The organism is Sphingomonas sp. J315 (assembly GCF_024666595.1).
In the GTDB taxonomy this organism is placed as follows: Bacteria; Pseudomonadota; Alphaproteobacteria; order Sphingomonadales; family Sphingomonadaceae; genus Sphingomonas.
Genome location: NZ_CP088296.1, coordinates 1,631,016 through 1,743,831, shown reverse-complemented (window position 1 = coordinate 1,743,831; position 112,816 = coordinate 1,631,016). Strand labels below are relative to the sequence as shown.

Sequence of the window (112,816 nt, the reverse complement as noted above, 5' to 3'; positions counted from 1 at the left end):
TCGGCGCGTGGATCGCGGCGACCGTCGACTGGCGCATGGCGTTCATCGTCGTCGGGCTGGCTGGGGTCGTCATCGCGCCCTTCTTCCGGATGATGGTCAAGGAGCCGCCGCGCCCCGTCGCCACCACTGCCGCAGAGCGCGTGCCGGTCAGCCAGGTCTTCGCGATCCTCGCGAAAAAACCCAGCTTCTGGCTGATGGCGTTCGCCGCCGGGTTCAGCTCGATGTGCGGCTATGGCCTCGCTTTCTGGGCACCGACCTTCTTCGTGCGCAGCTTCGGCTTCGACCTTTCCACCACCAGCTATTTCTTCGGCTCGATCCTGCTGGTCGGCGGAACGCTCGGCGTGTTCATGGGCGGGGTGCTCGCCGACCGGCTCGGCGGGGGCGATCGCGGCGTCTATGCGAAGCTTCCGGCGATCGCCTGGCTGGTCTGCGTGCCGTTGTTCGCGGGCGGGTTCCTGACCGACAATGTGACGCTCGCCTGGTTCCTGTTCCTGATCCCGAACGGCCTCAACATCCTCTGGCTCGGCCCGGTGACGACGGCGGTCCAGAACCTCGTCCCCCCGCATATGCGCGCGACCGCGAGCGCCAGCTTCCTGCTGATCAACAACCTGATCGGGCTGGGCGCGGGATCATGGGTAATGGGCGCGATGTCGGACGCGATGACTGCGAGCTATGGCAACGAAGCGCTGCGCTACTCGGCGGTCGCCGCGCTGTCTTTCTACGTCATCGCGGCGGTGCTGATGCTCTTCGCCGTCCGCACCCTGCGCAAGGATTGGGTGGAGTGATTTAATCCTCCCCCTTGCGGGGGAGGATCAATCTTCAGTCAGCGAACAACAACACCGGCGTTTCGAGCAGCTTGCGCAGCGCCTGGACATAGCTCGCCGCGTCCCAGCCATCGACGACGCGATGGTCGCAGCTGATCGACAGGTTCATCAGCTTCGCGCGGACGATGTCGTCGCCGGCAAAGACGGGGCGCTCGACGATCTTGTTCGGGCCGATAATCGCCACCTCGGGCCGGTTGATCACCGGGGTGGTCGCGATGCCGCCGAGCGGACCTAGCGAGGTGATCGTGATCGTCCCGCCCTGCAGTTCTTCCGACTTGATCTTGCCGGTGCGCGCCGCTTCGGCCAGGCGCCCGATCTCGCTCGCCAGCTGCCAGACATTCATGTCCTGCGCGTCGCGGATGACGGGGACGGTCAGGCCGGCATCGGTCTGCGTCGCCATGCCCATATGGACGCGCCCGAACCGCGTCACCACGCCGCCCTCATCGTCATAGCGCGCGTTGAGCATCGGGAAATCGGGAAGGGTGCGACAGATCGCGACGATCAGGAACGGCAGCATCGTCAGCTTGGGCCGTGATCCGCGATTGGCATTCAGGTCGGCGCGCATCGCCTCCAGCGCGGTCACGTCGATCTCGTCGACATAGGTGAAGTGCGGGATCGCGCGCTTCGCCGCCGCCATATTCTCGGCGATGCGGCGGCGCATCCCGATCACCTTCACGGTCTCGTCCTCGCGCGCGCGGCTGGCGTGGGGGGCGTGATAGCCCTGTCCGCTGCCATAGCGCAGATAGGCGTCGAGATCGGCGTGACGGATATGCTGCCCGTCATGCTTCACCTCGGAAAGGTCGACGCCTAGGTCCTTCGCCCTCGCGCGCACGGCCGGGGAGGCGAGGACGTGGCGCCCTTCTTCCCCCCTCCCGCTTGCGGGAGGGGTCGGGGGAGGGCTTGTTTCCTCAGGGGTCGGGTCCGTTTGGACAGGCCCTCCCCCAGCCCCTCCCGCAAGCGGGAGGGGAGCGGGTGCCTCAATGGCTTCCGGAACCCCCGGCGTCTCCGCCTCGACCTGCTCCTCGACCGCCTCGGCAACCGGAGCCGCCGCAGCCGGAGCTTCCTCCGCCACTGCTTCCTCGGTCTCCACCACCATCAGCGCCGCGCCGATCGCAACCTGATCGCCGACCTCACCGGCCAGCTCGACCACCACGCCCGACACCGGCGATTCCATCTCGACCGTCGCCTTGTCGGTCATCATGTCGGCGACCTGCTGATCCTCCTCGATCCGGTCGCCCACCTTGACGTGCCAGGCGACGATCTCGGCTTCGGCGATGCCTTCGCCAATGTCCGGAAGACGAAACGTAAAGCGCGCCATGCCGATCAGTCCTTCAGGAGTTTCTTGAGCGCCTGTCCGATGCGGACCGGCCCGGGGAAGTAAGCCCATTCAAGGCTATGGGGATAGGGCGTGTCGAATCCCGTGACGCGCTCGACCGGCGCTTCGAGGTGATAGAAGCACCGCTCCTGCACCAGCGCCGACAGCTCCGCACCGAACCCGCCGGTGCGCGTCGCCTCATGCACCACCATGCAGCGCCCGGTCTTCTTGACCGACTCCTCGATCGTCTCGATGTCGAGCGGCACCAAGGTGCGCAGGTCAATGATCTCGGCATCGATCCCCATTTCTTCGACCGTCGCCTTGGCGACGTGCACCATCGTGCCATAGGCCAGGATCGTCAGCGCATTGCCCGGCCGCACGATCGCCGCCTTGCCCAGCTCGATCCGGTAATAGCCCTCGGGCACCGCGCCGCCGGGATGCTTCGACCAGTTTTCCGCCGGGCGATCCCAATGGCCGTTGAACGGGCCGTTATAGATGCGCTTGGGCTCGAAGAAGATGACGGGATCATTGTCCTCGATCGACGCGATCAGCAGCCCCTTGGCGTCATACGGCGTCGACGGGATCACCGTCTTCACGCCGGAGACATGGGTGAAAATGCCTTCAGGGCTCTGGCTGTGCGTCTGCCCGCCGAAAATGCCGCCGCCAAATGGCGAGCGTACCGTCAGCGGGGCGGTGAACTGCCCGGCCGAACGATAGCGCAGCCGCGCCGCCTCGCTCACCAGCTGGTCGAGCGCGGGATAGATATAATCGGCGAACTGAATCTCCGGCACCGGGCGCAGGCCATAGGCGCCCATGCCGATCGCCACGCCGATGATGCCGCATTCGGTGATCGGCGTGTCGAACACGCGGGTCTTGCCGAACTTTTCCTGCAGCCCCGCCGTCGCGCGGAACACGCCGCCGAAATAGCCGACATCCTCGCCCATCACGATCACGTTGGGATCGCGTTCCATCATCACCGCCATCGCGGAGTTGATCGACTGGATCATGTTCATGCGGACGGTTTCGCCCGCTTCGCCGGTCGCGGCGGTCTCGATCACGTCGCTCATGCCTTCCTCGCCCATGGACGCCCGCTGGCTTCTTCCTCGTCCAGCATCTGCTGGCGTTGCTCGCGCAGATGCCAGGGCATCTCCTCGAACACCCCGTCGAACAGCGAATCGAGCGGCTGGTGCAGGCCGTGGCCGAGGATGCCGTTCTTCTCGGCTTCCTTCTGCGCCGCCTTGACCAGCTCGGCGACCTCGCGGTCCTGCGCGGCGTGGCGCTCCTCGTCCCACTCACCGATCGCGATCAGATGCGCCTTCAGTCGCGCGACCGGGTCGCCCAGCGGCCATGCGCCCGGCTCGCCCGCGCTGCGATACTGGGTCGGATCGTCGGAGGTCGAGTGACCCTCGGCGCGATAGGTGAAATGCTCGATCAGCGTCGGCCCCTGATTGGTCCGCGCCCGCTCCGCCGCCCATTGCGTCGCCGCATAGACCGCCAGCGCGTCGTTGCCGTCGATGCGCAGCCCCGCCATGCCATATCCGATCGCGCGCGCGGCAAAGGTCGTCGCCTCGGCCCCGGCGAACCCGGAAAAGCTCGAAATCGCCCATTGGTTGTTGACGACGTTGAAGATGACCGGCGCCTTGTAGACGGTGGCAAAGGTCATCGCGGAGTGGAAGTCGCCCTCCGCCGTCGATCCCTCGCCGCACCAGGTCGCGGCAATCCGCGTATCGCCCTTCGCCGCGCTCGCCATCGCCCAGCCCACTGCCTGCGGATATTGGGTAGTCAGGTTGCCGCTGATCGAGAAGAAGCCGTCGTCGCGCGACGAATACATGATCGGCAGCTGCTTGCCCTGCAGCACGTCGCCGCTGTTCGAATAGATCTGGTTCATCATCTGAACCAGGCTGTAGTTGCGCGCGATCAGGATGCCCTGCTGGCGATAGCTCGGGAAGCACATGTCGTCGCGGCTCAGTGCATGCGTCGCGGCGATCGCCACCGCCTCTTCGCCGGTGCACTTCATGTAGAAGCTGGTCTTGCCCTGCCGCTGTGCGCGGAACATCCGCTCGTCGAACGCGCGGACCAGCGCCATGTCGCGCAGCATCGTGCGCAGCGTGTCGGGATCGAGTCGCGGGTTCCACGGACCGACCGCCTGCCCCTCATCGTCGAGCACGCGGATCAGCGTATAGGAAAGGTCGTGGAAGCTCGCCGGATCGGCGGCGGTATCGGGGCGGGGCTGGGCACCGGCGGGCGGCACCTCCACCGCTGCGAAATCGACCGCATCGCCCGGCCGGAACTTGGGCTCCGGCACATGCAGGCTCAGCGGGGGCAGGTTGCGCGGGACGTCCGCCATGCACTCTCCAGCAGCTAAAGGGCTGTCCGGGTCGCCTCGCAGCGCGCGGACATTTATTTCAGCGCCCGATTATATTGTTTCAACGCGCCTGTCGAGATGGGTCAGCATTGCTGTCCTGACTCGGCTGTGTCGCCACGGGACGTTGAAGCGAAGGCACACTAGCCTAAACGCCCCCTTTTCGCGAGCGATCCACCCTCCTAAGGGGAGACAATTCGATGACACTCGCCCGGGAGCGACGCGCACTATGAAACTGATGGCTGGCAATTCGAACTTGCCGCTCGCCCAGGCGATCGCCTCGTATCTCGAGATTCCGCTGACAAAGGCCAATGTCCGCCGCTTCGCCGATGAAGAGATCTTCGTCGAGATCCTCGAAAATGTCCGCGGCGAGGATGTGTTCGTGCTCCAGTCGACCGCGTACCCCGCGAACGATAATCTCATGGAATTGCTGATCATGATCGATGCGCTGCGTCGCGCGTCGGCCAAGCGCATCACCGCCGTCCTCCCCTATTTCGGCTATGCGCGTCAGGACCGGAAGCCCGGCCCGCGCACCCCGATCTCGGCCAAGCTCGTCGCAAATTTGATCACCACCGCCGGGGCCAACCGCGTCCTCTCGGTCGATCTCCACGCCGGGCAGATTCAGGGCTTTTTCGACATCCCGACCGACAATCTCTTCGCCGCCCCGGTGATGAGCGAGGACATCAAGGCGCGCTTCTCGGACAAGAATCTGATGGTCGTCTCGCCCGACGTCGGCGGCGTGGTGCGCGCGCGTGCGCTCGCCAAGCGGCTTGAGAATGCCCCGCTCGCGATCGTCGACAAGCGCCGCGAAAAGGCGGGCGAATCGGAAGTGATGAACATCATCGGCGATGTCGAAGGGCGTTTCTGCGTGCTGATCGACGATATCGTCGATTCGGCCGGCACGCTGTGCAACGCCGCCGCCGCGCTCAAGGCTGCCGGGGCAGAGGACGTCGTCGCCTATTGTACCCATGGCGTGCTGTCGGGCGGCGCGGTCGCCCGCGTCGACGGTTCGGCGCTGCGTGAGCTGGTGATCACCGATTCGATCGGCAACCACGATGTGGTCGGCCAGTCGCAGCGCGTACGCCACCTCACCATCGCGCCGCTGCTCGCCGAAGCGATTCGCCGGATCGCGGATGAAAGCTCGGTGTCGAGTCTGTTTGATTGAGCGCTTCGCGCTGCGGCACCGGCCCACTCCCCCACCCGGCCACCCATGTCAGAATATCCTGCCGATGGGTGGCCGGGTGGGGGAGGGGTGCCGCGTTCCGCGCCAGCGGAACCAATCAAATAAGCGCCTTCGCCACCAGCACCACACCCACCCCGATCATCAGCCAGTAGATCGCGGTATAGAATCGCTCCGGCGACACCCGCCGTACCAGCCACACCCCCGCGAAGGTCGACGCAATCGCCACGGGCATCAGCACCGCGCTCGTCCCCAGATTCTCCGCCGTAAACTGTCCCAGCGCCAGATAGGCCGGCACCTTGATCCAGTTCACGGCCCCGAAGAACACGGCGGTGGTGCCGACCAGATAGGCCGGCGTCAGCTGGCGCGGCATCACCCAGAGCTGCCAGGGCGGTGCCCCGGCATGGGCGATCTGGCTGGTGAAGCCCGATGCGACTCCGAACAGCGATCCGACCCATCCGGGCGAGGTCGACGCGGCTCCAGCGCCCAGCCGGTCCTTCCACAGCCGGTGTGCCCCGAACAGGATCGAAATCACCCCGACCATCGCGAGCACGGCGTCCGCCGACACGCTCGCCGCAAACCAATAGCCGAGCGCGATGCCGACGATCGCGCCGGCCAGCGTCCATCCCAGCACGAAATAATCGACCGTACGTCGGAAGGCCCAGATGCCGACCACGTCCTGCACGATCAGGATCGGCAGCAGGATCGCGGCGGCGCGCACGGGATCGATGATAAAGGCGATCACCGGCAGCGACAGCGAGCCCGCACCGGCAAAACCGCCTTTGGACAGTCCCAGCAGCGCGACCGCCGGAACCGCGATCGCGTAAAAGACGGGGTCGAGGATCAGAACCGGCCTACCGGCTCACGCACCCCGGCATTGCCGCGCGCCTTGAGCTGCGCCTTCAGCTTCTCCGGCGGCGGGGCGTAGAGGAACCCGAAGCTCACCGTCCCATGCTTGGTCTCGACCACATGGTGCAGCCGGTGTGCCTGGATGATCCGCTTCATGTAATTGGATTTGGGGATGTAGCGGTGGTTCAACCGTCGATGCACGATCACATCGTGGAACCCGAAATAGATCGCGCCATAGGCCGCGATCCCCGCGCCGATCCACGCCCAGCCCTGCCACCAGCCCAGATGCACCCCGCCGAGCAGCAGCACGAACGACGGCACCGCAAAGATCACCGCATAGAGATCGTTAAGCTCCCAGTTTCCGGTGCGCGGCTCGTGATGGCTCTTGTGCAGGAACCAGCCCGGCCCATGCATCACCCAGCGATGCGCGACATAGGCAAAACCCTCCATCAGGGCGACGGTCAACAGGAACAGCGCGATGCCGATTGCGGGATTCATGCGCGCGATATAGCGAGCCGTCATGTTCGATGCGAGACGCGTGATTCCCCTGATTGCGGCTTTGACCGCGCTGTCGGCCTGCGCGGTGCCGGAGGCGAAGCTGCGCACCGGCCTCACCAATGCCGGGCTGCCCAGGCCGCTCGCCGCGTGCATGGCGGAGCGGATGGTCGATCGCCTCAGCCTCGCCCAGCTGATGCGCATCGCCGATCTGCCCAAGGCACGCGAAGCCGAGTCGCTCGACCGCTTCCTGCGCCGCGTGCGCGCGCTGGGCGATCCCGAAATCCTCGCCGTCGCCACCAGTTCGGGCGGATTATGCGCCACCGGCCTTGCCAAAGAGGCGCGCTAACCCACTCGTTTCGTATCCGGCGCGAGCGCTATTGCAACTGCGTCGCAATGGCGAAGTCAAGACATTTGATTCCGCCGCGCCCCTGTGCTTAAGCGGCGCGAATTTTGCTGCAACGCAAAGGGCGATCCCATGAATATCCATGAATATCAGGCCAAGGAACTGCTGGCGAAGTACGGCGCGCCGATCGCGGCCGGTCACGCCGCCTTCACCGTCGAAGAGGCGGTCGAAGCTGCCAAGAAGCTCCCCGGGCCGCTGTTCGTGGTGAAGTCGCAGATTCATGCCGGCGGCCGCGGCAAGGGCAAGTTCAAGGAACTCGGCCCCGAAGCGAAGGGCGGCGTCCGCCTCGCCTTCAGCCTCGACGAGGTCGAAGCGCATGCCAAGGACATGCTCGGCAACACGCTGGTGACGATCCAGACCGGCGACGCGGGCAAGCAGGTCAACCGCCTCTACGTCACCGACGGCGCCGACATCGCCAAGGAATTCTACCTCGCGCTGCTGGTCGATCGCGCGACCAGCCGCATCGCCTTCGTCGTCTCGACCGAAGGCGGCATGGACATCGAGGAAGTCGCCCACTCGACCCCTGAGAAGATTCACAGCTTCTCGGTCGATCCCGCGACCGGCTTCATGCCGCATCATGGCCGCACCGTCGCCGCCGCGCTCGGCTTGACCGGCGACCAGGCGAAGCAGGCGGCCAAGGTCGCGTCGTCGCTCTACGCCGCCTTCCTCGCCACCGACGCCGAGCAGATCGAGGTCAACCCGCTCGCGCTGACCGAGCAGGGCAACCTCCTCGTCCTCGACGCCAAGGTCGGCTTCGACGGCAACGCGATGTTCCGTCACAAGGATCTGATGGAACTGCGCGACACCACCGAAGAGGACCCGATGGAGCTCGAGGCGTCGAAATACGACCTCGCTTACATCAAGCTCGACGGCGACATCGGCTGCATGGTCAACGGCGCGGGCCTCGCCATGGCGACGATGGACATCATCAAGCTGAACGGCATGTTCCCGGCCAACTTCCTCGACGTCGGCGGCGGCGCGAACAAGGAAAAGGTGACGGCGGCGTTCAAGATCATCCTCGCCGATCCTGCGGTGAAGGGCATCCTCGTCAACATCTTCGGCGGGATCATGAAGTGCGACATCATCGCCGAGGGCATCGTCGCTGCGGCGAAGGAAGTGAACCTGTCGGTCCCGCTGGTCGTCCGCCTCGAAGGCACGAACGTCCAGCAGGGCAAGGACATCCTCGCCAACTCCGGCCTGCCGATCGTTCCTGCGAACGATCTGGGCGACGCGGCAAAGAAGATCGTGGCGGAGGTGAAGGCGGTTGCTTGATCGCAGCCCCTTGAACGCCCATTGAAAGGGGGTCCGGCGCACCAACCGCGTCGGACCCCTTTTTTCGTACCCGCAATGACGTTACGGCAATCGAGTGATTCCATACCGTACTTGCGAAAAATACCGAATCCCTTCAAGGGACCGACAGACTCGAACCTTTAAAACGACGCGATTGGAGCGGAGGACGCGATGAAAGTGCTGGTGCCGGTCAAGCGTGTGCTTGACTATAACGTAAAGCCCCGCGTGAAAGCGGACGGGACGGGCGTGGATCTCGCCAACGTCAAGATGAGCATGAACCCGTTCGACGAGATCGCGGTCGAGGAAGCCATCCGCCTCAAGGAAAAGGGCGTCGCGACCGAGATCGTCGTGGTCTCGATCGGCGAGCAGAAGGCACAGGAAACGCTGCGCACCGCGCTGGCGATGGGTGCCGACCGCGCGATCCTGATCACCAGCGAAGGCCCGGTCGAGCCGCTCGGCGTCGCCAAGCTGCTGGCAAAGGTCGCCGAAGAGGAACAGCCCGGCCTGATCATCCTCGGCAAGCAGGCGATCGACGACGACAACAACCAGACCGGCCAGATGCTTGGCGCGCTGCTCGGCTGGGGCCAGGGCACCTTCGCGTCGAAGGTCGAGGTGTCGGGTGACAGCGTCGACGTGACCCGCGAAGTCGATGGCGGCCTCGAAACGGTGAAGCTCAATATCCCGGCGATCGTCACCACCGACCTGCGCCTCAACGAGCCGCGCTATGCCTCGCTGCCCAACATCATGAAGGCGAAGAGCAAGCCGCTCGCGGCCAAGACGCCCGCCGATTATGGCGTGGACGTCACCCCGCGCCTGACGGTGGTCAAGGTCGCGGAGCCCGCCAAGCGGACCGCGGGCGTCAAGGTTGCGGATGTGGATGAGCTTGTCGGCAAGCTCAAGGCACTGGGAGTTGCGAAATGAGCGTGCTGGTCTGGGTCGAACACGACAATGCGTCGGTCAAGGACGCAACGCTCGCCGCCGTCACCGCGGCGGGCAAGCTGGGCGACGTCGTCGCGCTGGTCGCGGGGCAGGGCGCACAGGGTGCCGCCGACGCCGCCGCGAAGATCGCGGGCGTGTCGAAGGTGCTGCTCGCCGATGACGCCGCTTACGGCCATGCGTTGGCGGAGAACGTCGCGCCGCTGATCGCCGACCTGATGTCGGGCCATGACGCCTTCGTCGCGCCCGCCACCACCACCGGCAAGAATATCGCGCCGCGCGTCGCTGCGTTGCTCGACGTCATGCAGATCAGCGAAGTCGTGGGCATCGACGGCGACCAGTTCACCCGTCCGATCTATGCCGGCAACGCCATCGCCACCGTCACCTCGTCGGATGCCAAGAAGGTGCTGACGGTGCGCGGCACCGCCTTCGAAAAGGCAGCGGCCGAGGGCGGCAGCGCCAGCGTCGAAACCGTCTCGGGCGGTGGCGACAAGGGCCTGTCGAGCTTCGTCGGTGCCGAGATCGCCAAGAGCGAGCGGCCGGAGCTGACCAGCGCCAAGGTGATCGTCTCGGGCGGTCGCGCGCTCGGCTCGGGCGAACAGTTCCACGCGCTGATCGATCCGCTTGCGGACAAGCTCGGCGCCGCGGTCGGCGCCTCGCGCGCGGCGGTCGATGCGGGCTATGCCCCCAACGACTATCAGGTCGGCCAGACCGGCAAGATCGTCGCGCCCGAAGTCTATGTCGCGGTCGGCATCTCGGGCGCGATCCAGCACCTTGCGGGCATGAAGGACAGCAAGACGATCATCGCGATCAACAAGGACGAAGACGCCCCGATCTTCCAGGTCGCGGACATCGGCCTGGTCGGCGACCTGTTCAAGGTCGTCCCGGAACTGACCGAGAAGCTCTGAGCCGATCGGAAGGGTAGAAGGCGCCGCTGGCCACAGGGTCGGCGGCGCCTTTCGTTTGAATCTTCTCGATTTTGTCGCCACTCTGCCCGCGGAGGCATGCATGGCGAATGGCGTATTCATCCATCGTGAGGACTCGCGCTACAAGGACACGCCAGCCCACCGATATCATTTTCCGAAACAGTATCTCGGCCGCGCACAGCAATGCGTCGGAGACTGGATCGTCTATTACGAGCCGGTAAAGGTTCGGAACAGTAAGGGATATTGGGCTATGGCTCGTGTCGAGCGGATTGAGCCAGATCCCGACAGCCCCGGTATGTATTACGCGATCATCGACACGTCCTCATTTGTTGAGTTTGGCGCGAACATCCCCTTTACGACTGATGGTTTGCTGATCGAACAGGGCCTGTTGAATGACGTCGGCGCGATTTCTGGACGCGCCCAAGCTGCAGTTCGACCGCTAAGCCGGCAGGACTTTATCAGTATCGCAAACGCCGGGCTCGATGCCGCGAATGACGATCTGCTTCCTCGCGACGACCTGATGATTAGAGATCAGCGGGCGCGCGAAGAGCCCACGCCCTTCGACTTCGGTGAGCGCGATAGGGTGGAGCTGCTAACATCTCGCATCTCCCGCGACAGGGCATTTCGAAGAAAAGTCCTGACGGCCTATGGAGAGCGGTGCGCGCTTACCGGGCTAAAGCTGATCAACGGCGGCGGTCGTGCCGAGGTTCAGGCGGCGCATATCCAACCAGTCGAACGGAATGGCCCCGACATTTTGACTAACGGGCTTGCCCTCTCCGGCACTGTGCATTGGATGTTTGACAGGGGTTTGGTGTCGCTCGCCGACGACCTGACAATTCTCGTGTCGCGCCACGTCAATGATCGCCAGAGTATCGAAGGTCTTCTGAACCGAAGCGGACGCGCTATTGCGCCGCAGCGCGCTTCAGAACATCCCCATCCGCAGTTCCTAAAGTGGCACCGCGACCACTGCTTTAAGCTCTAAAAACAAGTAAGCCCCGTCGCATCGCTGCGGCGGGGCTCCCTGGACGATCCGTTCCACATGGGTTCGGGTCGTCTAAATGCTCTTTCTCTCGATCAAGCCAGACAACAACGCCCGCCCGCCACGATTGGTTCCACGCGCCGCGAAAAAATTCGCGCGCCTTAGAACCCGCTCAAAAAGCTCGCGACATTCGCCCCGAGCGCGTCGATCGCATAGCCGCCTTCCATCACTATTCCCGTCGGAAGTCCCGCTGCGGCAATGTCGCGCCCCAGCACCGCATAATCCGCCGTCTCCAGCGCAAAGGCCGAAATCGGATCGCCGACAAATGTGTCCGCGCCGAAACTGACCAGCAGCAGTTCCGCCCCCGACGCCGCGATCATCGCCAGCGCCCGCTCCTGCGCCCGCCGAAACGCATCGATTTTTGTGCCCCGCGGCAGCGGCAGGTTCAGCGTCGCGCCTTCGCCCGCACCCTCACCCACTTCGTCGGCATGCCCCCAGTAAAATGGGAAGTCAGTTGCCGGGTCGGCATGGATCGACGCGAACACGACATCGCCGCGCTCCCAGAAAATATCCTGCGTCCCGTTGCCGTGATGATAGTCGATGTCGAGGATCGCGACCCGCTGCACCCCCGCATCGCGCGCCGCCTGCGCCGCGACCGCGACATGGTTGAGGTAGCAATAGCCGCCCAGATAATCCGCCCCGGCATGATGCCCCGGCGGCCGCGACAGCGCGAACGCGGTCCGCTCGCCCGCCAGCACCGCATGCGTCGCCGCCAGCGCGCACTGCACGCTGCGATAGCTCGCGTCCCAGGTCTGCGCGGTCAGCGGGGTCGACGCGTCGATGCTGTACTGCCCCGCCAGCGCGTCGATCCGATCGAGCTTCAGCGCGCGCTTGCGCACCGTCGGCCAGATATAGCCGATCACGTCCCCCGGCCGCCCCGCCTCGGCCCAGCGCGCCGGGGCGGTCTTCAGAAAGTCGATATAGCCCGCATCATGCACCGCGCGGATCGGGCCCTCGCCGCGATCCTCGGGCAGCTCGGTCGCGCCCAAGGTCGCGGCAATCGCGGCGGCGCGCTCGGGCTTCTCGGCATAGGGCACGAACGCGCCGTTATGCAGCTCCATCGCCGGCGCATGGGCGAGCTGGCCCGGGTCGTAGAAACAGCGCATCAGCTGGCTGCGCGTATGTCGCGGTCGGCATCGGCATCGTCGGCCCGGTCATTGCGCCAGCGCGGGGCGACCCGCAGGATCGTGTAACCGACGATTGCCGACAGGATCGACCCCGCCAGCACGCCGATCTTCACCTCGTCGACCAGCTCCTCGTTGCCGGGGAACGCCAGCCCGCCGATGAACAGGCTCATCGTGAAGCCGATGCCGCACAGCATCGCCACGGCATAGATTTGCAGCCAGGTCGCCCCGCCCGGCGGTGAGGCAAAGCGCAGCTTCGCCGCCAGCCACACGCTCCCGAAAATCCCGACCTGCTTGCCCAGGAACAGCCCCGCCGCGATGCCGAGCGGCAACGGCGCGATCAGGATCGCCGGCGACATCCCCGCCAGGCTGACGCCCGCATTGGCAAATCCGAACACCGGCACGATCAGATAGGCGACCCACGGGGCAAGCGCGTGCTCCAGCATGTGCAGCGGCGATTCGACATCGTCGCATGCGCCGGGGCTGGCGGTGATCGGCACCATCATCGCGGTCAGCACCCCCCGCGATCGTCGCATGAACGCCCGACATGAACACGAAGTACCACAAAGCCGCGCCGAGCAGCAGATAGGGCCAGAGCGCCTTCACCCCGCTGCGGTTGAGCACATACATCGTCGCCATCACCAGCGCGCCGAGTGCGATGTAGAGTGTCGACAGCTCGGCGGTATAGGCAATCGCGATGATCGCCACCGCGCCCATGTCATCGACGATCGCGACGGTGGTCAGGAACAGCTTGAGCGACGCGGGCGCGCGGCTGCCGAGCAGCGCCAGCACCCCGATCGCGAACGCGATGTCGGTCGCGGCGGGAATCGCCCAGCCATTGACCAGCGGCCCGCTCCACCCGGTGATGAACAGATAGACCAAAGCCGGACCCACCATCCCCGCCGCCGCCGCGACGATTGGCAGCCGCCGATGTTCCCAGCTCGCCAGCCGCCCATCGATGAACTCGCGCTTGATCTCCAGCCCGACGAACAGGAAGAAGATCGCCATCAGCGCATCGTTGATCCACAGATGTACGGTCATCGACCCGTATTTCGGGCTGATCACCGGACCGGTCTCGGCGTGAAGCAGGTGGAAATAGGCCTCCGAAATGCCGGGCAGATTGGCGACGATCATCGCCAGGGCTGCGGCGGCCATCAGGATGATGCCGCCGGCCGCCTCGCTCTTCAGAAAGGTACGCAGCACCGATCGTCCTGCATGGTCGTGACGCGCGGCCATGAACTTCCCCTGTGATTGCGGTTCGCCCATCTGCCTAACCGCTGGAACCGCCGGGGCAAACCCCCTACAGCCTCTTCCATGAGCATCGCGTTGTTGAAGCCCGACAATCCGCTCGTTGCCTGGTGGCGGACACGGGTGATCGCCACGGTCGATCACGTCGATGTCGTCGAGAAGGTGCGCGAGGAAGCCGGGTTCACCGGCCGCTACGCATTCATGACCTTGATGTCGGCGGGCATCGCGGTGCTGGGGTTGTTGCTATCCTCGCCTGCGGTGGTGATCGGCGCGATGCTGATCTCGCCGCTGATGGGTCCGATCATCGGTCTCGGCTTCGGCCTTGCGACCTTCGACTGGGACGAGATCCGCACCGCCTGCATCGCGCTCGCGCTGGGCATCGTCATCGCGATCCTGTTCACCGCCTTGCTCGTGCTGGTCTCGCCGATCCAGAATGTGACCGCGGAAATCGCCGCGCGCACCCGACCAAATCTGTTCGACCTGCTGGTCGCGCTCTTCTCTGCGCTCGCGGGGGCTTATGCGATGATCCGGGGCAGGGCGGGCACCGTGGTCGGCGTCGCCATCGCCACGGCGCTGATGCCCCCGCTCGCGGTGGTCGGCTTCGGCCTCGCCACCTGGAACTGGACCGTCTTCGCCGGATCGCTGCTGCTGTTCCTCACCAACCTCATCACCATCGCGGTCGCCGCCGCCGTGGTCGCGCGCCTCTACGGCTTCGGCTCGCACCTCTCGCCCCAGCACACGATGCTGCAGACGATCGTCGTCACCGTCGCGCTGGCGGCGTTCGCGATTCCGCTCGGGCTGGTATTGGTCCAGCTCGGCTGGGAAGCGAACACCTCGCGCCAGATCCGCGACGTGATCAGCGGCGAGTTCGAAGGCGCGGCGCGTCTGAGTCAGGTCGAGATCGACTATGAGGCCGATCCGGTACGCGTCACCGCCACCGTCATGACCCCGCGCGTGCGGGAGGATGTCGAACGCCGCGCGCAGGGCGTCCTTGCCCAGCTCGTCGGCCGTCCGGTCGCGGTCGAGCTCGAACAGATCCGCGTCGGCACCGGCGCGCAGGCCGAAGCCGCTCAGGTCGCCGCCGCGCAGGCGACGAGCGCCACCGCCGCCAACCGCCTTGCCGCGCGCGCGCAGGAACAGCTCGCGCTGATCGCCGGGGTGAAAGCGGACGCAGTGCTGCTCGACCGCGACAATCGCCGCGCCGTGGTCAACGCCGCCGCGCTCCCCGGCGCGAACCTTGCCGCCTATCGCGCGCTCGAAACCCGCGTCGCGGCGGGGGTTCAGGGCTGGATCGTCACCCTGATCCCGCCCGTCGCCGCGCTCCCCGACATCGCGGTCGAGGACGACAAGCCCGACGCCGAAGCGCTCGCCACCGCAATCTGGGCGGCACAGCGGATCAAGCTCCCGATCGGTGTATCAGGCAGCGGTGCGCAGACCGTCGTTAACGCCCTGACCGAAGCAGGCGTCGACGCAAGCGTCACTGGCAACGGCAACAGCGCCGCCCGCCTGCGCTGGCTCGCGCCGGAAGAGGCCAACTAGCCTTCGCTCCCCTCCCTGCAAGGGAGGGGTCAGGGTGGGTGCGCGCGTCTGCGCGCCGAACAGACTCAAACGGGCCGGACGGCAAAACAGCGGCAATCGAGGCATCGAGCCTCGCTTGCCACTAAACCCACCCCTTGCCCCTCCCTTTCAGGGAGGGGAGAAGATGTCGGCGCAAGCTACGCCTTCGCCAGCGCCTCGGCGATCAGCTTGCGGCTGTTCTCCACACCATAGAGCGCGATAAAGCTCCCCATGCGCGGTCCCTGCGAGCTGCCCAGCAGCGTTTCGTACAGCGCCTTGAACCAGTCGCGCAGCGCTTCCTTGCCGAACCGCGCCTTGCCGATTTCATAGACGATGTTCTGCAGATCCTCCGCCGAGGCATCCGCCCCCGCCTCGGCAAGCTGGGCGTCCAGATCGCGCAAGGCATCGACCTCCACCCCCTCGGGTGCACGCCGCACCGGCTTCTCGGCCACGTCGCGGACATAGGCGATCGCATAGCCGATCAGCGCATCCAGCTCGGGCCATTGCTCCGCGCTCGCGCCGGGGAGGTAGTTGGCGAGATAGCCCCAGACCTGCTCCCTGGTCGCCTCGCGCATTACACCGACCAGATTGAGCAACAGCCCGAACGTCACCGGCAACGTCCCCGCGGGCGGCGGCCCGTTATGAATATGATGCACCGGATTGCCCAGCCGCTGCTCGACCGGCTGCTCGGCATAGGCGGCGCGGAATTGCCAGTAATCGTCCACCGCGCGCGGGATCAGCCCCAGATGCAGCGCCTTGGCCTTTTTCGGCTCGCGATAGATGTAGAAGGCGAGGCTCTCGTCGGGGCCATAGGTCAGCCACTGCTCGATCGACAGGCCGTTGCCCTTGGTCTTGCTGATCTTCTCACCCTTGGCGTCGAGGAACAGCTCGTAGTTGAACCCCTCGGGCGGCCGGGCGCCCAGCACGCGCGCGATCTTGCCCGATTGCGTCACCGAATCGATCAGGTCCTTGCCCGACATCTCGTAATCGACGCCCAAAGCGACCCAGCGCATCGCCCAGTCAGCCTTCCACTGCAGCTTCGACTTGCCGCCAAAGATGCTCTGCTCGATCCGCTCGCCATCGCTGTCGGTGAACGCGATCATCCCCGTCTCCGGGTCGAGCACCTCGATCGGCACCTGCAGCACGATCCCCGTCTTCGGGCTGATCGGCAGCACGGGCGAATAGGTAGCCTGCCGCTCGGCGCGCAGCGTCGGCAGCATCACGTCCATGATGCCCTGATAGTTGCGCAGCACCGAGCGCAGCGCATCGTCGAACTTGCCCGACCCGTAATAGTCGGTGGACGAGGCGAACTCGTAATCGAACCCGAAGCGATCGAGGAAATCGCGCAGCATCGCATTGTTGTGCGCGGCAAAGCTCTCATATTTGCCGAACGGGTCGGGCACCTTGGTCAACGGATGGCCGATATACTCCGCCAGCATCCCACCGTTCGGCACATTGTCCGGCACCTTGCGCAGCCCGTCCATATCGTCGCTGAACGCGATCAGCCGCGTCGGCTGGTCGGACAGCGTCTCGAACGCGCGCCGCACCATCGTGGTGCGCAGCACTTCGTTGAACGTCCCGATATGCGGCAGCCCCGACGGGCCATAGCCGGTCTCGAACAGCACCGGCGCACCGCCGGGCTTCCCCTCCGGATAGCGCTTGAGCAGCTTGCGCGCCTCTTCATAGGGCCAGGCCTTGGAGGTGAGCGCGGCGTCGCGGAGAATGCTGTCGGTCATCTGTATCTGTCTATGTGAAGGCAAAGCCTGCGGGTGCGCGAAGGCGCGCCGATTTGCAACCTGCCAATTCCTCCCCGGAACGGGGGAGGGGGACCATGCGCAGCATGGTGGAGGGGGATCGAAGCAAGCGCATCGGTTCAAAGAGGCTCCCTCCCCCGCCAGTGCAGGATATCATGTCACGTTATTCCCGCTGGCTTTTCCCCGTCGCTCTTGATAATCGCTCGCAACATGACCGACTCCCTCGCGCGTGCGCCGCGCAATCTCCCTGCCACCGTCGCCACGATCGACTGGTCCGCGCTCGCCCCGCACGAGGCACGCCGCCTGCGCGAGTTCGGGCTGGACGAAGGGGTCGAGGTCGAACTGATCCGCCCGGTCGGCTGGTTCGGCGGCCCCGCCGCGGTGCGCATCGGGCGGATGACGGTCGCGCTGCGCCGCCACATCGTCCAGGCGATCCACCTCAAGGCGCCCGCCGCATGAACGCCCAGCCGCTCGTCGCGCTGGTCGGCAACCCCAATGCCGGCAAGACCGCCTTGTTCAACGCGCTCACCGGCGCGCGGCAAAAGGTCGGCAATTATCCCGGCGTCACGGTCGAGCGCCATTCGGGCCGCCTCGCGCTCAACGATGGCCGCCCGGTCGAGCTGGTCGACCTGCCCGGCACCTACAGTCTCGATCCGTCCAGCCCCGACGAAGCGGTCACCCGCGACGTCGTGCTCGGCAAGCAGGAAGGCGAGCGCCTCCCCGACGCGCTGATCGTCGTCGCCGACGCCTCCAACCTCGAAAACCATCTGCGCTTCGTGCTCCAGCTGCGCCAGCTCGGCCGCCCGATGGTGGTCGCGCTCAACATGATCGACATGGCGACCCGCGACGGCCTGACGATCGATGCCGACCAGCTCTCCGCCGAACTCGGCGTGCCGGTCGTCACCACCGTCGCGGTGCGCAAGCGCGGCCTCGACGCGCTGCGCGTCGCGCTCGACGGCGTGCTTCGGGCAAGCCGACCCGCCGCGCCCGCCACCCCCGACGCGGACATCACCCATTTCCAGCGCGACGCGCGTCGCATCGCCGCGCTCGCCATCACCGATCAACCGCGTAGCCGCGCCTTCACCCGCGCGGTCGACAATGTCGTGCTCCACCCGGTTGCGGGCTGGCTGATCCTGATCGCGCTCTTCTTCGTGATGTTCCAGGCGGTCTACAGCTGGTCCGAAGCCCCGATCGGCTGGATCGAGGGGACCCAGGAATGGCTCGGCGCGCATGCGCAGGCCAATCTCCCCAGCGGTTTCATCGGCGATCTGGTGACCCAGGGGATCATCGCCGGCGTCGGATCGGTTGTGGTGTTCCTGCCCCAGATCCTCATCCTGTTCTTCTTCATCCTGCTGCTCGAAGCGAGCGGATACATGGTCCGCGCCGCCTTCCTGATGGACCGGCTGATGTCGCTCGTCGGCCTGTCGGGCCGCGCCTTCATCCCGTTGCTCTCGTCCTTCGCCTGCGCGATTCCGGGCATCATGGCCGCGCGCTCGATCGACGATCCCAAGGAGCGGCTGACCACGATCCTGATCGCCCCGCTGATGACCTGCTCGGCGCGGCTACCGGTCTATATGCTGATCATCGGCGCGTTCATCCCCGCGCGCGACGTGGGCCCGGGCATCGGGCTTCAGGGGCTGGTGCTGTTCGGCCTCTATGTCTTCGGCATCGTCGGCGCGATCCTCGCCGCCTTCGTGCTGCGCCTGACCGCGACGCGCGGCAAGAGCGGCGGCTTCATGATGGAAATGCCGCGCTATCAGCTCCCCTCGCTCCGCGACCTGCTGATCGGCCTGTGGCAGCGCGCCTATGTCTTCCTGCGCCGCGCGGGCACGATCATCATGGGCGTCACCGTCGCCTTGTGGCTGCTCGCCTCCTATCCGGTGGCACCCGAAGGCGTGAAGCAAAGCGAATATTCGGTCGCCGGCCGCATCGCATCGGGCCTTGAAGTCGTCCTCGCCCCGATCGGCTTCAACCATGAAATGAGCCTCGCGGTGATCCCCGCCATGGCCGCGCGCGAAGTCGCGGTCTCCGCGCTCCAGACCGTCTACGCCATCGACGCCCCGGACGAAGAAACCGGCGCCGCCGCGCTCGGCGAGAAACTTGCACAGGGCTGGCCCCTCCCGACCGCCCTCGCCTTCCTCGTCTGGTTCGTCTTCGCCCCGCAATGCCTCTCGACCATCGCGGTCGCGCGGCGTGAGACCAATGGCTGGAAATGGCCGATCGTGATGATCGTCTATCTCTTCGCGGCGGCCTATGTGGCGGCGGGGCTGACCTATTGGACGGCGAAGGGGTTGGGGCTTTAGGGTGGGGTCAATTGGGGCAGCTAACCCTCATTGATTTCCTGAAAGCTGCCGGTCGGCTAACGACCCCATTGTGGTCGTTCCGCCCGCGTCATGGTCTTGGAATGGACGCGCCTTGGATTGCTTTTCCCCAGCTGCCAGCCGGAGACATCGGTTGGCGCATGGGCCCCGGCGAAGATTACTTCGATCGATTTTATCAATGGTTTTCAGCCTTGACGCTGGCCGAGCAAGAAGCGTTCGCAGCTGCTAATCCTCCGCCGGCTGGTTGGCAGCTTTTCTATCAAGGCATTCAAAGCAGCCCGTGGCTGTAAAGGCAGCTAACCACCCAATTCGCGACATTGCGCCGCTCGATCAGGCGGCCTGAAACCCGACATTCGGTAAAGGCTGCGCGGCATTGTCGATCCGCGACCTGCGCTTCGAGAATGGCGACAGCCCAAGTCGGGCCGATGGCGCGAAAACCCGCGACATGTTCGCTTCACCAAATCCGCCGCGCCGCCCGAATCTGTCGGATTCGGCCCGCCCCGCCTTTCGCGACCGCCCATTACTCGCTGATATAGAACGATAATACCGAACATGTTTCCTACATGTTCTCATTCTGCTATACCCTGACCATGGCCAGGCCAAAGTCGAACCTCACTCCCGCCGCGCGCCGTCCAGATTTTCGCAAATCCGGGCGCGCTCGGCTTCGTCCGCCGCTTTCTGCGCCTTGGTGCGCCCGAATTTGGCGCGGTTCTCCACAGCCTTTGCGCTGGCCTGCGCCTTCGCGCGTGCCTTGCGTGCCTTGTTCAGGTTAAGGATATCGGCCATTCGTCTCTCGATATCGATTTACTAGCGGAGTTTCCATGGCGGGCAGCGTCAACAAGGTCATCCTGGTCGGCAATCTCGGGCGCGATCCCGAAAGCCGGTCCTTCTCGAACGGCGGCAAGGTGGTCGAACTGCGCGTCGCCACCTCCGAAAGCTGGAAGGACCGCAACAGCGGCGAGAAGAAGGAGCGCACCGAGTGGCACACGGTCAAGCTGTTCTCCGAGGGGCTCGCCAACGTCGCCGAACGCTATCTGCGGAAGGGCTCGAAAGTCTATCTTGAGGGCCAGCTCCAGACCCGCAAATGGCAGGACCAGCAGGGCCAGGACCGCTATTCGACCGAAATCGTCCTTCAGGGCTTCGACGCCAAGCTGGTGATGCTCGACGGGCCCGGCGGCGCACAGGGCGGCGGTGCGGGCGGCGGTCGCGGTGCCGACGAATGGGGCGGCGGCGATGACGCGTTCGCGGGCCAGTCGAGCAATCGCGGCGGCGGCTTCGGTGGCGGCAGCGGCGGTGGCGGCTATGGCGGCGGCGCGCGCGGTGGCGCGGCCAGCGGCGGCGGCGCTGGCGGCGGCTTCCCCGACGATCTCGACGACGACGTGCCATTCTGATTGTGGCGGCTGGCGCGCGGCACACGCGGCGCGCCATTTCCCCCTAAGGGGGTTGGTTTCACTAGATTTTCAAGAAATGGTGCGGCCAAGAAGACTCGAACTTCCACGGGCTTTCGCCCACAACGACCTCAACGTTGCGCGTCTACCAATTCCGCCATGGCCGCACGGATTTCGCACACCGGATCAGACCGGCGGCGGGTAAGGCAGCGGCCCCTAGCAAAGCCCCGGGGGCATGCAACCTCCCTTTTGTCGAAGCCTCGCTGGCGCTAAGGCGACCCGCCCATGACCTTGTCCATCGAAACCCGCGCGGAGATTCGCCGCATCCTCGCGCTGGCCTGGCCGGTGGTGCTGACCGGCCTCAATTGGACGATCCTGCACGTCACCGACGTGATCGTCGTCGGCCTGGTCAGCACGCATGAGGTCGCGGCGCTTGGGGCCAGCCGCACGCTGACCTTTATCGGCATCGTCGTCGCCCTGGGCTGGCTCACCGGCGTCCTCGTCTTCTCCTCCCGCGCCGACGGGGCAAAGGACTTGCCAGCCACCGGCGCGGTGCTGCGTCAGGGCCTGGTGCTGGGCGGCATCCTGGGCGTGACCAGCGGCGTGCTGCTGTTCGTCCTCGCGCTGCCGATGCTGCTTGGCGTCGGTGTGGATCCCGGCATCGCCCCCGAAGCGGCGCGGGTCGTACAGATCATGGCGATCGCCTACCCGTTTCAGCTGATCATCGTCGCCGCCAGCTTCTTCCTCGAAGGTGTCAGCCGTCCGCGCCGGGTGATGGCGGTCAACCTCTCGATCCTGCCGCTCAACGCGGTCCTCGCCTGGATCCTCGCCACCGGCCAGTTCGGCCTGCCTGCGCTGGGCGCGGTGGGCGCGGCCAGCGCGACGGTGTTCGCGACGATGGTCGGCGCGGTCGCGATGACCGTCGCCGCCCTGACCCTGCCCCGCGCGAAGGAACGCGGCGTGCGCGACTGGAGCGACCTCGGCACGCCCGAAATGTGGCGTGGCGTCGGGCGGCTGATGGCATTCGGTGCGGTGCCTGCGGTCGCATCGGGACTCGAACTGGCCGGTTTCTCGATCCTGATCGCCCTGTCGACGCAGCTCGGCGAATCGGTCACCCACGCCTTCCAGATCGTCTTTTCGGTCCACAACGTCACCTTCGCCTTCGCGCTTGGCCTGGGTTCAGCCGCAGGCGTGCGCGCGGGCAATGCGGTGGGGGAAGGCGTACCGACACAGGCCGGGCCGCGCACCGGCATCGCCGCAATCCTGGCCGCGCTGATTCTGGGTCTGCTCGCAATTCCGCTCATCTTCACGCCCGCGCTCATCGTTTCGGGCTTTCCCGCGTCCGCCGAAGTGGCGACGCTGGCCGCGCTGATGCTTGCGGTCTGGGCACCATTCATCCTGTTCGACGGGCTTCAGGTGGTGTGCGTCTATGCGCTGCGCTCGCTGGGCGATCAGGTCGCGGCGGGCATCAACGGCATCCTCGCCTTTTTCGTGCTGACCGGCGCGGTCGGCCTGTGGACGGTCCACAATGGCTGGGGGCCGATGGGGCTGGTCTGGGCGTCGGGCAGCGGGATGGTCGCGGCTGCCTTGCTGAATGGCGGACGCCTGTGGTGGATTATTCGCCGCCTTCGCCGGAAAAGCTGAACTGGATCGTCTTGCCGGTCTGCGGCACGTCGAGCTTGCCGCTGTTGAAGTCGAGGCTGCCCCCGGGCGGGAGCGAACGCGGGTCCGGCGTGATCGTCCAGCTATAGACGATCGAGTTATTGCCGTCGCGCAGTTCGGCCAGGATGTTGGGAACGCGCTGCGTCTCCTTGGTCGGGTTCATCACCTGCCCGCTGACCACGAACAGCTCGCCGCCATTCAGGCGCGGTTTGCGCTCGACCGACTGGGCGGTGAAGATCAGCGGGGTCTGCGCCGCACCGACCGGCAGGCCCAGCTGGGCCGCTATGCCCGGCGCACCGGTCCAGATGATCGCCGCCGCGCCCGCAGTCATCGACAGACCGGCAATCGCCGCTGCGGCGGTCCAGCGCTTTTCGGGATTGCGGCGCGGCTTGAACGGCGGCTCATGCGCGAACGGATCATAGTCGCGCGGCTTGTCCTCCGCCGGTGCCGGCTGGGAATAGGCGTCGGCGCGAATCAGATCGGGTACCGGCTTCGTCGCTCCGGCGGTGGCGGCCGAAGTCTGGAACCAGCTATGTTTGCAGCTGGCGCAGCGCACTGTGCGCCCGTCGGCACCGATGGCGGTGTCGGGAACCAGGTAGCGCGTTCGGCATTCGGGACATTCGAGGATCATGGCGGCACGCGTTGCTAGGCAGCTTTCCCAACCCAATATGGAAACCGCCGGTCCCGAATCTAAACACCTGCAGCGCACGAATGGCAAGGGCCGAGTCGTTCCGCCGAGCCGCCCGGCTTGAGCGCGCCCGATGGCTGTGCGATGGCTGGCCCGGGGCAGAAGGATCAGGAGCGGCCGACGCCGGCACATGGCCAATATCGTTCAGTTTGAGAATGTCGGCCTGCGCTATGGCACCGGGACCGAAACGCTGAGCGACGTCAGTTTCACGCTCAGCGCCGGCGCGTTCTATTTCCTGACCGGCGCGTCGGGCGCGGGCAAGACCTCGCTGCTCAAGCTCCTGTACCTCGCCCAGCGACCGACGCGCGGCGTGGTGCGGCTGTTCGGCGAGGATGCGGGCGCATTGCCGCGCCGCCGCCTACCCGGATTCCGTCGCCGCATCGGGGTGGTGTTCCAGGACTTCCGCCTGCTCCCGCATCTCTCGGCCTATGACAATATCGCCCTGCCGCTGCGTGTCGCGGGCATGCCCGAGGGGGAGATCGAGGCGCCGGTGCGCGAAATGCTCGCCTGGGTGGGTCTGACCGACCGTGGCAAGGCCAAACCGCCGACCTTGTCGGGTGGCGAGCAGCAGCGGATCGCCATTGCGCGTGCGGTGATCACACGCCCGGAGATGCTGGTGGCCGACGAACCGACCGGCAACGTCGATCCCGACATGGCCGAACGGCTGTTGCACCTGTTCGATTCGCTCAACCGGCTCGGCACCACCGTGGTGGTCGCGACGCACGATTTCCACCTGCTCAACCGCATCCCGAACGCGCGGATGATGCGGATCGAAAAGGGGCGGGTGCTCGACCCGACCGGCGCGCTGCGCTTTCCGCCCGATCGGGGGAGGCATGATGGCGATCGGTCGGTCGCGGCCGCATCATCGATGGCTCGACGACGGCCAGCGCACGCGCGCGATGGTGTGGATCATGGCGATCATGCTGTTCCTCACCGTGCTCGCCGGTGCGCTCGGCTTCGGCATGGCCGGGGCGGGACGGTCGCTTGACCGCCAGCTCGCCGGGCGGCTGACCGTCCAGCTGGTCGAGGCGGACGCCGCGCGGCGCGACGCCAATGCCCGCGCGCTGGTGGACCGCATCCGCGCAATTCCGGGCGTGACTCAAGTGGCGGAGGTTGATCGCGCCCGGCTGGCCGAATTGCTCCGCCCCTGGTTGGGCGACGCGGGGCTGGACGCCGAACTGCCGATGCCCGCAATGATCGACGTCGACCTGGCGAACGGCGACCCGGCGCTGATCGCGCGGGTACGTCAGGCCGCGCTGGCGGTGTCGCCTGCGGCAAGGGTGGACCAGCATGCACAATGGCTCTCGCCGGTCGCCGGGTTCATCGCGACGCTCACCTGGGCGGCGGCGGGGCTGGTGCTGTTGATGGCGACGGCGACCACCGCCGTCGTGCTGCTCGCGGCGCGGGCCGGGCTCGACACGCATCGCGACACCATCGCGGTGCTGCACATGCTGGGGTCGACCGATACCCAGGTGGCACGCCTGTTCCAGCGGCGGATCGCGCTCGACACCTTGCTCGGCGGCGCGCTCGGTACGCTCGCCGCGCTGGGTGCGGTCTGGCTGCTCGGGCGACAGACCGCTGGACTGGGGTCGGAGCTGCTCGGCAGCATCGCGCTCGCCGATGCCGACTGGATCCTGCTCGCGCTGGTGCCGCTTGCGTTCGCACTGCTGGCAATGGCAGCGGCGCGGGTCGCGGTGCTGCGGACATTGGGACGAACGCTGTGATCTGGCGCATCCCACTCCTGCTGATACTTGCCTGGGCGATCGGTTTCGGGCTGTTCATGCTCTCGCTGGGCAAGCCGCTCGACGTCGAGGTGAAGACCGATGCGATCGTCGTGCCGACCGGCGGCCCGGGGCGAATCGATCGCGGGATCAAGCTGCTTCAGGCCAAGAGCGCGAAGCGGATGTTGATCACCGGCACTGATCCGACGGTGCGCCCGATCGAACTGGCGGTTGAATACAAGACTCCGCCGCGCCTGTTCCGCTGCTGCATCGATCTTGGTCATGAGGCGGTCGATACCCGCTCCAACGCCGACGAGACCGCTGCCTGGGTCGCGGAGCACGACTATAAGTCGGTGCGGCTGGTCACCGCCGACTGGCACGTCCCGCGCGCCAAGCTGGAACTGGCCAATGCGCTCGGCCCCGATGTCGAGATTCGCGGCGACGGCGTGAGGACCACCGCGAGCTGGTCGATGCTGCTTCGCGAGTATCACAAATATCTGGTCCGCCGGTTCGCGCTGCTGTTCGGGATCGGCGATGGCTGATCGCATCCGGACGCTGATTTTCGCGGTCGTCTTCTATGGCCTTTCGGTGCCCATCGTGCTGGCCGCGCCGCTCGCCGCGCTGTTCGGGACGCCGGCAATCCGGCGCTATTCGATGGCCTGGGCGGGGCTGGGGTTGCTCCTCGCGCACCAGATCCTCGGGATCCGCGTGGCGGTCGAAGGGCGACGTGCGGACGGCCCCGCGCTTTACGCGGTCAAGCATCAGGCGATGTACGAGACGCTGGCGATGGCCGCGATGCTCGACGGCCCGGCGATCGTGATGAAGCAGGAACTGGCGCGCATCCCGGTCTGGGGATGGGTCGCGCGGCGCTATGGCGTGATCGTGATCGACCGCGCCGGATCGGCCAAGGCGCTGCGTGCGATGATGAAGGAAGCGCGCGCGGCGGTGGGGGAGGGGCGATCGGTGGTGATCTTTCCCGAAGGAACCCGCACGCCGCCAGGCGAAACTCCGCCACTGCGTTCTGGCTTTGCCGGGCTGTACCGCGCGATCGGCCTGCCGGTGGTACCAGTCGCGTGCGAGACGGGGAAGGTGTGGCCGCGCAAGGGGCCAAAGCGCCCCGGCACCGTCACCTTCCTGTATGGCGACCCGCTGCCCCCCGGCCTGCCACGCGAGGAAATCGAGGCGGCGGTGCATCGCGGTATCAACGCGTTCGAGCCGGGTTTCGCGCCTTAGTCCGCCGCGCTGCGGTTTCCGGCCTTGAGCGCGCGGGCGAGCAGACCGTTCGCCTCGCCGATGAACTGCTGCGTGATCTCCCCCGCGAAGGGGTTCAAATTCTGGATCGCGAAGAACAATTCCTCGCTGTCGTCGCCGATCAGCGCGCACAGCTCCAGCAGATGCTGATAGCTGTCGGTCTTCAGCTCCTCGTCCGGGATGCGGACATTGACCAGAGTGCGGCCGATCAGATGCGTCAGCGCCTGGACATAGGCCATTTCGCGGTCATGCTCCTCGGCGCTGGTGATCGAGACCTTCAGCCCCAGCTTCCGCCCGAATTCGGCGACACGATGGTGCGCATCGCCGCGTACCGGGCACACGACCAATGGCTGACCCGCCAGTCCGCGCCGGGCACTCTGCGGGCCGAACAGCGGGTGAGTGGCGACGATATCGACGGTGTCGGGCAGCGCCTCGGCCATCCAGCGCGCCGGGAGCATCTTGACCGACGCGACATCGACGACCAGCGCGCCGGGGCGGACATGGGGTGCGATGGCAGCCAGCGTCCGCTCGATCGCCTGCACCGGTACCGCGAGCATCACCACGTCGCACGCCGCGACTGCCTCCAGAGTGTCGGTTGCGACCCCGATCCGCGCCGCATCCTCGGCACAGTCACGCGAATCATGCACGACCACCGTGAAATGATCGCGCAGATGCGTCGCTGCGAGCTGACCGAACCGCCCGAAGCCGATGATCCCGAAGCGCTTCATTGCGCGTCGGCGTCGGCCACCAGCTGCTGGAGGATTGCCGCAACCGCGCGCGTCTCTTCCTCATTGCCGATGGTGATGCGCAGACCGTGTGGCAGGCCCTGTCCGGGCAGCCAGCGGACGATATAGCCCGCGTCCATCAGCCCCTTATACGCCGCCTCGCCGGTCAGCTTGCCCTCGAACAGCACCAGCACGAAATTCGCCTGGCTCGGCACCGCGCGCAGCCCGGCATTGCCAAGCTTGGCGATCTCGTCGCTGAACCAGCGGCGCCATTTGGCATTCTCCGCCTTGCAGCGCCCGACGAAATCATCGTCGTTCAGCGCCGCGATTGCCGCTGCAGTCCCCGCGATCGTGATACTGAAGGGCAGGCGAATACGGTGCATCGCCTCGATGATCGCCGGGCTGGCATAACCCCAACCGACCCGCTCGGCGGCAAGGCCGTACATCTTGGAGAAGGTGCGCGTGACCAGCACGTTGGGCGCGGTCTTGGCCAGCTCCATGCCCCCGTCGTCGACGTCACCCTCGATATACTCGGCATAGGCGTGGTCGAGAACGAGAAGGATGTCGTCGCGCAATCCCGCGTGAAGCCGCGCGATTTCCTCGCGGCTGGCATGGGTGCCGGTCGGGTTGTTGGGGTTGGCGATGAACACGATCCGAGTCCGCTCGGTCACGCACGACAGGATCGCGTCGACATCGGTCGCATAATCCTTGTCCGGCGCGACCACCGGAATCGCACCGACGCGCTTGGTAGCGATCGGGTACACGGTGAAGCCATAGTTGACGTAGATGATCTCGTCGCCCGGCCCGGCGAACGCTCCGGCGGCGAGGTGCAGCACCTCGTCCGAGCCGTTGCCATAGATGATCCGGTCGGGGTCGAGCCCATGCTTGGCGGCCAGCGCCTCGCGCAACTCGGTGCCACTGGCATCAGGGTAGCGCGCGAGGCTGTTCGCGGCAGTCGCGAATGCTGCGCGCGCGGCGGGCGAGGTGCCCAATGGATTCTCGTTCGACGACAGCTTGATCGCCTTGCGGCCATCATCCGTCTTCGACTTGCCCGGCACATAGGGGGCGATGTCCATGATCCACGGCTTGGGTGTCGGTCCTGTCATGCCGGGGGGCGATGGCCGATGCGGTCGCAAATCGCAAGGTTTGCGCAATCCCCCTGTGCTAGGGAATGCGCCGCAGGGGGACGAGGATGCGGGGGAACGAGGCGTTTTGGCGCGCATTGCAGCTGGCGCGGCGCGACGATCTGGCAAGGCTGGGGCGAGCAATGCCGGTTCCGGGCCATGAAGGCATCGGGCGGCGCGCGCTGCTGAAAGGAATAGCCGCAGGGGGGATGGCCGGAGCGCTTGCCGGACCTGTGACGGCTGCGCTGCCCCGCTCCGGGCGGGTCGCGATCGTCGGTGGCGGGATCGCCGGGCTCGCCGCGCTGCACCGGCTGAGCGATGCCGGGATCGAGTGCCGCCTCTACGAAGCGCGCAATCGCATGGGCGGGCGAATGTTCACCCAGCGCACCGGCGACGGGCAATGGTTCGAGGCGGGCGGGCAGCTGGTCAATTCGGACCATGACGACATGCACGCGCTGGCGAAGGCATTCGGCATCCCGATGGTCGATCGCAAGGACGGGCCGCACCAGTCGGTCGTGCTCGACCGCGGGGTATTGGTGCCGCAGAGGGAGCTGGTGCGGCTGCTGACCCCGCTTGCCGCGCGGATCGCGCGCGATTCAGAGGCAGTCGATGCTGATCCACGCGCGGCGGCGGCAATCGATTCGCTGTCGGTCGCGCACTATCTCGACCGCCATGCGCGCCTCATCCCTGATCCCCGCATCCGCCGCCTGATCGAGGCGAGCATCCGCACCGAATATGGCGCCGAACCGGGTGCGTCCTCGGCGCTCCAGCTGATCTTCAACCTGCCCACGGTGAAGGGCGAGCATGTCGAAGTGCTCGCCGGGAGCGACGAGCGCTATGCCATCGCCGGGGGCAGCGGACGGCTGGCCAACGCCATCGCCGACGCGCATCGCGACCGGATCGAAAGCGGCAAGCGGCTGGCGTCGGTGCGCGAGACGGGCGGGGCGCTGCGGCTGACCTTTCTCGACGGGAGCGTGACGGAGGCCGATGTCGCGGTGATCGCGGTGCCCGCACCGATCCTGCGGCAGATCGACTTCGCCGTGCCGCTGTCGGCGCGCTGGCGCGCATTTATTGCGGAGGTGGATCTGGGTGCGAATGAGAAGGTTCAGGTGACGTCGAACGGTACGCCATGGCAGGGGGTGCTGGGGGCTGGCGGCGAACTGTGGGACATCGCCTCGCCCTATGCGCTGGGCTGGGACGGCACGGTGCGGGGCGTGCCGGGCGCGCCGGTATGGACCTGGTATCTGGGCGGCGGACAGGTCGCGGCGGCGCAGGACGCGCCCGAAGCACTCGCCGCCGCCTTTGCCGCGCGGACGGAGGGCGCGATGCCGGGGATCGCCGATGCGGTCGCAGGCGGAGTGGTGCGGCGGACGAACTGGTCGCGCGATGCGCTGACATTGGGCGCCTATACCAACAGCGCGCCGGGCCAACTGACCCGCTTCGCCCCGCTGTTCTGGGTCGAATCCGACGATCCCGCCGAGCGCCAGTCGGCGGTGGCGGGGCGGATCGTATTTGCGGGCGAGCATGTGTCCGATGCCTGGGTCGGCTTCATGAATGGTGGCGCGCAGACTGGGCGGCTGGCGGCGGACGCGATCCTTGCCGCGCGTGGGAAGCGCCGCGCCGCTTGAACGCGGGCGCGCGTCCCCGTAACAGCGCGCAGATGTCGGACGATCCGCGCTTTGGCCTCGACCGCCGCGTGACGCTGCCGGGGCCGCTGCGCCTCGACGGCGGCGTACTGCTGTCGCCGGTCGAGATCGCCTATGAGACCTATGGGACGCTGGCGGCAGACGGCGGCAATGCGATCCTGATCTGTCACGCGTTGACCGGCGATCAGCATGTCGCGTCGGAACATCCGATCACCGGCAAATCCGGCTGGTGGACCCGGATGGTTGGGCCGGGCAAGCCGATCGATCCGGCGCGGCACTTCATCGTCTGCGCCAATGTCCTGGGCAGCTGCATGGGGTCGTCCGGCCCGGCGACGCTCAACCCCGCGACTGGCGCGCCATGGGGCATGAGCTTTCCGGTCATCACCATCCGCGACATGGTGCGCGCACAGGCGATGCTGCTCGACCATCTCGGTGTCGAACGGCTGAAGGCCGTGGTCGGCGGGTCGATGGGGGGAATGCAGGCGCTGAGCTGGCCCGCCACCTTCCCCGATCGGGTCGAGGCGGCGGTGGTGATCGCGTCGACCGCGCGGCATTCGGCGCAGAATATTGCGTTCCACGAAGTCGGGCGTCAGGCGGTGATGGCCGACCCGCGCTGGAATGGCGGTGCCTATTATGAGGGCGAGCCGCCCGCATCGGGCCTCGCCGTCGCTCGGATGGCGGCGCACATCACCTATCTGTCCGAAGCGGGGCTGACCGAGAAATTCGGGCGCAAATTGCAAGCGCGTGAGGCCAAGACCTTCGGCTTCGACGCGGACTTTCAGGTCGAATCCTATCTGCGTCATCAGGGGCTGAGCTTCGTCGACCGGTTCGACGCCAACGCCTATCTCTACATCACCCGCGCGATGGATTATTTCGATCTGGCCGAGGAGCATGGCGGGGTGCTGGCGAATGCGTTTCGCGAGACGAAGGCGCGCTTCTGCCTCGTGAGCTTCGACACCGACTGGCTCTACCCGACCCGCGATTCGCGCAGCATCGTCCATGCGCTCAATGCGGCGGGTGCGCCGGTCAGCTTCGTCGAACTGTCCTCGCCCTTCGGCCATGACGCCTTCCTGCTCGACGCACCCGTGCTGAACCGGGTTGTCGACGGTTTTCTGAGGGCCGGCGAATGAGCGACCTTCGCCCCGACCTCGCGATCATCGCTGCCAATGTCGCGCCGGGCAGCCGCGTGCTCGACGTCGGCTGCGGCGACGGGGCGCTGATGGCGGCGCTGCGTGACCAGCGGCAGGTCGACGCGCGGGGCCTGGAAATCGACGCGCATAATGTCGCCTCCGCAGTCGGACGCGGGTTGTCGGTGATTCAGGGGGATGCCGACACCGACCTTGCCGATTATCCCGACGCCAGCTTCGACTATGCGATCCTGAGCCAGACGTTGCAGACGACGATGCGCCCACATGTCGTGCTCGATCATCTGCTGCGGATCGGCGAGCGCGCGGTCGTGTCCTTCCCCAATTTCGCGCATTGGCGGGTGCGGCTGTCGCTGTTGTGGGGCGGGCGGATGCCGGTAACGCGGCTGTTGCCGGTGGCGTGGTATGAGACGCCGAACATCCACCACGTCACCATCGACGATTTCCGGGCCTATGTCCGCGAGCAGGGGATCACGGTCGAGCAGGCCTGGTTCCTGTCCGGCGATCAGCTGACCAGCGCCGCCGCCGCCAATTTCCGCGCGGAGCACGCCGTCTTCCTGCTGAAGAAATAGTTTTCGACGAAGCGCGCGTGACGGGTCCGGTTTCGCCCGTTACCAATTGCTCCCAGAACATATTCAGGGAGTCCCATATGCGTCAGTCGGTCGCCGGCGTCCTCGCCGCGCTCTTCGTCATTGGTCAGGCACATGCCCAGGACAAGCCCGCCGAAAAGCCCAAATGGGACGTCAATGCGCCGCAGGGCGCGACGCTGAAGCAGGCGAAGATCGACACCGACGAAGGCAGCTGGATCGACGTCGATGTCAGCCCCGATGGCAAGACGATCGCGTTCGCATTGCTCGGCGATATCTACACCATGCCGATCACCGGCGGCACGCCGACGCGCGTTGCCGAAGGCATGGCGTGGGAAGTGCATCCGCGCTTCTCACCCGATGGCCGTCGCATCGCCTTTACCTCCGATCGCGGCGGCGGCGACAATATCTGGATCATGAACGCCGATGGCAGCGACAAGAAGCAGCTGACCAAGGAAGATTTCCGCCTGCTCAACCAGCCGAGCTGGTCGCCGGACGGGCAGTATATCGTCGCCAAGAAGCATTTCACTACCGGCCGCTCGCTCGGCACGGGCGAGGTGTGGCTCTACCATGTCTCGGGTGGCGCGGGGGTGCAGCTGGTCAAGCGGGTCAGCGAGCGGCACCAGAAGGAACTGGGCGAGCCGATCTATTCGGCCGACGGCACGGGGGTGTATTTCACGCGCAACATCACCTCAGGCCCGATCTTCGAATATGCGCAGGATTCGAACAGCAACCTGTTCAATATCGAGCGCTACGACCTCGAGACCGGGGAGACCACGACTGCGGTGTCGGGGCTGGGCGGATCGGTGCGACCCGCGCCCTCGCCCGATGGCAAGTCCATCGCCTTTGTCCGGCGTGAAGCGGGCAAGTCCAAGCTGTGGGTCAAGGACATGGCGAGCGGGGCCGAGCGGATCGTCTATGGCGCGCTCGACCAGGATGTTCAGGAAACCTGGGCGGTCACCGGCGTCTATCCCAACATCGACTGGACGCCCGACAGCAAGTCGCTGGTCTTCTGGGCGGGCGGCAAGATCCGTCGCGTCGATAGTGACGGGAGCAACGCGGCGGTGATCCCGTTCCGCGTGACCGACACGCGCGCGGTGGCCGATGCCCCGCATCCGCAGATCGCGGTCGCGCCCGACAGCTTCACGACCAGGATGCCGCGCTTTGCCGCCGTCTCGCCCGATGGCGGCCGCGTGGTGTTCGAGAGCCTCGGCAAATTGTGGGTCAAGCCGGTTGCGGGCGGCGCGGCCAAGCGCCTGACCGGCCTGGCCGACGATGCCGGGATGGAGCTGTTCCCCGCCTGGTCGCGCGACGGGCGTTCGATCGTGTTTGTGCAGTGGAATGACGAGAGCCTGGGCTCGATCCGGATCGTCCCCGCTGCGGGCGGCACCGCGCGCGCGGTGACGCAGCAGCCGGGCCATTATGCCCGACCGCAATTCTCACCCGATGGGGCAACCATCGTGTTCGAGAAGGGCGATGGCGGCGGGTTGATCGCGTCCAAATGGGGCGAGAATCCGGGCGTGTATCGCGTCGCCAGCGCGGGCGGGACCCCGGTGATGGTCACGCGCGGCCTGTCGCGCCCGCATTTCGGCGCGTCGAACGACCGCGTGTTCATGGTCGAGGGGGGCGAGAAGCTCCAGCTGGTCAGCACGACCCTGTCGGGCGATGGCAAGCGCGTCCATGCCTCGGGCGAGATGGCCAATGAGTTCGTCGTGTCGCCCGACGGGCGCAGCGTCGCGTTCCGCCAGAATTATCAGGTGTTCGCGATGCCACTGATGCCCGGCGGGCAGCAGGTGGCGGTCGCGCCGCGCGGCGACGCGCTTCCGGTGGTGCGGGTCAGCGGCGATGGCGGCGATTACATCACCTGGTCGGGCGACGGCGCACGGCTGCACTGGAGCCTTGGCCCGACGCTCTACACGGCCGACCGCAGCGCCTTCTTCGCCTCCGCGCCGGGCGCGGCAAAGGCGACCATCACCCCGCGCACCACATCGATGGCGATGGAGGTCAAGGCGGCCAAGGCGACCGGTCGCATTGCGCTGACCGGTGCGCGGATCGTTACCATGGCAGACACCGATGGCGGGGTGATCGAGAACGGCACGATCGTGATCGAGGGCGACCGGATCGTCCAGATCGCGCCGACCGCCGCGATCCAGCTTCCGGCAGGCACCAAAACGATCGACGTCACCGGCAAGACGATCATCCCGGGGCTGGTCGATGCGCACGCGCACGGCCCCTATGGTACCGACGAGCTGATCCCGCAGCAGAACTGGTCGCTGCTCCAGAACCTCGCGCTCGGCACCACTACCCTGCACGATCCGTCGAGCCAGGCGGCGCATGTGTTCGCCGCGGCAGAGATGCAGCAGACCGGCAAGATCCTTGCCCCCCGCCTCTTTTCGACCGGCGAGATCGTCTATGGCGCCAAGGCGGCCGGGGTCTATGCCCAGATCGACAGCTATGACGACGCGCTCAACCATGTCCGTCGCCTGAAGGCGCAGGGCGCGAATTCGGTGAAGAACTACAATCAGCCGCGCCGCGAACAGCGCCAGATGGTCGTCGCCGCCGCGCGCGCGGAGGGGATGCAGGTGGTCGCCGAGGGCGGGTCGCTGTTCGGGATGGACATGAACCTGATCGCCGACGGCAATTCGACGCTGGAGCACAATGTCCCGCTCGACATCTTCTACAAGGATGTCCTGCAGCTCTTCGGCCAGAGCGACACCAACTACACCCCGACGCTCGTGGTCACCTATGGCGGCCTGGCGGGCGATCCGTACTGGCGTCAGGCGACCAATGTCTGGGAAAACCCGTTGATGGTCCACACGCCCCCGGCGCAGCTGCGCGCGGTGACGATGCGCCGGACCACCGCCCCCGAAAGCAACTTCGTCGATGACGAAAGCGCGCGCGAGGCGAAGAAGGTGATGCAGGCGGGCAAGCTGGTCGCGATCGGCGCGCACGGGCAGCAGGCGGGCATCGCCGCGCATTGGGAACTGTGGTCGTTCGTGCGCGGCGGCATGACCCCGGTCGAGGCGCTGCGCACGGGCACGATCGATTCGGCAAAGTCGCTGGGCTACGCGAAGGATGTCGGGTCGCTGGAGGTGGGCAAGCTCGCCGACTTGCTGGTGCTCGATGCCGATCCGACCGCGGACATTCGCAACAGCGACAAGATCCACCGCGTCATGCTCGGCGGGCGGATGTACGACCCGCGCACGATGAACGAGGTCGACACCGGCACCGCCAAGCGCCGCCCCTATTGGTGGGAGTGATCGGCTGAGGGCGGGGGCGACGATGCCCCGGCCGCGCCCTTCGGGGTTCCGCTCGACCATGTAACCGGTTACAAGTGTGTCATGCGCATGTAAGCGCCGGTTCGGGAGATGGTCGATGCGTGCAATCCTTGCGGTGACTCTGGCGGGCCTGTGCGCGGCGGGGGCGGCAAGCGCGCAGCCGGGCAAGCGGACCTATGCCAACCCGATCGACCTCGACTATCGCTACAATTACGAGCAGGTGAACGAGGACATCTCGTACCGCACCGGTGCCGACCCGGTGATCATCCGGCACAAGGACGCCTATTATCTCTTCCAGACGCTGGCCGAGGGCTATTGGCGCTCGACCAATCTGATCGACTGGACCTTCATCACGCCGAGCCGCTGGGAAAAGGGCGGATTCGTCGCCCCCGCCGCCTGGTCGGATGGCGAGCGGCTCTATCTGATGCCGTCGATGATGGAGCCGGGGTCGGTCTATGTGTCCGACGCGCCGGAGACGGGCAAGCTCGACTATTTCGTACGCCGCATGCCGCGTTTGCCCGGGCAGATCTGGCCGGGTGGCGAGGCGAATATGAAGCCGGGCGATGTGCCGCCGGGGCCGTGGGACCCCGCGCTGTTCCTGGACGATGACGGCAAATGGTATTTCTATTGGGGGTCGTCCAACGTCTTTCCACTCTATGGCATCGGGATCGAATTCCGCGACGGCCGCATGATTTATAAGGGCCGCGCGACCGAGGCGTTCAGGCTCGACCCCGACAATCATGGTTGGGAACGCTTCGGGCAGGATCATTCGGGCACCTTGCCCGACGGCAAGCCGATCAAGCCGTTCATGGAGGGGGCGTGGATGACCAAGGTCGCCGGCACCTACTACCTCCAGTACGGCGCGCCGGGCACCGAATATAACGCCTATGCCAATGGCGCCTACACATCGAAATCGCCGCTCGGCCCGTTCGAATATGCGCCGTGGAACCCGGTCGCCTACAAGCCCGGCGGGTTCGTCGAGGGTGCGGGACATGGCTCGACGGTACAGGACCATCACGGCAACTGGTGGAACAGCGGCACGCCTTGGCTCGGCCATAACTGGACGTTCGAGCGGCGGATCAACCTGTTCCCGACGCGATTCGAGGCGGATGGGCAGATGTGGGCGTCGTCGCGCTTCGGCGATTTTCCGCACTGGATGCCGGAGGGGAAGGTCGAGGATATCGAGGGGCTGTTCACCGGCTGGATGCTGTTGTCCTATCGCAAGAGGCTGACCGCCTCCTCGACATTGGGCGAGTTCGACGCCAGCCGCGCCGCGGACGAGAATCCGCGCACCTTCTGGGTCGCCGCCAGCAATCGCGCGGGCGAGACGCTGACGATGGACCTCGGCGCGGCGAAGACGGTACGCGCAATCCAGGTCAATTTCGCGGACTACAAGTCCGGTCGCTATGGCGACGCGCCCGACATCTATACGGAGTTCCGGCTGGAGGGATCGGTGGACGGCAAGCGCTGGTCAAAGCTCGCCCAGACCGAAGCGCCTCGCCGCGACCGTCCCAACGCCTATTTCCAGCTTGAGCGCCCGGCGAAGGTGCGCTTCGTCCGCTATGTCCATGGCCATGTCGGCGGGGCGCATCTGGCGATCAACGACCTGCGCGTATTCGGCAATGCCGATGGCCGCGCGCCAGCCGGGCCCGGCGCGGTGACCGCGATCCGCGACGAGGACGAACGCAACGCCAAGGTCAGCTGGCGCAAGGTGCCGGGCGCGACCGGCTACAACGTGATGTGGGGCATCCGCCCGGATCGGCTGACGCTGACCTATCAGGTCTTTGCCGATGATCTGGGCGGCGACCGGCTGGCCAGCCTTGACCTGCGCGCACTCAACAAGGGTGTCGGCTATTATGCAGCGGTCGAGGCATTCAACGAAACTGGCGTGTCGAAACGCAGCGCGGCGGTGCGGGTGCGTTAGCTTGCGCTGGTCGAGCGTACCACCAGTTCGGCCTGGTGCAGTTCCGCGCGCGTATCCGCACCTTCGCCCTCAAGCACGTCGATCACCCGGCCGATCGCGTCCTCGCCCAGTTCGGCGATCCGCACCCGCATGGTGGTAACGCCCAGATAGCGCGCGAGCGGGATATCGTCGAAGCCGGTGACCGCGACCCGGCCCGGAACATCGATCCCCGCCCCGCGCAGCCCGTTGAGGCACCCGATGGCCATCATGTCATTCGCCGCGAATACGGCGTCGCAGTCGATCTGCCCCGCGACGATCGCCCGGGCTACCGCCTCGCCGCCCTCTTCGGCGAAATCGCCGGGCAGGACGATCGGCTCAACCCCGGGCAGGTGTCGGGCGATGCTGGCCCGGAAGGCGCTCGCGCGTTCGCTCGCATCGATATTGCCCTCCGGCCCCGCAATATGGACAATCCGGCGGCGACCGGCTGCGACCAGATGGGCGACCATCGCGTCGGTCGCTGCGTTGTTGTCGAGCCGTACGGTCGCCAGGTCGCTGATCGCGCGTGGGCCGTTGATGATCAGCGAAGGCAGGCCGGTCGGCAGCGCACGTCGCAGCATCGACTCGGGCAGATGCGGCGCCATTACCACCAGTCCGTCGACCCGGCCGCGCATTGCGCGCAATGCCATCGCTGCCTGTTCGCTGTCGTCATGCATCACCGATAGCAGCATCACATAGCCGCGGCGGCTCGCCTCGCGATCGAGGCCGCGCACGAACTCGCTGAAGAACTCGCCATGCAGGTCGGGCAGCACGACCCCGATCGCGTGCGCGCGGGCCAGGCTGAGGCTGCGTGCGCCGGCATGGGGGACATAGCCCAGCTCGTTTGCTGCAGCGATCACGCGCTCGCGCGTCTCGGCACGGACATTGCCCAGCCCGTTCAGCGCGCGCGACACCGATGCGATCGACACCTTTGCCTGCCGTGCCACATCCCGAATCGTCGCTTCGCCCATCCGTCCGACACCCCCGTTGATAACGTTCCTTCTGGTTCGGGTCTTTCGCGATTGCAAATGCGATCGTTACACGGCATGTAACCGGTTACGGTTTGCCGCGACAACCCCAAATCGGGGCGCGCCATCCATTCGATTTTCGCGCCCTTGCCGGTGCGACCCGTTCACGAGAGGACCCAAGATGCTCGACACCCGGATTTCCCGCCGCGCCGCCCTGATGGGTGCGGGTGCGGTCGCCGCATGGCTGCACAGCCCGGCGCGGGCGCTGATGGGTGAAGCGGCCAGGGTCGAGGTTCCCGGGTTCGTCGATGCGCTGGTGGCGAAGATGACGATTCACGAAAAGGCGGGCCAGCTCAGCCTGATGGCCGCGGCATGGGGCGGCGGCGCGGCGATCGCGATGAACCCGCCAAGCGGATCGAACGCCAATTTCGGGCAGCAGCTCGACGAAGTGCGTCAGGGCCGCATCACCGGCGTGTTCAACGGCAACAATGCGCGCATGTGCCGGATGATGCAGACTGCAGCGATGCAGGAATCGCGGCTCAAGGTTCCGCTGATCTTCGCCGCCGACATCATCCACGGTCATCGCACCATCTTCCCGGTCCCGCTGGGCGAGGCGGCGAGCTTCGAGCCATTGCTCGCGCAAAAGGCGGCCGCGGCGGCGTCGTTCGAGGCGGCTGCTGCGGGCATCGACTGGACCTTTGCTCCGATGGTCGACATTGCGCGCGACCAGCGCTGGGGCCGCGGGGTCGAGGGATCGGGCGAGGACGTGCTGCTCGGCAACCTCTTCGCCGAGGCGCGCGTGCGCGGCTTCCAGGGCAAGAGCCTCAAGGCGATCGACACGATGATGGCCTGCGCCAAGCATTTCGCCGCTTATGGCGCGGCGGAGGCGGGGCTGGACTACAACACCGTCGATGTGTCCGAGCGGACGCTGCGCGAAGTCTATTTCCCACCCTTCCAGGCCGCCTTTGCTGCGGGCGCGCCAACCACGATGGCGGCGTTCAACGAGCTGTCGGGTGTCCCCGCCACCGGCAATGAGTGGCTGATGCGCAAGATTTTGCGCGACGAATGGGGCTTCGACGGCTTTGTCGTGTCCGATTACACCGGCGACATGGAGATGATCGCGCATGGCTATGCCGCCGATGCGCGTGAGGCGACCAAGCTCGCCTTCATGGCCGGTGTCGACATGAGCATGACCAGCGGTTTCTACCGCGACCACCTTCCCGACCTGGTCGAGAAGGGCGAGGTGCCGATGGCGCGGGTCGATGCTTCGGTGCGCAAGGTGCTGGCGCTCAAGGCCAAGCTCGGCCTGTTCGAGGATCCGTTCCGTCGCATCGACGAAAAGCGCGAAGCCGCGCGGACGCGGACCAAGGAAAATCTCGCGCTGGCGCGGGAAGCGGGCAAGCGTTCGATCGTCATGCTCAAGAATGACGGCGACCTGCTGCCGCTGCCGAAATCGGGCAAGAAGATCGCGATCATCGGTCCGTTCGCGGAGGGTCAGCATGACCTCAACGGCCCGTGGTGCGTCTATGGCGACAACAAGCAGGCGATCGACCTGGCCACCGGCATCCGTAACGCGCTGGGCAAGGACGCCCCGGTCAGCGTGACGCTGGGATCGAAGGTCGAGGCGCCGCTGGATGGCGGGATTGCCGCCGCGGTGGCGGCGGCGAACGCGGCGGACGTCGTGCTGCTCGTGATCGGCGAGTCGGAGAATATGTCGGGCGAGGCGCAGTCGCGCACCAGCATCACCGTCCCCGCGCCGCAGATGGCGCTGGCCGAAGCCGTGGCGGCAACCGGGAAGCCGATCGTCGTGCTGCTCAAGAATGGTCGCGCGCTGGCGCTGGAGGGGGGCGGTCAAGAACGCCCCCGCAATCCTCGTCACCTGGTTCCTGGGGTCGGAGAGCGGCAATGCCATCGCCGACGTGCTGTTCGGCGACTATAGCCCTTCGGCGCGCCTGCCGATCAGCTTCCCGCGCGAATCCGGGCAGCAGCCCTATCACTATGCGCACAAGCCGACCGGTCGTCCGAACCCGAGCGACGACAAGCTCGAGCCGTACAAGACCCGCTGGCGCACCAGCCCGAACTCGTCGCTCTATCCGTTCGGGCACGGGCTGACTTACGGCAAGGTCGAGTATGCGGGCCTGACTCCGCAGCAGGGGACGCTGGGCTGGGACGGCGAGATCGCCTTCACCGCGACGATCACAAATCGCGGCACGCGTGCGATCGAGGAAGTGGTGCAGCTCTACATCCGCGACCGCGCGGCGAGCATCACCCGTCCGGTGCGTGAGCTCAAGGCGTTCCGCAAGCTGGCGTTGGCCCCCGGGGCGAGCGAGACGGTGCGCTTCGTGCTGCGCCGTCGTGACCTGCAGTTCATCGGCGTGGATCTCAAGCCCACGGTGGAGGCCGGCCTGTTCGACGTTTGGATCGCGCCGTCTGCAGAAGCACAGGGCGTCCACTCGACCTTCACCCTCACCGCCGCCTGACGGCTCCCCCTACCCGGCCAGTCCGGGACCGGCACCGCCCCCGCTCCCCCTCCTCCCCGGGGCGGTGCCGGATAAGGGGGATCAACCTCTCAGGTCGCGAACGATCTGCGCATGCGTGCCGCGCGCGAGCGGGTTGAGCGCCATCATCACGCACGAGAAGGCGAGGAAGCCGAGCGGGACGAGCGCGATCGTCAGCCGCATCGCGGTAAGCGTCGCGTCGCTCTGATCGACATTGGCGACATAACCGGCGCTATCGAATCCGAAGCCGAGGATCGCCGTGGCCAGCCCGATCGCCACCCGCTGAAGCAACGCCGCCATGCCGAACACCGCGCCCTCGACGCGCAGCCCGGTGCGCTGCTCGCCATATTCGATCGTGTTGGGCAGCATCGCCCAGAACACGAAGTTGAGGCCGACGATCATCGCCTGCATCGCCATCAGATAGGCCTGCATCACCCCGGCGCGGTGGATATCGACCAGCGCGAAGGCGGCGAGCCCGGCGCTCGCCAACCCGGCGGCGAGGAACCACAGGCCCCGCGCGCCGATGCGTCGGCGCAGCAGCATCCACAGTGGCACTGACACCGCGCTGACCACGCTCATCGACGCGAGGGCGAGCTGACCGCTCGCCTCGTCGTGGAGAAAATATTTGAAATAATAGAGGACCGACTTGTTGAGGATCGTCACCGCCACGATCACCGCCATCATCGCTAGGTTCAGCGTGACAAAGGCGCGGTTGGCGGCGATGGCGCGTAGAGCCGTCAGCACCGGAACCGGCTCGGCGCGCTGCGGCACATCGGCTTCGCGATAGCTCAGGCCGACAAAGGCGAGAATCGCTGCCCCGGCAAGCGCGAACAGGATCGCCGCCCCGAAATACGCATCGGCGGCGCGTTCGGCCCCGAGCAGTCCTGCACCCAGCGGCACCGTGCCGAGTGCCACCACGATCGCGGCAAGCGTGCCCGACAGCATGCGCACCCCCGCAACGAACGCCCGGTCATTGCTGTCGGTGCTGACCCGCGCGCTCATCGCCAGATAGGGGACGTTGAGAAAGGCATAGGCGGTGCGGAACAGGATATGCCCCGCAAAAATCCCTGCCATCCCCCAGTATCCGGGCGCAAGCGGGGGCAAATAGGCGAGCATGAAGCCCAGCCCCAGCGGCATTCCGCCCAGCGCCAGCAACCGCCCCAGCCCCCCGCGCGGCTCATGCCGGTCGGCGAGCAGCCCTGCGGCGAAGTTCGCAATCCCGTCCCACACCGATGCCGCCAGAAAGATCGTTGCCGCCACTCCCACCGGCAGCCCCAGCGCGTCGGTGTAGTAGAACAGCAGGAAGAGCATCGCGCTCTGCCAGTAGAGATTGAACGCAAAGTCCCCGAACCCGAACAAAGCGAGGCGGAAGCGGGTCGGGCGGGGGCGACGCTCACTCCGCCGCCAGCAGCGATTCCACGCCGCCCAGATCGACCGAGACGAGACGGCTGACCCCGCGCTCGACCATCGTCACGCCGAACAGGCGGTGCATGCGGCTCATCGTTGCGGCATTGTGGGTGACGATCAGATAGCGGGTTGCGGTCTCGCGCGTCATTGCTTCGAGCAGGTCGCAAAAGCGCTCGATATTGGCGTCGTCGAGCGGCGCATCGACTTCGTCGAGGACGCAGATCGGCGCGGGATTGGTGAGGAACAGCGCGAAGATCAGCGCGACCGCGGTCAGCGCCTGTTCGCCGCCAGACAACAGGGTCAGCGACTGAAGCTTCTTGCCCGGCGGCTGCGCCATGATCTCCAGCCCCGCCTCCAGCGGATCGTCGGAGTCGATCAGCGCCAGATGCGCCTGGCCGCCGTCGAACAGGGTGGTGAACAGACGTCGGAAATGCTGGTCGACCGCCTCGAACGCGGTCAGCAGCCGCTGGCGGCCCTCGCGGTTCAACGTTCCGATACTGCCGCGCAGCCGGTGGACCGCCTGAATAAGCTCGTCGCGCTCGGCTGCGGCGGTCTGCGCGGCGCTGGTGAGTTCGGCCAGTTCGGTCTCGGCGATCAGATTGACCGGGCCGATCCGCTCGCGCTCGGCGATCAGCCGGTCGTGGGCGGCGGATTCATCTTGCGGCCCACGCACCGAATCGGGATCGAAGCCAACCCGTTCGGACAGCAAGGGCGGCGGGCATTCGAAGCGCTCGCCCGACAGCCGGTTCATCTCGACCCGGCGCAGATCGTGGTTCTCCACGCGGGCGACGGCTCCGGCACGCTGCTCGCGCGCTTCGCCCAGCGCGTCGCCCGCGCTGCGGACGGCGGCTTCGGTGTCGCGCAGTTCGGCTTCGGCCTCCCGCTCGGCAAGCTGGGCGGCGGCGCTCTCGATCCGCGCCTCCTCGCTGGCGGATTCGGCGTCCGCAACGGCGGCGTCGAGCTCGGCGGGGCGCGAGGCGAGCGCATCGGCGGCCTCGGCCAGCTCGATCGCGCGCGCGTCCATCTCGGCGATGCGGCGTGCGGCTTCGCCGGCGCGTGAGGTCCAGCTGCGTCGTTCGGACCCCGCGGCGGCGAGCCGTTCTCGCGCGACGGCGATGTCGCGCTCCAATGCGCCGCGTTCGGCCCGGGCGGTCGCCGCAGCGGTGCGGCGCAGTTCGGCTTCGGACGACAGCGCAGTCACCTTGGCACGGGTCTCGCTGCCATCGGGAAGCGCCGCGCGCGCGGCTTCGGCGCGGCTGACTTCGCCTGCCGCTTCCTCCAGTTCGGCGGCAGTGCGCGCGCGGCGCCCCTCCAGATCGGCGCGCTGCGCATCGAGCCGCTCGATCGCCGCAGCGGCGCGATCCTCGGCGCGCGCGGCGTCGCGCCCGGCAGTTTCGGAACTGTCGAGCAGGCGGCGGCAATCGGAGGCGGCGCGCTTCGCCTCGGCGATCTCGCCCTCGATCCGGGCGAGTTCGGCGTCGGCAGAATCTACCGCGCGGATAGCGGCGGGGCGCGCCTTCTCGATCGCATGGAGCCGGTTGACCCGCTCCAGCCGCTCGGCCGCCGCCGCCCCGCCCGAGCGCGCGACATAGCCGTCCCACCGGCGCAGCACGCCCATCAGTGTCACCAGCCGCTGCCCGACCGCGAGCGGCTGGCCAGTGTCGGCCTCGGCGACCAGCACTTGCGCCAGTCGGCGGGCGAGCGCGGGCGGGGCGGCAACATGCGCAGCCAAAGGCGTGGTGCCTGGTGGCGGCGGAGGGTCGCCGGGCAGCGCGTCCGCACCGGCCCAGTGGCGCTCGCCGGTCGGGTCGAGCCCCGCCTCAAGATCGTCGCCCAGCGCGGCGGCCAGCGCTCGCTCGTAACCCGGATCGACCGTCACCTTGTCGAGCAGCCGTTCCTTGCCACTCGGTCGGGTCGCCTTGGACAGGGCGGCCGCCTCGCTGTCGAGCGCGGCGAGTTCGGCATGCGCCTCGGCGCGCGCCGACTGGGCGCGACTGCGCGACTCGATCGCGGCGCGCTCGGCGGCGTCGGCGCGGGCAAGGCCGGTGCGTGCGGCCTCGGCCTGGCGTGCCGCCTGCGCGCGCGCATCGGCGGCGCGCTGGCGTTCGGCGGCGAGCGGAGCGGGATCGCCCAGCGCGTGCATCTCCGCCTCGACCCGCGCGGCGTCGCGCGTGGCGCGTTCGGCGCGGGTGCGCGCAGCAGCGAGCGCGGCATCGGCCACGCGCGTCTCGGCGGCTTCGGCGGCCTGTGCGGCGAGCGCCTGTGCCAGCGCGACTTCGGCATCGCGCGCGGCGCGTTCGGCTTCGGCCAGTGCCGCGTCGAGATCGGGCATCCGCGCAGTCGACTCGGCAATGCGTGCGTTGAGCGCCTGAACCTCGCTGTCGAGCCGCGCGAGCGCGTCGGCGGCGTCGCGCGCCAGCGCGCCCTCGCGCTCCTTGTCGGTTTCGAGCCGCGCGGCGGAGTCGCGCAGTTCGGCGATCCGGCGGTCGATCGCCCCGCGTTCGCCGCGCAGGGTCGCCAGTCTGTGCATCGCCTCGCTCGCCCGGTCGCGCTGGGTCAGCGCGGCGGCGCGGGCACTGGCGAGCGTCGTCGCCACCGCCTGTTGCGCGGCGAGCGCAGCCTCCTGCGCGGCGGTGCGTTCGGCGACCAGAGCCTCGGCGGCGGCTGCCTCCTTCTTCGCCGCATCGGCGGCGGCGGTGGCGTCGCGCCAGCGGGCGAAGATCATTCGTCCTTCGGCGATGCGGATCCGGTCGGAAAGCTCGCGATAGCGTTCGGCCTGACGCGCCTGACGCTTGAGCGCGGCGGCACGCGCCTCCTGATCGGAAATCAGTTCGTCGAGCCGTGTAAGATTGGCCTCGGTCGCGCGCAGCTTCTGTTCGGCATCCTTGCGCCGGACATGGAGGCCCGAAATGCCGGCAGCTTCCTCCAGCATCTGGCGGCGCTCGCCCGGCTTGGCCTGGATGATGGCGCCGATCCGCCCCTGACTGACCAGCGCCGGCGAATGCGCGCCGGTGGCAGAATCGGCGAAGAGCAGCCCGACATCCTTGGCGCGGACGTCGCGGCCGTTGATGCGATAGGCTGACCCCGCGCCACGCTCGATCCGGCGGACGACTTCCAACTCCCCGTCTTCAGGACCGCCGGCCTGTTCGGCGAGGATCGAGACTTCGGCGAAATCGCGCTGCGGACGGCTCGCGGTGCCCGCGAAGATCACGTCCTCCATCCCCGCGCCGCGCATCGATTTGGCGCTGTTCTCGCCCATCGCCCAGCGCAATGCTTCGAGCAGGTTGGACTTGCCGCAGCCATTGGGGCCGACGATGCCGGTCAGCCCCGGCTCGATGCGCAGGTCGGCGGGGTCGACGAAGCTCTTGAACCCGGTGAGGCGGAGCCGCTTGATCTGCATGTCTAGCGGCCCCGCCCCCGGCTTGCGCGATCAGGCGCCTGCGGCCTTCAGCGCCGCTTCGACCTCCGGCCAGGTGCCGGTGTTTTCCAGCACCTTGTCGTTGAGGATGAAGGTCGGCGTGCCGGCGATGTTATACTTCTTCTGACCGGCCTCGGCGGACTTCACCAGCGCCTCGGTCGCGGCTGCATCGGCGAGGCAGGCGCGCGCCTGTGCCTCGGGCACGCCGCGCTGCTGGACAAAGGCGAGATAGCCGAACTTTTCCGCCACGGCGGCAATACGCTGCTGCGGTGCCATCGCCTCGACCTGCTGGATGAAGGGGTCGTCCTGCTTCGGGCCGTTGCTCATCAGCGTCTGCTGTTCGGCGAACATCTGGTCGAGGATCGGGAAGAACGGGCCGGGCCCGGCGCACTGGCCGGCCAGCGCAGCGCCGACGTCGATCTGGTTGAGCAGGAAGTCGCGGAATTCGAAGCTGACCTTGCCGGTCGCGATATAGGCCTTGAGCGGCTCCATGCCGGTCACCGCGAAATTGGCGCAATGGCCGCAGGTGCGCGAGCCATATTCGATCAGCTTGATCGGCGCGTCGGGGTTGCCCATGCGGAAGCCGCCCTCGGCGGTCTTGACCACGGTGTCGACCCATTGGGTTCCGGAAGGCGCGGAGGCACCGGCCACCGGAGCCGCAGGCGCGGCAGCGGTGTTGTTGCCCGCGTCGCCGCCGCCGCAGCCTGCCAGAGCGATCACCGATACCAGGCCGATTGCAATTCGCTTCAAGTCACGTCTCCATTTCCGGGGGATAGTTCAGCGCGCGCCGGCGGCGCGCAATTCGGGTTCCAGCGTTTCCCAATGGCCGCCGCCACCGGTCTTGCCGTTGATGACGAAGGTCGGCGTGCCCTTGATCGTCTTCCACGACGCGTCCGCCATCGCGGTCAGGCGGTTGAGGTCGGTCGGGGTTGCGAAACACTGGTTGATTGTCGCCTGGGTCATACCGCGCCCACGCATCAACGCGCTGAGGCCGGAGGCATCTGCCGCACCCTTGAGTTGGACCAGTTCGGGTTGCGACTGCAGCGTCGCGGCGTTCGCCTGCCACCATTGCGCGCCCTTGCGAGACCAGTCGGGTTGCGCCGCGAAAATCGCGTCGGTCGCGCCCGAAAAACCGCGCGGGCCGCTGCAGCGCGCGAGCAAAGCGGCGGCCATGTCGAGTGGGTCGCGCACCGCGTGCCGCACTTCGACCTGCACCGCGCCGCGACGGACATAGCCGTCCTTCAAGGGCACTTTCGACTCGCCGACGAAGTGCGCGCAAGCGCCACAGGTGTAGCTCAAATACTCGACCAATTTCACCTTCGCCGCCGGGTTGCCGATGACATAGGCACCCGATGGCGCCTGGGTCACATGCGTCGACCAGTCGCGCGGCGCTACTGCCGCCTTCTTCTTGGGCTGCTGGGCGGTCGCACCACCGGCGACGACCGCACCGATGGCGAGCGGGGCGAGAATCGCGAACATACGCATCAGTCGATCTTTCCAAGCTTGAACGGTGGTGTGGCGAGCCCGGCACCGAGTCCCTCGAGCACCGCGCGCAATTCGGGATCAACGATCGCACGCAGGCTGTCGCCGAGTTCGGTAGGAAGCGGCGCGGCGGGTGCGGGGGCAACCGGCTTGGGCTTGCGCGCGACCTCACCCTGCCGGATCGCGACGCGGGCGACGGCGGGATAGCCGAAGAAGCGGTTCACGCGATCGACGATTTCTGGCGCGATATGCTGCATCATCGGGGCATGCGCGCCCTGGACGACGAGGCTGAGCACGCCGTTGGAGCGTTCGCCGCGCGGGAAGCGGATCGATTCGGGCGACGACACACCAGCATAGCGCTCGCCGACAATCTCGCTCCACCGGCTGAGCACGGCGCTCTGGACAAAGCCGAACTTGCGGAACGCGACGCGGCCGACATCGGGCACCAGATCCGCGACGACGCGGACACGGTTGCTGCGGCGGGGTGCGTCGGGGGTGGCGCGCGGCTTACTCATTCGCTCCGTCCATGCCATAGCCGGGGCGTGCCCGACAATGTTTCTCGCGACATCGCCGATCCGCTGCTGGCCTGGTACGACGCCCATGCTCGCGTCCTGCCGTGGCGCGCGCAGCCGGGAGCGCCGCCGCCCGACGCCTATCGCGTCTGGCTGTCGGAAGTGATGCTGCAGCAGACCCAGGTTGCGGCGGTAATCCCGTATTTCGAAAAATTCACGAGGCAATGGCCGGATTTCGCCAGCTTGGCCGCTGCGGACGACGCTGAGGTAATGAGCGCCTGGGCGGGCCTTGGCTATTATGCACGCGCGCGCAACCTGCTGGCGGCGGCGCGGGCGGTGGCAGGGGATCATGGCGGGCGCTTGCCGCGAAGCGAGGCGGCGTTGCGCCAGCTGCCGGGCTTCGGACCCTACACCGCCGCCGCGGTGGCGGCGATCGCGTTTGGCGCGCGCGCGGTGGTGGTCGACGGCAATGTCGAACGGGTGGTGGCACGCCTCTTCGCGCTCGCCGATCCGCTACCCGCCGTGAAGCCCCAGGTCCGCGCGCTGGCCGATTCGATCACGCCCGATGTGCGTGCGGGAGACTTCGCGCAGGCGATGATGGATCTGGGTGCGACGATCTGTACGCCGCGCAATCCCAAATGCCTGCTGTGCCCGCTCGCCGATTCCTGTGCCGCGCGGGAGATGGGCACGCCCGACGCGTTTCCGGTCAAAGCGAAGAAAGGGGCCCGCCCGGTGCGCCACGCCACATTCTTCTGGCTGGAAGGGGACGGCGCAGTGCTGCTGGTCCGGCGTCCGCCGCGCGGGTTGCTCGGCGGCATGCGCGCGCTGCCGACCGGGCCGTGGACGGACAGTCCGCCGGGGTTGAAGGATGCGCCGGTCGTGGCGGACTGGACGCTGCGCAACGCGCCGATCCGCCATGTCTTTACCCATTTCGAGCTGAATGCCGTGCTTGCGACTGCAACAGTCGCGCGTCACAACGACCCGGTCGAAAGCGAATGGTGGCCAATCGAACGACTGGACGAGGCAGGGCTTCCGCGGCTGTTCGCCAAGGCGGTCGAAGCGATGGGGAGAATGGCATGAAGGCGAGCTGGATGATCGGGGGCGCGCTGGCGCTGGCACTGGCGACAACGCAATCGGCGGCGTTCGGGCAGGCGGCGACCGCGACGGTGGTCAAGGCTCCGGTTGCGGCGATGGCGCAGGACTATGTCGCGCAGAATCGCACCCAGGGGATTGTCATCGCCTATGGCGTCGGCGATTCGGTGCCGGTCTTTGCGAGCGCCGGACGCATCGCGGTTGAGGCCGATGCCGCGGCAGCAGGTCCCGACTCGCTATGGCGCGTCTATTCGATGACCAAGCCGATTACCGGCATGGCGGCGATGATGCTGGTCGAGGACGGCAAGCTGAAACTCGACCAGCCGATTTCCGAATTCTTCCCCGGTTTCCGGAACATGAAGGTGCTGACCGATCCGGTGAACAGCCTCGACAGCCGTCCGGCCAAGACCCAGATCACGGTGCGGCATCTGCTGACCCACACCGCGGGACTTGGCTATTCGATCATCACCAAGGGGCCGTTGCTCCAGGAATATGAGCGGCTGGGGATCACGCCGGGGGCGGTCAATGCGGCACTGGAGGCGCAGGCGCGGCCCTTGCGCCCCAAGAGCCTCAAGGAATTTGCGCAGCGCGTCGCGACGCTGCCGCTGATCGCCGAACCGGGGACCAAATGGAGCTATTCGATCAGCCTGGACCTGCTCCCTGCGATCATCGAGGCGGCGGCGGGGATGCCCTATGAGCAGTTCTTGCAAAAGCGGCTGCTCGGGCCGCTCAAGATGACCTCGACCTACTGGACCGTGCCGCAGTCGGAGATCGCGCGGTTCGCGACCAACTATGCCTGGGCGGGCGACAATCGCGTGCCCTTCGACCCGGCCAGGAGCTCGGCATGGCTGACGCCGCCTTCCTTTCCCTATGGCGGCGCGGGGCTGGTGATGTCGGCGCGCGATTATGACCGGTTCCTGCACATGCTCGCCAATGGCGGTATCGTGGATGGCGTCCGTGTGATGAAGGCGGAGACGGTGCGGCTTGCCATGTCGGATCTGTTGCCCGCTGGCGTCACATTCGGCGGCGCGCCGGGGGGAGCGGCGGCGCGACAGGGCCGAAGATGGGTTTTGGCGCGGGCGGATCGGTGCAGCTTGAGGATATACCCGGCGGGGCGGGCAAGGGCACCTATGGCTGGGGCGGTGCGGCGGGCACGGTCGCGTGGGTCGATCCGGCGAAAAAGGTGCGCGGGACGGTGATGGTCAATTACTTCCCATCGGACAAATGGCCGTTGCGTGCGGACGCAGTGCGCGCAATTTACGCTCCGACTGCGCATTGAGGGTGGTGCCGGTAGGGTTCACTGGCGCGGTTCTCGATCGCGCCGATCGCGAGCGCAATGATCCCGAGGCGCTGGCTGCCGCCCTGAGCGACTGGCGCGCGCGGCTGCTGCGCCTGAACGGACTCGATCCGGAGGTGGATGGCGAGGGGCGGCTGGTCTGGTCCAGCCTTGCCGACCTGTCCGACGACGCCGAGCCGTTGTTCCTGGGCTATATTGACGGCAAGCCGCATTTTGCGCCGCTGCGGATGGGCGAGCGGCATGGAGCCGTCCGCACTCCAGCCTTGTTCGCGATGCTGGGGTTGATGCCGCCCGATCAGGCGGGGCTCTATGCGGCTGCGCGCAGCCTGGTCGACTGGCATCAGCGACATGGATTTTGCGCGGCCTGTGGCAGCGCGACCGAGATTTTTCGCTCGGGCTGGGCGCGACGCTGTACCGGCTGCGCGGCAGAGCATTTTCCCCGCACCGATCCAGTCGTCATCATGCTTGCCGAGCATGATGGTCGCGCGCTGCTGGGGCGCCAGGCGGCATGGCCTGCGGGTCGCTATTCGGCGCTCGCCGGATTTGTCGAGGTCGGCGAATCGATAGAGGAGGCCGTTGCGCGGGAGACGCTGGAGGAAGCGGGCGTGCGCGTGTCGGATGTCCGCTACGTCGCCAGCCAGCCCTGGCCCTTCGCCTCGTCGCTGATGATCGCCTGCATCGCGCGCGCCGAAGACGACTCGCTCACGCTCGACACGACCGAGATCGAGGACGCGATGTGGGTCACGCGCGACGAGGTTCGCGCGGCGCTGGCTGGCGGGCCGGACGCGCGGTTTGGTGCCCCGCCGCGCTACGCGATCGCCCACACCTTATTGAGCGCGTGGGTGGACGGGAATTAACCCGTCGTTTCGACCAGCTCGATCGTCTCCGATCCGCCAAATGCGAAGTAGGGAATGGCGGCGGCGTAGCCGGCGAGGCCGATGGTCACCAGCAGTGTGACGGCGATGCCGATGCCGCGACCGGCTTTCCACCCGTCCATGCCAAAGGCGTGGAGAATGCGCGCAACGACGAACAGCGCTGCGACCGCCCAAAGCCAGGTCTCCGTCCCCACCGCCAACTCGATGAGGCCAATCAGGATCAGCACGATCGGCGCATATTCGACGAAATTCAGCTGAGCACGCATCCGGGCGATCAGCCGTGCGCTGCCGCCGTCACCAATCGAAATCTTCTCCGCGCGGCGCACCTGTCCGACGCGGATCGCGAGCCAGACATTGAGCAGCGCACACGCCGCAGCAGTCGCCAGCGTGACGGGTAGGATAATGGCTTCCATGAATAGCTTCCCCCTTTGGAACGCCTTCGCTGCCACGCCGCGCGCCGCCTTGCAACTTGGACGGAAATCGGTATAGGCGCTCGCTCGCTTTGCGACTGGCCCAGGGCAGTCCGGCGAGTGCCGGAGCCCCGGCGCTTGCCCGATCGCCGCCGTGGGCGTATCGCGATCCAGGTTTTTAGAAGACAGTTCAAGAAGGTTTGCCGAAATGGCCGTCCCCAAGAGAAAAGTTTCGCCGAGCCGCCGTGGCATGCGCCGGTCGCACGACGCGCTGAAGGTTCAGGCGTTCCAGGAATGCCCCAACTGTGGCGAACTGAAGCGCCCGCACGTGCTCTGCGGCGCATGCGGCCATTACAACGGCCGCGAGATCGTCTCGGTCGAGGGCTGAGCCCTAGCAATCAAGGACCGTTGGCCATGACCTCCAGTGCGCGAATCGCCGTCGATGCGATGGGCGGCGATGAGGGGCTGGCGGTCATGCTCGCCGGAGTCGCGCGTGCGCGGCGCCGGTTTGACGGCATGCGCTTTCTGCTGGTCGGCGACGAAAATGCGATTCGCGAGGGGCTGAAGGCCCATCCCAACCTCACCGCCGCGTCGGAAATCGTCCACGCGCCCGAGGTGGTGACCGCAGCCGACAAGCCAAGCCAGGCGATTCGCCGCGCCAAGACGACATCGATGGGAATCGCCATCGACCTGGTGAAGCGCGGCGAGGCCGCCGCCGCTGTCTCCTCTGGCAATACCGGCGCGCTGATGGCGATGGCGAAGCTGTCGCTGCGCACCATGCCGGGGATCGACCGCCCCGCGCTTGCCGCGCGGATGCCGACATTGGGCGACAATGACGTGGTGATGCTCGACCTGGGCGCGAATACCGAGGTCGATACACGCAACCTGATCCAGTTCGCGGTGATGGGTGCCGCCTATGCGCGCACCGTGCTCGATCTTGAATCGCCGCGCGTCGCATTGCTCAACATCGGCACGGAAGAGCTCAAGGGAACCGACATCATCCGCGAAGCCGCGCAGCAACTGCGTGCCGCGACCCATTTGCCGTTGCGCTTCACCGGATTCGTCGAGGGCAATGCCTTGTCGCGCGGCAATGTCGATGTGATCGTGTGTGACGGCTTTTCGGGAAACATCGCGCTCAAGACGGTGGAGGGGACTGCGCGGTTCGTCGGCGACCTGTTGCGCCGCGCTTTTTCCAGTTCGGTTCGCTCGAAGATTGGATTTCTGATTTCCAAGCCTGCGACCGATCTGCTGCGCCATCATCTCGATCCCAACAACCACAATGGCGCGGTGTTCCTCGGCCTCAACGGCATCGTCGTTAAGAGCCATGGCAGTGCCAATGAAATCGGGGTCGAAACCGCGATCGGCGTCGCCGCCAAGATGGTGCGTGACGATCTGACTCGCCGCATCGCCGAGGATCTCGGCAATTTCGAGGCCCAGGCAGCATGAGCGAATCAGGCGCCGTCGCGACCACGCGACGTGCAGTGATCACCGGGACCGGATCGGCGCTGCCGCGTCGCCGCGTTGCTAACGCCGAACTGGCGGAGCAGATCGACACATCCGACGAATGGATCGTCGAGCGGACCGGCATCCGTTTTCGCCATATCGCTGCGGACGACGAGACGACGTCAACGCTCGCCACCGACGCTGCACGTGCAGCCCTGGCTGCGGCGGGAGTGGATGCACAATCGGTCGATCTGATCGTTCTTGCCACCGCGACGCCTGACCAGACCTTTCCTGCCAGCGCGACTCGGGTGCAGGCGGCGCTGGGCATCGACGATTGCGTCGCATTCGACGTCGCCGCAGTGTGCTCGGGCTTCCTCTATGCGGTGCAGGTCGCGGAGAGCATGATCCGCGCGGGCAGCGCCAATCGCGCGCTGGTGATCGGCGCGGAGACGTTCAGCCGCATCCTTGACTGGGAAGACCGCACCACCTGCGTGTTGTTCGGCGACGGGGCCGGCGCGGTCGTGATGGAGGCGCAGGACAGCGCGGTCGAAGGTGGGCGCGGCGTACTCGCGACGAAGCTGCACGCCGATGGCCGCCATAACCAGCTGCTCTATGTCGATGGCGGTCCGTCGACCACCGGTACGGTCGGCAAGCTACGAATGAAGGGCAAGGAAGTGTTCCGTCACGCGGTGGTCAACCTTGCCAGCGTGATGAACGAAAGTCTTGCGGCGGCGGGACTCGATCCGGCTGATGTCGACTGGGTCGTGCCGCATCAGGCCAACGCCCGCATCCTCGACGCGACCGCAAAAAAGCTGGGACTTGCCCCCGAGAAGGTCGTGGTGACGGTCGATCAGCACGCCAACACGTCGGCGGCGTCCGTGCCGCTGGCGCTCGACACTGCGGTGCGCGACGGACGGATCAAGCAGGGCGACCTGCTGGTGCTTGAGGCGATGGGCGGCGGATTTACCTGGGGCGCCGCTGTGGTGCGTTTTTGATTTGGGTAACGGACTGGCCCAAATCCGTAGAATTACGATATCGTAACGTCCGCGCAACGATGGTTGCACCATTTCCTCAATGTGTTACGGTAACAAGACGGGGCAGGAGGGTTTACGATGGCAACCGCCGCGACGCTGACCAGGGCCGATCTCGCTGATGCGCTGCATCGCGATGTGGGCCTCTCGCGTGCCGACGCCTCGCGTCTCGTCGAACAGATCCTCGGCCATATGTGCGAGGCGCTCGCCAAGGGCGAGAACGTCAAGATTTCGGGCTTCGGTAGCTTCGTGCTGCGCGATAAGGGCGAGCGGATCGGTCGCAATCCCAAGACGGGGGTCGAGGTTCCGATCGCACCGCGCCGGGTGCTTACCTTCCGGGCCAGCCAGATGCTGCGCGACCGGATCGTCAACGGGGGATGACATGGCAACCGGTCCGGAGAAGGGCCCCGAAGCCTTCCGGACGATCGGTGAGCTTGCGCAAGAAATCGGGCGCCCTCAGCATATACTGAGATATTGGGAGACGCGCTTTTCCCAGCTGCGCCCGTTACAGCGCGCGGGGGGCGACGCTATTATCGGCCCGATGACGTCGCATTGGTTCGCCGCATCGATTCGCTGCTCAGCCGGGAAGGATATTCGATCCGCGGAGTCCAGCGGCTGCTCGATGCCGAACGCGGCGCGCGGCGGGGGCGGAGCGACTCGCTGCGTGCGGTGCGCGACTCGCTGCAACGCGCGTTGAACGACGACCGCTAATCTGCGATCGGCGCTGATCAGCTTTCCGGGCCGAGCGCGGGGTCAAGATCGCGCGGGCGCACGAAGCGGGCCAGCGTCCCGGCATCGGAACGGATCGAACTCCAGTCACTGGTGTCGAAGGTGATCACCGCCAGCGCAGCGGTGGGAAATTTTTCCTCGACCGAGTCGCGCAGTAGATCGCCGGTGCGATCGGGGACCAGCATCAGCACCAGATCCTCAAGCCCCGGATTATGGCCAATCAGCAGCGCGCTATCGGCCCCGGCGGGCAATTCGTGGATCACATCGAGCAGCGTCGAGGCCGAGGCAAGGTAGATGCGCCGGTCCCAGGCGGGGGCGAGCGCGCCGCCATAGCCGGTCTCGAGCTGCTCGACGGTCTCGATGATCCGCACGGCGGGCGAGGCGACGACATGGTCGAAGCTCAGTCCTTCGCTACGCATATGGCGGCCGACCGTCACTGCTGCGCGTTGCCCGCGGGCATTCAGCGGCCGGTCGAAATCGCGCGCGACCGCATCGTCCCAGCTCGACTTGGCGTGGCGCAAGATCGTCAACGTCTTCATCGGCCCTCCGGATCGGCGGATTCACGTGCCTTCTGCCCCAGCGATGCGACGGAGGAAAGACGCCGCACGCGCTCCACGGCCTCATCGAGCGTCAAGCGGACGACTGGTGTGCCGTGTGGGAAGGCGTCGAGCAGCCGCGACGGGGTAGCGGCGGAGAGCAGCACGAACGCGCCAGAATCGTCGGCGCGGCGGATCAGCCGACCGAACGCCTGCGCCAGCCGCGCGCGTACAATGCGGTCGTCATAGGCGCTGCCGCCACCCGCGAGTCGCCGCGCCGCGTGGAGCACGCTCGGCTTGGGCCAGGGTACGCCCTCCATCACCACCAGCCGCAGCGAATGACCGGGGACATCGACCCCGTCGCGCAACGCGTCGGTGCCGATCAGCGACGCGCGCGGATCGTCGCGGAAGATGTCGACCAGAGTGCCGGTGTCGATCGGATCGACATGCTGGGCGTAGAGCGGCAGCCCTTCGCGCGCCAAACGGTCGGCGATGCGGGTGTGCACCGCACGCAGCCGCCGGATCGCGGTGAACAGCCCGAGCGTCCCGCCCTGTGCCGCGATGATCAGCCGGGCATAGGCGGAGGCGAGGGCGCCCATGTCGCCGCGCTTGATGTCGGTGACGATCAGCACTTCGGCCTGACGTGGATAGTCGAAGGGTGACGCCGCCTCGAACCGCTGGGCGGGATGGAGCAGGTGCTGCGCGCCGCTACGCTGTTCCGCGACCTCCCAGTCACCGCCAGCGCGCAGGGTCGCGGAGGTGACCAGCGCCCCATGCGCGGGCCTGAGCACCGTCTCGGCGAACGGCTTGCTGGGGGTCGAGCCATCGGCGGTGGATGCCGATATCGATCTCGCGCCCCTCGATCCGTTCGACGGCGAGCCAGTCGACGAACTCGGGGGTTACCGGGCCGCCGATCCGGGCGACCAACGACAGCCAGGCGGCGACGGTTTCGGCGCGCCAGCCCAATGATGCGATCGCCCCCTCGATCCGCGCGCGTGCCGGGCCGTCCATCCAGTCGGGGGCTTCGTCGAGCACTGCCTCGAGCCGCCGCCCCAGCGCCATCAGTGGGCGGAGCAGCGATTCGAGCGCGGCGGCGGCAGGCGGGATCGCGTCGATCAGCGGCGCATCGGGCTCGGCCAGTTCGGTCTCGATGCCATAGCCGGCCTCGCCCGATCCATCGCTATCACGGGCATAGACGAGGCCGCGCACGGCGGCGAGGAGATGCTCGATCGGGCCGAAGGGCTGCCCCTCGGCGAGCCGTTGGAGCCAGCCGTCGGAGGGCAAGGCGCGGGCGGCATCGACCGCCTCACTGATCGCGCGCGCGCCGGCATCGTCATAGCTGGCGACATCCGACAGCCGCGCGGCCAGCCCGCGACGGCGACCGCGCGATCCGCTTTCGGGGCCGGTGACCCAGCGGCGCAGCTCGATGGTTTCCTGTCCCGACAGCGCGACGCTGAACATCGCGTCCGCGGCGTCGAAAATATGGTGGCCTTCGTCGAAGACGTAGCGGGTCGGGCGGGTCGCGGTTTCGCGGCCGCGCGCGGCGTTGACCATGACGAGCGCGTGATTGGCGATGACGATGTCGGCGTCGGCGCTAGCCCGAGCGGCGCGCTCGATGAAGCACTTCCGGTAGTGGGGGGCAGCCGGCATAGACGCATTCGCCGCGCCGGTCGGTCAGTGCGGTCGATCCGTTGCGGCGGAACAGCACGGGCAGCCAGCCGGGCAGGTCGCCGCCGACCATGTCGCCATCGGCGGTGTATGCGGCCCAGCGTGCGACGAGCTGCGCGAGGATCGCCGCGCGGCCCGCGAACCCGCCCTGCAGCGCATCCTCAAGGTTGAGCAGGCAGAGATAATTTTCGCGACCCTTGCGCGTGACGATGCGGCGCTTGCGCTCCTCGGGATCGGCGAACAGCCGCTCGCCTTCATGCCCCAACTGGCGTTGCAGCGCCTTGGTAAAGGTCGAGATCCACACCGCGCCATCGGCCTGCTGCGCCCAAAGCGAGGCGGGGGCGAGATAGCCCAGCGTCTTGCCGATCCCGGTCCCGGCCTCGGCAAGCACAAGATTGGGCGAATCGCGCATCGTGCGAGGGGCGAAGGCGCTCGCCGCCGCTTCGGCGTAGAGGCGTTGGCCTGCACGCACCTCTGCGCCCGAGCCAGTGAGGGTGGCGAGCCGATCGCGCACGGCCTCGGGATCGAGGCTCACGGTGCGCGGTGGGGTGCGCGGCGCTCCCTCACTCCATTCGGGCAGGCGGGAAAACAGCCAGCGTTCGGCCCTTTCCGGGCGAGTCAGGCTCTGCGACACCGCCGGTGCCCAGCTCCAGCGCAATTTTGCCAACGACTGGGCGGCATGCCATGCGCCCTCGCGCTCGGGCCAGTCGGTATCGGCGATCGCCAGCATCGCTTCGGCAGCGTCGCGCAGGAACGGCGCGACGGCGGAGTCGTCGACAGGTTCAGCGATACCCAGCGTGCGGGCGAGGCCGCGCGGCGTCGGCACCATGAAGCGAGCCGGGCGCAGGAATGCGAAAAGTTCGAGCAGGTCGAGCCCCGACAGATCGGGATAGCCGAGGCGCTGTGCTGTCAGCGGGGCATTGAGCAGGATGACCGGGGTGTCGGCGGCGATCCGCACCGCCTCGCCGCGCCCGATGCTGCGCGTGCCCTCTGCGGTCGCGATCCAGATGCCGCCATGGCTGGCGTGGAGGGAGGGATAGGGGAGCGCGCTCACCGCGCGTTGTAGCGCAGCCGGCCGATGAAGCGCGACATGCTGAAGCGGTGGTCGGACCGCGCCGCCAGCTTCGCCTTGGTCTTTTCGAATTGCATGATGTTCTCGATCCGGCGGGACAGGAAGGCGCGGGTGTCGGCCTGGCCCTCGCTCTCGTCGTTCAGGAACACCGCGATCGTCGCGACATAGATGCTGCCGAGCATCGCGCGCTTGGTATAGTGATTGTAATCGGTCGCCGTGTCGCCCGCGAGCCGCCACATCGCGTCCGCAGAGCGCCAGCCGAGCCTTGCGGCGCGGGCGGCGTTATGGGGCATGGCGAGGATCGCGACCGCGCGGCGCAGCGCTGCGCGGTTGGGGGCGAGGATATCGAGCCGCGCTTCGACCAATGCGGTGATCTTCGCGCGGATCTTCATCGGCGCGAGGGTTTCGGGCGAAAGGCGGCTAGCCATCTCGCGATCGACCGACGCGAACCACAGGTCGATCATCTCGACTGGCTTGGCGGGAATGGCGAGGCGCGCGATGTCGTGATCAGCGCCGATTGCGTTCGCCGCAGCGATCACCGCTGCTTCGCTCCAGCCGTCGAACGCGGCATTGGGGGCGAGATGCGGTGCGAGCGCCTCGCGCAGCTCGTCGAGCGTCATGTCGGCAATCGGAGTCATGTTCACGTTTTAGCCTCCGTCGCGCCGGACGCAACCTCCACTGGCGGGCTTTTGCCGCGCCGGACAAGGACCAACGCGACCGCGACCAGCGCCGCGCCGATAAAGTCGGGCACGCCCAGCCGCTCGTCATAGACGATCCAGCCGACCGTTCCGGCGACCACCGGTTGGGTCAGCAGCGCGATGCCGACAACCAAGGGCGAGAGATGGCCGAGCGCGTAGATCAGCAGCCCCTGCCCGACGACCTGGCTGGCGAGCGCGAGGCCGACCAATATGCCCCAATTCTGCGGCCAGATCTGCTCGCCCAACACCCAGGCGAAGATCAGTATCGGGAGTGTCCCGAACAGGCTGGACCAGGCAAGCGCGGGGAGCGGCGCCATCGCTTCGCGGGCGCGCGCCATCAGGATGAAATAGACGGTGTAGAGCGCGCCGGCGAGCAGGCAGAGGAGGTCGCCGACGAGGTTCTGCGGCGATAATTCATAGGATCGCCCGAGCAGCAGCCCCGCGCCGATTGCGGCGAGCGCGAGCGCCAGCCCCTGTTGCCGGGTGGGCCAGGCGCGGGCGACGAAGAAGCCCCAGATCGGGTACATCAGCGTCGCTGAATTGCCGAACAGCGTCGAGTTGGCGAGCGTCGTATGGAGGATGCCGATGTGCCAGGATGCGAGATCGGCGGCGAAGGCGATGCCGGAAAGCAACAAGACACCCCACAGCCCGCGCGTTCCCGCCATCGGCTTGCCGCGCGCGACCAGGATGATCGCAAACAGGAAGGGCACGCCGAGCGCGAGCCGCCAGAAGCCCGCCGCGACCGGGCCGACATCGGCGGCGCGCACGAACCACGGGCCGAAGGCCAGTGCGAGATTGCCGAGCAGCAGCGCGGCGAAGGGCAAAGCAGTCGCGCTTTGTTGCGGTGCAGCTTTTCTTGACGGGGCGGACTCGTGCATCGCGCCTTTAGCGCCCTATCTGTTGCACTATGCAACCCAATTGGAGGGAAATTCGCCGATGCCCGATTTGTTCGATCCGCTGACGCTGGGCGCGATCCATGCGCCGAACCGCATCCTGATGGCCCCGCTGACGCGCGGCCGCGCGGATCGCGACGGAGTGCCGACCGCGATCATGGCCGATTATTATGCGCAGCGCGCGTCGGCGGGGCTGATCATTTCGGAGGCGACCGGAATCAGCCGTCAGGGACTGGGCTGGCCGTTCGCGCCGGGGCTGTGGACCGATGCGCAGACGGAAGGGTGGAAGCCGGTGACCGATGCGGTTCATGCCGCCGGAGGGCGGATCGTCGCGCAGCTGTGGCATATGGGGCGGCAGGTGCACAGCTCGGTCACGGGCGAGCAGCCGGTTTCGTCTTCGGCGACCCAGACGCCCGGTCACATGCACACTTATGAAGGACGTCAGCCCTCGGAACTCGCCCGCGCGCTCGATATCGCGGAGATTCCCGGCATCCTCGACGACTATGCCCGCGCGACCAAAAACGCGCTGAAGGCCGGGTTCGACGGGGTGCAGATCCACGCCGCCAATGGCTATCTGATCGACCAGTTCTTGCGCGATGGCGCGAATCTGCGGACCGATGCCTATGGCGGGTCGGTCGACAACCGCATCCGGTTGCTGAGCGAAGTCGCCGAGCGCGTGGTCGCGGTGGCGGGGGCGGATCGCACCGGCGTGCGGCTGTCGCCCAATGGCGATAGCCAGGGCGTCGACGACAGCGATCCGCACGCGCTGTTCCTGCCGGCGGCCAAGCGCCTGTCCGAACTGGGCATCGCGTTCCTCGAACTGCGCGAGCCGGGGCCAGAGGGGACGTTCGGTCGCACCGATGTGCCGAGGCTCAGCCCGGCGATTCGCACGGTGTTCGACGGGCCGTTGGTGGTAAACTCCGACTATGTGACCCGCGAGGCGGCGCAGGCCGCGCTCGACAGCGGGGTCGCGGATGCGGTGAGCTTTGGCCGCACCTTCCTTGCCAATCCCGATCTGCCCGAAAGGCTGCGCAGCGGTGCGCCGCTCAATGAGGGTAATATGGCGACCTGGTACAGCCAGGGGCCGGAGGGATATGTCGATTATCCCGCGCTGGAAACTCAGGCGGCGTAACGCAAACGGGGGTGGAGGCGTTTCCTCTACCCCCGCTCCACCTCGTCCAGCCGCGCGGTGATCCATGTGCGGATCCCCGCGCGCAGCTTCGGCTGGAGGGCCAGCACGAAGGGCAGGACGATCAGCCAGGGGAAGAAGATGAAGGCGATCGAGAAGGCGATGAACAGACCGACCAGCCAGCCGCCGATCACCCCGCCGAATTTCTCGTTGAACCGGTCGCCCATCACGATCCGGCGCGGTGCCTTGAGGTCGTAGAGGCGCGAGGTGGTCAGGATTTGCGCGCCGCTGCGGTCGTCGATGCGGCGAGGTTCATCCTCGCTGACCGGGCGTTCGGCGGGTGGCGGTAGCGGGTGCTCATGTCGCGTCGCCGGCGGAACAGGGCCGGGGGCGCTTGCCGGCTTTCCGGTCAGCGTGTCGATCACCACCAGCCGCCGGTCGCGCTCGACGACCTTGTAGCGACTGGGCGGGACGTCGGTCACCGCGCGGCGCGTCCTGCACGCCATTGCTCGGCGCTCTGCCCCCAGGCGTCGACGGTGACGTCGGCATAGGGGGCGGGGAGCTTCACCGGCCGGAGGTTGGTCGATCCGAGCCGCTGGGCGAGGCGGATCGAGCGGGTGTTTTCGGGTGCAATGGTGTGGATCACCTCGCTCCAGCCGAGCACGTCGACCGCATAGTCCATCGCCGCGACCGCGCCCTCATAGGCATAGCCGCGCCCGGCAAATTCGCCCGCGACGCCCCAGCCGACTTCGGTGCCGGGCCAGCCTTCGGGCATCCATGGACCGAGGCGGCCGACCCATTTTCCGGTCGCGCGCTCGATGACCGAGAACATGGCGAAGCCGTTGATCTCCCACGCCCCCGCCATGGTGCACAGCTGCCGCCAGGCGACGCTGCGTTCGACCGGGCCGCCGAGATGCTCGGTCGCCACCGGATCGGCGGAAAAGGCCGCCCAGCCGTCGAGATCCTCCGCCGCCGGACGGCGCAGGATCAGCCGTTCGGTGAAGAGGATCGGAGAATTCATTACAGCCGCTGCTTCAACGCGAGCATCGCGATCGCGGCCTCTGCCGCACCGCCGCCCTTGTCGAGCTGCGCAGGGTCGGCGCGGCGGATTGCCTGCGCCTCGTCCTCGGTGGTCAGGATGCCGTTGCCGATCGGGATGCCGTCCATAGTCAGCGCCATGATGCCGCGCGCGCTTTCGTTCGACACGATCTCGAAATGATAGGTCTCACCGCGGATCACCACGCCGAGCGCGACATAGGCGTCGTAACGCTGGGTTTCTTCGGCCAGCACGATTGCGCCGGGCACTTCGAGTGCGCCGGGGACGGTGACCGTCTCATGGGAATGACCGGCCGCCTCGATCGCGGCGCGGGCACCGGCGAGGAGCATGTCGTTGAGATGGTCGTAGAAGCGCGCTTCGACGATCAGGATGTTGGCCATTATCTGCCTTTCAGATCGATTGCGCGTTCGCCGACGATACGCAGGCCGTATCCGTCGAGACCGACCAATGTGTGATGGGTGTTGGTGAGCAGCACCATTTCCTCGACCCCCAGATCGTTGAGGATCATCGCGCCGACGCCGTAATCGCGCAACTCCTCCATATCGACGACGGTGCGTTTCCCCGCCTTGCGCTCGACCGCCATGGTGAAGGCGTCGGCGCGCGGCTTGTTGATCACGACGACCACCCCGGCGCCTTCCTCGCCGATGATTTCCATCGAGCGCTGGAGCATCAGGCCGCGATCCCCCGCCTCACCGAATACGTCGGCGAAGGGCGACAATGCGTGCATGCGGACCAGGGTGGGCTTGTCGGAGCTGACGCGGCCCTTGACCAGGGCGAGCTGTTCGGTGCCAGTCGCCTTGTTCCAGAAGGCGATGGTGCGCCAGTCGCCGCCCCAGCGGCTGGTGAAAACCGATTCGGCGCGCCGTTCGACCAGATGGTCGTAGCGACGGCGATAGGCGATCAGGTCGCGGATCGTTCCGATCTTGAGATTGTGGAGTTGGGCGAAGGCGACGAGGTCGTCCATCCGCGCCATCGTCCCGTCATCTTTCATGATCTCGCAGATCACACCCGAGGGGCTGAGGCCGGCGAGGCGGGAGACGTCCACCGCCGCTTCGGTATGGCCGGCGCGGACCAGCACGCCGCCCTCGCGCGCGACGAGCGGGAAGACATGGCCGGGCGAGACGATGTCGGCGGACCCCTTGGTCGCGTCGGTCGCGACCGCGATGGTGCGTGCGCGATCGGCAGCGGAGATTCCGGTGGTGACGCCCTCCTTCGCCTCGATCGAGACGGTGAAGGCCGTGCCCATGCTGGTGCCGTTGCGGCGCGACATCGGTTCCAGGCCAAGCTGGTCGGCGCGGCCCTGCGTGATGGCGAGGCAAATCAGGCCGCGACCGTGGCGCGCCATGAAGTTGATCGCGTCGGGGGTCGCCATCTGGCCGGGGATGACCAGATCGCCCTCATTCTCGCGATCCTCGTCATCGACCAGGATGAACATGCGACCGTTGCGCGCCTCGTCGATAATCTCCTCTGGCGAGGAGAGGAAGGCGTGGGGCAGGCGGGAGATTTCAGCTTTGGCCACGGACGGCCTCCATGCGTTGCAGATAACGTGCGAGCACGTCGATTTCGAGATTGACCGCCTGACCCTGGGCAAGTGCGCCCAGCGTGGTGACGGCTTGCGTGTGCGGGATCAGGTTGATCGAAAAATGCGCGGTGCCGTCGGGCTGATCCGTCACCTCGTTCACGGTCAGCGACACCCCGTCGATGGTGATCGACCCCTTGGCGGCGATGAACGGGGCGAGGCTGGCGGGGACGGCAAAGCCGACGCGCTGCGAGTCGCCGTCGGGACAGATGTCGATCACGGTGCCGACGCCGTCGACATGGCCGGTGACGATATGCCCGCCCAGCTCATCGCCGACCTTGAGCGCGCGTTCGAGGTTGAGGCGCTGGCCGGCCTGCCACTGCGCGGCGGTGCGCGAGACGGTCTCGTGGCTGACATCGACCGCGAACCAGCCCGGCCCCTTGTCGACGACGGTCAGGCAGACGCCCGAACAGGCGATCGATGCGCCCATGTCGACGGTGGTCGTGTCATAGGTCGTGGTGATGTGGACGCGCAGGTCGCCGCGATTCTCGATCCTCTGGATCGCGCCGACATCGGTGATGATTCCGGTGAACATGGTCTATCCTCTGGCGCGCTCGTAGACCTCGAGCCGGTCGCTGCCAAGCATCCGCGCGTCGTGGAGGGTCCAGCGGCCGTGCGCGCGATTGAGCGCGGTGAGCCCGAGATCGGCGAGGGCCGGTTTGCCGCCGAGCATGATCGGCGCGCGGTAGAGCAGGAGGCGGTCGACCAGATCGGCGCGCAGGAAGGCAGCGGCGGTCTGTGCGCCTCCCTCGACCAGCAAGTGGCCGATGCCGTCGAGCGTTCCAATCGCTTCGGGCGCGGCGATGCGGGTCCAGCCGGGGGCGTCGCGGGATGAGAGAAGGATGCGGCGGGGTGCGCGATCTTCAAGTCCGCCGAGGCGCACGTCGAGCTTTGGCGCGTCGGCTTCCAGCGTGCCGCGTCCGACCAGGATCGCCTCATGCCGTGCGCGCTCCAGATGCACATGGGCGCGGGCGCGGGGGCCGGTGATCCAGCGACTCTCGCCGTTCGACAGCGCGATGCAGCCGTCGAGCGAGGTTGCGAGCTTGAGCGTTACGAACGGGCGGCCCTGTGCACGGCGAGTGAGGAAGCCGGCCATGCTGCGGGTTGCCTCATCGGCGCGGATGCCCGTGGTGAGGGCAACGCCGGCGGAATCGAGCCTGGCGATGCCGCGCCCGTCGGTGCGCGGATCGGGGTCGCGCAGGGCGATCACCACGCGGGCGATCCCGGCGGCGATCAGCGAGGCGGCACAGGCTGGGCCGCGTTGGGACTGATGCGCGCAGGGTTCGAGTGTGGTGTAGGCGGTCGCGCCGCGCGCGGCATCGCCCGCCTGTGCCAGCGCCATCGCTTCGGCGTGGGGGCGTCCGCCGGGCTGGGTCCAGCCGCGCCCGACGACGCGCCCCTCCCGCACGATGACGCAGCCGACATTGGGATTGGGTGCGGAACGACCGCGCGCGCGCTCGGCAAGTGCGAGCGCGGCACCCATCCACGCGGCGTCGTTCAAATCCCGTATTCTTTCAGCTTGTCGTCGATCTTCTTATACTCGAGTCGCTTCTTCTCGGCCTTCGCCTTTTCCTCCGCGATGCGCTTCTGGCGGATCGGTTCGTCGATCTTCTGCTGGGCGATGATCTGGTCGATCGTCCGGTCCTCACGCCAGTTCTGGAAATAGACGATCTCGCGCTTGTAGGGCTTCTTGAAATAGGAGTCCTGGTAGAAGGCGAACAGAACCAGACTGGTCGTCACCGCTGCAGCGAGCATAAACCAGAACTGGTAGCGGTGGCGGATGCGCAGGGCTCTGCGCAGATCCGCCAGCGCGCCGACCGTGGAGACGGGGCGATCGGGTTTGAAGAACCTCATGGCCGCCAAGATAGGGGCTTTGGTGCCATCGGACCAGCCCGAGCTAATCCACCAGCCGGAAGTTGAGCGTCATCGTCATCCAGTCCTCATAGGGGACGCCGTCGCGGGTCGCGGGCTTGAACCGCCAGCGCGCGAGCGCGTGGCGGCGGGTCGCCTCGGACAGGCCCTTGCTCGGGGTGCGCAGGATCTCGATCGCTTTCACCCGGCCATCGACCCCGACCAGCACGCGGGCGGTGAGCTTGCCCTCGGTCTGCGCGCGGATTTCGGAGGTGGGATAGGGCGGCTGGAGCGAGTCGCTGTAGCGCGGATCGACGGTGGCGCCGATCAGCACCGGCGGCTTGGGCGGGTCCGCGATGACTCCGCCGGAGGGCGGGCCGGGGTCGGCGGGCGGGTTGTTCGTGATCGGCGTATATTCGGTGGTCGATCCGATCGGGTCGCTTGTGCTGGTGGTTTTGACGATCGGATCGGGCTGGTGCGGAAGCGGCTGGGTCACCGCGACGACCTTCCGTTCGTCGCGCACCTGCTTGACCGGTTCCGGCTCGGGCTTGGGCTGCTCGAGCGGAATGTGGGTTGTGTTGAGCACCGGATCGAGAATCTCGGGCAATACGCCCGGCCCGACCAGTGTCGCGCCGAACCCGACCAGGGCGAGGACGATGAGCGAAGCGCCGGCGCTGGCCCGGCGGGAAGCGGAAGGCTGATAGCGTTCGGTGTGCATGACAGGCTCTCCATCATTCCGGTCGTTGCCGGTCGATAGATGATATACCATCACATAAAGGTTGCAAATCCCTTTTTCGACCGGGTGATCGGACTGCGCGGTGGAGGGAAAATGGGAGGGGCCGAACGAGCGACCCCGCTCAGCCGCGCAGCCTTTCGATCACGCGTTCGCGGCCGATCAGCGGGAGCAGCGCCGCCATGTCGGGGCCCGAGTCGCGACCGGTGAGCGCGCGGCGGAGTGGATGGAACAGCGCGCGGCCCTTGCGTTCGGTCGCTCCCTTGAGCGCGCCGGTCAGCGCGTGCCAAGGGTCGGCGGCCCAGTCGAGGGTCGCGGCGATGTCGGCGGCGGTGTCGAGGAAGGCGCGGTCCTCGGGGTCGGCGGAGGCGTCGATTGGCCCGGCGACGACCTGCCACCAGTCCGCTGCACCGGCGACCGTCTCGAGATTGGGGCGGATCGCGTCCCATGCCGCCACGTCCATGCCGACGGGTAGTCGGTCGGCGACTGCGTCGAAGGGCAGCTGGTGGACGATGCGCGCGTTGAGCTGCGCCAGCTCGCCTTCGTCGAACCGCGCGGGGGCGCGGCCGAAGCGGGCGAAGTCGAACCCGGCGATCAGCGGCGCGCGGTCGGCGTGCGGCTCGACCGGATCGCTGGTGCCGAGCCGAGCGAGCAGGGCGATGATCGCTTGCGGCTCAAGCCCGATGTCGCGGAAATGATCGCATCCGAGCGAGCCGAGGCGTTTGGACAATTTTCCCTCGTTCCCGGTGAGCAGCGCCTCGTGCGCGAAAGCGGGTGGCCGCGCGCCGAGCGCGGCGAACATCTGCACTTGCGCGGCGGTATTGGAAACATGGTCCTCGCCACGCACGACATGGGTGATGCCCATGTCGATATCGTCGATCACCGAGGGGAGCAGGTAGAGCCAGGAGCCGTCGGCGCGGCGGATGACGGGATCGCTCATCGTCGCGGGATCGAAGCGCTGGGCCCCCCGGATCAGGTCGGTCCATTCGATCGGCGCGCCATTGTCGAGCTTGAAGCGCCAGTGCGGGCGGGTCCCCGCTGCCTCCAGCGCGGCGCGGTCGGTTTCGGTAAGTGCCAGCGCGGCGCGATCATAGATTGGCGGAAGGCCGCGGCCGAGCTGGATCTTGCGCTTGAGTTCAAGCTCCTGCTGGCTCTCATAGGCGGGATAGACACGGCCCGCCTCGACAAGTTCGGCGAAGCGGCGTTCATACAGGTCGAAGCGCTGCGACTGGCGCGCCTCGCCATCGGGATCGAGGCCGAGCCAGGCGAGATCGGCGCGGATCGCGTCGACATAGGATTCCTGCGAGCGTTCGGCGTCGGTGTCGTCGATGCGCAGCAGGAAGCGCCCACCATGTTTTTGCGCCCACATCCAGTTGTGGAGCGCGGTGCGGATATTGCCGACATGCAGATGGCCGGTGGGGCTGGGCGCGAAGCGGGTGACGACGGGCGTGCTGGTCATCCGCGCGCGCTAGCCGATTTGACCGCACAATGGAAAGCGCCGCGCATCTTTACGCGCGCGGCACTTGCGCCTATCGGGACGCGGTCCGGGCGCTTAGCTCAGTTGGTAGAGCATCTCGTTTACACCGAGAGGGTCGGCGGTTCGAGCCCGTCAGCGCCCACCATTTTCCGGCTCCATGATCCTTAGTTCGCGCTGATCGACGGCTTTCCGCCCGTCAGCTTCACCGTGACATAGCTGTTGTCGCAGATATTGGCGTTGCTGAAGACCATCGTCGAGGCGTCGTCGAAGGTCGCGCGCAGATCGTAGCGGCACTGGCTTGACGGTCGATCAAGGCGAACGGTGGTGCGCGCGCCGGGCTTCACCACGGGTTCGCGCCGCGCCCCTTCTTCCTCCAGTCCAGGCTTCCAGTCGGTCGATCCGGTCGGCGCGAGCTCGACGGTCTTGATCGGCTTGCCGGTGCCGTTGATCAGGACAAAGTCCCAATCCTCGGCAAGTGCGGGTGACGCGACGAACAGGGCCGTAACCAGCCCGGTCAGATAATGCATGGCATCCCTCCCCTAAAAGGACGTGGGAGCAGCATGCGCCCGCGTTGCGCCATGTGCAAGATGTCGGGGGGGCGCGGACGAGGTTCAGGTTCAGAGCGAGCGGACGAGCCGCACCGCACAGGCGATCCAGGGCGGGTCGGCGACCACCTGTTGCCGCGCACCCGGGCCAAGCGGCAGGACGTTGAGCCGGCCCCCTTCGCCCTCATGCGCGATCAGGCGGCCGAACAGAAAACGACCGGCGGGGCGGGGGATCAATACGTCCCGGTTGAGTGCCTGTGCGAATGCCTGGGGGGCGAGGCGACGGCACCACACCTCGTCGCCCGCGCGATAGTCGCCGATGCTGCCGCTGACGGTGACTGCGACCAGATCAGGCTCGGCGATCGGCGGCACGACATTGGCGGGTCGGCGCAACGCCTGTGCTCCCGAAGAATCGAGGCTGGCAGCAACCGGGATATCGGGGCGATCGGGGAAGCGGACGAGATCGGCGGCGTCGACCCCGAGCGCGGCGGCGATGCGGTTGAGCCAGACCACCGACACGGTGCGCGTGCCGGTCTCCAGCCGCCCGATCGTCTGCGCGGTGGTCGGCGGGTCGCAGCGTTGTGCCACTTCCTCCAGCGTCAGCCCTTTGGCACGACGCACTTCGCGGATCGCGGTGATCAATTGCAGCTCCATCTAACCGATGTGGTTAAATCACTTTCCTACAAGCGTGACGTCGTGGCAAGCCCGATTCTGCAGGCGATGAGGGAGTCAGGAATGCGTGAGCTGGTCGAGCGGACGATCGAGGATGGGCATGTAATCCGGAATGCCCCGGCGCGGCGGAGCGGACGGCGGGTGTCGGTCAACGACGCTGAATCGCCGCTGGCGTGGCTGCGCGCGCGCGGGATGGTCGATGCGCGTCAGTTCGAGGCGGGGAGCGGCTGCGCGACGATTATGAGATGGCGGCGCTGGGGCCGCGCGTGACGATGCGATGGGACGCGGCCCCGGCGGCGCGACGCGGCGGGCTGCCGGGTGCAGCGCTCGATCCAACGCAGGTGCAGATCGCAGCGAAACGGCGGTTCGATGCGGCGATTGCGGCAGCGGGGCGGGGCCTGGCGGATATATTGTGGCGGGTGATTTGCGCCGGGGAGAGCGTGCCGGTGGCTGAAAAGGCGCTGGCCTGGCCCGCGCGGGCCGGGCGGCTGGTGCTGACGCTGGCGCTCGACCGGCTGGCGGATCACTACCGCTTGCCGTGAACCCTCAGTTCATCACCAGCAGCACGTCGGTGGCGGCAGCCCCGCGATTGGCGACGCGCGCGACGAGCGGGCCGCCGCCGGCGGGGATGCGACAGGTGAGCAGCGCACCCGTGCTGCTGTCGGTACAAAGCTGGCGACCGGCGCTGTCGAGGATGGTGAGCGCCACCGGGCTCGCGCCGATGCGGCGGACGGCGATGGTCGCGGCGGCGTCGGCGCTGCGGGTGATGGGGAGCGACCAGGTCGCCCCGGCGGGGACGGTCTGGCGGATCGAGCTGGGACCGGCACCGAGCACGCCGCGTTCGGCTTCGGCGTCCGCCGCTTCGACCTCGGCAAGCAGGCGGGGGTCGCCTGCTGCCAGGGCGCGGGCCTCCGCGCGCATCTCCGCCCCGGTGACCGCGTGTGGACGATCTTCGCCACGAACGGGCAGCGCGGCGACAGCGAGCGCGAGGGCGATCAGGCGGAGGGCGGCGCGCATCGGTCAGGCGGCCTTGGCAGGGTGAGGGCCGTTCCACACCGGCGCGCCGACGCGGAAGCGGACCTGCGGCGCGGGGTTGGCGGTCAGGCCGATCCCGTTGCCGCGATAGCCGACGACCCAGCTTTCCGCGGCGTAGCAATTGCCGCGGGCAGGGCGGGCATAGCCATATTGGACCGCGTCGATCTCGGCGAGCATTGCGGGGTCGCTGCGGGCGAGCAGGCGGGCTTCGGCATAGAGCGCGGCGGCGGTGGTCGCGCCGGGGGCGAAGACGCTGCGGGGTAGGGTGGCGAGAAGCTTGGCCGCCTCGACCATCGCCAGCGGGTCCTGTGCGGCGCGGGCGTAGCTGGCGAGTTCGCCCGACAGCGCGATGTTGCGCGCGGCGTCGATGTCGGTGCTGGCGGGGTCGACGATATGGACGGTGCGGGTCATCTGGGCCTCCTGTTGGTGTGAGGCCAGTGATGCCGCCGGGGTCAGGCGTCCGCCACTGACGCTTTCGGTCGCGCGGCGAGGAAGCGGCGGTAAACCCAGCCGATCCCGATCAGCGCGACGCCGAGGCCGAGGAAGGAAAGGATGCGGAGCAACCCGTCGAGCGCTGCGGCGTCGATCAGGAAGACCTTGAGCGTAACGAAGGTGAGCAGGCCGAGCCCGGCAAGGCGGAGATCGCGACTGGCAGCGCGGATGCCGAGGGTCAGCCAGGCGATGGCGAGGAGAAGGAGCGCGATCGAGTAGCCGTAATTTTCGCCGATTCCGATCGGGCCGGTGACGATGCTGCCGTGCGCGAGTTGGCGGACGGCGGCGAGAGTGGCGAGCAGGGCTGCGGCCATTGCGGCGCGGGTCGCGGCCGGCGGGGGGAGGAAGCGGTGGAGCCAGACGCCGGTGAGGGCGAAGTGTAGCGCCAGCGGGAGCAGCGCGACCTGTTGCGCGACGAACAGCGGGTTGAGGACGAACAGGTCGAACCACAGCAGACGACCGAGCGCGAGGCCGAACAGGATCGGCGCGATGGCGGGGAGGCGGGTGCGCAGCAGGATCGCGGCGGCGAACAGCGCGTGGGTGATGAGGGCGCGCTCGACGAAGCCGAGGCTGACGAACCGGGCGTCGTCGGCGATGGCGAGCGGGAGCTTGGCGAGGTGATAGAGCAGCAGGATCGCGGCGGCGATGCCGATGCCAAGCGCGGCGTTGCGGAGGCGACCGAACAGGCGGGGGTGAATCGCGAGCGCGACGATGGCGATCAGCGGGAGGAGCGCGCGCAACGCGTCGGCGAGCGGCGGGAGGAGCGGGGCGGTCAGCGGCTCGCCCGCGAGCGACTGGGCGATCAGCAGCGCGTAATCGACGACCGGTTCGATCCCCGCCAGCAGGGTGGCGAACAGGCCGAGGATGGGCAGGGTGAGCAAGGCTGCGTCCCCGGTGCGCCTCGCCCATAGACCAAGGCCGAGGGTGACGAGCGCGAGGATGGCGGGGAGCCACTCGGCGGGAACGAGCTGTCCGAGCGCGCTGGCGGCGAGGATCGCGGCGATCAGCGCGCCGGCGATCAGGCCGGGGTCGTGGCTGTCGGTAGCGGCGCGGCGGCGCCAGCTGATTGAGGAGGCGAGCACGGCGGCGATGAGTTCCAGACCCGCCCATTGCCAGTCGGTCAGGCGCGAGGGCTCAAGCAGATTGGCGAGCAGCACTGGCCCGGCGACCCCGCCGAGCGCGAGGATCGCCCAGCTGCGCGCACGGTCGAGCAGGATCAGGCCGGGGGCCGCGAACAGCACGGCGAGGACCGGTGCGGCGATGAAGGTCGCGCCGTGATCCGGGGCGGACAGGGCAATAGCGAGCAGCGCGAGCGACAAGCCGAGCGCAGCGAGTGCGCCGGGGAGGTGCCGCGCATCGCGCCATGCGAGGATCAGCGCGGCGGCGGCGAGGATGAGATAGAAACTCCAGGCGAACCCATCGAACTGGAGCGCCGGGGCGAAGACGAGCAGCTGGACCAGCCCGACGACGATCGGCGCGGCGCGCAGCCATGCGCTGGTCACGCCGGTGCGGGGCAAAGCGAGGGTCGCCGCCAGTGCCAGCGCGATGACGAACGCCGCCGGGCCGGTGAGCAGATTGGGGTCGAGCGCGACGAGCAGGAAATTGACCCAGCCGAAGCCGACCGCTGTTGCCGCGAGCGCGAGCCAGCTCCAGCCGCGGTGAATTGCCAGGCCGAAGAGCGCGGCGGTGAACAGGCCGAGGTAAATCAGGAGCGGCCCGATCCCGGCGGCGTCGTAACCCGCGACGAGCGGCGCGACGAAGCCTCCGGCCAGCGCCAGCACGGCGGTGGGCGGCCCGTGGCGCAGCGCGAGGAACAGGCCGAGCGTGGTCACCGCGATCATCAGGACGAAGGCGGGGAGCGGGCCGATCAGATGGTAGAGCGCGGCGGCGATGTAGAGCGTCGCATAGCTGCTGGCGATGCCGGCACCGGCGAGCGCCTGGCCGATGCGCGAGTCTTCGGCGAGCGCGGGGATGCGGCGTGCCGCCTCGCTGGCGGCGACGAGGATTACCGCGAAGAGCGCGGCGAGGAGGGTGCGGACGCCGGGGGTGAGCAGGCCGATCTCGACCGCGTGGCGGACGAGGAAGAAGCCGGCGACCACGAGCGCGACCGCGCCGATCCACACGGGAAGCCGCGCGCCGATCAGCGATTCTGAGGCTGGGGCGATCGGGTTCCGGTTCGGGTCGTGGTGCAGCTGGCGGCGGGGCTGCGGCCTGCCTGACCGGCGATTGGACGCGGGCTGGGGCCGGGGGCGGTGGTGAGACAACCGGTTCGGCCGGAGCTGGCGTCGGCTCAGCCGGAGGTGGCGGCGGCGCGGCGGCGTCGCGCCGATATTGCGCCTGAAGCTGTGTCGGGCGTTCGAGCAGGTCGATCCGGTCGCGCAGCGCGCGGAGCCGCTGGCCCTGCGCCACGACCATGATGCCGAGGACCACCACGGCGAGGAACAGGATGCCGTCCATCGCCGACCTTGTGGCAGCTTGATCCGCGCCGCGCCAGCGCGGGTTTGCGCGACCCAAGCCGAACTGCATTTGCGTCGCGGCGGCGCGGGGGTAGAGCGGGATGATGGAACTGAACTTCACGAAATGCCACGGGTCGGGGAATGATTTTGCCCTGTTGGACGCCCGTGATCTGAACCTTGACGACGCCAGCTGGTCGCGGATTGCGCGCACGTTGTGCGATCGCAGCGGACCGGTGGGGGGCGATGGAATTCTGCTACTGACTCAAGGGGATGGCGTTTCCGATTTCGGGATGCGGGTCGTGAACAGCGATGGGTCCGAGCCCGAGACCTGTCTGAATGGATTGCGGTGCCTGGCGCGGGCCGGGTTCGAGGCGTTGGGGATCGACGCGGCGCGGGTGCGGTTGAAGACCAGCGGGGCTGAAGTCGCGCGCGAGGCGGAGCTGGCGCGGGGCGTCTATACCGTGCGCGAGACGGTGGGGCCGGTGGGGACCGATCCGGCGGCGGTAGGCATCCGCGTTCCGGGGCCGGTGATCGAGGCGGTGGTTCCGGGGCTGCCCAATGCGCGCGCCTTTACCGCGCTGGCGATGCCCAATCCGCATCTGATCGCGTTCGTCGAGAAGGTCGATGTCGATGAGCTGGTCGCGCTGGGGCAATGGTGCGAGGCGGGGCCGGAATTGCTGGTCGATCGCGCCAATGTGAGCTTTGTCGAGGTGCGGGGCAGCGACCTGTTCGTGCAGACGTTCGAGCGCGGCGTCGGGCTGACCAATGCGTGCGGCACGGCGATGGCCGGGGCGACGCATGCCGCGGGGCTGACCGGGCGGCTGAAGTTCGGGGAATGGCTGACGGTGTTCAACCCCGGCGGCCGCGTGCGCGCGCGGGCCGAGGGACCGGCGGGCGGCGACATGGTGACGATCGCGGGCAATGCGACGTTCGAATGGGATGGGGTGATTGAGATCGATCCGGCGACGGGTGAGGCGGGGGCGCTGACCGTGGTGCGGCGGCGGGAGGGTGAGGTGAAGGCTTGGGCGGCGGCGCGCGGGTAGGTGAGGGCGGCTCCGACCCGCTCCGTCACCCATTCGGCGATCGTGACAGCCGACCGGTGGCTTCCCGAGGCCGCGCTCATCATGGGCGACCGACGTAAGCCGCTGAATTGGGTAGATCGTAGTCATTGACCCTGACGGTCTTTCGGGCATGCTTCCAAGATGAAAAGACCAGCATCTCGTCTATGGCTATTCGGGATGCCTTTTGCGGCCACCCTATTCGGCATCGCCGCGCTGTGGTCGGTGAACGGTAGGGACGCGTCTGCCGAGACCGACCAGTACCAAATGCGGGCTATAAGCCACGCAGTGTTCGCGGGGGGCCGACTCTGGATGATGGGCGATGACGGTTCGCTCCTGTCCCTTTCGCCCGCCGACCTGAAGCCCGAACGCTTGAAAATTGACGGTAAGGCTGTCGCAATCTGTAAATCCGCGGGCCGCCTTGTTGCTATAATTCAGGCTGAAAAGGGCAAATGGTCGATAAATTGGCGCTCTTCTACCGGATGGGATGTTGGGCCTACAATCGCCATCGACAACGAAAGTCTGGCAGCATTTGGCTGCGCGGAGGAAGGCTCTGCCATCGCCATTGTTACTGATCATCGCTTGGTGGAAGTCGAGGGCGCGAGGGTGCGTGCGGTGAAACTCTCCCAGAAATTGGAGTCGACTTTTGGCGTTGGAACGGCGTTGATTGACGGCAATGCGATTTGGGTTGGCTTCAACCTTGGCGAATGGGGTGGTGGGCTTCGGCGGATAGAGCGCAGCGATGGAAAGATGGAAATCGTTGAGAAGAACCGATCGGGCGAGCTGTGTGGCGGCCCGCTCAATACGGGGTGTGACCCGGTAAACGGGATCGTCGCCTCCCCGTCGAAACCTTCCTGCGTGGTCGCAGCAATCGGCCTCGTGCACATGATGTCCCACGGTCGTATCGTCGAGGTGTGCGACACAACGGTACGACGCGTGTATTTCAAACCGACTGACCATCAGCCCCCTTACGGAAAGCCCGATGAGGGCGAACCCGCGAGCACAATTGCGTTTTTTGGCCTGACTCGCGTTGGCAATACGGTTTGGGCACTTGGCACAGACGGACTCTATCGGTTTGACGGGGCGTCATCACCCCAGTTTCGTCCACTCCCAACGTTTGAAAATAGAGGTGGTTATCAGGTCAGCTTTGACGTCCCCGGCCTTGTTCTGCTGATGACCGATGTGAACCAGCGTCGATCGTTAAGTGGCGCGGTGCCGATTATGGCGGCACGCTGAATCTTCGCATCGGCAGATGCTGAACCAAGTTCAGCATGACGGAAGAAGGGTCGCGCTATCTGCCCCACGGCCTCTTCGTCGCCCCGGTCTTGAGCCGGGGCAGGGCTTCTTGGCGCTCAAGGCAGCCCGGTCCCGGGTCAAGCCCGGGACGACGGATGGGGGCGGCGCTCACCCTCACCCTTCCGGCCCCCGGATCAAGTCCGGGGGCCTCCTTCCCTCTCCCAAGGGAAGAGGGGTTTTAGCCCTTCGGCTTGGCCGGTTTCTTCGCGCTTTCCGGCGGTTTGCCGTCGATCTTGACCAGTGAGGCGAGGCGGCATTCGCCTTCGCGGGGGACGATGATGCTGGCGAAGCGGTCGATGCCGCCGACGCCGCCGGAGGGCTTGAAGGCGATGCGCCACGCCCAGGGGAGTTCGATGCACGGGGCGAAGAAGGTGCCGCGATACCATTGCCGCCCGGCGCGCAGGTAGATCGCGTCGCGGCCATCGGCGCGGAAGTCGCGGATCATCGAGGGGAAGGGGATGCGCGCTTCTTTCGCGGCTGGCGCTGCGGGCGTGGCTTCCTGTGCCGTGGCGGGGAGGGCGGCCAGCAGGGCGAGCGGCATCGGGGCGAGTCGGTGGAGCATCGGTGCAGAATGGCACAGGTGCGATGAACCGGCGATGGATGATATGACGAACCAAATGGGAACAAAGTGCTTGACATCGTCACGCTCATTCGGTACATAACAGTAGCGCTGAAGAATTGCGAGTCGCGGCGATCGGGTCGCTGAGCGCGGACTTCGGAGTTTGAAAATCGAGGGGAATCGGGCCGGGGCGGCAACGCCTGTCGGCCCGATCTGCGTTTGGGGAGGGATGAAATGCCGAGTGGATACCGCACCGATCTTGATGGACAGCGGGCGGCCAACGGCAAGAGCACGCGTGCAAGATGGAGCAAGGCGATGCGCGCCGCGTTCCTCGATCACCTTGCTGCAACATGCAATGTCACCCAGTCGGCTGCCGTGGCGAACGTCGATGTGCGAACTGTCTATGAGCTTCGTCGCCGGAACGCGCGGTTTGCCGAACGGTGGGAAGCGGCATTGGCGCTCGGCTATCAGATGGTCGAGACGCTATTGGTGGGCCATGTGCTGGCGGGTCATCGCGCCGGCGATCCAGTCCATACCCATCAGGACGGTCTGCCGGCGGTTGATTTCGAAGCGGCGATGCGACTGCTCGCTGCGCATCGCAACCCGGTTGGAAAGCCGCGAAAAGGCGGCGGCACGCTGCAATTCGCGGCACCCGACGAGACCGACGCGGTGCTGCTCAAGCGATTGAAGGCGATCGAGATGCGGCGCGCGCGTGAGGCCGAGTGGGCGGCCCAGACGGAAGCGGGGAAGGCCGGGTTGCTGCCGCACGATGCGGGGGCGAGCGATCCGGTTCCGGCGCGCGATGCGGTGATCGAACATGCCCCGCAGGCGGAGGGCGCGCGCGATGGCGAGTGATGCGGAGATCGGCGCGTTCATCGACCGGCTGATCGCGCTGCCCGATGAAGAACGCGGTCACGCGGTGCGCTGAATGACGGTGCCGATGCGGCGCGAGTTTCTGGCACGCTGGAAGCTGTGGGCGCATGGCGGGCAGACGATGCCGCCGGGCGACTGGCGGGTGTGGCTGATCCGTGCCGGGCGCGGGTTCGGCAAGACGCGGGCGGGGAGCGAGTGGGTCAACCAGCTGGCGCTGGATGTGCCCGATGGGCGCTTTGCGCTGGTCGGGGCGAGCCTGGACGAGGTGCGGCGGGTGATGATCGAGGGGCAGTCGGGGCTGATCGCCACGGCGCGCATCGATCGGCAACCGGTGTGGAAGGCGAGCGCGCGCGAGCTGCACTGGCCGTCGGGCGCGGTCGGCTTTGTCTATTCGGCGGAGTCGCCCGATGGGCTGCGCGGGCCCGAGCATCATGCCGCCTGGGCCGACGAACTGGGCAAATGGGGGCGGCGCGGCGATGCGGCGTGGGACAATCTGACGATGGGATTGCGGCTGGGGGATCGGCCGCGCGTGCTGGTGACGACGACACCGCGCCCGACGCGATTGATGCGGCGGGTGATGGCGCTGCCGAGCTGTGTCGAAACGCGCGGGCGGACGCGGGACAATCCACATCTGCCGGCGAGCTTCGTTGAGGCGATGGAGGCGGAATATGGCGGGACGCGGCTGGGGCGGCAGGAGCTGGAGGGCGAGCTGCTGAGCGATGTGCCGGGGGCGCTGTGGACGCGGGCGATGATCGAGACGGCGCGCGCGGTGAAGGTGGACGCGCCGGTGCGGGTGGCGGTCGGCGTCGATCCGCCGGCGAGTGCGGAGGGTGATGCGTGCGGGATCGTCGCGGTGGCGGTCGATAGCGCGGGGAGGCTGTGCGTGCTGGAGGATGCGAGCGTTTCGGACCTTTCGCCCGAGGGCTGGGCGCAGGCGGTGGCGGCGTGTGCCGACCGGCATGGCGCGGATCGCGTGGTGGCGGAGAAGAACCAGGGCGGCGACATGGTCGAAAGCGTGCTGCGCGCGGCGGTGGTGGCGATGCCGGTGCGGCTGGTCCATGCCAGCCGGGGCAAGGCGGCGCGGGCCGAGCCGGTGGCGGCGCTGTACGAACGGAGACAGGTGCGGCACGCGGCGGCGTTCGCGGCGCTGGAGGATGAGCTGTGCGGGCTGGCGCGGGGGCGATTATGCCGGGCCGGGGCGGTCGCCGGATCGGGCGGATGCGCTGGTATGGGCGGCGTGGGAGCTGGTGTTTGGGTGGAAGGGGGAGGTGGGCGTGCGGGGGACTTAGGGGATTGAGGCGATGCAGGGCCATGCCGTAATCACGGTTAAACCGTCAGCTATTGGGTGGGAAGCGGTCATTGACGCACTGAAACTCGCATGGCAGATTTTCAAAATGACGAAGCCCAATCCCGCTCAGATTGTCAGCGGGTTGCTATTGTCTGCGGTGCTTGTCGTTCTTTCGGCAGACCTACTGAACGCATTGGCTGCGCAACCGTGCCCTGCGGGACCTAATTGCTACCCATGGGGTGCAGAAGGACCAGCGGCCGGGATATGGAGCTACGCAACTAAGTCCAACTACCTCATGAGGGGCTTTGCCCAGCTCGGCCTGATCGTCTGTGCCGGGACATTCCTAACTTGGAAAGCTGTGCGGGACGAACCCCTTCAACGTGCGCCGCGAATTGCGGCCTTTGCAGCACTCGGGGCGGCCTCCCTACTGTTGTTCGTGTAGACGCAAACGACCGCAACGGGGTCGTTTGCCGACCGACCGCTTACAGCCCCTATAGAGGTTCGGAAGCCTTGCGCGTTAATCCTCCCCGGCCAGGGGGATGGCAGTGTAGCTGACGGAGGGGGCGGATCCACTGATGCAAGAGGTTTGACGACGAAGCCTCCTTCCCCTCCGTCACCTGCGGCGCCACCTCCCCCTGGCGGGGGAGGATTTTTGGATGTCGATACGCCCTAGCTGTCGCCCGTCACCCCCGCTAAGCCTCCGGCCATGTGCGTGCTGGCGTTGGCGTGGGGGATGCATCCCAATTGGGTGTTGGTCGCTGCGGGGAACCGTGACGAGCGGCATGCGCGGGCGACGGCGCCACTGTCGCGCTGGATGGCGCGCGGGCCTGTCATCGGGGGGCGCGATCTGGAGGCCGGGGGGACCTGGCTGGCGGTGAACGAGGCCGGGCGGCTGGCGGCGGTGACCAATGTGCGCGGGGAGGCGGCCTATCCGGGCAAGCTGTCGCGCGGGGCGCTGGTGACCGATATGCTGGCCGGGCATGAGCCGGAGGACCTGGACGCCTATAATCCGTTCAACCTGATCGCGGTGGATCGCGACGGGCCGCTCTATCTTTCGAACCGGCCCGATCCGGTGCGGCGGCCGTTGAGCCCGGGGATGCACGGACTGTCGAACGGGTTGTTCGATACGTTGTGGCCCAAGACGATCCGGGTGCAGATGGGGTTGCGCGCCTGGCTGGAGGCGGGGAGTTCGGCGCTGGAGCCGCTGTTCGCGGTACTGGCCGACGAGCGACCGGCGGGGGCGGCGGAGCGGTATGAGCCCGATCCGTTCGAGCCGGTGGATTCGCCGGTGTTCATCCGCAACCCGGTCTATGGGACGCGGTGCAGTACGGTGGTGACGGTGGACCATCTGGGGCGCGGTCGGATTGCGGAGCGGCGGTTCAATTCGAGCGGGCTGCTCGAGGGCGAGAGCGTGTTGAGTTTTACGTGGAGTTGAAATGACGCCTCGCGAAGTGATCGGTGTGGCCGAGGTGCCGGGCGGGGAACCGTTGCGGCTGGTGCGGCATGGCCGTGACTTCATCATCATGCTCGAGCGCAACGAGCTGATGTCGAGCCGGATGAGCGGATCGGAAGAGGCGTTGGCGGAGATGACGCTGGACCGGTTGAGCGATCCGGCGTCGGCGCGGCTGCTGATTGGCGGCTATGGCATGGGGTTTACGTTGCGTGCGGCGCTCAAGCGGCTGGGGCCGAAGGGGTGGGCGTGCGTGGTCGAGCTGGTGCCGGGCATCATCGAGTGGGCGCGCGGGCCGATGGCGGAGCTGGCCGACGGCTGTCTGGATGATCCGCGCACGCAGCTGGTGATGGGCGATGTCGGCGCGGAGATCGCGCGCAGTCGGGGCAGCTGGGAGGCGATCCTGCTGGATGTCGACAATGGCCCGGACGGGCTGACGCGCGACGCCAATAACGGGCTGTACACGATGCGCGGGCTGGAGCGGGCGCGGACGGCGCTGGCGCCAGGTGGGGTGCTGGCGGTGTGGTCGGCGGGGCCGGACCCGGCCTTTACGCGGCGGATGCGCGATGCCGGGTTTGCGGTGGAAGAGGTGCAGGTGCGGGCGCGACAGAACGGCAAGGGGCCGCGCCACGTGATCTGGTTCGGCACGAAACGCTGAGTTTGTTGATGCGCTGACGCGCATGCGGCACCGGCCCGCTCCCCCACCCGGCCACCCATCGAAATTACCGTGTGGGTGGCCGGGTGGGGGAACGGGCCGGTGCCGCCCCATCGCCGTGAGGCGATCAAAGAGGAAACGCATGAAATGGTTCGGGCGGAAGTCCGGGCGCGAGGGGTCGCGTCCGGTGTTGGCGCGTGGGCAGGGCGCGGGCGCGGTGCTGGGCGAGTGGCCGCAGAGTTACGAGGCGCAGGTGCGCGGGCTATGCGGCCAATCCGGTGGCGCAGCGGGCGGTGAAGATCGTCGCCGAGGGCGTGGCGGGCGGAGGGGTACGGAAGGGGCGATCGGGGCAAGCGTGGCGGGCGACCGCTTCGTGTTGCTGGATCGCGCGACGCTCGCGATCCACGACGATCTTGGCGCTGCGGGCATGACGCTGAACCTGATGGCGACCGGCGTGGGGGACGCGGAGCCGGTAGCAACGACGATCGCGGTCACCGGGCGGTCGGTGACGCCGCCGTCGCCCGTGGCATTGCACGCGGTGCCCGCGCCCGGGGGACGCATGATCCGGTGGACACGTCGCAGTTGCGCGGATGGCGATGGGGCGATGGCACCGACGCCCCGATCGGCGAGGGCGCCGAACGCTATCAGCTGCAAATTCGTGTTTCCGGGCAGCCTGACCAGATCGTGATGAGCGACACGCCCGAGTGGCTGCTGGACAGCAGCGACGGTGCGACGGTGGAGGTGCAGCAGGCTGGAGACCATGGCCTGTCGACGTCCGCCATTCTTGTTCTTGAAGCGATGGAGTGACCAGAATGACAGCGACCGCGCGATTCGCCCTTCCGCTCCTGCACGCCGGACAGGCGCAAAAGGAAATGTTCCACAATGAGGCACTCGTCCAGGTCGACCTGCTGCTGCACCCGGCGGTGAAGGATGTCGGGCTCGACAGCCCGCCAGCGACGCCGGAGCCGGGCGATGCATGGATAGTCGGCGAGGAACCGACCGGTGCCTGGAGCGACCATGCCCGAGCCATCGCCGTCTGGACCGATGGCGGTTGGTGGTTCACAACGCCGCGGCCGGGCGTTGCGCTATGGTCCGAAACCCATGGGAAGCCGGTGCGCTATGACGCTGGAGCGGGGTGGCAGATCGGCGTGATCGCCGCCAGCCGGATCGAGATTGGCGGAACCCAGATTGTCGGTGGCCAATGCGACGCGATCGCCGCCCCGACGGGCGGTGCGACCATCGACGACGCGGCACGCGCTGCGATCGCGGCGATCCTCGACGCGCTGAGGGAACACGGCCTGATCGCTAGCGACGAACTGTGACGTTCCGGCAACAGTCCCCGGATTTTGTTCGCTTGCGCGGAAACTTTCCAGAGGTTAGGAAGTTAGCGCTGTCCGAAGTGGCAACTAAGAAAGGGGATTAAGATGCGGAAGCTTGCCGTAACTCTGGCACTTGCTTCGACCGCGCTCACCACGCCCGCCCTCGCACGTGACGATGCGTGGTACGTGGGCGTCGAAGGCGGTGCGATGATCGTCGAAGACATCGATTACGACATTGGCGCTCTGACTGCGGCTGGAACCGTGGACCATGAAGCCGGCTGGGATGTCGGTGGCACGATCGGCTACGACTTTGGTGGTTTCCGCGCAGAAGCGGAAGTCAGCTACAAGCGTGCGACGGTTGATGGCTATCGTTCGTCGACGACGACGCCTGCCTATGGCAGCACCGGCGCTCTGACCAATATGGTTCCCGGGAACTATGGCTATGCGGGCGGTAGCTCGACCGCGCTCAGCTTCATGATCAACGGCATGCTGGACTTCGGCGACGATGATGGCCTGCAGGGCTTCGTCGGCGGCGGTGCCGGCGTGGCGCGCGTCAAGGCGGACTATGCGCTCAACACCCGCGGTGCCTTCCTCGACGATTCCGACACCGTGTTCGCCTGGCAGGCGATTGCGGGTCTGCGTCAGGCAGTGAGCGACAACATCGACGTCACGCTGAAGTATCGCTTCTTCAACGCCGACAACGTCAAGCTGGTCGACGTGACCGGTCGTCAGTTCGACGGTCGCTTCCGTTCGCACAGCCTGCTCGGTGGCGTGACGTTCAACTTCGGTGAGCCGGCTGCACCGCCGCCTCCTCCTCCTCCTCCGCCTCCGCCGCCGCCTCCTCCCCGCCGCCCCCGCCTCCGCCGCCTCCGCCGCCGGAAGTGGTGTGCACCCCCGGGCCGTACATTGTCTTCTTTGAGTGGGACAAGTCGGACATCACGCCGGAAGCGTCGGGCATTCTCGATAACGCCATCTCGGCCTATCAGAACTGCGGCAACGCGCAGGTCATGCTCGCCGGTCACGCTGACCGTTCGGGTGCAGCCAGCTACAACGTTGGCCTCTCGCAGCGTCGCGCGGACTCGGTCCGTTCGTATCTGTCGGGCCGCGGCATCCCCGATGGCGTGATCAGCTCGGAAGCGTTCGGCGAAAGCCGTCCGCGTGTCGACACCGCCGACGGCGTGCGCGAACTGCAGAACCGCCGCGTGGAAATCACTTACGGTCCGGGCTCGGGCATGTAAGCCGCGCGGTCCACTCTGTGGATCGACAAGATTTGGGGAGGTCGGGCAACCGGCCTCCCCTTTTCTTTGTGTGCGTTGGACAGGCGTCGCGCTTGCATGGCACATGACGCTGCGATCATATCGGTGCATGCACCATCGCGTCCCTGCGCCGCTGCCTGATCACGCGCGCGACCCCATGCGGTTCGCCGAACATGGTGCCGAGCGCCGCGATGGGGCGGCGCTCCCGATGCTTGGCGCAATCGAGCAGGCGATCGCGGTGCTTCCCCCAACCGCCCCGGATTGCGGCTCAGGGGCGTCGCGGCGCTCGCCGACATCCTCGGGGAACAGGGTTCGATCGGATCGCAGATCGCGCGATTTGTCCGGCGCGTGCTTTGCCCTGTACGCGCAATCCTGTTCGACAAAACTGCGACAACCAACTGGGCGCTCGCCTGGCATCAGGACCGGACGATCTGCGTGCGCGGGCGTCGCGACGTCGCCGGTTTTGGCCCGTGGACCGTCAAGTCGGGGCTGCTGCACGTTGCGCCGCCCTTCGACCTGCTCGAACGGATGGTCACCGTCCGCATCCACCTCGACGATGTTCCGGCGGATAACGCGCCGTTGCTGATCGCACCGGGATCGCATCGCTTTGGGCTGGTGCGCGAGGAGCGGATCGACGCGGTGGTCGCGGAGTGCGGGGTTCAGGTCTGCACCGCACTGGCGGGCGACATCTGGGTCTATGCAACCCCGATCCTGCACGCGTCGGACGCGGTCGCAACGCCGCGCCGGCGACGGGTATTGCAGGTGGATTATGCCGGGTTCGACTTGCCCGAGGGGCTCCAATGGTCAGGTATCTGAGGCGAGCGCCCCTGCCAGCCAATCCGGAATGATCGCGTCGCCGAGCGCTTCGACCCGGCGGTGTTCGACCATCAGGCCGAGATAGGGATAGGTGGCGCGGGTGCGGTCACCCGGTTCGCCGAGCGGCGCGACGATCAGGCGACGGTTGACCCTGGCGCGCCAGTTCATCCGGGCGGTATTTTCCTGGCCGACATAGCAGCCCTTGGCGAAGCTGACGCCGTTCAGTTCGGCGGCATTGCATTCGAGCCAGAGGGTCTTGTCCTGGCCGAGTTCGTCCGCACCCTCGGTGACGCCGAGGCGCAGCCGGTGTTCGCGCCAGCCGCTGGCCGCATCCCCGCCCGCTTCGCCCAGCCAGCGCCAGCCGAGCGCGGCGAGTCGCGGATCGGGCACGCCATGGCCTTGCGCGCGCGACCAGTGGACCCCGCCCTCCGCTGCGGTGATCGTGATCGGTCGGCGCAGGCGGTAGATCGACAGGCGGCGAATCAGCGCGTCGCACTGGGCCGCCTCGCAATCGATCAGCACGTCCGCGCCATCCGCCCAGAGGATGAAGTCGAACAGCGCCTTGCCCTGAGGCGAGAGCAGCCCGGCCCAGAGCGGCGCGTCGGGCTGCACCGCGTTCATATCCTGCGTCACCAGACCCTGCAGGAAGCCGCGGACATCCTCCCCCGAAATGCGGATCAGGGCGCGGTCGGGGAGCAGGGTGGCATCGGTCATGTCGAACAGGTAGGAGGCGGGGCAGGCAAGCGAAAGAGGCTGAGATGGCGACGTTCGATCTGAAGCTCGTTGGTGGCACCGTCCACCTGCCCTCCGGCCCGGCGAGGCTCGATGTCGGCGTGCGCGACGGCAAGATCGTCGCGATTGGCGCGCAGGGCGATGCGGGCGAGACGATCGACTGCACCGGCCTGGACGTGCTGCCCGGCGTAATCGACAGCCAGGTGCATTTCCGCGAACCGGGGCTGGAGGCGAAGGAAGACCTTGAATCCGGCAGCCGCGCGGCGGTGCTCGGCGGGGTCACCGCGGTGTTCGAGATGCCGAACACCAAGCCCAATACCGACAGCGCCGACGCGGTGAACGACAAGCTCGCGCGCGCGAAGGACCGGATGTGGTGCGACCACGCTTTCTATGTCGGGGCGACCAACAACAATGCCGCCGATCTGGCCGACCTGGAACGAATGCCCGGGACGGCGGGGGTTAAGATCTTCATGGGCGCGTCGACCGGCGACCTGCTGGTGTCGGACGACGCCAATCTGGCGCGGGTGCTGGCGAGCGGCCATCGCCGCGTCGCGATCCATGCCGAGGACGAGTTTCGCATGAACGACCGCGAGGGCGAGCGGGTCGCGGGTGATCCGTCGTCGCACCCGGTGTGGCGCGATGACGAGAGCGCAATCCTGGCGACGCGGCGCATCCTGAAGCTGGCGCGGGAGGCGCGGCGGCGCATCCATGTGCTGCATGTGACGACGCCGGCGGAGCTGGAGTTGCTGGCGCAGCATAAGGACATCGCGACGTGCGAGGTGACTCCGCAGCATCTGACGCTTGCCGGAGAGGATGCCTATCCGCGGCTCGGCACCTATGCCCAGATGAACCCGCCGATCCGGTCGGCCGCGCATCGCGACGGGTTGTGGCACTGGCTCAATCAGGGCGTGCCGGACGTGCTGGGATCGGACCATGCGCCGCATACGATCGAGGAAAAGGCCAAGCCTTATCCGTCATCGCCCAGCGGCATGCCGGGCGTGCAGACGCTGTTGCCGCTGCTGCTCGACCATGTCGCAAAGGGCCGCACTACGCTCCAGCGACTTATAGACCTGACCAGCGCGGGACCGCAGCGGGTGTTTGGTCTCGTCGGCAAGGGGCGAATTGCGGCGGGCTATGACGCGGATTTCACCGTGGTCGACCTGAAGAAGCAGTGGACGGTCGAGGAAAGCTGGCTGGCGTCGCGCTGCGGCTGGTCGCCGTTCACCGGGGACACGCTTACCGGAAAGCCGATCGGGACGATCATTCGCGGGCGCAAGGTGATGTGGGACGGGCAGCTGGCGAACGCGGCGCATGGCCGGCCGGTGCGGTTCGAGGCGGTGGAGTTCGGGTGACTCCAAGGCCGTTCCCCTGAAGGGGAGGGGCTATTCGCCTACTCCGCCGCGTCGGCCACGGCCTCCCGTTCCGCCTGTTGCCGCGCCCACATTTCGGCGTAGGTGCCGCGCCGTTCGAGCAGTTCGGCATGGGTACCCTGTTCGGCGATGCGCCCATCCTCCAGCACCACGATGCGGTCGGCGTTGACCACGGTCGACAGGCGGTGGGCGATGACGATGGTGGTGCGGCCGCGCTCGATCGCTTCGAGCGTGTCGAGGATCTCGGCTTCGGTGCGCGAATCGAGTGCGCTGGTCGCTTCGTCGAGGATCAGGATCGGTGGGTTCTTGAGCAGGGTGCGGGCAATGGCGACGCGCTGTTTCTCGCCGCCCGACAGCTTGAGGCCGCGCTCGCCGACCCGCGTCGCATAGCCATCGGGCATTGCGTCGATAAAGCCCGCGATTGCCGCGCCGCGCGCTGCGGTCTCGACCTGATCCTGCGTCGCGCCTTCGCGGCCATAGGCGATGTTGTAGCTGATCGTGTCGTTGAACAGCACCGTGTCCTGGGGCACGATGCCGATCGCGGCACGCAGGCTGGCCTGCGTTACCTGCGAAATATCCTGCCCGTCGATCGTGACGCGCCCGCCGGTCAGGTCGTAGAAGCGATAAAGGATGCGCGCGAGGGTGGACTTGCCCGCGCCCGACGGGCCCACGATCGCGACGGTCTGGCCCGGGCGGATGACGAGGTCGATGCCCTTCAATATGTCGCGGTCGGCGTCGTAGCCGAAGCGCACGCCCTCGAACCGCACCTCGCCGCGTTCGACCGCCAGCGCCGCCGCGCCCGGCACGTCCTTCACCTCGGCATCGGTGTCGATCAGGTCGAACATCGCGCCCATGTCGATCACGCCCTGGCGGATCGTGCGATAGACCCAGCCGAGCATGTCAAGCGGGCGGAACAACTGGCTGAGCAAGGTCGAGACGAACACGACGTCGCCCGCGGTAAATTCCCCGGTGGACCAGCCCCACGCCACTACGGCCATTCCGGCACCCAGCATCACATTTGTGATCAGCGACTGGCCCATGTTGAGCCAGGCGAGCGAATTTTCCGACTTTACCGCCGCCTTGGCATAAGCCTCGACCGCGCGCTCGTAGCGGTCGGATTCGCGCTGCTCCGCGCCGAAATACTTCACCGTCTCGAAATTCAGCAGCGAGTCGACCGCATGCGCCACCGCGCCGGTGTCGAGGTCGTTCATCTGCTCGCGCAGCTTCGCGCGCCAGTCGGTGATCCAGCGGGTGAAGGCGATGTAGATCACCACCATCGCGATGGTCGATGCGACCAGCCACATGCCGAATTTCGACCCGAAGATCTGGAGCACGAGTGCCAGTTCGAGGATCGTCGGGGCGATGTTGAACAGCAGGAAATAGAGCATCGAATCGATGCTCTTGGTCCCGCGCTCGACCACCTTGGTCACCGCACCCGTGCGGCGTTCGAGGTGGAAGCGCAGCGACAGCTGGTGAAGTTGGCGGAAGGTGACGATGGCGAGCCGCCGGGTCGCGTCCTGCCCGACCTTTTCGAACACGGTGTTGCGCAGATTGTCGAATATGGTGGTGAACAGTCGCGCGGCGGCGTAGCCGACCACCATCAGCACCACGAACGTGATGACCCCGCGCTCACCGATCGCCATCGCATCGACTGCGGCCTTGAGCGCATAGGCCGCGCCATAGACCTGAACCACCTTTGACAGCACCACCAGTGCGAGCGCGCCGACGATGCGCGCCTTCAGCCCCGGCTGTCCGGCGGGCCACAGATAGGGAAGGAAGCGCGCGAGGGTGGCGAACAGCGGGCGCTCGCCGCCGGTCGCCGGCGCAGTGTCGGGAGGCATAGGCAGTATCTGGGGCTGCGCGTGTCCCGATGCAATGAAACAAAGCCCGCCCGCCATCCGTTATGCATGGCGAGGAGCGAGACGATGGAACCGGTTTTCTACGTGATGGCCATTCTTGGCTGCGGCGATTTCCAGGATCAATGCCAGCAGGCGCGGGTCGAGCCGGTCCGGTATCAAAGCGCGGCGCAATGCCAGGCGGCGATGGCACAGGTGTTGCCGCGTCACACCGATCTCTCCTATCCGACGATTGCCGCAACCTGTCACCGCCGGGGCGAGCAGATGGCGCGCGCAGAGACCAAGCCACGCCACTATTGAGCGCTGTTGCACTATCGCAATGATGTTATGATCCGCTCCGCAATCGCGGGAGAGGCGGAATGCGCAAGATACTGGGTGTTGTTGCGGGCGTGGTCGCGCTGGGCGCGACGGTGTGGATCGTCGAGATGATCTCTCACTCCATCTGGACTCCGCCATCCGGGGTTGATGTGTCGGACCCGGCACAACTCGCCAAGCTGATGGATGTCGTGCCGCTGGAGGCGAAGATCGCGGTGGTGGTCGCCTGGTTCCTAGGCGCGATATCCGGGGCGTGGGTCGGTGCCAAGGTCGCGCAATGGCAACCCGCCGGGTGGATCGTCGTGCTGATCGGTATCTGTTTCGGCGTGATGACGCTGTTCATGATCCCGCACCCGTTGTGGATGCAGATCGCCGCGGTTGCGGCACCGATCGCGGGTGGATGGGTGGCGACGAAGCTGCCCGGAACGGTCTAGCCGCGCTCGACCGGGAGCGCCCAGCGGATCTGTTCGATCAGCATCGCCTCGAGCTCAGCCGCGCCGGCATTGCGCGCGGCGGCGCGCTTGCGCAGCAGCGTGGCGAGCAGGTCGGCGCGGGTCGGCGGCGAGGCCGGCTCGGCGCGACCACGGGCCAGTGCACGGGAAAGCTGAAGCGAGAGCGTCGTCATCGCCCATCATCTGCCAATTTCCGCCTTGCGAGTCGGTGAAGAGGCGCGGTTAACGCGGGCGCGTCCACAAATCGGGTGAGCGCGGCTTTGGTGCGTAGAGCTGGTGCCGCATCAGCGCCTGACCGAAAGCGCGAACGATCCAGCCGATCTTGGTAGCCTTGCTCGTTCCCGCGCGATGATCCCAGGCATGATCGCCGCGCGCTATCACCTCGCGCGCGATGCCGCCATAAATGCCCGTCGCTGCGAGCACGGCCCAGGCCGAGCGAAATCCGAGCGCGGGGGTGCCCAGCCGCGCGCTTTCCTCATGTGCAGCGGCGAACTCACCCAGCCAACGTGCCATGACCGTGAGGCGCTGGCGGAACGGCGGCTTCAGATGCTGGCCCGGCGGGATGTCCATTTCGACCAGCCAGTCCATCGGCAGGTAGCAACGACCGATGCGGTCATCCGCCTCGATATCGCGCGCGATATTGGCGAGCTGAAAGGCGAGGCCGAGGTCGCAGGCGCGATCCAGCGTCGCGTCGTCCTCTGGATCGACCCCCATCACCACCGCCATCATGCATCCGACCGCGCCGGCGACATGGTAGCAATATTGCATCAGGTCGTGCTCGGAACGCGGAAACCAGCCCTTGGCGTCCAGCGCGAACCCCTCGACCAGATCATGCGCGAAACGGTGCGGCATGCGCGTTTCGGCGGCGACGATGCGCAGCGCCTCGAACGCCATCTCGCCGGTCGGTTCGCCCGCCAGCGCCTTGTCGGTCAGCGTGCGGATGCGCGAGAGGGCGGCGGCAGGGTCCGCGACGACCTGTGCGTCATGGCCCAGTTCCTGCCCGTCGGCGATGTCGTCGCACGCGCGGCACCAGGCATAGAGCAGCCAGGCGCGCTCGCGGGTCTGCGGGTCGAACAACCTGCTCGCCGCAGCAAAGCTCTTCGAACCCTTGGCGATGCTCTCACGCGCGGCCGCCACCACCGACTCGCGGCTGGGCGTTGGCAGGGTCACAGGTCCTTGCTGCCGATCTGCCCCACCGTCTGTGTCGGGACATGCGCCGCCATCTTCGCCAGCAGCGCGTCGAGATCATCGTCGATGATCAGGATCGACTGATGCTGCGGGCGGAGGAATCCGACTTCGCCCATCTTCGCCACGAATTCGATCAGCCCGTCATAATAGCCCGCGACGTTGAGCAGTCCGACCGGGTTCGCGTGATAGCCGATCTGCGCCCAGCTCATCGCTTCCCACAATTCGTCCATCGTCCCGGTTCCGCCGGGCAGGGTGATGAAGCCGTCGGACAGGTCGGTGAACGCCTGTTTGCGCTCGTGCATGGTTCGCACGATGTGCAGTTCGGTGCAGCCGCGATGCGCAACCTCGGCATCGACCAGCGCCTGCGGGATCACCCCGATCACCTCGCCGCCCGCCTCCAGCGCCGCATCGGCAATCGCGCCCATCAGCCCCAACCGCCCGCCGCCATAGACGACGCCGATTCCGCGCTCGGCAAGCGTGCGGCCGACGAACCGGGCGTTCTCGATATAGACCGGGTCCGCCGGGGTGGCGGAGCCGCAATAGATGGCGAGGCGCTTCACGCTTGCTCCTGTTCCAGCATCAGCGCGGCGGTCGCCTTGGCGCTGCCGACCACGCCGGGAATGCCTGCGCCGGGATGGGTTCCGGCACCGACGAAATACATATTCTCGATCGAATCGTCGCGGTTGTGCGCGCGGAACCAGGCGCTCTGCGTCAGGATCGGCTCAAGGCTGAATGCACTCCCCAGATGCGCGGCGAGGTCGTGCCGGAAATCGGTGGGTGCATAGCTGAATTTGGTGACGATCCGGTCGTGGATGTCGGGGATCAGGCGACGACCGATTTCGTCGAGGATGCGCTTTTCGAGCACCGGGCGGACCTGTTCCCAATCGACCGGTGCCTTGCCGATATGCGGCACGGGGGGCGAGCGCGTAGAAGGTCGAATGCCCCTCGGGCGCCATCGACGGGTCGGTGACAGTGGGGTGGTGGAGGTAGAGCGAGAAATCCTCGCTCAGCACGCCATGATCGTAGATGTCGGCGAGCAGTTCCCTGTAGCGCGGGCCGAACAGGATCATGTGGTGCGGGATGCCGGGCCAGGTACCCTTGATCCCGAAATGGACGACAAACAGCGACGGCGAGAAGCGCTTGCGTTCAAGCTTGGCGGAGGTGCGCTGGGCACTGCGCGAGCTTTTGAGCAGGTCGCGGTAGCTGTGGACAATGTCGGCATTGCTGGCGACCATATCCGCCTCGAACCGCGCGCCCGATTTGGTGCGGACGGCGGTGGCGCGCTCGCCCAGCGTCTCGATCTCCTCGACGCCGTCGCCGAGCACCAGCTTCCCGCCGAGGCGCTCGAAATGCCGGACCATCCCCGCGACCAGCCGGTTGGTGCCGCCCATGGCGAACCACACGCCACCGTCGCGCTCCAGCTTGTGGATCAGCGCATAGATCGCGCTGGTGGTCATCGGATTGCCGCCGACCAGCAAGGTGTGGAACGACAGCGCCTCGCGCAATTTCTCGTTTTTCACAAAGGTCGAGACCATCGAATAGACGCTGCGCCACGCCTGATATTTGGCGAGCGCGGGTGCGGCCTTCACCATCGAGGTGAAGTCGAGAAACGCGACATGGCCGAGCTTCTCATAGCCCTCGCGGTACACGCCGGCCGAATAGTCGAGGAAGCGGCGGTATCCGGCGATGTCGGCCGGATCGAGCTTGGCGATCTCGCTCGTCAGCAGCGTATCGTCATTGGTGTAGTCGAAACTGGTGCCGTCAGGCCAGTTGAGGCGGTAGAAGGGCGAGACCGGAACCAGCGTGACATCGTCGGCCATGCGGTGCCCGGTCAGCGCCCACAATTCCTCCAGCGCTTCCGGCGCGGTGATGACGGTGGGGCCGGCATCGAAGACAAACCCGTCCTTTTCCCAATAATATCCGCGCCCGCCCGGCTTGTCGCGGGCCTCGATGACGATCGTATCGACGCCCGCGGACTGCAGGCGGATGGCAAGTGCCAGTCCGCCGAACCCCGCCCCGATCACCACTGCACGCTTCATCTGCTTGACCCCCTGATCGCGGCGAGTGCGCGCTTGACCGGCACCGGCGGTTTGCCGGCGAGAACGCGTGCGCGATCGAATATGCTGGACTGACCGGCATAGAAGCGGGCGACGAGCCCGTCGTCCAGTCGATAAAATCGTTCGAGGATGCGATAGCGCTCGGCCGGCTCGGCGGCGCGAAACAGCATCGCGGACAGCATGCGATAATATCCGCGCTGACGCCATATCCGCCGGGCGTGGCCATAGGTCAGGTCGTGCAACGCTGCGCCCGACAGGTCGCGTGCATTGCCGATCAGTGCGGCAAGCCGCACCGCATCGGGCAGCGAATAGCCGGTGACCGGATGGAACAGCCCGGCGCGCATTCCCCCCTTGGCGACGCGATTGCCGCCCGATTTCCAATATTCCTCGAAATCGCCGCCCATCGCCACCGGGAGGGCCCCCGCTTCCTCGCGCGTCGCAGCCTCGACCATGATCCCGCGCGCGCTGGCCCATGCGTCGATCCGCTTGGCGCAGGCGGCAACGTCGATCTCGGGCGTGTCGCTGTAATAGGTGTCCTCAAGGAACAGCCGTGTCGCCGCGAAGGGCAAAGCGTACATGAAGCGATAGCCGTCGATCTGCGCGACCGTGGCGTCCATGATGACCGGGCGCTTGAGCGCGTGAGGCTCGGCCAGCGTCAGCTCTCGCCCGAAGAATTTCTGCCAGCCCAGGTCGAGCTTACCGAGGTCGCCGGGACCGCGGCAATCGATCACGCCGCCCGCCTCGATCCGGTCGCCATCGGCCAGCACGACCGCGCGCGCACTGGCACCCAGCACCTTGCGCCGCGTCATCACCGCGTCCGCGGGCATCGCGGCGCGCACGACCTGATCGAACCGCTCTGACTCGATCGAGTAATAGGGTGATTTCAGTGTGCGTGCGTGCGCGGGGAAATGGACGTCATAGCTGGTCCAGCCATAGGAGATCAGCGGCGCGACCAGCCATCGGTCGGCAGGTGCGACATCACTGGCAAAGAAGGACCAGAGGTGGTTGCCGCCCAGATTGCGTCCGCCGTCGATCAGACGGATGTCGAGCGCAGGATGCTTGCGCCGCAATGCGAGCGCGATCAGCCCCCCCGCCAAACCTCCTCCGACAATGGCAACGTCGCAATGGATGATCGCTGGCATCGCCGCCGCCTAGCGGATCGCTGCGCACGGTAAAAGCCCCGCTCGTGGCGGAAACCCGTCTTTCTGTCTCACCGCCATTTGTTCACAGTCCCGCGCAAACCGGCCCTTGACCACGAGGTCGCGCGCCGTGCTGTCATAGCGATGTCACGGCTCGCGGCGAATAAGCCCCGGTCGCGACCGACGAGCGGCAAGAGAGGGGGACCATGTACCATCCCGATCTGATCCGACATCCGCAGGGGTGCCCGGCGCTCGTCCTGAATGCCGATTACACGCCGCTTTCCTATTATCCGCTGAGCATCTGGCCGTGGCAGACAGCGATCAAGGCAGTGTTCCTCGATCGCGTCGATATCGTCAGCCATTATGAGCGCGAGGTGCGCAGCCCCACCGCGCGCATCAAGCTGCCCAGCGTTATCGCGCTCAAGCAATATGTGCGACCGTCGCAATTCCCGGCATTCACCCGGTTCAACCTGTTCCTGCGCGACAAGTTCGAATGCCAATATTGCGGTAGCCACCGCGATCTGACCTTCGATCATGTCATCCCGCGCGCGCAGGGCGGGCGCACGACATGGGAGAATGTCGCGACCGCCTGTGCGCCGTGTAACCTCAAAAAGGGTGGGCGCACGCCGAAACAGGCGGCGATGCCGCTGTTCATGGCACCGATCCGCCCGACCAGCTGGCAGCTGCAGGAACATGGCCGCCGCTTCCCGCCCAATTATCTCCACGATACCTGGCGCGACTGGCTCTATTGGGACGTCGAGCTCGAGGCGTAACGCTTCATCATTGGTGCTGACGCTCTCGTCACCCCGGCCTTGTGCCCGGGTCCACCGGGCGGCAAGGTCGGTCTTCTAGGCTCTTGCGATGCGCGTGCCGCACAGTGGACCCCGGAACAAGGCCGGGGTGACGAGTATGGGGTGGGACAGATGACAGGATTGACGGTCGATCGGCGGGCGGCGCTGGCGCTAGGGATCGGCGGCGCGGCGAGCCTCGCGCTTCCCGCCTGGGCACAGCAGGCGGCATCGCTCGATACGACGATCGACCCCATCGTCGCAAATTTCATGCGCGCGTTCGAGACTCCCGGCATCGCGGTGGCGATCGTGCGCAAGGGGCAGCCCGTCTGGCTCAAGGGCTATGGCGTGCGCACCATGGGCCGCCCCGCGCCGGTCGATGTCCACACCCGGTTCGGCATCGCGTCGAACAGCAAGGCGTTCACCGCCGCCGCACTGGCGATGCTGGTCGAGGAGGGCAAGCTCGGCTGGGACGACCGGCTCACCCAGCATATGCCCGACTTCAAGATGGCCGACCCGGCGGTGACCAGCCTGTTCAACGTCCGCGACCTGCTCGTTCACCGCTCGGGGCTTCCGCTGGGGGCGGGCGATTTGCTCTATTTCCCGCGCTCCAATCGCACCGCGCAGGATGCGATCCGCGCACTGCAGTTCCTTCAGCCGGTGCGCCCGTTCCGGGGCGGCTATGATTACGACAACATCCTCTACATCGTCGCCGGCGCGCTGATCGAGGCCAAGTCCGGGATGAGCTGGCGCGACTTCATCCGCACGCGGATGCTGGAGCCGCTCGGCATGGCCGATGCGGTGCCCTCGCTCGACCTGCTCAAGACGACCAACGTCGCAGGCCGACACGCGCGGCTGGGGCCGCCGGTACGCGGGGTCGGGCCGATGACGGTGATCGAACCCGATGAATCGCCCGTGGTCGATGCCGGGGCAGGGATCAACGCCAGCATCGCCGATGTCGCCAAATGGCTGGACGTGCAGCTGGCGCTCGGCGCGCTGCCCGACGGCAAGCGCCTGTGGAGCGCCGAGAGCGCGGCGGCGATGTGGTCGCCGCAGGTGGTGGTGGCGTCGAGCGATGGCCCCACCGACCTCAATCCCGTGCGCTCGATCATGCAGGGCTATGCGCTGGGCTGGTTCGTCCAGGATTATCGCGGCCGCCGCCTGATCAGCCATTCGGGCGGCCTTTCGGGTCAGGTGACCCAGACCGCGCTGATCCCCTCAGCGGGAATTGGCGTCGCGGTGCTCAGCAACACCGAAGACAGCGTGTCGGGCGGTATCCGCAACGCGATTCTCGACCATCTGCTCGGCATCCCCGCCTATGACTGGGTTGCCAACTACGTAGCCCGCAACAAGCTGGCCATCGAAAGCGCGGTCGCGGCGATGGGTGAGGGCGACGCGCAGCGGCCGGCCGGCGGCCCCAGCCTGCCACTGGCCGCCTATGCCGGGCGCTACCGCGACCCTTGGTATGGCGACATTGTGGTTCGCGAACGCGGCGGCATGCTTCACATCGATTTCGCCCCCCATCCGCAATTCGCCAGCCGCCTCGATCCATGGGGAACGGACGCGTTCCGCACCCGGATGGTGCCGGGCAAGGGCGAGGACGCGGTCGTCACCTTTGCCACCGCAAATGGCAAGGTGACGGGCGTGACGATGAAGGCGCTCTCTCCGCTCGCCGATTTCAGCTATGACTTCCACCACCTGAACTTCGTGCCGGTCGCGGAGTAGTGTATTATTGAAATAATACACGGCGGCACTATCTTGGTCGGACCAATGGAGGGAAAGCCATGAAACGACTCACGATCGCATTGCTCTCGGGCGCGGCCCTGCTCGCCGCCGGAAGCGCCGCCACCGCCGGACCCGCGCCGCAATCGGGCGCGGACACGCTGATCCCGCGCGACAAGATCTTCGGGAACCCCAGCCGCGCCGGGGGCCAGATCAGCCCGGATGGCAAGCATGTCAGCTGGCTGTCGCCGGTCGATGGCGTGATGAATGTCTGGGTCGCGCCGATCGGCAACCTGGGCGCGGCGAAGGCGGTTACCAAGGAGAGCAAGCGCGGACTGCAAAGCTATTTCTGGGCACCCGATGGCGCGCACATTATCTATCTTCAGGACAGCGGCGGGAACGAGAATTTCCGCGTCCATTCGGTCGATATCGCGACGCTCAAGGATACCGCGCTGACCAAGGCGGGGGACAAGGTCCGCGCGCAGATCCAGGGGGTGAGCAAGCTGCGCCCCGATGTCGTGCTGATCGGCCTCAACGACCGCAACCCGCAGTTCTTCGACCTGTATGAGGTCAACTACAAGACTGGTGAGAGCAAGCTGGTGATGGAGAACCCCGGCTATGGCGGCTGGGTCACCGACAATCAGCTCAAACCCCGCTTCGCATTCCAGCAGGTGCCGGGTGGCGGGAGCAAATATTTCCGCTTGGGTGCCGACGGCAAATGGGCCGAGGTGATGACGGTGGCGAACGAGGATTTCTTCACCACCGCGCCGATCGGGTTCAACAAGGACGGCACCGCGCTCTACTGGGTCGACAGTCGGGGTCGCGACAAGGCGGCACTGATCAAGATGGACCCCGAAACACTCAAGAGCGAGGTGATCGCGGCGAGCGAAAAGGCCGACATTCAGGGGCTGCTGACCGACCCCGAGAGCTATGAGCCGATCGCCTATTCGGTGAACTATCTCAAGAACGAATGGACCCCGCTCAATGCGGAGGCAAAGACGGATCTCGACTTCCTCAAGGCGAAGCTGCCCGGCGAAGTGTCGATCATGTCTGCGACCGATGACGGGTCGAAACTGATCGTCGCGGCGAGCGCGGCGGAGCGACCGGCCGCCGCCTATATCTATGATCGCAAGGCGAAGAGCCTGACCAAGCTCTACGAGACGCGACCCGACCTGTCGGCCTATGCGCTCCAGCCGATGTGGCCGGTCGAGATCCCGACCGGCGATGGCAAGACATTGGTCAGCTACCTCACGCTTCCGCCCGGCGCCGACGCCAACAAGGACGGCAAGGCGGACAAGCCCGTGCCGATGGTGCTGTTCGTCCATGGCGGCCCATGGGCGCGCGACGGCTATGGATACAACAGCGCGCACCAGTGGCTCGCCAATCGCGGCTATGCGGTGCTCAGCGTCAATTTCCGCGGCTCGACCGGCTTCGGCAAGGGCTTCGTCAACGCCGCGATCGGCGAATGGTCGGGCAAGATGCACCAGGACCTGATCGACGCGGTCGACTGGTCGATCGCGCGGGGCGTGACGTCGAAGGACAAGGTCGCGATCATGGGCGGCTCCTATGGTGGCTATGCCACGCTGGTCGGCCTGACCTTCACGCCGGACCGGTTCGCGTGCGGGGTCGATATCGTCGGCCCGTCGAACCTGAAGACGCTGATGGAGAGCTTCCCGCCGTACTGGCGACCGATCCTGGAGGGGACCTTCTACAAGCATATCGGGGACCCCAATAAGCCCGAGGATCTGAAGCGCATGATGGCGCAATCGCCGATCACCCGCGTCGACGCGATCACCAAACCGCTGCTGATCGGGCAGGGGGGCAATGATCCGCGCGTGGTGAAGGCCGAAAGCGACCAGATCGTCGCGGCGATGAAGGCACGCAAGCTGCCGGTCACGTACATCAACTATCCCGACGAGGGGCATGGCTTTGTCCGGCCCGAAAACCGCCTGTCCTTCTTTGCGATCAGCGAAGGGTTCCTGTCCAAATGCCTTGGCGGCCGGGCGGAACCGATCGGCGACTTTACCGGGTCGAGCATCCAGGTGCTCGAAGGCGCAGATTATGTGCCGGGTCTTGCGGCAGCCGCTCCCAAGCCGGCTGCGGCGAAATGAGCCGGGCGCCCGCCATGCCGCACCGGCGCGCATGGCGGGCGCTTGCCCGTGCTGTCGTAAGGGCCTAATACAGTGTCCGGTCCGATGCGTTACGACACCCTTTATCCCGAGATTTCGGACCCACGCAGTCCTGCTGTCCCGCCCCGGCCCGCGATGGCGGGCGGCGCGCCGCCGCTGGGCGACTATACCGTCAATTTGCCGGTCATCGTCCGCAAGCGGAAGTGGCGCTGGATCCCGCGGCTGATCGGCATCGCGATCCTGTTGTTCATCGCCGCCGTCGCCTGGCTGGTGTTGACCGCACCGCTCAGCAAGTCGCTCGAACCGCCGGTCCCGCCCTCGATTACCTTGCTGTCGGCGGAGGGGACGCCGATTGCGCGCACCGGTGCGGTGGTGGGCAAGCCGGTGGATGCGTCGAAGCTGCCCGACCATGTCGTCCAGGCGTTCGTCGCGGTCGAGGATCGCCGCTTCGAATCCCACTGGGGGGTCGATCCGCGCGGCATCATGCGCGCCTTCGTCAACAACATGTTCACCGACAACAGCCGTCAGGGTGGCAGCACGATCACCCAGCAGCTGGCGAAGAACGCCTTCCTCAATTCCGACCGCACCTTCGGGCGGAAGTTTCAGGAGGTGCTGATCTCCTTCTGGCTGGAAGCGTGGCTGACCAAGAACGAGATCCTCTCGCGCTACCTGTCCAACGTCTATTTCGGCGACAATCAATACGGCCTCGATGCGGCCGCGCGCCATTATTTCAGCCGCCCCGCGGCCGATCTGACCGTGGCGCAGGCGGCGATGCTGGCGGGTCTGGTCAAGGCGCCCTCACGGCTCGCCCCCCTCGTCCAATCTTGCCGGCGCGCGCGAGCGGCAGGCGGTGGTCGTAGGCACGATGGTGGATGCCGGCTTTCTTACCGAGGCGGAGGGCAAGGCGGTGCAGCCCGCGCGACTGCGCCTGTCCAGGGTCAAGACGCTGCCCAGCGGCACCTATTTCGCTGATTGGGTGCTGCCCGAAGCGCGCGACCGCTCGGGCGAGATCGTAACCAACACGACGGTCACCACCACGCTGGAGGCGAAGATGCAGCGCGCCGCCGAACGCGCGGTGCGCAATGCGGGTCTGCGCAAGGCGCAGGTGGCGATCGTTGCGATGCGCCCCGATGGCCGCGTGATCGCGATGGTCGGCGGCAAGAATTACGCCGAGTCGCCTTTCAACCGCGCGACCCAGGCGCAGCGCCAGCCGGGGTCGACCTTCAAACTGTTCGTCTATCTCGCCGCATTGCGCTCGGGCATGACCCCTGACTCGATCGTGCGCGACGAGCCGGTGACGATCGGCGACTGGAGTCCCAAGAACAGCGACGGGCGCTATCGCGGCCCGATCACGCTGCGTGAGGCCTTTGCGCGGTCGAGCAACGTCACCGCCGCGCGGCTGACCCAGCGGGTCGGAGTCGCCGCCGTGATCCGTGCCGCGCGCGATCTCGGCATCACCTCGCCCATTCCCAGCGAGGCGTCGATCGCACTCGGCACGTCGAGCGTTTCGCTGATCGAACTGACCGCCGCCTATGCCGCGATCGCCAGCGGCACCACACCCGTGCGCCCGCGCGGTCTATCCGACGCCGATGAGCCGGGCTGGGCGGCGCGGCTGACCGGCGCGACGCGGTCGCTCTCGCGTGCCGAGCTCGAGGGGATGCGCGAGCTGCTCGCCGCGACGGTGACCGAGGGCACCGGGCGTAGTGCGGCGCTGGCGATCGACACCTTCGGCAAGACCGGAACGACGCAGGACAATCGCGACGCGCTGTTCCTCGGCTATTCCAACGGCATCATCACCGGCGTGTGGATGGGCAATGACGACAACAGCCCCAATGCGGGCCTCGCCGGCGGCGGCATGCCCGCGCGGGTATGGCGCGATTTCATGAGCCAGGCGCTGGGCGTCGCGGCGCGGCCGCGGCCCGAGCCGGTGGTCGAGAACGTAACCGACGTCCTGATCGAGGATGGCGAGAATTTCATCGGGGACGGGATCGAATTCGAGGGCAGCTTTGGCGGCCGTGAACTGGGCGTGCGCGTCAATCGCGACGGCAGCATCGAAATGACTCGCCCGCGGCGTGATCCTGCGCCGGATGAGGAGTTCGAGGAGCCCCGCGACCGTGGCCGACGCGACGACCGGCGGCGGGAGCAGGTTCTGGAGGACGAGTTTTAGGCGGGGATTTCTGCCCCGTCCCAGGCGAAGCACTTGCCGCTGTCTCCGGGCTTGAGCCCCTCGACCACATCCAGCAATTGCAGCGCCGCGCGCTCGGCGTCGAACAGCTTGCCCGGCGCGATCGTGCCGCGGAAGGGTGCCGACAGCTGAGTATCCACCGTTCCGGGATGCAGACCGATCACGATCGACCGGTCGTTGCGTCGCCGTGCGTCGATCGCGAAATTGCGGATCAGCATGTTGAGCGCCGCCTTGGACGCGCGATAGCCGTGCCACCCGCCCAGCCGATTGTCCGAGATACTCCCCACGCGCGCGGACAGCGCGGCGAACACGGGGGTGCCAGTGCGCGCCATGAGCGGCAGGAAATGCTTGGCGATCAGCGCCGGGCCGATCGTGTTGATCGCGAACACGCGCGCCAGCCAGTCTGGGTCAAGATCGCGCAACGCCTTTTCCGGCCCGCGCTCGCCCTCGCCAAGGATGCCCGTCGCGACGAAGATCAGCGACGGTGGTGGACCGTCGGCAACCCGCGCGGCGGCGGCTTCGATGCTGGCCTCATCGGTCAGGTCGAGATGCGCGTCGCCCGCCAGCGATCGGCCGAAGCGCCACACCTTCGCGTGCGCCGCTTCCTCCTCCAGCGCATCGGCAATGGCGCTTCCGATCCCGCCAGTCGCGCCGATCACCACGGCGCTGCCCCCGCTCACAGGTCGAGCTTCTCGTAATCCGCCGGCGGGTTGATCCCCTCCATCCGCTCGGCAAGCAGCGGACGGAAGCTCGGGCGGCTCTTCATCCCGACATACCAGCGCTTGGCCTGTTCGTGGCTCTTCCAGTCGATCCCGCCGAGATAGTCGGCAACGCTGATCTGCGCCGCAGCCGCCAGATCGGCGAGGCTCATCGTCGCGCCGCCCAGCCAGGTACGGTGGTCGAGCAGGAAATCGATATAGTCGAGATGCGCGACCGCCGCCTTCATCGCCTCCCGCAATGCGCCGCTGTCGGGCGTCGCGCGCTGGACGATGCGCTTGATCATCCGCTCGTTGAGCAGCGGCCCGGTGATATCGCGGAAGAATTGCGTGTCGAACCACGCGACCAATCGGCGGATTTCGGCGCGGTCCGCCGCGGTGCCGTTGAGCAATGCGGCCTTGCTCACCGTCTCCTCGAAAAACTCGCAGATCGCGACCGAATCGATCAGCACCACCCCGCGATCGTCGGCCATCACCGGGGTCTGGCCCGCCGGGTTCATGTCGAGAAACTCGTCGCGCCGGGCCCAGGGCGATTCGCGCACCGGCTCATAGCCGACGCCCTTCTCACCGAGGACGAGGCGCACCTTGCGCGAGAAGGGGCACAGGGGGAATTGGTAAAGCTGCCACATGACCTAAGGCTTTAGGCGGCGCGGGGTGGCGGCGGCAAGGGAAGAAGCCTCAGACCTGGCACCGAGCGTTGGCGATCTTCCATTCAATGCGACCGCCATTGGCGTGAATGCCCATCAATTCCCGCCGGTCCCCCTTGCGATAGGTCGGGACACATTCAGCGGCTGGGTTGACCACAAGGGTGCTGCCATCGTTCAGCCGTACCGAGATAGCCAGGCGAGCAATCGCCTTCCTGTATTTGTTGGCATCGACGAAAGGTCGCGCAGACACAAAGGTTGCCGTGGCGCGTAGCGGCTCCTGCTGGCTTGGCTGCGGCCACCACGCCATCCCCGCGATCAGGCACAGCATCCCGCCAACTGCGACCGCAGCGCCTATCTCTCGGCGATCAGCATGGAACACGAGCGCTACTCCGCCGCGACCATCTCCACGCTGTCATCCAGCGGATGCGCCAGCCGCGTCAGCATTTCCTTCGGTACCACCTGCCAGAAATGGCCGCGCACCCGGTCCCAATCCTCGAGCAGACCGCGCGACCATTTGCTGTCGGTCGCCTCGGCATGGTCGGCGACCAGGTTCTTGAGCACCGCCTCCCAATGCAGCGAGGTCAGGCGTTGCCACACGATGCTCTCGCCATTGGCGCGCGCGTCGAAACTGCCGCTTTCGTCATAGATGAACGCCATGCCGCCGGTCATGCCCGCGCCGAAATTCGCGCCGACCTCACCCAGCACCACCGCGACGCCGCCGGTCATGTACTCGCAGCCATTGGCACCGCAGCCCTCGACCACCACCTGCGCGCCCGAATTGCGCACGGCGAAGCGCTCGCCCGCCTGACCCGCGGCGAACAGCCGGCCTGAGGTCGCACCGTAGAGCACGGTGTTGCCGATGATCGTATTGTCCTGGCTGGCCAGCGGCGAGCTGACCAGCGGGCGCACGACGATGGTGCCGCCCGACAGGCCCTTGCCGACATAGTCGTTGGCGTCGCCGAACACTTCGAGCGTCACGCCCTTGCACAGGAACGCGCCGAGCGACTGGCCGGCCGATCCGCGCAGGCGGATCTGGACGTGACCGTCGTTGAGCTTCGACATGCCGAACGCCTTGGTGATCTCGCTCGACAGCCGCGTGCCGACGGCGCGGTGGGTGTTGCGGACATTGTAGGCGAGCTGCATCTTCTCGCCCCGTTCGAACACCGCGCGGGCGTCGGCGATGATCTGTGCGTCGAGGCTGTCGGGCACCGCATTGCGCCAGGTCGACAGGCTGAAGCGCCGCTCGCTCTCGTCCGCGTCGACCTTGGCGAGGATCGGGTTGAGGTCGAGATCGTCGAGATGCTCGGCACCACGGCTGACCTGACGGAGCAATTCGGTGCGGCCGATCACCTCGTCGAGGCTCTTGCAGCCGAGCTTGGCGAGAATCTCGCGCACTTCCTCGGCGATGAAGGTCATCAGGTTGATGACCTTTTCCGGCGATCCGGTGAACTTCTGGCGCAATCGCTCGTCCTGCGTGCACACGCCGACCGGGCAGGTGTTGCTGTGGCACTGGCGCACCATGATGCAGCCCATCGCGACGAGGCTGAGCGTGCCAATGCCATATTCCTCGGCGCCCAGGATCGCGGCGATGACGATGTCGCGCCCGGTCTTGAGGCCGCCATCGGTGCGCAGCTTCACGCGGCCGCGCAGGCCGTTGAGGGTCAGCGTCTGGTTGACCTCGGACAGCCCCATTTCCCACGGCGTCCCGGCATATTTCACCGAAGTCTGCGGCGACGCGCCGGTGCCGCCGACATGGCCGGCGACCAGGATCACGTCGGCATGCGCCTTCGCCACGCCCGCCGCGACGGTGCCGATGCCCGCACTGCTGACCAGCTTGACGCACACCCGCGCGCGCGGGTTGATCTGCTTGAGATCGTAGATGAGCTGCGCCAGGTCCTCGATCGAATAGATGTCGTGGTGCGGCGGCGGCGAGATCAGCGTCACGCCCGGCGTCGAATGGCGCAGCCGGGCGATAAACTCGGTCACCTTGAACCCGGGCAGCTGCCCGCCCTCGCCGGGCTTGGCGCCCTGTGCGACCTTGATCTCCACTTCCTCGCACGCGCCGAGATATTCGGCGGTAACGCCGAATCGGCCGCTCGCGATCTGCTTGATCGAGCTGTTGGCGTTGTCGCCATTGGCATAGGGCTTGTAGCGGATCGAATCCTCGCCGCCCTCGCCCGAAACCGCCTTTGCGCCGATGCGGTTCATCGCGATCGCCAGCGTCTCGTGCGCCTCAGGCGACAGCGCGCCCAATGACATGCCCGGGGTCACGAAGCGCTTGCGGATCTCGGTGATCGCCTCGACCTGGTCGATCGCAACGCCTTCGGTCGGGAAGTTGAACTCCAGCAGATCGCGCAGATAGACCGGCGGCAGATCGCGCACCCCGCGCGAGAATTGCAGATAGGTCGAATAGCTGTCGGTCGACACCGCGGTCTGCAGCGTGTGCATCAGCTGCGCCGAGTACGCATGCGTCTCGCCGCCATGCCGCTGACGATAGAAGCCGCCGATCGGCAGCGTCGCGACCGCGCTGTCATAGGCGGCATCGTGGCGCATCTGGGCGTTCAGATGCAGCGAGGCATAGCCCTCGCCCGAGATCTTCGCGGGCATGCCGGGGAAGAAGTCGTTGACCAGCGCGCGGCTGAGCCCGACCGCCTCGAAATTATAACCACCGCGATAGCTGGAGATCACCGCGATCCCCATCTTCGAGATGATCTTGAGCAGGCCTTCGTCGATCGCCTTGCGGTGGTTCGTCAGGCACTGCTCGAACGTCATATCGCCGAACAGGCCGCGCGCATGGCGATCGGCGATCGCGGCTTCAGCCAGATAGGCGTTCACCGTGGTCGCGCCGACGCCGATCAGCACCGCATAATAATGCGTGTCGAGGCATTCGGCGGTGCGGATGTTGACGCTGGCATAGCTGCGCAGCCCCTTGCGCACGAGATGCGTGTGCACCGCCGCCGCCGCCAGCACGCCGGCGATGGCGATGCGGTCCGGGCCGACGGCCTCATCCGTCAGGAAAATCTCGGTCTTGCCCGCGCGGACCGCCTGTTCGGCCTGAAGCCGGATATCGGCAATGGCGGCGCGGAGCGTCTCCGGCCCGCCACCGGCGGGGAAGCTATAGTCGATCTCCGCCGCCTGGCTGCCGAAATAGCCCTTGAGCCGCGCCCAGTCGCCATTGGTCAGCACCGGGCTTTCGAGCACCAGCACCTTGTTCGCGGTCTGCGCCGTGTCCAGGATGTTGGCGAGATTGCCGAACCGCGTCTTGAGCGACATCACATGACGTTCGCGCAAGGAATCGATCGGCGGGTTGGTCACCTGGCTGAAATTCTGGCGGAAGAACTGGCTGATCAGGCGCGGCTTGTCGCTGATCACCGCAAGCGGCGTATCGTCGCCCATCGACCCGACCGCCTCCTTGGCGTCGGTCACCATCGGCGACAGGATCAGCTCCATATCCTCCAGCGTCTGCCCCGCCGCCACCTGGCGACGCGTCAGCTCGGCGCGGGTCCATGCAGGGGTCGCATCCGCCGCATCGGGCAGATCGTCGAGCCCCATGAACTCGCCGATCATCGACGCGTAATCATATTCCCCGGCGATGCGGTCCTTGACCTCGCCATCGGTGTAGAAACGCCCTTCCTCGAGATCGACCGCGATCATCTGGCCCGGCCCCAGCCGCCCCTTGGCGACCACGGTCGCCTCGGCCAGCTGAACCATCCCGGTTTCGGACCCCACGACCAGCAGCCCGTCGGACGTGCGGGTGTAGCGCAGCGGGCGCAGCGCGTTGCGGTCGACGCCCGCCACGGCCCAGCGACCATCGGTCATCGCGAGCGCGGCGGGGCCGTCCCACGGCTCCATCACGCTGGCGAGGTACTTGTACATCGCGAGATGCTTGTCGGGCATCGCATCGATCGCCTGCCACGCTTCGGGAACCAGCATCAGCTTGGCGGTCGGCGCGTCGCGGCCGGAGCGACAGATCGCCTCGAACACCGCGTCAAGCGCGGCGGTATCGGACGCACCCGCCGGGATCACCGGCTTGATGTCCTCCGAATGCTCGCCGAACGCGGTCGCCGCCATCTTGATCTCGTGGCTGAGCATCCAGTTCTTGTTGCCGCGGATCGTGTTGATCTCGCCATTATGCGCGAGGCAGCGGAACGGCTGGGCCAGCCACCATTGCGGGAAGGTGTTGGTCGAATAGCGCTGATGGAAGATCGCGACGCGGGAAACGAAGCGTTCGTCGCGCAGGTCGGGATAGAATTCCGACAGCGACTCGGCGAGGAACAGCCCCTTGTAGATGATCGAGCGGCACGACAGGCTACAGATGTAGAAGCCGCTGATCTGCGCCGCGATGATCCGCTTTTCGATGCGACGGCGAACGAGGTAGAGGTTCTTCTCGAACTCTGCCTCGCTCTGTTCGTCGGGCATCGGCCCGGCGATCATGATCTGCTCGATCTCCGGCCGGGTCGCCTGCGCCTTTTGCCCGATGACCGAGACATCGACCGGCACCTGCCGCCAGCCATAGATGGTGTAGCCCGCGTCGATCAGCACGCTTTCGACGATCGTGCGGCACGCCTCCTGCGCGCCCAGGTCGACGCGCGGCATGAAGATCATGCCGACCGCAAGCCGGTTGGGCAGCACGCGATGCCCGCTGGCGAGCACCGCATCGTCAAAGAAGCGCAGCGGCAGATCGACATGCAGCCCGGCGCCATCGCCGGTCTTGCCATCGGCATCGACCGCGCCGCGATGCCACACCGCCTTCAAGGCATCGATCGCACCCTGCACCACGCGGCGCGACGGCTGTCCGTCGATCGCCGCGACCATGCCCACGCCACAGGCATCGCCCTCGAACTCGGGGCGGTACATGCCCTCGCGGGCGAGGCGTTCGCGCTGGGTTTCGGTGGTCATGCTGCTTCCATCTTGTTCCGGGCCGCGCCGGCGACCTTCTGTCCCTTCAACCACGCATGCATCCGCTCGCTGACATCGCGCCCGTCGCGGATCGCCTGGACAACCAGGCTCGCGCCCTTGACGATGTCGCCCGCGGCGAACACCCCGTCGAGGTTGCTCATCATCGTGCGCGCATCGGTGCGGACGGTGCCCCAGCGGGTGACGCCCAGTTCGGGCGCGTCGAACAGCACCGGCAGGTCTTCGGGGTCGAAGCCCAGCGCCTTAATCACCAGATCGGCGGGGACGTCGAACTTGGCGTCGGGATCGGGTTCGGGGGCGCGGCGACCGCTGGCATCGGGGGCGCCAAGGCGCATACCTACAGCCTTCACTGCCGTCACCTGATCGACGCCGTCGAACGCCTCGGGGGCGGAGAGCCAGACGAACTCGACGCCTTCTTCCTCGGCATTGGCGGTTTCGCGCTGGCTGCCCGGCATGTTGGCGCGGTCGCGGCGATACAGGCACTTCACCGATGCCGCCCCCTGGCGGATCGCGGTGCGGACGCAATCCATCGCGGTGTCGCCGCCGCCGATCACGACGACATGCTTGCCCGCCGCATTGAGGCTGCCATCCTCGAACGCCGGGACGCTGTCGCCAAAGCTCTTGCGGGTCGACGCGATCAGGTAATCGAGTGCGTCGACTACGCCGTTCGCGCCGACGCCGGGCGCCTTGATTGCGCGCGGCTTGTACACGCCGGTCGCGATCAGGATCGCGTCGTGCTTCTGGCGCAGCTGCTCCAGCGTTGCGTCCTTGCCGACATCGAAGCTCAGGTGGAAGACGATCCCGCCCGCCGCCAGCCGGTCGGTGCGGCGCGTGACGACATGCTTCTCCAGCTTGAAGCCGGGGATGCCATAGGTCAGCAGCCCGCCCGCGCGGTCGTGGCGATCATAGACATGGACGTCATAGCCGAGCACGCGGAGATATTCGGCGGCGGTTAGACCCGCTGGACCCGCGCCGATCACGCCGACCGACTGGCCGCGCGCCGGGCCGGGTTGCAGCGGCTCGACCCAGCCTTCTTCCCACGCTGTGTCGGTGATGAACTTTTCGACCGATCCGATCGTGACCGTACCGTGGCCCGAGGACTCGATGACGCAATTGCCCTCGCACAGCCGGTCCTGCGGACAGATGCGGCCGCAAATCTCCGGCATGGTCGAGGTGCTGTTCGACAGCTCATAGGCTTCGCGCAGCCGCCCTTCGGCGGTCAGGCGCAGCCAGTCGGGGATGTGGTTGTGCAGCGGACAATGCACCGTGCAGTAAGGCACGCCGCATTGCGAGCAGCGCCCGGCCTGCTCCTCGGCGCTCGGCGGCGCGTAGCGCTCCGCAATCTCGCGAAAATCCTGCGCGCGCAGTTCCGGATTGCGCTTGGGCGGAAACGCCTGCGCACGATCGACGAATTGAAGCATCACATCCTTGCCCATGCGGCGCGGATGACAGCATTTTGTTGCGGAGTCGAGGGGAAATGGCGAAATAGGGCAGTTATACTGTCATACTAAATCGTAACAATCGCGATCGTTTCAATGTTGCGCAATTTCATTTCAAACTTATACCCGATCCGGCCCTACCGAACGGAAAGGAACAGCATGGCCGCCGCACCGAGTGCGATTCGGTACCAAGCGAACGGTGCAAAGCCGAAGCGACCGACGATCTTCACGAACGCCTTCACCACCAGCAGTGCGACGATGAACGATACGCCCAGCCCGATGGCAATTCCGCCCAGATCGTCGGCGTTCAGCAGGTCACGATCCTTGTACAGCGAGTAAACGGTCGCCCCTGCCATGGTCGGCACCGCGAGGAAGAAGCTGAACTCTGCCGCCGTCTTGCGCTCGACCCCCATCAGCAGCGCGCCCATGATCGTCGCGCCCGACCGGCTGACGCCCGGAATCATCGCGATGCACTGGACCAGCCCGATCGCGACTGCGGTAGGCAGCGGCATCGTCTCGACCCGCTCGACCTTCACCACCTTGACCATGCGTTCAATGACCAGGATCGCGATGCCCCCGACGATCAGCGCGACCGCGACGGTCATCGGCGACTGGATCAGTTGGCGGATCCCCTCATATGCGACCGCGCCGATCAGCATCGCCGGGAGGAAGCCGATCAGGATGTTGCGCGTGAACCAGATCGCCTCGCGCTCCCCGCGCAACAGGCCCGTGCCAATCCCCCAGAAGCGCCGCCAGTAGGCGACCAGCACCGCCAGGATCGCGCCGAGCTGGATCGCGATCTTGAACGCGACCGAGCTTTCCCCAGTAAAGCCGAGCAACTCGCCTGCGAGGATCAAATGTCCGGTCGACGATACGGGCAGGAATTCGGTCAGTCCCTCGATAATGCCGAGGATGATGTAGATGGCGATGTCGCTCACGGCGCGCTCCCCCTGCCGGGCGCGCCGGCCGTTATACTATGCCGGATATGGCGATCAGGCGTGGCGCGCGTCGGCGAACCGGCCATGTTTGCGATACTGGACCAGCCAGTGCGGAGCGACCGCGCCCAGCGGGGTGGGCGCGATGTCGAACGCCGCCAGACCCTCGCCCGACGCGACATTGTCCTGCTGGAGCATCAGCCACTGATCCCAGGTGATCGGCGCGCCGGGCAGGAAGCCGAGCGAGGCGAGTGCGGCACCCGCGACATCAGGCAGCTCGACCACCGGCTTGTCGCGCCCGATCGCGCCGAGCAGCCAGTTGTGGAACTGGGTAAAGCTCATCACGTCCGGCCCGCCCAGCTCGATCGTCTGGCCGGCATAGCGCGTCGGTTCGGCGATCGCGCGGGTCACCGCCTGCGCGACATCGGCGACCCATACCGGCTGGATCTTCGTCCCGCCCTTGAGCACCGGCACGAACGGCAGCATCGCGGCGAGGGCGGCGAAGCGGTTCACGAACTGGTCCTCGCGCCCGAACATCAGGCTGGGGCGCAGGATGGTGGCATTGGGGAAGGCGGCGCGGACTGCAGCCTCGCCATCGCCCTTCGACCGGCCATAGGCGGAGGGCGAGTTCGAATCGGCGCCGATCGCCGAAATCTGGACGAAGCTCGCGACGCCCGCATGGGCAGCGGCCTTTGCGGCATTGTCCGATCCGACCGCGTTGACCGCGTCCATTCGGCTCCCGAACACCCCGACCAGATTGACCACCGCGTCCGACCCGGCGACCGCGCGCGCCAGCGTCTCGGGGCGCGTCACATCGGCGGCGACGAACTGGGTCTGACCCAAGCCGCCGAGCGGCTTCAAAAACCAGGCGCTGCGCGGATCGCGCTGGGCGATGCGCACCCGCGCACCCGCCTTGAGCAGGCTTTGCGCGATATAACGCCCGGCGAACCCGCCGCCGCCGATCAACGTCACCAGCCTGTCCTTCATCGCGCCCTCGAAAAATTGTCGAAACCCTGACCTTCCCCATGCCGCGCACCGCGCCAAAGGGCAATGCTGCATTGGCGCTACCCCCTCCCGCTGCGACCGGCACAGCGCTATGGAGGCGCCATGATCACCGATCCCTTCGCCCTGTTCGACGTCTGGTATGCCGAGGCGCGCACCACCGAGCCCAATGACTCGAACGCGATGGCGCTCGCGACGGTCGGCGCGGACGGCCAGCCCTCGCTGCGCATGGTGCTGCTCAAGGGGCATGGGCCGGACGGCTTCACTTTCTATACCAACCGCGAGAGTCGCAAGGCGGGCGAGCTGGACGCGACCCCGCGCGCGGCATTGCTGTTTCACTGGAAGTCGCTGCGTCGCCAGATCCGCATCGAGGGGCGGGTCGGACGGGTGGCCGACGCCGAATCCGATGCCTATTTCGCAACGCGCAGCCGCGACTCGCAGCTCGGCGCCTGGGCCAGCGACCAGTCACGCCCGCTGCCCGACCGCGCGACGTTCGAGGCGCGCTTCGCCGAAATGCAGGCGCGGTTCGAAGGTGGCGACGTGCCGCGCCCGCCGCATTGGGGCGGCTATCGCGTCACGCCCGAGCGGATCGAGTTCTGGAACGACCGTGCCCATCGGCTGCACGAGCGCCGCCTATTCGTCCGCAACGGCGAACATTGGGACGAAGGATTACTCTACCCATGAGCGCCACGCCGACCCGCGCCGCAATCGCCAGCGTCGTCGCGGCGCTGCTGCTGGGCGGGCTCAAGGGCTATGCGGCATGGACCACCGGGTCGGTCGCGATGCTGGCGAGCCTGTCGGATTCGCTGCTCGACCTGATCGCGTCGCTGGTCACTTTGGCCGGGGTACGCATTGCAGCGCAGCCCGCCGACGCCAATCACCGCTTCGGCCATGGCAAAGCAGAGGCGCTGGCGGCGCTGTTTCAGGTGGTGCTGATCTCCGCCTCCGCCGCCTTCATCGCGGTCCGCGCGATCGAGCGGCTGACGAGCGGCGATGTCGCCGCCGATCCGGAGGCGGGAATCATCGTCTCGGTCATCGCGATCGGCGTGACGCTCGCGCTCACCGCCTATCAGGCGCGCGCCATCGCCGCGAGCGGATCGATCGCGATCCGCACCGACCGGCTGCACTATCAATCGGACCTGTTCCTCAATGCCGGCGTGATCGCCGCTCTGGTCCTCGAATCGGTGCTGCACCTGCGCGGCGCGGATCCGGTGTTCGGCATCGGCATTGCCCTGTGGCTCCTCTGGGGCGCATGGCACGCGGCAAGCGACGCGATCGGCCAGCTGATGGACCGTGAATGGCCGGAGGAAAAGCGCCGCGCCTTCATCGCCTGTGCCGCGTCGATCCCCGGCTTCGAAAGCCTGCACGACCTGCGCACCCGCACCAGCGGATCGCAGGATTTCGCCCAGTTCCACATCCATGTTCCTGCCACGATGAGCGTGGCGGAGGCGCATGATGTGGTCGAGGCGCTGGAACTGCGGCTCGAATCCGAATTTCCCGGCACCGAAATCCTGATCCATGTCGATCCGGAGGGGCAGGTCGACCGCCCCGGCGAACCGCTGCGCGAGGCGAATGAGCTGAAGGGTTAGAGTTGGATTCAGCTCCGCTGAATCGCGGCACCGGCCCGCTTCCCCACCCGGCCACCCAGCGGTAGTATGAAATGGGTGGCCGGGTGGGGAAGCGGGCCGGTGCCGCAACCGTTTCAGCTTTGCTGAAACAAACTCTAGCGCCCCGCCAGCGCCGCGCGCTCGGCCTCGGCGTCGAGCGGTTCGCCGGCCATCATCTCCTGTGCGTCGCGCATGATCGCAGCGCTTGCCGATCCGGCTTGGCGATAATCGGTCTGCGCCTGCGCGCTCCCGCCATAGAGCCGTTCGATCCGCCAGTTCTTGTCGGCCGCACAGGCGATGCCGCCGGAACCGGCGCGCTCGAAACTGCGGCACAGCGTGCCACCCTTGTCGCGAAAGCTCACCCCGATCCGCACCGGCCCGTCGCTCGCTTGGCTCGAGGCCAGCTGCGTATCGAGCGCGCGGGCAAGGTCGCCACGCGCAATCGCCTGGCCCTGTTCGAACGCGATGCCCGCCTCGCCGCCGCGCGGCATCAGCAGCGCGCCGCCGAACAGGCCGGCGACGAGGCTGGCCGCAACCGCGCCCATCCAGATCGGGCGCTCGCGGCGCGCGGTTGAAGGGCGAGCAAGCGGGACGACGCGCGCCGACTCCGCGAGCATCGCCACGACCGAGTGCGGCGGCGGCGCATCGGCGACGGGCGCGAAGGCCGTGCGCAGCGACGTGATGAGTGCGCGATGCGCCTCGACCTGCTGCGCCAGCGCGGGATCGGCGGCAATCGCGCGCTCGACGCGCTTTGCGGCGAGCGGGTCGAGTTCGCCATCGGCATAGGCCATCAGCATTTCGGGATCGATCGTCACGCCGCTTCTCCCAGCTTGGCCATCAGCGCCTCACGCCCGCGCACCAGCCGCGAGGTCAGGGTACCGATCGGGATCTCGAGGATCTCGGCGGCCTCGCGATAGGCAAAACCCTCGACGACGACCAGCGCCACCGCCTCGCGCTGTTCGGGCGGCAGCGTCCGCATCGCACGCCCGACATTGCCGAGCTCGACCATCGCCTCCTGCGACGCGCCAACGCCGACGCTCTCGCCGGCATCCGGCGGGACGAAGGTCTCGCCGCGCCGGGTCTGCGCGCGGACGGTATCGATCCAAAGATTTCGCATCAGTCGGGCCATCCAGCTATCCAGTCGTGTCCCAGGCTGCCATTGATCGCGCCGGAGCAGCGCGCGCTCGACCGATGCCTGCAACAGATCGTCAGCGTCGGCGGCGTCGCGCGCCAGTGCGTGCGCGAACCGTCGCAGACGTGGTAGCAGGTCGAGCAGCTGCTCCTCGAAACGCAAGTCTCTGGCTTCCTTTCGGTCGTTCGGGGATGAAACGGATGCCGCCATTCGTTTCATCCAGCATGACGCAGAAACTTTTCGAGTTCTAGTCACATGGCGATGATGCCCTGGCCCCTGATCCGTGCCGCTGCCGGGATTGGCCTGTTGGCGCTCGCCGCACCCGCGAGCGCGCAACTGATACCGCCGCTGCCGCCGCTCGGCGGGACGGTCGACCGCGTCACCGACGCATTGCCGCGCGTGGATCGCACGCTCGACGGCGCGCGCGCGCTGGCGCAAGCTCCGCTGGAGCGCGCCAGCGATCTTGCCCGCCGTCATCCCGACCGTGTCGCACTGGATGCCGATGGGAATGCGGTCCGCGCGGGTGAGCTGATCGTGATCGATGGTGACGATGCCGTCATTCGCGCTGCGCAGGCGAAGGGGTTTCGTCTGATCGAACGCGTCGCGCTCGACGATCTCGACCTCACCTATCTGCGCTTCGCGACGCCCGGCGGCTGGAACCTCAAGCGCGCGACGCGCCAGCTAGAGGCGCTGGCGCCGGGGCTCGAGGTGACCGCCGACGGCCTGCATTTCGCCAGCGGATCGCTCGGGGCGGTCGCGGTTGCGCCGTTTGTGCGGGCTGCCGCGAACAGCGCCTCGCGCGGACCACAGATCGGGATCATCGACGGCGGGGTTCCGGCGAACACGCCCGGCCTGATCCGCCAACAGGGCTTTGCGCGGGGCGGACCGGCGGCCAACGATCACGCCGTCGCGATCGCCTCGCTGCTTACCGGCGGTGCGGGCGTACGCGCGAGTGCGCCGGGGGCACGGCTTCACGTCGCCGATGTCTATGGCAATGATCCCGCGGGCGGGAACGCCGCCGCGATCGGTCAGGCGATCGCCTGGATGGCGCGCGGACGGGTGCCGGTGGTGGTGGTCAGCCTGGTCGGACCGCCCAATCCGCTGCTCGCGCGGATCGTCGCGGCGGCGCGTCGCCTCGGGACGGTCGTCGTCGCGGCGGTCGGCAATGACGGTCCCGCGTCGCGCCCGGCCTATCCCGCCTCCTATCCCGGCACGATCGCCGTCACCGGCGTGGATGGTCGCGGGCGCGCATTGATCGAGGCCGGGCGCGCCACGAAGCTCGATTATGCGGCGCCCGGTGCCGACATGATCGCCGCCGGGCGCGATGGTCGCGCCCGCACGGTGCGCGGAACGTCCTTCGCCGCCCCGTTCGTGGCGGCGCGTCTGGCGGCGCATCTCGATCGGGGCATCGACGGCGCGATCGCCGCGCTCGACCGCGAAGCGCGCGATCTGGGTAGGAAGGGCCCGGACAAGGCGTTCGGACGCGGACTGGTCTGCGCCGACTGCGCCACGCGACCGCGCTGAATTTTTTTGGATTAAAGCCGAAAGACCATCCGTTCTCCTCCCGGATGCGCCCGACAGGGGCGCGAAGTTGAAGAGGAGACCGACCATGAAGACCCTGTTCCTTTCGGCAGCCGCGATGGCGGCGATCACGCTCGCGACGCCCGCTTCGGCGCAGTTGCTGGGCGGCGGTGGCGGTGGCCTCGGCGGCCAGCTGGGCGGCAGCCTCGGCGGTCAGCTCGGCGGCACCCTGTCGCGCCCGAGCGACGGCCCGATCACCCGCACCATCGGCCGCGTCCGTGAGCGGACCAGCGAACCGGTTCGCACCACGACCCGCACCACCAAGTCGATCCAGGGAACGGCCGATGTCGACAAATCGGTCGACCGCCGCAGCGGCAAGGCGAGCGCCAATGGCAGCGCCAGCGGCGGTATCGCCGGAGCGGTCGATAACACGACCAGCGCCGCCGGTCGCAGCTTCGGCCTGTCGGGCAGCGGCAGTGGATCGGGCAGCGCGTCGGGCGGTGCATCGGCGGACCTGATCGGCACCGACGATGTGCGCGGCGCGGTCGGCCGGACCCGCGAG

99 protein-coding genes, 2 tRNA genes and 11 pseudogenes (2 of these 112 only partly in view) are annotated in these 112,816 nt (G+C 67.1%); 57 read left to right on the top strand and 55 right to left on the bottom strand.

The annotated features are described in order from the left end of the window. On the top strand, window positions 1-785 hold the 3' portion of the coding sequence (locus tag LRS08_RS08925; protein WP_260481576.1) for an MFS transporter. The gene continues 496 nt to the left of window position 1, outside the view; 785 of the gene's 1,281 nt are visible here — the last part of the coding sequence; its start codon lies beyond the left edge, outside the window; it ends in the stop codon at window positions 783-785. Window positions 786-819: 34 nt separating this feature from the next. Here the strand turns inward: LRS08_RS08925 and LRS08_RS08920 are convergent, their stop codons facing one another. The 3 genes from LRS08_RS08920 to LRS08_RS08910 are packed head-to-tail and all read right to left on the bottom strand — an operon-like array spanning window position 820 to window position 4,486. Then, window positions 820-2,142 carry a dihydrolipoamide acetyltransferase family protein gene (locus LRS08_RS08920; protein ID WP_260481575.1) on the bottom strand — a complete coding sequence of 441 codons (1,323 nt, stop codon included), beginning with the start codon at window positions 2,140-2,142 and terminating at the stop codon, window positions 820-822. A gap of 5 nt (window positions 2,143-2,147) precedes the next feature. Then, on the bottom strand, window positions 2,148-3,206 hold the full coding sequence (locus tag LRS08_RS08915; RefSeq protein ID WP_374580528.1) for an alpha-ketoacid dehydrogenase subunit beta: 1,059 nt from the start codon (window positions 3,204-3,206) through the stop codon (window positions 2,148-2,150). Continuing rightward, window positions 3,203-4,486, bottom strand: coding sequence for a 3-methyl-2-oxobutanoate dehydrogenase (2-methylpropanoyl-transferring) subunit alpha (locus tag LRS08_RS08910; RefSeq protein WP_257844002.1), 1,284 nt, complete (start codon window positions 4,484-4,486; stop codon window positions 3,203-3,205). Before LRS08_RS08910 ends, LRS08_RS08915 begins: the two co-directional genes overlap by 4 nt. A gap of 244 nt (window positions 4,487-4,730) precedes the next feature. Between LRS08_RS08910 and LRS08_RS08905 the strand changes: the two genes are divergently transcribed. After that, entirely contained in the window at window positions 4,731-5,666 is a 936-nt protein-coding gene (locus tag LRS08_RS08905; protein WP_257844003.1) for a ribose-phosphate pyrophosphokinase, read from the top strand. Window positions 5,667-5,781: 115 nt separating this feature from the next. Here LRS08_RS08905 and LRS08_RS08900 read toward each other — a convergent pair whose 3' ends face one another. Both LRS08_RS08900 and LRS08_RS08895 read right to left on the bottom strand, forming a co-directional pair. Beyond that, window positions 5,782-6,528: a sulfite exporter TauE/SafE family protein gene (locus tag LRS08_RS08900; RefSeq protein WP_257845456.1), complete on the bottom strand. Its 747-nt coding sequence runs from the start codon at window positions 6,526-6,528 to the stop codon at window positions 5,782-5,784. Further along, window positions 6,525-7,028 carry a sterol desaturase family protein gene (locus tag LRS08_RS08895; protein WP_257845457.1) on the bottom strand — a complete coding sequence of 168 codons (504 nt, stop codon included), beginning with the start codon at window positions 7,026-7,028 and terminating at the stop codon, window positions 6,525-6,527. Before LRS08_RS08895 ends, LRS08_RS08900 begins: the two co-directional genes overlap by 4 nt. Window positions 7,029-7,050: 22 nt before the next feature. Here LRS08_RS08895 and LRS08_RS08890 point away from each other — a divergent pair, with 22 nt between their 5' ends. From LRS08_RS08890 to LRS08_RS08870, 5 genes are all read left to right on the top strand, one after another. Further along, a complete protein-coding gene (locus tag LRS08_RS08890; RefSeq protein WP_257844004.1) occupies window positions 7,051-7,374 on the top strand; it encodes a hypothetical protein in 324 nt (107 codons plus the stop codon). Between the two features lie 129 nt (window positions 7,375-7,503). Beyond that, window positions 7,504-8,703, top strand: a complete 1,200-nt coding sequence (gene sucC / locus LRS08_RS08885) for an ADP-forming succinate--CoA ligase subunit beta (protein ID WP_257844005.1) — start codon at window positions 7,504-7,506, stop codon at window positions 8,701-8,703. A 189-nt stretch (window positions 8,704-8,892) separates the two neighbouring features. Next, window positions 8,893-9,642 carry an electron transfer flavoprotein subunit beta/FixA family protein gene (locus tag LRS08_RS08880; RefSeq protein WP_257844006.1) on the top strand — a complete coding sequence of 250 codons (750 nt, stop codon included), beginning with the start codon at window positions 8,893-8,895 and terminating at the stop codon, window positions 9,640-9,642. Beyond that, window positions 9,639-10,565 (top strand): electron transfer flavoprotein subunit alpha/FixB family protein, encoded by a 927-nt coding sequence (locus LRS08_RS08875; RefSeq protein WP_257844007.1) that lies wholly within the window; start codon window positions 9,639-9,641, stop codon window positions 10,563-10,565. Before LRS08_RS08880 ends, LRS08_RS08875 begins: the two co-directional genes overlap by 4 nt. A 100-nt stretch (window positions 10,566-10,665) precedes the next feature. Continuing rightward, window positions 10,666-11,565, top strand: coding sequence for an HNH endonuclease (locus LRS08_RS08870; RefSeq protein ID WP_257844009.1), 900 nt, complete (start codon window positions 10,666-10,668; stop codon window positions 11,563-11,565). Between the two features lie 158 nt (window positions 11,566-11,723). On the opposite strand, the gene LRS08_RS08865 is transcribed toward LRS08_RS08870, so the two are convergent. Together LRS08_RS08865 and nhaA are read right to left on the bottom strand one after the other, a co-directional pair. Further along, window positions 11,724-12,728: a histone deacetylase family protein gene (locus tag LRS08_RS08865; protein WP_257844010.1), complete on the bottom strand. Its 1,005-nt coding sequence runs from the start codon at window positions 12,726-12,728 to the stop codon at window positions 11,724-11,726. Next, window positions 12,728-13,982, bottom strand: a pseudogene (gene nhaA / locus LRS08_RS08860) (Na+/H+ antiporter NhaA). The gene LRS08_RS08865 and the pseudogene nhaA overlap by 1 nt, the downstream one beginning before the upstream one ends. 78 nt (window positions 13,983-14,060) lie before the next feature. Here nhaA and LRS08_RS08855 point away from each other — a divergent pair. Continuing rightward, entirely contained in the window at window positions 14,061-15,533 is a 1,473-nt protein-coding gene (locus LRS08_RS08855) for a DUF389 domain-containing protein (RefSeq protein WP_257844013.1), read from the top strand. A gap of 176 nt (window positions 15,534-15,709) precedes the next feature. On the opposite strand, the gene LRS08_RS08850 is transcribed toward LRS08_RS08855, so the two are convergent. Further along, entirely contained in the window at window positions 15,710-17,287 is a 1,578-nt protein-coding gene (locus tag LRS08_RS08850; protein ID WP_257844014.1) for a lysine--tRNA ligase, read from the bottom strand. A 228-nt stretch (window positions 17,288-17,515) separates the two neighbouring features. On the opposite strand from LRS08_RS08850, the gene LRS08_RS08845 reads away from it, so the two are divergent. From LRS08_RS08845 to LRS08_RS08835, 3 genes are all read left to right on the top strand, one after another. Beyond that, the gene (locus LRS08_RS08845; protein WP_257844015.1) at window positions 17,516-17,764 is read left to right on the top strand and encodes a ferrous iron transport protein A; all 249 of its coding nucleotides are present in this window, start codon (window positions 17,516-17,518) and stop codon (window positions 17,762-17,764) included. Then, window positions 17,761-19,608, top strand: coding sequence for a ferrous iron transporter B (locus LRS08_RS08840; RefSeq protein ID WP_257844016.1), 1,848 nt, complete (start codon window positions 17,761-17,763; stop codon window positions 19,606-19,608). The genes LRS08_RS08845 and LRS08_RS08840 overlap by 4 nt, the downstream gene beginning before the upstream one ends. A gap of 158 nt (window positions 19,609-19,766) precedes the next feature. Then, a complete protein-coding gene (locus LRS08_RS08835) occupies window positions 19,767-19,916 on the top strand; it encodes a hypothetical protein (protein ID WP_257844017.1) in 150 nt (49 codons plus the stop codon). 322 nt (window positions 19,917-20,238) lie between these two features. Here the strand turns inward: LRS08_RS08835 and LRS08_RS08830 are convergent, their stop codons facing one another. Beyond that, complete coding sequence (locus LRS08_RS08830; protein ID WP_257844019.1) at window positions 20,239-20,412, bottom strand: DUF4169 family protein; 174 nt, start codon at window positions 20,410-20,412, stop codon at window positions 20,239-20,241. A gap of 35 nt (window positions 20,413-20,447) precedes the next feature. Between LRS08_RS08830 and ssb the strand changes: the two genes are divergently transcribed. Next, entirely contained in the window at window positions 20,448-21,017 is a 570-nt protein-coding gene (gene ssb / locus LRS08_RS08825; RefSeq protein WP_257844020.1) for a single-stranded DNA-binding protein, read from the top strand. 77 nt (window positions 21,018-21,094) lie between these two features. Here ssb and LRS08_RS08820 read toward each other — a convergent pair. Then, window positions 21,095-21,181 (bottom strand) — tRNA-Leu (locus LRS08_RS08820). A 118-nt stretch (window positions 21,182-21,299) separates the two neighbouring features. On the opposite strand from LRS08_RS08820, the gene LRS08_RS08815 reads away from it, so the two are divergent. After that, window positions 21,300-22,658, top strand: coding sequence for an MATE family efflux transporter (locus LRS08_RS08815; protein WP_260481574.1), 1,359 nt, complete (start codon window positions 21,300-21,302; stop codon window positions 22,656-22,658). On the opposite strand, the gene LRS08_RS08810 is transcribed toward LRS08_RS08815, so the two are convergent. Then, entirely contained in the window at window positions 22,630-23,307 is a 678-nt protein-coding gene (locus tag LRS08_RS08810; RefSeq protein ID WP_257844021.1) for an MJ0042-type zinc finger domain-containing protein, read from the bottom strand. The two genes, LRS08_RS08815 and LRS08_RS08810, sit on opposite strands and share 29 nt — an antisense overlap. Before the next feature lie 187 nt (window positions 23,308-23,494). Between LRS08_RS08810 and ftsE the strand changes: the two are divergent. The 4 genes and pseudogenes from ftsE to LRS08_RS08790 form a co-directional block, all read left to right on the top strand. Beyond that, window positions 23,495-24,184, top strand: a pseudogene (gene ftsE, locus LRS08_RS08805) (cell division ATP-binding protein FtsE); the annotation flags it as partial. 16 nt (window positions 24,185-24,200) lie between these two features. After that, window positions 24,201-25,088 carry an ABC transporter permease gene (locus LRS08_RS08800; RefSeq protein ID WP_257844022.1) on the top strand — a complete coding sequence of 296 codons (888 nt, stop codon included), beginning with the start codon at window positions 24,201-24,203 and terminating at the stop codon, window positions 25,086-25,088. Then, window positions 25,085-25,627, top strand: a complete 543-nt coding sequence (locus LRS08_RS08795) for a YdcF family protein (RefSeq protein WP_257844023.1) — start codon at window positions 25,085-25,087, stop codon at window positions 25,625-25,627. The genes LRS08_RS08800 and LRS08_RS08795 overlap by 4 nt, the downstream gene beginning before the upstream one ends. Further along, window positions 25,620-26,318, top strand: coding sequence for a 1-acyl-sn-glycerol-3-phosphate acyltransferase (locus tag LRS08_RS08790; protein ID WP_257844024.1), 699 nt, complete (start codon window positions 25,620-25,622; stop codon window positions 26,316-26,318). Before LRS08_RS08795 ends, LRS08_RS08790 begins: the two co-directional genes overlap by 8 nt. Here the strand turns inward: LRS08_RS08790 and LRS08_RS08785 are convergent. After that, window positions 26,315-27,064, bottom strand: coding sequence for a prephenate dehydrogenase/arogenate dehydrogenase family protein (locus LRS08_RS08785; RefSeq protein WP_257844025.1), 750 nt, complete (start codon window positions 27,062-27,064; stop codon window positions 26,315-26,317). The genes LRS08_RS08790 and LRS08_RS08785 overlap by 4 nt on opposite strands. Beyond that, window positions 27,061-28,167 (bottom strand): histidinol-phosphate transaminase, encoded by a 1,107-nt coding sequence (gene hisC, locus LRS08_RS08780; RefSeq protein WP_257845459.1) that lies wholly within the window; start codon window positions 28,165-28,167, stop codon window positions 27,061-27,063. Before hisC ends, LRS08_RS08785 begins: the two co-directional genes overlap by 4 nt. 86 nt (window positions 28,168-28,253) lie before the next feature. Here hisC and LRS08_RS08775 point away from each other — a divergent pair, with 86 nt between their 5' ends. The 5 genes from LRS08_RS08775 (at window position 28,254) to LRS08_RS08755 (ending at window position 36,765) form a co-directional block, all read left to right on the top strand. Then, the gene (locus LRS08_RS08775; protein ID WP_260481573.1) at window positions 28,254-29,813 is read left to right on the top strand and encodes a flavin monoamine oxidase family protein; all 1,560 of its coding nucleotides are present in this window, start codon (window positions 28,254-28,256) and stop codon (window positions 29,811-29,813) included. A 32-nt stretch (window positions 29,814-29,845) separates the two neighbouring features. Next, on the top strand, window positions 29,846-30,961 hold the full coding sequence (locus LRS08_RS08770) for a homoserine O-acetyltransferase (RefSeq protein ID WP_257844027.1): 1,116 nt from the start codon (window positions 29,846-29,848) through the stop codon (window positions 30,959-30,961). Beyond that, window positions 30,958-31,548 carry a methionine biosynthesis protein MetW gene (gene metW, locus LRS08_RS08765; protein WP_257844028.1) on the top strand — a complete coding sequence of 197 codons (591 nt, stop codon included), beginning with the start codon at window positions 30,958-30,960 and terminating at the stop codon, window positions 31,546-31,548. The genes LRS08_RS08770 and metW overlap by 4 nt, the downstream gene beginning before the upstream one ends. A gap of 77 nt (window positions 31,549-31,625) precedes the next feature. Next, window positions 31,626-34,823: an amidohydrolase family protein gene (locus LRS08_RS08760; RefSeq protein ID WP_257844029.1), complete on the top strand. Its 3,198-nt coding sequence runs from the start codon at window positions 31,626-31,628 to the stop codon at window positions 34,821-34,823. 115 nt (window positions 34,824-34,938) lie between these two features. Next, window positions 34,939-36,765: a family 43 glycosylhydrolase gene (locus LRS08_RS08755; protein WP_257844030.1), complete on the top strand. Its 1,827-nt coding sequence runs from the start codon at window positions 34,939-34,941 to the stop codon at window positions 36,763-36,765. Here the strand turns inward: LRS08_RS08755 and LRS08_RS08750 are convergent. Further along, a complete protein-coding gene (locus tag LRS08_RS08750) occupies window positions 36,762-37,727 on the bottom strand; it encodes a LacI family DNA-binding transcriptional regulator (RefSeq protein ID WP_257844031.1) in 966 nt (321 codons plus the stop codon). The genes LRS08_RS08755 and LRS08_RS08750 overlap by 4 nt on opposite strands. A 202-nt stretch (window positions 37,728-37,929) precedes the next feature. On the opposite strand from LRS08_RS08750, the pseudogene LRS08_RS08745 reads away from it, so the two are divergent. Then, window positions 37,930-40,228 (top strand): annotated as a pseudogene (locus tag LRS08_RS08745) (glycoside hydrolase family 3 N-terminal domain-containing protein). Window positions 40,229-40,309: 81 nt separating this feature from the next. Here the strand turns inward: LRS08_RS08745 and LRS08_RS08740 are convergent. Genes LRS08_RS08740 through LRS08_RS08720 form a run of 5 tightly spaced genes read right to left on the bottom strand, consistent with a single transcriptional unit; the run spans window position 40,310 to window position 47,068 of the window. Further along, the gene (locus tag LRS08_RS08740; protein ID WP_257844032.1) at window positions 40,310-41,605 is read right to left on the bottom strand and encodes an MFS transporter; all 1,296 of its coding nucleotides are present in this window, start codon (window positions 41,603-41,605) and stop codon (window positions 40,310-40,312) included. A 34-nt stretch (window positions 41,606-41,639) separates the two neighbouring features. Continuing rightward, window positions 41,640-45,053, bottom strand: coding sequence for a chromosome segregation SMC family protein (locus tag LRS08_RS08735; RefSeq protein ID WP_257844034.1), 3,414 nt, complete (start codon window positions 45,051-45,053; stop codon window positions 41,640-41,642). Window positions 45,054-45,083: 30 nt separating this feature from the next. Further along, window positions 45,084-45,821: a DsbA family protein gene (locus LRS08_RS08730; RefSeq protein ID WP_257844035.1), complete on the bottom strand. Its 738-nt coding sequence runs from the start codon at window positions 45,819-45,821 to the stop codon at window positions 45,084-45,086. Between the two features lie 27 nt (window positions 45,822-45,848). After that, window positions 45,849-46,556, bottom strand: coding sequence for a DsbA family protein (locus LRS08_RS08725; protein WP_257844037.1), 708 nt, complete (start codon window positions 46,554-46,556; stop codon window positions 45,849-45,851). Continuing rightward, a complete protein-coding gene (locus LRS08_RS08720; protein WP_257844038.1) occupies window positions 46,556-47,068 on the bottom strand; it encodes a DUF721 domain-containing protein in 513 nt (170 codons plus the stop codon). Before LRS08_RS08720 ends, LRS08_RS08725 begins: the two co-directional genes overlap by 1 nt. Window positions 47,069-47,095: 27 nt before the next feature. On the opposite strand from LRS08_RS08720, the gene mutY reads away from it, so the two are divergent. The 4 genes and pseudogenes from mutY (at window position 47,096) to nudC (ending at window position 50,311) form a co-directional block, all read left to right on the top strand. Then, complete coding sequence (gene mutY, locus LRS08_RS08715; protein ID WP_260481572.1) at window positions 47,096-48,145, top strand: A/G-specific adenine glycosylase; 1,050 nt, start codon at window positions 47,096-47,098, stop codon at window positions 48,143-48,145. Next, window positions 48,061-49,116 (top strand): annotated as a pseudogene (locus LRS08_RS08710) (serine hydrolase domain-containing protein); the annotation flags it as partial. The gene mutY and the pseudogene LRS08_RS08710, both read left to right, overlap by 85 nt. Before the next feature lie 104 nt (window positions 49,117-49,220). Continuing rightward, on the top strand, window positions 49,221-49,436 hold the full coding sequence (locus LRS08_RS20055; protein WP_308222987.1) for a serine hydrolase: 216 nt from the start codon (window positions 49,221-49,223) through the stop codon (window positions 49,434-49,436). Between the two features lie 2 nt (window positions 49,437-49,438). Continuing rightward, the gene (gene nudC, locus LRS08_RS08705) at window positions 49,439-50,311 is read left to right on the top strand and encodes an NAD(+) diphosphatase (RefSeq protein WP_257844040.1); all 873 of its coding nucleotides are present in this window, start codon (window positions 49,439-49,441) and stop codon (window positions 50,309-50,311) included. On the opposite strand, the gene LRS08_RS08700 is transcribed toward nudC, so the two are convergent. Continuing rightward, entirely contained in the window at window positions 50,308-50,742 is a 435-nt protein-coding gene (locus LRS08_RS08700) for an MAPEG family protein (protein ID WP_260481571.1), read from the bottom strand. The two genes, nudC and LRS08_RS08700, sit on opposite strands and share 4 nt — an antisense overlap. 205 nt (window positions 50,743-50,947) lie before the next feature. Between LRS08_RS08700 and rpmF the strand changes: the two genes are divergently transcribed. The 5 genes and pseudogenes from rpmF to LRS08_RS08675 all read left to right on the top strand — a co-directional run bounded on the left by rpmF (window position 50,948) and on the right by LRS08_RS08675 (window position 53,924). Then, window positions 50,948-51,127 carry a 50S ribosomal protein L32 gene (gene rpmF, locus LRS08_RS08695; protein ID WP_145848728.1) on the top strand — a complete coding sequence of 60 codons (180 nt, stop codon included), beginning with the start codon at window positions 50,948-50,950 and terminating at the stop codon, window positions 51,125-51,127. 26 nt (window positions 51,128-51,153) lie between these two features. After that, window positions 51,154-52,185 carry a phosphate acyltransferase PlsX gene (plsX, locus tag LRS08_RS08690; protein ID WP_257844042.1) on the top strand — a complete coding sequence of 344 codons (1,032 nt, stop codon included), beginning with the start codon at window positions 51,154-51,156 and terminating at the stop codon, window positions 52,183-52,185. Further along, window positions 52,182-53,177, top strand: a complete 996-nt coding sequence (locus tag LRS08_RS08685; protein WP_260481570.1) for a beta-ketoacyl-ACP synthase III — start codon at window positions 52,182-52,184, stop codon at window positions 53,175-53,177. Before plsX ends, LRS08_RS08685 begins: the two co-directional genes overlap by 4 nt. 117 nt (window positions 53,178-53,294) lie before the next feature. After that, window positions 53,295-53,594 (top strand): integration host factor subunit alpha, encoded by a 300-nt coding sequence (locus tag LRS08_RS08680; protein ID WP_257844045.1) that lies wholly within the window; start codon window positions 53,295-53,297, stop codon window positions 53,592-53,594. A gap of 1 nt (window position 53,595) precedes the next feature. Beyond that, a pseudogene (locus LRS08_RS08675) lies at window positions 53,596-53,924 on the top strand (MerR family transcriptional regulator). A 17-nt stretch (window positions 53,925-53,941) separates the two neighbouring features. On the opposite strand, the gene LRS08_RS08670 reads toward LRS08_RS08675, so the two are convergent. From LRS08_RS08670 to LRS08_RS08655, 4 genes and pseudogenes are all read right to left on the bottom strand, one after another. Beyond that, window positions 53,942-54,481, bottom strand: a complete 540-nt coding sequence (locus LRS08_RS08670) for a SixA phosphatase family protein (protein WP_260481569.1) — start codon at window positions 54,479-54,481, stop codon at window positions 53,942-53,944. Then, window positions 54,478-57,200: pseudogene (locus LRS08_RS08665) on the bottom strand (ATP-dependent DNA helicase). Before LRS08_RS08665 ends, LRS08_RS08670 begins: the two are co-directional and overlap by 4 nt. Next, entirely contained in the window at window positions 57,197-57,856 is a 660-nt protein-coding gene (locus LRS08_RS08660; RefSeq protein ID WP_257845460.1) for a COQ9 family protein, read from the bottom strand. Before LRS08_RS08660 ends, LRS08_RS08665 begins: the two are co-directional and overlap by 4 nt. Before the next feature lie 2 nt (window positions 57,857-57,858). Next, window positions 57,859-58,794: a DMT family transporter gene (locus LRS08_RS08655; RefSeq protein ID WP_257844046.1), complete on the bottom strand. Its 936-nt coding sequence runs from the start codon at window positions 58,792-58,794 to the stop codon at window positions 57,859-57,861. Window positions 58,795-58,852: 58 nt separating this feature from the next. On the opposite strand from LRS08_RS08655, the gene LRS08_RS08650 reads away from it, so the two are divergent. Further along, a complete protein-coding gene (locus LRS08_RS08650; RefSeq protein ID WP_257844047.1) occupies window positions 58,853-59,941 on the top strand; it encodes an alkene reductase in 1,089 nt (362 codons plus the stop codon). Between the two features lie 26 nt (window positions 59,942-59,967). Here the strand turns inward: LRS08_RS08650 and LRS08_RS08645 are convergent, their stop codons facing one another. The 9 genes from LRS08_RS08645 to gltX form a co-directional block, all read right to left on the bottom strand. Then, window positions 59,968-60,420: a hypothetical protein gene (locus LRS08_RS08645; RefSeq protein ID WP_257844048.1), complete on the bottom strand. Its 453-nt coding sequence runs from the start codon at window positions 60,418-60,420 to the stop codon at window positions 59,968-59,970. Beyond that, a complete protein-coding gene (locus LRS08_RS08640) occupies window positions 60,417-60,959 on the bottom strand; it encodes a GNAT family N-acetyltransferase (RefSeq protein WP_257844049.1) in 543 nt (180 codons plus the stop codon). Before LRS08_RS08640 ends, LRS08_RS08645 begins: the two co-directional genes overlap by 4 nt. After that, window positions 60,959-61,375, bottom strand: coding sequence for a 6,7-dimethyl-8-ribityllumazine synthase (gene ribH, locus LRS08_RS08635; protein WP_257844050.1), 417 nt, complete (start codon window positions 61,373-61,375; stop codon window positions 60,959-60,961). Before ribH ends, LRS08_RS08640 begins: the two co-directional genes overlap by 1 nt. Further along, the gene (ribB, locus tag LRS08_RS08630) at window positions 61,375-62,514 is read right to left on the bottom strand and encodes a 3,4-dihydroxy-2-butanone-4-phosphate synthase (protein WP_257844051.1); all 1,140 of its coding nucleotides are present in this window, start codon (window positions 62,512-62,514) and stop codon (window positions 61,375-61,377) included. The genes ribH and ribB overlap by 1 nt, the downstream gene beginning before the upstream one ends. Continuing rightward, window positions 62,501-63,109, bottom strand: a complete 609-nt coding sequence (locus tag LRS08_RS08625) for a riboflavin synthase (protein WP_257844052.1) — start codon at window positions 63,107-63,109, stop codon at window positions 62,501-62,503. Before LRS08_RS08625 ends, ribB begins: the two co-directional genes overlap by 14 nt. Window positions 63,110-63,112: 3 nt before the next feature. Continuing rightward, entirely contained in the window at window positions 63,113-64,075 is a 963-nt protein-coding gene (gene ribD, locus LRS08_RS08620) for a bifunctional diaminohydroxyphosphoribosylaminopyrimidine deaminase/5-amino-6-(5-phosphoribosylamino)uracil reductase RibD (RefSeq protein ID WP_374580550.1), read from the bottom strand. Further along, complete coding sequence (locus LRS08_RS08615) at window positions 64,072-64,428, bottom strand: hypothetical protein (protein WP_257844053.1); 357 nt, start codon at window positions 64,426-64,428, stop codon at window positions 64,072-64,074. Before LRS08_RS08615 ends, ribD begins: the two co-directional genes overlap by 4 nt. A 43-nt stretch (window positions 64,429-64,471) precedes the next feature. Next, entirely contained in the window at window positions 64,472-65,143 is a 672-nt protein-coding gene (locus LRS08_RS08610; RefSeq protein WP_260481568.1) for an energy transducer TonB, read from the bottom strand. A 139-nt stretch (window positions 65,144-65,282) separates the two neighbouring features. Beyond that, window positions 65,283-66,617: a glutamate--tRNA ligase gene (gene gltX, locus LRS08_RS08605; protein WP_260481567.1), complete on the bottom strand. Its 1,335-nt coding sequence runs from the start codon at window positions 66,615-66,617 to the stop codon at window positions 65,283-65,285. Window positions 66,618-66,704: 87 nt separating this feature from the next. Here gltX and LRS08_RS08600 point away from each other — a divergent pair. Beyond that, window positions 66,705-66,780 (top strand) — tRNA-Val (locus LRS08_RS08600). Window positions 66,781-66,799: 19 nt separating this feature from the next. Here LRS08_RS08600 and LRS08_RS08595 read toward each other — a convergent pair. Together LRS08_RS08595 and LRS08_RS08590 are read right to left on the bottom strand one after the other, a co-directional pair. Next, window positions 66,800-67,162: a hypothetical protein gene (locus tag LRS08_RS08595; RefSeq protein ID WP_257844055.1), complete on the bottom strand. Its 363-nt coding sequence runs from the start codon at window positions 67,160-67,162 to the stop codon at window positions 66,800-66,802. 90 nt (window positions 67,163-67,252) lie between these two features. Beyond that, window positions 67,253-67,822, bottom strand: a complete 570-nt coding sequence (locus LRS08_RS08590) for a helix-turn-helix domain-containing protein (protein WP_257845462.1) — start codon at window positions 67,820-67,822, stop codon at window positions 67,253-67,255. Window positions 67,823-67,915: 93 nt separating this feature from the next. On the opposite strand from LRS08_RS08590, the pseudogene LRS08_RS08585 reads away from it, so the two are divergent. Then, window positions 67,916-68,394, top strand: a pseudogene (locus LRS08_RS08585) (DUF6456 domain-containing protein). Between the two features lie 4 nt (window positions 68,395-68,398). On the opposite strand, the gene LRS08_RS08580 reads toward LRS08_RS08585, so the two are convergent. From LRS08_RS08580 to LRS08_RS08570, 3 genes are read right to left on the bottom strand one after another with little or no spacing between them, the layout of a single operon-like run. Then, window positions 68,399-68,869, bottom strand: a complete 471-nt coding sequence (locus tag LRS08_RS08580) for a hypothetical protein (RefSeq protein ID WP_257844056.1) — start codon at window positions 68,867-68,869, stop codon at window positions 68,399-68,401. Window positions 68,870-68,872: 3 nt separating this feature from the next. Beyond that, window positions 68,873-69,298, bottom strand: coding sequence for a hypothetical protein (locus LRS08_RS08575; protein WP_257844057.1), 426 nt, complete (start codon window positions 69,296-69,298; stop codon window positions 68,873-68,875). A gap of 41 nt (window positions 69,299-69,339) precedes the next feature. Further along, a complete protein-coding gene (locus tag LRS08_RS08570) occupies window positions 69,340-71,502 on the bottom strand; it encodes a DUF2339 domain-containing protein (RefSeq protein ID WP_409456279.1) in 2,163 nt (720 codons plus the stop codon). A 208-nt stretch (window positions 71,503-71,710) separates the two neighbouring features. On the opposite strand from LRS08_RS08570, the gene LRS08_RS08565 reads away from it, so the two are divergent. From LRS08_RS08565 to LRS08_RS08555, 3 genes are all read left to right on the top strand, one after another. Then, complete coding sequence (locus tag LRS08_RS08565; RefSeq protein ID WP_260481565.1) at window positions 71,711-71,980, top strand: hypothetical protein; 270 nt, start codon at window positions 71,711-71,713, stop codon at window positions 71,978-71,980. After that, on the top strand, window positions 71,937-72,878 hold the full coding sequence (gene dapF / locus LRS08_RS08560) for a diaminopimelate epimerase (RefSeq protein ID WP_312026672.1): 942 nt from the start codon (window positions 71,937-71,939) through the stop codon (window positions 72,876-72,878). The genes LRS08_RS08565 and dapF overlap by 44 nt, the downstream gene beginning before the upstream one ends. Before the next feature lie 159 nt (window positions 72,879-73,037). Beyond that, window positions 73,038-74,129, top strand: coding sequence for a hypothetical protein (locus LRS08_RS08555; RefSeq protein WP_260481564.1), 1,092 nt, complete (start codon window positions 73,038-73,040; stop codon window positions 74,127-74,129). Between the two features lie 238 nt (window positions 74,130-74,367). On the opposite strand, the gene LRS08_RS08550 is transcribed toward LRS08_RS08555, so the two are convergent. Continuing rightward, window positions 74,368-74,751, bottom strand: a complete 384-nt coding sequence (locus LRS08_RS08550; protein WP_257844061.1) for a hypothetical protein — start codon at window positions 74,749-74,751, stop codon at window positions 74,368-74,370. Between the two features lie 231 nt (window positions 74,752-74,982). On the opposite strand from LRS08_RS08550, the gene LRS08_RS08545 reads away from it, so the two are divergent. The 8 genes and pseudogenes from LRS08_RS08545 to LRS08_RS08500 all read left to right on the top strand — a co-directional run bounded on the left by LRS08_RS08545 (window position 74,983) and on the right by LRS08_RS08500 (window position 82,405). Beyond that, window positions 74,983-75,603 carry a hypothetical protein gene (locus LRS08_RS08545; RefSeq protein ID WP_260481563.1) on the top strand — a complete coding sequence of 207 codons (621 nt, stop codon included), beginning with the start codon at window positions 74,983-74,985 and terminating at the stop codon, window positions 75,601-75,603. Window positions 75,604-75,676: 73 nt separating this feature from the next. After that, window positions 75,677-76,910 (top strand): annotated as a pseudogene (locus LRS08_RS20050) (DNA-packaging protein). A gap of 705 nt (window positions 76,911-77,615) precedes the next feature. Continuing rightward, window positions 77,616-78,344 (top strand): NRDE family protein, encoded by a 729-nt coding sequence (locus LRS08_RS08530; RefSeq protein WP_257844063.1) that lies wholly within the window; start codon window positions 77,616-77,618, stop codon window positions 78,342-78,344. A 1-nt stretch (window position 78,345) separates the two neighbouring features. After that, the gene (locus tag LRS08_RS08525) at window positions 78,346-79,017 is read left to right on the top strand and encodes a spermidine synthase (RefSeq protein ID WP_257844065.1); all 672 of its coding nucleotides are present in this window, start codon (window positions 78,346-78,348) and stop codon (window positions 79,015-79,017) included. A gap of 139 nt (window positions 79,018-79,156) precedes the next feature. Then, entirely contained in the window at window positions 79,157-79,702 is a 546-nt protein-coding gene (locus tag LRS08_RS20280) for a hypothetical protein (RefSeq protein ID WP_374580555.1), read from the top strand. Between the two features lie 124 nt (window positions 79,703-79,826). After that, window positions 79,827-80,336 carry a DUF2793 domain-containing protein gene (locus tag LRS08_RS08510; RefSeq protein ID WP_257844067.1) on the top strand — a complete coding sequence of 170 codons (510 nt, stop codon included), beginning with the start codon at window positions 79,827-79,829 and terminating at the stop codon, window positions 80,334-80,336. A gap of 102 nt (window positions 80,337-80,438) precedes the next feature. Then, window positions 80,439-81,571, top strand: a pseudogene (locus LRS08_RS08505) (OmpA family protein). 279 nt (window positions 81,572-81,850) lie between these two features. Next, on the top strand, window positions 81,851-82,405 hold the full coding sequence (locus LRS08_RS08500; RefSeq protein WP_257844068.1) for a phytanoyl-CoA dioxygenase family protein: 555 nt from the start codon (window positions 81,851-81,853) through the stop codon (window positions 82,403-82,405). Here LRS08_RS08500 and LRS08_RS08495 read toward each other — a convergent pair. Further along, window positions 82,394-83,119: a folate-binding protein YgfZ gene (locus LRS08_RS08495; RefSeq protein WP_257844069.1), complete on the bottom strand. Its 726-nt coding sequence runs from the start codon at window positions 83,117-83,119 to the stop codon at window positions 82,394-82,396. The two genes, LRS08_RS08500 and LRS08_RS08495, sit on opposite strands and share 12 nt — an antisense overlap. Window positions 83,120-83,163: 44 nt before the next feature. On the opposite strand from LRS08_RS08495, the gene LRS08_RS08490 reads away from it, so the two are divergent. Then, window positions 83,164-84,489: a dihydroorotase gene (locus LRS08_RS08490; protein ID WP_257844070.1), complete on the top strand. Its 1,326-nt coding sequence runs from the start codon at window positions 83,164-83,166 to the stop codon at window positions 84,487-84,489. 38 nt (window positions 84,490-84,527) lie between these two features. Here the strand turns inward: LRS08_RS08490 and LRS08_RS08485 are convergent, their stop codons facing one another. Further along, on the bottom strand, window positions 84,528-86,348 hold the full coding sequence (locus LRS08_RS08485; RefSeq protein ID WP_257844071.1) for an ABCB family ABC transporter ATP-binding protein/permease: 1,821 nt from the start codon (window positions 86,346-86,348) through the stop codon (window positions 84,528-84,530). An 84-nt stretch (window positions 86,349-86,432) separates the two neighbouring features. Between LRS08_RS08485 and LRS08_RS08480 the strand changes: the two genes are divergently transcribed. Continuing rightward, window positions 86,433-86,663 carry a hypothetical protein gene (locus LRS08_RS08480; RefSeq protein WP_257844072.1) on the top strand — a complete coding sequence of 77 codons (231 nt, stop codon included), beginning with the start codon at window positions 86,433-86,435 and terminating at the stop codon, window positions 86,661-86,663. Window positions 86,664-86,722: 59 nt separating this feature from the next. Next, complete coding sequence (locus tag LRS08_RS08475) at window positions 86,723-87,112, top strand: hypothetical protein (protein WP_257844073.1); 390 nt, start codon at window positions 86,723-86,725, stop codon at window positions 87,110-87,112. Here the strand turns inward: LRS08_RS08475 and LRS08_RS08470 are convergent. The 5 genes and pseudogenes from LRS08_RS08470 to crtY form a co-directional block, all read right to left on the bottom strand. After that, window positions 87,109-87,303, bottom strand: a complete 195-nt coding sequence (locus tag LRS08_RS08470; protein ID WP_257844074.1) for a hypothetical protein — start codon at window positions 87,301-87,303, stop codon at window positions 87,109-87,111. The genes LRS08_RS08475 and LRS08_RS08470 overlap by 4 nt on opposite strands. Window positions 87,304-87,352: 49 nt before the next feature. Continuing rightward, window positions 87,353-88,300 (bottom strand): phytoene/squalene synthase family protein, encoded by a 948-nt coding sequence (locus LRS08_RS08465; RefSeq protein WP_374580561.1) that lies wholly within the window; start codon window positions 88,298-88,300, stop codon window positions 87,353-87,355. Then, window positions 88,297-88,878 (bottom strand): TIGR00730 family Rossman fold protein, encoded by a 582-nt coding sequence (locus LRS08_RS08460; RefSeq protein ID WP_257844075.1) that lies wholly within the window; start codon window positions 88,876-88,878, stop codon window positions 88,297-88,299. The genes LRS08_RS08465 and LRS08_RS08460 overlap by 4 nt, the downstream gene beginning before the upstream one ends. Continuing rightward, window positions 88,875-90,468, bottom strand: a pseudogene (locus LRS08_RS08455) (phytoene desaturase); the annotation flags it as partial. The gene LRS08_RS08460 and the pseudogene LRS08_RS08455, both read right to left, overlap by 4 nt. After that, window positions 90,354-91,517, bottom strand: a complete 1,164-nt coding sequence (gene crtY, locus LRS08_RS08450) for a lycopene beta-cyclase CrtY (RefSeq protein WP_260481562.1) — start codon at window positions 91,515-91,517, stop codon at window positions 90,354-90,356. The gene crtY and the pseudogene LRS08_RS08455, both read right to left, overlap by 115 nt. 203 nt (window positions 91,518-91,720) lie before the next feature. On the opposite strand from crtY, the gene LRS08_RS08445 reads away from it, so the two are divergent. The 4 genes and pseudogenes from LRS08_RS08445 to LRS08_RS08430 all read left to right on the top strand — a co-directional run bounded on the left by LRS08_RS08445 (window position 91,721) and on the right by LRS08_RS08430 (window position 98,320). Then, window positions 91,721-92,287, top strand: coding sequence for an HNH endonuclease (locus tag LRS08_RS08445; protein WP_257844078.1), 567 nt, complete (start codon window positions 91,721-91,723; stop codon window positions 92,285-92,287). 150 nt (window positions 92,288-92,437) lie between these two features. After that, window positions 92,438-94,027 carry a serine hydrolase gene (locus LRS08_RS08440; protein WP_257844079.1) on the top strand — a complete coding sequence of 530 codons (1,590 nt, stop codon included), beginning with the start codon at window positions 92,438-92,440 and terminating at the stop codon, window positions 94,025-94,027. A 59-nt stretch (window positions 94,028-94,086) separates the two neighbouring features. Next, on the top strand, window positions 94,087-96,135 hold the full coding sequence (locus tag LRS08_RS08435) for a S9 family peptidase (RefSeq protein WP_257844080.1): 2,049 nt from the start codon (window positions 94,087-94,089) through the stop codon (window positions 96,133-96,135). 84 nt (window positions 96,136-96,219) lie between these two features. Next, window positions 96,220-98,320: pseudogene (locus tag LRS08_RS08430) on the top strand (transglycosylase domain-containing protein). Here LRS08_RS08430 and LRS08_RS08425 read toward each other — a convergent pair. From LRS08_RS08425 to LRS08_RS08395, 7 genes are all read right to left on the bottom strand, one after another. Beyond that, window positions 98,317-99,018, bottom strand: coding sequence for an SDR family NAD(P)-dependent oxidoreductase (locus tag LRS08_RS08425; RefSeq protein WP_257844082.1), 702 nt, complete (start codon window positions 99,016-99,018; stop codon window positions 98,317-98,319). The pseudogene LRS08_RS08430 and the gene LRS08_RS08425 sit on opposite strands and share 4 nt — an antisense overlap. Then, complete coding sequence (locus LRS08_RS08420) at window positions 99,015-99,683, bottom strand: glutathione S-transferase family protein (protein WP_257844084.1); 669 nt, start codon at window positions 99,681-99,683, stop codon at window positions 99,015-99,017. Before LRS08_RS08420 ends, LRS08_RS08425 begins: the two co-directional genes overlap by 4 nt. A gap of 49 nt (window positions 99,684-99,732) precedes the next feature. Then, window positions 99,733-100,029 carry a hypothetical protein gene (locus tag LRS08_RS08415; protein ID WP_260481561.1) on the bottom strand — a complete coding sequence of 99 codons (297 nt, stop codon included), beginning with the start codon at window positions 100,027-100,029 and terminating at the stop codon, window positions 99,733-99,735. 56 nt (window positions 100,030-100,085) lie between these two features. Next, window positions 100,086-104,600 carry a glutamate synthase large subunit gene (gene gltB / locus LRS08_RS08410; RefSeq protein ID WP_257844086.1) on the bottom strand — a complete coding sequence of 1,505 codons (4,515 nt, stop codon included), beginning with the start codon at window positions 104,598-104,600 and terminating at the stop codon, window positions 100,086-100,088. Then, window positions 104,597-106,054 (bottom strand): NAD(P)-dependent oxidoreductase, encoded by a 1,458-nt coding sequence (locus tag LRS08_RS08405; protein ID WP_257844087.1) that lies wholly within the window; start codon window positions 106,052-106,054, stop codon window positions 104,597-104,599. Before LRS08_RS08405 ends, gltB begins: the two co-directional genes overlap by 4 nt. Before the next feature lie 140 nt (window positions 106,055-106,194). Further along, a complete protein-coding gene (locus LRS08_RS08400; protein ID WP_257844088.1) occupies window positions 106,195-106,995 on the bottom strand; it encodes an undecaprenyl-diphosphate phosphatase in 801 nt (266 codons plus the stop codon). Window positions 106,996-107,049: 54 nt separating this feature from the next. After that, window positions 107,050-107,979, bottom strand: a complete 930-nt coding sequence (locus LRS08_RS08395) for a complex I NDUFA9 subunit family protein (RefSeq protein ID WP_257844089.1) — start codon at window positions 107,977-107,979, stop codon at window positions 107,050-107,052. A gap of 120 nt (window positions 107,980-108,099) precedes the next feature. Between LRS08_RS08395 and pdxH the strand changes: the two genes are divergently transcribed. Both pdxH and LRS08_RS08385 read left to right on the top strand, forming a co-directional pair. Further along, the gene (gene pdxH, locus LRS08_RS08390; RefSeq protein ID WP_257844090.1) at window positions 108,100-108,678 is read left to right on the top strand and encodes a pyridoxamine 5'-phosphate oxidase; all 579 of its coding nucleotides are present in this window, start codon (window positions 108,100-108,102) and stop codon (window positions 108,676-108,678) included. Then, on the top strand, window positions 108,675-109,583 hold the full coding sequence (locus tag LRS08_RS08385) for a cation diffusion facilitator family transporter (protein ID WP_257844091.1): 909 nt from the start codon (window positions 108,675-108,677) through the stop codon (window positions 109,581-109,583). The genes pdxH and LRS08_RS08385 overlap by 4 nt, the downstream gene beginning before the upstream one ends. Before the next feature lie 134 nt (window positions 109,584-109,717). Here the strand turns inward: LRS08_RS08385 and LRS08_RS08380 are convergent, their stop codons facing one another. Next, complete coding sequence (locus LRS08_RS08380) at window positions 109,718-110,416, bottom strand: anti-sigma factor family protein (RefSeq protein ID WP_257844092.1); 699 nt, start codon at window positions 110,414-110,416, stop codon at window positions 109,718-109,720. Next, window positions 110,413-110,895 carry an RNA polymerase sigma factor gene (locus tag LRS08_RS08375; RefSeq protein WP_257844093.1) on the bottom strand — a complete coding sequence of 161 codons (483 nt, stop codon included), beginning with the start codon at window positions 110,893-110,895 and terminating at the stop codon, window positions 110,413-110,415. Before LRS08_RS08375 ends, LRS08_RS08380 begins: the two co-directional genes overlap by 4 nt. 99 nt (window positions 110,896-110,994) lie before the next feature. Between LRS08_RS08375 and LRS08_RS08370 the strand changes: the two genes are divergently transcribed. After that, window positions 110,995-112,257 carry a S8 family serine peptidase gene (locus LRS08_RS08370; RefSeq protein WP_260481560.1) on the top strand — a complete coding sequence of 421 codons (1,263 nt, stop codon included), beginning with the start codon at window positions 110,995-110,997 and terminating at the stop codon, window positions 112,255-112,257. Between the two features lie 85 nt (window positions 112,258-112,342). Beyond that, window positions 112,343-112,816: the 5' portion of a hypothetical protein gene (locus LRS08_RS08365; protein WP_257844096.1), read on the top strand. Its footprint extends 426 nt past the window's final position; the window shows 474 of its 900 coding nt (coding positions 1-474); the start codon lies at window positions 112,343-112,345; its stop codon lies beyond the right edge, outside the window.

Excerpts from the sequence above, each read along its gene's own strand:
- LRS08_RS08510 (WP_257844067.1), top strand. The coding sequence starts at position 79,827 with ATGACAGCGACCGCGCGATTCGCCCTTCCGCTCCTGCACGCCGGACAG.
- LRS08_RS08555 (WP_260481564.1), top strand. The coding sequence starts at position 73,038 with ATGAAAAGACCAGCATCTCGTCTATGGCTATTCGGGATGCCTTTTGCG.
- crtY (WP_260481562.1), bottom strand. The coding sequence starts at position 91,517 with ATGCCAGCGATCATCCATTGCGACGTTGCCATTGTCGGAGGAGGTTTG.
- LRS08_RS08755 (WP_257844030.1), top strand. The coding sequence starts at position 34,939 with ATGCGTGCAATCCTTGCGGTGACTCTGGCGGGCCTGTGCGCGGCGGGG.
- LRS08_RS08725 (WP_257844037.1), bottom strand. The coding sequence starts at position 46,556 with ATGCGTATGTTCGCGATTCTCGCCCCGCTCGCCATCGGTGCGGTCGTC.
- LRS08_RS08525 (WP_257844065.1), top strand. The coding sequence starts at position 78,346 with ATGACGCCTCGCGAAGTGATCGGTGTGGCCGAGGTGCCGGGCGGGGAA.
- LRS08_RS08655 (WP_257844046.1), bottom strand. The coding sequence starts at position 58,794 with ATGCACGAGTCCGCCCCGTCAAGAAAAGCTGCACCGCAACAAAGCGCG.
- LRS08_RS08830 (WP_257844019.1), bottom strand. The coding sequence starts at position 20,412 with ATGGCCGATATCCTTAACCTGAACAAGGCACGCAAGGCACGCGCGAAG.
- LRS08_RS08530 (WP_257844063.1), top strand. The coding sequence starts at position 77,616 with ATGTGCGTGCTGGCGTTGGCGTGGGGGATGCATCCCAATTGGGTGTTG.
- LRS08_RS20280 (WP_374580555.1), top strand. The coding sequence starts at position 79,157 with ATGAAATGGTTCGGGCGGAAGTCCGGGCGCGAGGGGTCGCGTCCGGTG.
- LRS08_RS08685 (WP_260481570.1), top strand. The coding sequence starts at position 52,182 with ATGAGCGAATCAGGCGCCGTCGCGACCACGCGACGTGCAGTGATCACC.
- pdxH (WP_257844090.1), top strand. The coding sequence starts at position 108,100 with ATGATCACCGATCCCTTCGCCCTGTTCGACGTCTGGTATGCCGAGGCG.
- LRS08_RS08495 (WP_257844069.1), bottom strand. The coding sequence starts at position 83,119 with ATGACCGATGCCACCCTGCTCCCCGACCGCGCCCTGATCCGCATTTCG.
- LRS08_RS08915 (WP_374580528.1), bottom strand. The coding sequence starts at position 3,206 with ATGAGCGACGTGATCGAGACCGCCGCGACCGGCGAAGCGGGCGAAACC.
- LRS08_RS08470 (WP_257844074.1), bottom strand. The coding sequence starts at position 87,303 with ATGACGACGCTCTCGCTTCAGCTTTCCCGTGCACTGGCCCGTGGTCGC.
- LRS08_RS08420 (WP_257844084.1), bottom strand. The coding sequence starts at position 99,683 with ATGTGGCAGCTTTACCAATTCCCCCTGTGCCCCTTCTCGCGCAAGGTG.
- LRS08_RS08485 (WP_257844071.1), bottom strand. The coding sequence starts at position 86,348 with ATGCCTCCCGACACTGCGCCGGCGACCGGCGGCGAGCGCCCGCTGTTC.
- LRS08_RS08580 (WP_257844056.1), bottom strand. The coding sequence starts at position 68,869 with ATGCGCGCCGCCCTCCGCCTGATCGCCCTCGCGCTCGCTGTCGCCGCG.
- LRS08_RS08575 (WP_257844057.1), bottom strand. The coding sequence starts at position 69,298 with ATGACCCGCACCGTCCATATCGTCGACCCCGCCAGCACCGACATCGAC.
- LRS08_RS08670 (WP_260481569.1), bottom strand. The coding sequence starts at position 54,481 with ATGAAGACGTTGACGATCTTGCGCCACGCCAAGTCGAGCTGGGACGAT.
- LRS08_RS08445 (WP_257844078.1), top strand. The coding sequence starts at position 91,721 with ATGTACCATCCCGATCTGATCCGACATCCGCAGGGGTGCCCGGCGCTC.
- dapF (WP_312026672.1), top strand. The coding sequence starts at position 71,937 with ATGATGGAACTGAACTTCACGAAATGCCACGGGTCGGGGAATGATTTT.
- LRS08_RS08880 (WP_257844006.1), top strand. The coding sequence starts at position 8,893 with ATGAAAGTGCTGGTGCCGGTCAAGCGTGTGCTTGACTATAACGTAAAG.
- gltB (WP_257844086.1), bottom strand. The coding sequence starts at position 104,600 with ATGACCACCGAAACCCAGCGCGAACGCCTCGCCCGCGAGGGCATGTAC.
- LRS08_RS08550 (WP_257844061.1), bottom strand. The coding sequence starts at position 74,751 with ATGCTCCACCGACTCGCCCCGATGCCGCTCGCCCTGCTGGCCGCCCTC.
- rpmF (WP_145848728.1), top strand. The coding sequence starts at position 50,948 with ATGGCCGTCCCCAAGAGAAAAGTTTCGCCGAGCCGCCGTGGCATGCGC.
- LRS08_RS08440 (WP_257844079.1), top strand. The coding sequence starts at position 92,438 with ATGACAGGATTGACGGTCGATCGGCGGGCGGCGCTGGCGCTAGGGATC.
- LRS08_RS08395 (WP_257844089.1), bottom strand. The coding sequence starts at position 107,979 with ATGAAGGACAGGCTGGTGACGTTGATCGGCGGCGGCGGGTTCGCCGGG.
- LRS08_RS08490 (WP_257844070.1), top strand. The coding sequence starts at position 83,164 with ATGGCGACGTTCGATCTGAAGCTCGTTGGTGGCACCGTCCACCTGCCC.
- plsX (WP_257844042.1), top strand. The coding sequence starts at position 51,154 with ATGACCTCCAGTGCGCGAATCGCCGTCGATGCGATGGGCGGCGATGAG.
- LRS08_RS08850 (WP_257844014.1), bottom strand. The coding sequence starts at position 17,287 with ATGACCGACAGCATTCTCCGCGACGCCGCGCTCACCTCCAAGGCCTGG.
- LRS08_RS08640 (WP_257844049.1), bottom strand. The coding sequence starts at position 60,959 with ATGAATTCTCCGATCCTCTTCACCGAACGGCTGATCCTGCGCCGTCCG.
- LRS08_RS08875 (WP_257844007.1), top strand. The coding sequence starts at position 9,639 with ATGAGCGTGCTGGTCTGGGTCGAACACGACAATGCGTCGGTCAAGGAC.
- LRS08_RS08920 (WP_260481575.1), bottom strand. The coding sequence starts at position 2,142 with ATGGCGCGCTTTACGTTTCGTCTTCCGGACATTGGCGAAGGCATCGCC.
- LRS08_RS08840 (WP_257844016.1), top strand. The coding sequence starts at position 17,761 with ATGAACGCCCAGCCGCTCGTCGCGCTGGTCGGCAACCCCAATGCCGGC.
- gltX (WP_260481567.1), bottom strand. The coding sequence starts at position 66,617 with ATGACCAGCACGCCCGTCGTCACCCGCTTCGCGCCCAGCCCCACCGGC.
- ssb (WP_257844020.1), top strand. The coding sequence starts at position 20,448 with ATGGCGGGCAGCGTCAACAAGGTCATCCTGGTCGGCAATCTCGGGCGC.
- LRS08_RS08370 (WP_260481560.1), top strand. The coding sequence starts at position 110,995 with ATGATGCCCTGGCCCCTGATCCGTGCCGCTGCCGGGATTGGCCTGTTG.
- LRS08_RS08405 (WP_257844087.1), bottom strand. The coding sequence starts at position 106,054 with ATGGGCAAGGATGTGATGCTTCAATTCGTCGATCGTGCGCAGGCGTTT.
- LRS08_RS08700 (WP_260481571.1), bottom strand. The coding sequence starts at position 50,742 with ATGGAAGCCATTATCCTACCCGTCACGCTGGCGACTGCTGCGGCGTGT.
- LRS08_RS08735 (WP_257844034.1), bottom strand. The coding sequence starts at position 45,053 with ATGCAGATCAAGCGGCTCCGCCTCACCGGGTTCAAGAGCTTCGTCGAC.
- metW (WP_257844028.1), top strand. The coding sequence starts at position 30,958 with ATGAGCGACCTTCGCCCCGACCTCGCGATCATCGCTGCCAATGTCGCG.
- LRS08_RS08680 (WP_257844045.1), top strand. The coding sequence starts at position 53,295 with ATGGCAACCGCCGCGACGCTGACCAGGGCCGATCTCGCTGATGCGCTG.
- LRS08_RS08790 (WP_257844024.1), top strand. The coding sequence starts at position 25,620 with ATGGCTGATCGCATCCGGACGCTGATTTTCGCGGTCGTCTTCTATGGC.
- LRS08_RS08770 (WP_257844027.1), top strand. The coding sequence starts at position 29,846 with ATGTCGGACGATCCGCGCTTTGGCCTCGACCGCCGCGTGACGCTGCCG.
- LRS08_RS08595 (WP_257844055.1), bottom strand. The coding sequence starts at position 67,162 with ATGCATTATCTGACCGGGCTGGTTACGGCCCTGTTCGTCGCGTCACCC.
- sucC (WP_257844005.1), top strand. The coding sequence starts at position 7,504 with ATGAATATCCATGAATATCAGGCCAAGGAACTGCTGGCGAAGTACGGC.
- LRS08_RS08720 (WP_257844038.1), bottom strand. The coding sequence starts at position 47,068 with ATGAGTAAGCCGCGCGCCACCCCCGACGCACCCCGCCGCAGCAACCGT.
- LRS08_RS08855 (WP_257844013.1), top strand. The coding sequence starts at position 14,061 with ATGAGCATCGCGTTGTTGAAGCCCGACAATCCGCTCGTTGCCTGGTGG.
- LRS08_RS08475 (WP_257844073.1), top strand. The coding sequence starts at position 86,723 with ATGCGCAAGATACTGGGTGTTGTTGCGGGCGTGGTCGCGCTGGGCGCG.
- LRS08_RS08775 (WP_260481573.1), top strand. The coding sequence starts at position 28,254 with ATGCGGGGGAACGAGGCGTTTTGGCGCGCATTGCAGCTGGCGCGGCGC.
- LRS08_RS08610 (WP_260481568.1), bottom strand. The coding sequence starts at position 65,143 with ATGCACACCGAACGCTATCAGCCTTCCGCTTCCCGCCGGGCCAGCGCC.
- LRS08_RS08415 (WP_260481561.1), bottom strand. The coding sequence starts at position 100,029 with ATGCTGTGCCTGATCGCGGGGATGGCGTGGTGGCCGCAGCCAAGCCAG.
- LRS08_RS08545 (WP_260481563.1), top strand. The coding sequence starts at position 74,983 with ATGCCGAGTGGATACCGCACCGATCTTGATGGACAGCGGGCGGCCAAC.
- LRS08_RS08660 (WP_257845460.1), bottom strand. The coding sequence starts at position 57,856 with ATGACTCCGATTGCCGACATGACGCTCGACGAGCTGCGCGAGGCGCTC.
- LRS08_RS08810 (WP_257844021.1), bottom strand. The coding sequence starts at position 23,307 with ATGATCCTCGAATGTCCCGAATGCCGAACGCGCTACCTGGTTCCCGAC.
- LRS08_RS08785 (WP_257844025.1), bottom strand. The coding sequence starts at position 27,064 with ATGAAGCGCTTCGGGATCATCGGCTTCGGGCGGTTCGGTCAGCTCGCA.
- LRS08_RS08845 (WP_257844015.1), top strand. The coding sequence starts at position 17,516 with ATGACCGACTCCCTCGCGCGTGCGCCGCGCAATCTCCCTGCCACCGTC.
- LRS08_RS08480 (WP_257844072.1), top strand. The coding sequence starts at position 86,433 with ATGGAACCGGTTTTCTACGTGATGGCCATTCTTGGCTGCGGCGATTTC.
- ribH (WP_257844050.1), bottom strand. The coding sequence starts at position 61,375 with ATGGCCAACATCCTGATCGTCGAAGCGCGCTTCTACGACCATCTCAAC.
- LRS08_RS08905 (WP_257844003.1), top strand. The coding sequence starts at position 4,731 with ATGAAACTGATGGCTGGCAATTCGAACTTGCCGCTCGCCCAGGCGATC.
- LRS08_RS08835 (WP_257844017.1), top strand. The coding sequence starts at position 19,767 with ATGGGCCCCGGCGAAGATTACTTCGATCGATTTTATCAATGGTTTTCA.
- hisC (WP_257845459.1), bottom strand. The coding sequence starts at position 28,167 with ATGACAGGACCGACACCCAAGCCGTGGATCATGGACATCGCCCCCTAT.
- LRS08_RS20055 (WP_308222987.1), top strand. The coding sequence starts at position 49,221 with ATGGGTTTTGGCGCGGGCGGATCGGTGCAGCTTGAGGATATACCCGGC.
- LRS08_RS08435 (WP_257844080.1), top strand. The coding sequence starts at position 94,087 with ATGAAACGACTCACGATCGCATTGCTCTCGGGCGCGGCCCTGCTCGCC.
- LRS08_RS08865 (WP_257844010.1), bottom strand. The coding sequence starts at position 12,728 with ATGCGCTGTTTCTACGACCCGGGCCAGCTCGCCCATGCGCCGGCGATG.
- LRS08_RS08800 (WP_257844022.1), top strand. The coding sequence starts at position 24,201 with ATGGCGATCGGTCGGTCGCGGCCGCATCATCGATGGCTCGACGACGGC.
- LRS08_RS08890 (WP_257844004.1), top strand. The coding sequence starts at position 7,051 with ATGTTCGATGCGAGACGCGTGATTCCCCTGATTGCGGCTTTGACCGCG.
- LRS08_RS08870 (WP_257844009.1), top strand. The coding sequence starts at position 10,666 with ATGGCGAATGGCGTATTCATCCATCGTGAGGACTCGCGCTACAAGGAC.
- LRS08_RS08910 (WP_257844002.1), bottom strand. The coding sequence starts at position 4,486 with ATGGCGGACGTCCCGCGCAACCTGCCCCCGCTGAGCCTGCATGTGCCG.
- LRS08_RS08815 (WP_260481574.1), top strand. The coding sequence starts at position 21,300 with ATGACCTTGTCCATCGAAACCCGCGCGGAGATTCGCCGCATCCTCGCG.
- LRS08_RS08615 (WP_257844053.1), bottom strand. The coding sequence starts at position 64,428 with ATGAGGTTCTTCAAACCCGATCGCCCCGTCTCCACGGTCGGCGCGCTG.
- LRS08_RS08625 (WP_257844052.1), bottom strand. The coding sequence starts at position 63,109 with ATGTTCACCGGAATCATCACCGATGTCGGCGCGATCCAGAGGATCGAG.
- LRS08_RS08385 (WP_257844091.1), top strand. The coding sequence starts at position 108,675 with ATGAGCGCCACGCCGACCCGCGCCGCAATCGCCAGCGTCGTCGCGGCG.
- LRS08_RS08895 (WP_257845457.1), bottom strand. The coding sequence starts at position 7,028 with ATGAATCCCGCAATCGGCATCGCGCTGTTCCTGTTGACCGTCGCCCTG.
- LRS08_RS08650 (WP_257844047.1), top strand. The coding sequence starts at position 58,853 with ATGCCCGATTTGTTCGATCCGCTGACGCTGGGCGCGATCCATGCGCCG.
- LRS08_RS08760 (WP_257844029.1), top strand. The coding sequence starts at position 31,626 with ATGCGTCAGTCGGTCGCCGGCGTCCTCGCCGCGCTCTTCGTCATTGGT.